101 protein-coding genes and 5 pseudogenes (1 of these 106 running past the window's edge) are annotated in these 115,343 nt (G+C 61.6%); 61 read left to right on the top strand and 45 right to left on the bottom strand.

Going from position 1 to position 115,343, the window contains the following annotated elements; genetic code table 11:
- Positions 1–3,222, top strand: a pseudogene (locus RTI28_RS22095) (ImcF-related family protein); it begins 55 nt to the left of the window's first position.
- On the opposite strand, the gene RTI28_RS22090 reads toward RTI28_RS22095, so the two are convergent.
- The 14 genes from RTI28_RS22090 to RTI28_RS22025 all read right to left on the bottom strand — a co-directional run bounded on the left by RTI28_RS22090 (position 3,210) and on the right by RTI28_RS22025 (position 18,880).
- Positions 3,210–4,526: an acetyl-CoA hydrolase/transferase family protein gene (locus RTI28_RS22090; protein WP_316922412.1), complete on the bottom strand. Its 1,317-nt coding sequence runs from the start codon at positions 4,524–4,526 to the stop codon at positions 3,210–3,212. The pseudogene RTI28_RS22095 and the gene RTI28_RS22090 sit on opposite strands and share 13 nt — an antisense overlap.
- A 22-nt stretch (positions 4,527–4,548) precedes the next feature.
- Complete coding sequence (locus RTI28_RS22085; protein ID WP_316922411.1) at positions 4,549–5,136, bottom strand: isochorismatase family protein; 588 nt, start codon at positions 5,134–5,136, stop codon at positions 4,549–4,551.
- A gap of 26 nt (positions 5,137–5,162) precedes the next feature.
- Entirely contained in the window at positions 5,163–6,458 is a 1,296-nt protein-coding gene (locus RTI28_RS22080) for an NADH:flavin oxidoreductase (RefSeq protein ID WP_316922410.1), read from the bottom strand.
- 61 nt (positions 6,459–6,519) lie between these two features.
- Entirely contained in the window at positions 6,520–7,158 is a 639-nt protein-coding gene (locus tag RTI28_RS22075; protein WP_316922409.1) for an NAD(P)-dependent oxidoreductase, read from the bottom strand.
- Between the two features lie 145 nt (positions 7,159–7,303).
- On the bottom strand, positions 7,304–8,461 hold the full coding sequence (locus RTI28_RS22070) for a CaiB/BaiF CoA-transferase family protein (protein WP_316922408.1): 1,158 nt from the start codon (positions 8,459–8,461) through the stop codon (positions 7,304–7,306).
- A 33-nt stretch (positions 8,462–8,494) separates the two neighbouring features.
- The gene (locus tag RTI28_RS22065; RefSeq protein ID WP_316922407.1) at positions 8,495–9,652 is read right to left on the bottom strand and encodes a CoA transferase; all 1,158 of its coding nucleotides are present in this window, start codon (positions 9,650–9,652) and stop codon (positions 8,495–8,497) included.
- Between the two features lie 29 nt (positions 9,653–9,681).
- Positions 9,682–10,884 (bottom strand): CoA transferase, encoded by a 1,203-nt coding sequence (locus tag RTI28_RS22060; RefSeq protein ID WP_316922406.1) that lies wholly within the window; start codon positions 10,882–10,884, stop codon positions 9,682–9,684.
- Positions 10,885–10,960: 76 nt separating this feature from the next.
- Positions 10,961–12,142 (bottom strand): lipid-transfer protein, encoded by a 1,182-nt coding sequence (locus RTI28_RS22055; RefSeq protein WP_316922405.1) that lies wholly within the window; start codon positions 12,140–12,142, stop codon positions 10,961–10,963.
- A 12-nt stretch (positions 12,143–12,154) separates the two neighbouring features.
- The gene (locus tag RTI28_RS22050; RefSeq protein ID WP_316922404.1) at positions 12,155–12,496 is read right to left on the bottom strand and encodes a hypothetical protein; all 342 of its coding nucleotides are present in this window, start codon (positions 12,494–12,496) and stop codon (positions 12,155–12,157) included.
- Between the two features lies 1 nt (position 12,497).
- Entirely contained in the window at positions 12,498–13,856 is a 1,359-nt protein-coding gene (locus RTI28_RS22045) for an acyclic terpene utilization AtuA family protein (protein WP_316922403.1), read from the bottom strand.
- A gap of 5 nt (positions 13,857–13,861) precedes the next feature.
- The gene (locus RTI28_RS22040) at positions 13,862–14,359 is read right to left on the bottom strand and encodes a MaoC/PaaZ C-terminal domain-containing protein (RefSeq protein ID WP_316922402.1); all 498 of its coding nucleotides are present in this window, start codon (positions 14,357–14,359) and stop codon (positions 13,862–13,864) included.
- 32 nt (positions 14,360–14,391) lie between these two features.
- Positions 14,392–15,537 (bottom strand): acyl-CoA dehydrogenase family protein, encoded by a 1,146-nt coding sequence (locus RTI28_RS22035; protein WP_316922401.1) that lies wholly within the window; start codon positions 15,535–15,537, stop codon positions 14,392–14,394.
- A gap of 222 nt (positions 15,538–15,759) precedes the next feature.
- Complete coding sequence (locus RTI28_RS22030) at positions 15,760–17,238, bottom strand: aldehyde dehydrogenase (protein WP_316922400.1); 1,479 nt, start codon at positions 17,236–17,238, stop codon at positions 15,760–15,762.
- Between the two features lie 22 nt (positions 17,239–17,260).
- Positions 17,261–18,880, bottom strand: a complete 1,620-nt coding sequence (locus RTI28_RS22025) for a GMC family oxidoreductase (RefSeq protein ID WP_316922399.1) — start codon at positions 18,878–18,880, stop codon at positions 17,261–17,263.
- 209 nt (positions 18,881–19,089) lie between these two features.
- Here RTI28_RS22025 and RTI28_RS22020 point away from each other — a divergent pair, with 209 nt between their 5' ends.
- Positions 19,090–20,061: an alpha/beta hydrolase gene (locus tag RTI28_RS22020; protein ID WP_316922398.1), complete on the top strand. Its 972-nt coding sequence runs from the start codon at positions 19,090–19,092 to the stop codon at positions 20,059–20,061.
- 413 nt (positions 20,062–20,474) lie between these two features.
- Here the strand turns inward: RTI28_RS22020 and RTI28_RS22015 are convergent, their stop codons facing one another.
- Complete coding sequence (locus RTI28_RS22015) at positions 20,475–21,788, bottom strand: OprD family porin (RefSeq protein WP_410479028.1); 1,314 nt, start codon at positions 21,786–21,788, stop codon at positions 20,475–20,477.
- A gap of 411 nt (positions 21,789–22,199) precedes the next feature.
- Here RTI28_RS22015 and RTI28_RS22010 point away from each other — a divergent pair, with 411 nt between their 5' ends.
- On the top strand, positions 22,200–23,123 hold the full coding sequence (locus tag RTI28_RS22010; RefSeq protein ID WP_316922397.1) for a LysR family transcriptional regulator: 924 nt from the start codon (positions 22,200–22,202) through the stop codon (positions 23,121–23,123).
- Positions 23,124–23,170: 47 nt separating this feature from the next.
- On the opposite strand, the gene RTI28_RS22005 is transcribed toward RTI28_RS22010, so the two are convergent.
- Positions 23,171–24,448, bottom strand: coding sequence for an acetyl-CoA hydrolase/transferase family protein (locus RTI28_RS22005; RefSeq protein ID WP_316922396.1), 1,278 nt, complete (start codon positions 24,446–24,448; stop codon positions 23,171–23,173).
- A gap of 421 nt (positions 24,449–24,869) precedes the next feature.
- Between RTI28_RS22005 and RTI28_RS22000 the strand changes: the two genes are divergently transcribed.
- Positions 24,870–26,030, top strand: coding sequence for an MFS transporter (locus tag RTI28_RS22000; protein ID WP_316922395.1), 1,161 nt, complete (start codon positions 24,870–24,872; stop codon positions 26,028–26,030).
- On the opposite strand, the gene RTI28_RS21995 is transcribed toward RTI28_RS22000, so the two are convergent.
- Complete coding sequence (locus RTI28_RS21995; RefSeq protein ID WP_316922394.1) at positions 25,997–26,911, bottom strand: LysR family transcriptional regulator; 915 nt, start codon at positions 26,909–26,911, stop codon at positions 25,997–25,999. The genes RTI28_RS22000 and RTI28_RS21995 overlap by 34 nt on opposite strands.
- Positions 26,912–27,029: 118 nt before the next feature.
- On the opposite strand from RTI28_RS21995, the gene RTI28_RS21990 reads away from it, so the two are divergent.
- Both RTI28_RS21990 and RTI28_RS21985 read left to right on the top strand, forming a co-directional pair.
- Complete coding sequence (locus RTI28_RS21990) at positions 27,030–27,935, top strand: alpha/beta hydrolase (protein ID WP_316922393.1); 906 nt, start codon at positions 27,030–27,032, stop codon at positions 27,933–27,935.
- 16 nt (positions 27,936–27,951) lie between these two features.
- The gene (locus RTI28_RS21985) at positions 27,952–28,878 is read left to right on the top strand and encodes an alpha/beta hydrolase (protein WP_316922392.1); all 927 of its coding nucleotides are present in this window, start codon (positions 27,952–27,954) and stop codon (positions 28,876–28,878) included.
- A 27-nt stretch (positions 28,879–28,905) separates the two neighbouring features.
- Here RTI28_RS21985 and RTI28_RS21980 read toward each other — a convergent pair whose 3' ends face one another.
- Both RTI28_RS21980 and RTI28_RS21975 read right to left on the bottom strand, forming a co-directional pair.
- Entirely contained in the window at positions 28,906–30,408 is a 1,503-nt protein-coding gene (locus RTI28_RS21980) for a sensor domain-containing diguanylate cyclase (protein ID WP_316922391.1), read from the bottom strand.
- Positions 30,409–30,563: 155 nt separating this feature from the next.
- Complete coding sequence (locus tag RTI28_RS21975; protein ID WP_316922390.1) at positions 30,564–31,442, bottom strand: LysR family transcriptional regulator; 879 nt, start codon at positions 31,440–31,442, stop codon at positions 30,564–30,566.
- A gap of 184 nt (positions 31,443–31,626) precedes the next feature.
- On the opposite strand from RTI28_RS21975, the gene RTI28_RS21970 reads away from it, so the two are divergent.
- On the top strand, positions 31,627–32,748 hold the full coding sequence (locus RTI28_RS21970) for a muconate cycloisomerase family protein (protein ID WP_316922389.1): 1,122 nt from the start codon (positions 31,627–31,629) through the stop codon (positions 32,746–32,748).
- A 16-nt stretch (positions 32,749–32,764) separates the two neighbouring features.
- On the top strand, positions 32,765–33,055 hold the full coding sequence (catC, locus tag RTI28_RS21965; RefSeq protein ID WP_316922388.1) for a muconolactone Delta-isomerase: 291 nt from the start codon (positions 32,765–32,767) through the stop codon (positions 33,053–33,055).
- 728 nt (positions 33,056–33,783) lie between these two features.
- On the opposite strand, the gene RTI28_RS21960 is transcribed toward catC, so the two are convergent.
- The 7 genes from RTI28_RS21960 to RTI28_RS21930 all read right to left on the bottom strand — a co-directional run bounded on the left by RTI28_RS21960 (position 33,784) and on the right by RTI28_RS21930 (position 39,235).
- Entirely contained in the window at positions 33,784–34,578 is a 795-nt protein-coding gene (locus RTI28_RS21960; RefSeq protein ID WP_316922387.1) for an SDR family oxidoreductase, read from the bottom strand.
- A 44-nt stretch (positions 34,579–34,622) separates the two neighbouring features.
- Positions 34,623–35,585: a PDR/VanB family oxidoreductase gene (locus RTI28_RS21955; RefSeq protein WP_316922386.1), complete on the bottom strand. Its 963-nt coding sequence runs from the start codon at positions 35,583–35,585 to the stop codon at positions 34,623–34,625.
- A gap of 75 nt (positions 35,586–35,660) precedes the next feature.
- Positions 35,661–36,905, bottom strand: coding sequence for an aromatic ring-hydroxylating dioxygenase subunit alpha (locus RTI28_RS21950; RefSeq protein ID WP_316922385.1), 1,245 nt, complete (start codon positions 36,903–36,905; stop codon positions 35,661–35,663).
- 24 nt (positions 36,906–36,929) lie between these two features.
- Complete coding sequence (locus RTI28_RS21945) at positions 36,930–37,286, bottom strand: hypothetical protein (protein ID WP_316922384.1); 357 nt, start codon at positions 37,284–37,286, stop codon at positions 36,930–36,932.
- A gap of 42 nt (positions 37,287–37,328) precedes the next feature.
- Positions 37,329–37,730, bottom strand: a complete 402-nt coding sequence (locus tag RTI28_RS21940; protein ID WP_316922383.1) for a hypothetical protein — start codon at positions 37,728–37,730, stop codon at positions 37,329–37,331.
- Between the two features lie 54 nt (positions 37,731–37,784).
- Positions 37,785–38,702, bottom strand: a complete 918-nt coding sequence (locus tag RTI28_RS21935; protein WP_316922382.1) for a transporter — start codon at positions 38,700–38,702, stop codon at positions 37,785–37,787.
- A gap of 89 nt (positions 38,703–38,791) precedes the next feature.
- A complete protein-coding gene (locus RTI28_RS21930; protein ID WP_316922381.1) occupies positions 38,792–39,235 on the bottom strand; it encodes a nuclear transport factor 2 family protein in 444 nt (147 codons plus the stop codon).
- A gap of 337 nt (positions 39,236–39,572) precedes the next feature.
- Between RTI28_RS21930 and RTI28_RS21925 the strand changes: the two genes are divergently transcribed.
- The 4 genes from RTI28_RS21925 (at position 39,573) to RTI28_RS21910 (ending at position 44,333) form a co-directional block, all read left to right on the top strand.
- Positions 39,573–41,075 carry an aldehyde dehydrogenase gene (locus tag RTI28_RS21925; protein ID WP_316922380.1) on the top strand — a complete coding sequence of 501 codons (1,503 nt, stop codon included), beginning with the start codon at positions 39,573–39,575 and terminating at the stop codon, positions 41,073–41,075.
- 59 nt (positions 41,076–41,134) lie between these two features.
- The gene (locus tag RTI28_RS21920; protein ID WP_316922379.1) at positions 41,135–42,532 is read left to right on the top strand and encodes an MmgE/PrpD family protein; all 1,398 of its coding nucleotides are present in this window, start codon (positions 41,135–41,137) and stop codon (positions 42,530–42,532) included.
- 37 nt (positions 42,533–42,569) lie between these two features.
- Positions 42,570–43,340 (top strand): SDR family oxidoreductase, encoded by a 771-nt coding sequence (locus RTI28_RS21915; protein WP_316922378.1) that lies wholly within the window; start codon positions 42,570–42,572, stop codon positions 43,338–43,340.
- A 219-nt stretch (positions 43,341–43,559) separates the two neighbouring features.
- Complete coding sequence (locus RTI28_RS21910) at positions 43,560–44,333, top strand: N-acyl homoserine lactonase family protein (protein WP_316922377.1); 774 nt, start codon at positions 43,560–43,562, stop codon at positions 44,331–44,333.
- 40 nt (positions 44,334–44,373) lie between these two features.
- On the opposite strand, the gene RTI28_RS21905 is transcribed toward RTI28_RS21910, so the two are convergent.
- Together RTI28_RS21905 and RTI28_RS21900 are read right to left on the bottom strand one after the other, a co-directional pair.
- A complete protein-coding gene (locus tag RTI28_RS21905; protein WP_316922376.1) occupies positions 44,374–45,411 on the bottom strand; it encodes a GTP-binding protein in 1,038 nt (345 codons plus the stop codon).
- A gap of 115 nt (positions 45,412–45,526) precedes the next feature.
- Positions 45,527–46,435, bottom strand: coding sequence for a LysR substrate-binding domain-containing protein (locus tag RTI28_RS21900; RefSeq protein WP_316922375.1), 909 nt, complete (start codon positions 46,433–46,435; stop codon positions 45,527–45,529).
- 104 nt (positions 46,436–46,539) lie between these two features.
- On the opposite strand from RTI28_RS21900, the gene RTI28_RS21895 reads away from it, so the two are divergent.
- Positions 46,540–46,890 (top strand): hypothetical protein, encoded by a 351-nt coding sequence (locus tag RTI28_RS21895; RefSeq protein ID WP_316922374.1) that lies wholly within the window; start codon positions 46,540–46,542, stop codon positions 46,888–46,890.
- 3 nt (positions 46,891–46,893) lie between these two features.
- Positions 46,894–47,502 carry a glutathione S-transferase gene (locus tag RTI28_RS21890; RefSeq protein WP_316922373.1) on the top strand — a complete coding sequence of 203 codons (609 nt, stop codon included), beginning with the start codon at positions 46,894–46,896 and terminating at the stop codon, positions 47,500–47,502.
- 54 nt (positions 47,503–47,556) lie between these two features.
- Here the strand turns inward: RTI28_RS21890 and RTI28_RS21885 are convergent, their stop codons facing one another.
- Positions 47,557–48,324: an IclR family transcriptional regulator gene (locus RTI28_RS21885; protein ID WP_316922372.1), complete on the bottom strand. Its 768-nt coding sequence runs from the start codon at positions 48,322–48,324 to the stop codon at positions 47,557–47,559.
- Positions 48,325–48,535: 211 nt separating this feature from the next.
- On the opposite strand from RTI28_RS21885, the gene RTI28_RS21880 reads away from it, so the two are divergent.
- From RTI28_RS21880 to RTI28_RS21865, 4 genes are read left to right on the top strand one after another with little or no spacing between them, the layout of a single operon-like run.
- On the top strand, positions 48,536–49,663 hold the full coding sequence (locus tag RTI28_RS21880) for an efflux RND transporter periplasmic adaptor subunit (protein WP_410479027.1): 1,128 nt from the start codon (positions 48,536–48,538) through the stop codon (positions 49,661–49,663).
- Positions 49,664–49,706: 43 nt separating this feature from the next.
- On the top strand, positions 49,707–52,847 hold the full coding sequence (locus RTI28_RS21875) for an efflux RND transporter permease subunit (RefSeq protein ID WP_316922370.1): 3,141 nt from the start codon (positions 49,707–49,709) through the stop codon (positions 52,845–52,847).
- Complete coding sequence (locus tag RTI28_RS21870) at positions 52,844–54,232, top strand: efflux transporter outer membrane subunit (protein WP_316922369.1); 1,389 nt, start codon at positions 52,844–52,846, stop codon at positions 54,230–54,232. The genes RTI28_RS21875 and RTI28_RS21870 overlap by 4 nt, the downstream gene beginning before the upstream one ends.
- A 28-nt stretch (positions 54,233–54,260) precedes the next feature.
- Complete coding sequence (locus RTI28_RS21865) at positions 54,261–54,881, top strand: TetR/AcrR family transcriptional regulator (RefSeq protein ID WP_316922368.1); 621 nt, start codon at positions 54,261–54,263, stop codon at positions 54,879–54,881.
- An 11-nt stretch (positions 54,882–54,892) separates the two neighbouring features.
- On the opposite strand, the gene RTI28_RS21860 is transcribed toward RTI28_RS21865, so the two are convergent.
- The gene (locus RTI28_RS21860) at positions 54,893–55,597 is read right to left on the bottom strand and encodes a GntR family transcriptional regulator (protein WP_316922367.1); all 705 of its coding nucleotides are present in this window, start codon (positions 55,595–55,597) and stop codon (positions 54,893–54,895) included.
- 168 nt (positions 55,598–55,765) lie between these two features.
- Between RTI28_RS21860 and RTI28_RS21855 the strand changes: the two genes are divergently transcribed.
- From RTI28_RS21855 to RTI28_RS30475, 6 genes and pseudogenes are all read left to right on the top strand, one after another.
- Complete coding sequence (locus RTI28_RS21855) at positions 55,766–56,599, top strand: fumarylacetoacetate hydrolase family protein (RefSeq protein ID WP_316922366.1); 834 nt, start codon at positions 55,766–55,768, stop codon at positions 56,597–56,599.
- A gap of 76 nt (positions 56,600–56,675) precedes the next feature.
- Positions 56,676–57,602 (top strand): VOC family protein, encoded by a 927-nt coding sequence (locus RTI28_RS21850; protein WP_316922365.1) that lies wholly within the window; start codon positions 56,676–56,678, stop codon positions 57,600–57,602.
- 106 nt (positions 57,603–57,708) lie between these two features.
- Positions 57,709–59,328 carry a bifunctional 3-(3-hydroxy-phenyl)propionate/3-hydroxycinnamic acid hydroxylase gene (locus RTI28_RS21845; RefSeq protein ID WP_316922364.1) on the top strand — a complete coding sequence of 540 codons (1,620 nt, stop codon included), beginning with the start codon at positions 57,709–57,711 and terminating at the stop codon, positions 59,326–59,328.
- A gap of 72 nt (positions 59,329–59,400) precedes the next feature.
- The gene (locus RTI28_RS21840; RefSeq protein WP_316922363.1) at positions 59,401–60,753 is read left to right on the top strand and encodes an outer membrane beta-barrel protein; all 1,353 of its coding nucleotides are present in this window, start codon (positions 59,401–59,403) and stop codon (positions 60,751–60,753) included.
- A gap of 69 nt (positions 60,754–60,822) precedes the next feature.
- Positions 60,823–61,833: pseudogene (locus RTI28_RS21835) on the top strand (PAS domain-containing protein); the annotation flags it as partial.
- Positions 61,834–61,839: 6 nt separating this feature from the next.
- Positions 61,840–62,106 (top strand): annotated as a pseudogene (locus tag RTI28_RS30475) (methyl-accepting chemotaxis protein); the annotation flags it as partial.
- Positions 62,107–62,292: 186 nt separating this feature from the next.
- Here RTI28_RS30475 and RTI28_RS21830 read toward each other — a convergent pair.
- Positions 62,293–62,475 (bottom strand): annotated as a pseudogene (locus tag RTI28_RS21830) (GNAT family N-acetyltransferase); the annotation flags it as partial.
- Between RTI28_RS21830 and RTI28_RS21825 the strand changes: the two are divergent.
- Complete coding sequence (locus tag RTI28_RS21825) at positions 62,463–62,981, top strand: hypothetical protein (RefSeq protein ID WP_316922361.1); 519 nt, start codon at positions 62,463–62,465, stop codon at positions 62,979–62,981. The pseudogene RTI28_RS21830 and the gene RTI28_RS21825 sit on opposite strands and share 13 nt — an antisense overlap.
- Before the next feature lie 2,560 nt (positions 62,982–65,541).
- Here RTI28_RS21825 and RTI28_RS30470 read toward each other — a convergent pair.
- Complete coding sequence (locus RTI28_RS30470; protein ID WP_410479031.1) at positions 65,542–65,721, bottom strand: hypothetical protein; 180 nt, start codon at positions 65,719–65,721, stop codon at positions 65,542–65,544.
- A 2,615-nt stretch (positions 65,722–68,336) separates the two neighbouring features.
- Here RTI28_RS30470 and RTI28_RS21815 point away from each other — a divergent pair.
- Entirely contained in the window at positions 68,337–69,449 is a 1,113-nt protein-coding gene (locus RTI28_RS21815; protein ID WP_316922359.1) for a hypothetical protein, read from the top strand.
- A 127-nt stretch (positions 69,450–69,576) separates the two neighbouring features.
- Here the strand turns inward: RTI28_RS21815 and RTI28_RS21810 are convergent, their stop codons facing one another.
- Complete coding sequence (locus tag RTI28_RS21810) at positions 69,577–70,137, bottom strand: dienelactone hydrolase family protein (protein WP_316922358.1); 561 nt, start codon at positions 70,135–70,137, stop codon at positions 69,577–69,579.
- A gap of 372 nt (positions 70,138–70,509) precedes the next feature.
- Positions 70,510–70,692 (bottom strand): hypothetical protein, encoded by a 183-nt coding sequence (locus RTI28_RS21805; RefSeq protein ID WP_316922357.1) that lies wholly within the window; start codon positions 70,690–70,692, stop codon positions 70,510–70,512.
- Between the two features lie 461 nt (positions 70,693–71,153).
- Between RTI28_RS21805 and RTI28_RS21800 the strand changes: the two genes are divergently transcribed.
- Entirely contained in the window at positions 71,154–72,260 is a 1,107-nt protein-coding gene (locus RTI28_RS21800) for a hypothetical protein (protein ID WP_316922356.1), read from the top strand.
- Between the two features lie 80 nt (positions 72,261–72,340).
- Here the strand turns inward: RTI28_RS21800 and RTI28_RS21795 are convergent, their stop codons facing one another.
- On the bottom strand, positions 72,341–72,454 hold the full coding sequence (locus RTI28_RS21795; RefSeq protein WP_235200660.1) for a type II toxin-antitoxin system Phd/YefM family antitoxin: 114 nt from the start codon (positions 72,452–72,454) through the stop codon (positions 72,341–72,343).
- Positions 72,455–72,481: 27 nt separating this feature from the next.
- The gene (locus tag RTI28_RS21790; RefSeq protein WP_316922354.1) at positions 72,482–73,483 is read right to left on the bottom strand and encodes a metallophosphoesterase; all 1,002 of its coding nucleotides are present in this window, start codon (positions 73,481–73,483) and stop codon (positions 72,482–72,484) included.
- Positions 73,484–73,763: 280 nt separating this feature from the next.
- On the opposite strand from RTI28_RS21790, the pseudogene RTI28_RS21785 reads away from it, so the two are divergent.
- From RTI28_RS21785 to RTI28_RS21760, 6 genes and pseudogenes are all read left to right on the top strand, one after another.
- Positions 73,764–74,489 (top strand): annotated as a pseudogene (locus RTI28_RS21785) (PAS domain-containing protein); the annotation flags it as partial.
- Positions 74,434–75,060 (top strand): metallophosphoesterase, encoded by a 627-nt coding sequence (locus tag RTI28_RS21780; protein WP_316922353.1) that lies wholly within the window; start codon positions 74,434–74,436, stop codon positions 75,058–75,060. The pseudogene RTI28_RS21785 and the gene RTI28_RS21780, both read left to right, overlap by 56 nt.
- A gap of 517 nt (positions 75,061–75,577) precedes the next feature.
- Positions 75,578–77,731 carry an AAA family ATPase gene (locus RTI28_RS21775; protein WP_316922352.1) on the top strand — a complete coding sequence of 718 codons (2,154 nt, stop codon included), beginning with the start codon at positions 75,578–75,580 and terminating at the stop codon, positions 77,729–77,731.
- Between the two features lie 1,035 nt (positions 77,732–78,766).
- Entirely contained in the window at positions 78,767–79,408 is a 642-nt protein-coding gene (locus tag RTI28_RS21770; RefSeq protein WP_316922351.1) for a GIY-YIG nuclease family protein, read from the top strand.
- A gap of 217 nt (positions 79,409–79,625) precedes the next feature.
- Positions 79,626–79,790: a hypothetical protein gene (locus RTI28_RS21765; protein ID WP_316922350.1), complete on the top strand. Its 165-nt coding sequence runs from the start codon at positions 79,626–79,628 to the stop codon at positions 79,788–79,790.
- A gap of 248 nt (positions 79,791–80,038) precedes the next feature.
- On the top strand, positions 80,039–80,377 hold the full coding sequence (locus RTI28_RS21760) for a hypothetical protein (RefSeq protein ID WP_316922349.1): 339 nt from the start codon (positions 80,039–80,041) through the stop codon (positions 80,375–80,377).
- A gap of 55 nt (positions 80,378–80,432) precedes the next feature.
- Here the strand turns inward: RTI28_RS21760 and RTI28_RS21755 are convergent, their stop codons facing one another.
- A complete protein-coding gene (locus RTI28_RS21755) occupies positions 80,433–81,326 on the bottom strand; it encodes a WYL domain-containing protein (RefSeq protein WP_316922348.1) in 894 nt (297 codons plus the stop codon).
- A gap of 135 nt (positions 81,327–81,461) precedes the next feature.
- On the opposite strand from RTI28_RS21755, the gene RTI28_RS21750 reads away from it, so the two are divergent.
- The 6 genes from RTI28_RS21750 to RTI28_RS21725 all read left to right on the top strand — a co-directional run bounded on the left by RTI28_RS21750 (position 81,462) and on the right by RTI28_RS21725 (position 91,743).
- A complete protein-coding gene (locus RTI28_RS21750) occupies positions 81,462–85,190 on the top strand; it encodes an ATP-binding protein (protein ID WP_316922347.1) in 3,729 nt (1,242 codons plus the stop codon).
- A complete protein-coding gene (locus RTI28_RS21745; protein ID WP_316922346.1) occupies positions 85,187–85,834 on the top strand; it encodes a hypothetical protein in 648 nt (215 codons plus the stop codon). The genes RTI28_RS21750 and RTI28_RS21745 overlap by 4 nt, the downstream gene beginning before the upstream one ends.
- Complete coding sequence (locus RTI28_RS21740; RefSeq protein WP_316922345.1) at positions 85,831–87,072, top strand: hypothetical protein; 1,242 nt, start codon at positions 85,831–85,833, stop codon at positions 87,070–87,072. Before RTI28_RS21745 ends, RTI28_RS21740 begins: the two co-directional genes overlap by 4 nt.
- Positions 87,069–87,905 (top strand): hypothetical protein, encoded by an 837-nt coding sequence (locus RTI28_RS21735; protein WP_316922344.1) that lies wholly within the window; start codon positions 87,069–87,071, stop codon positions 87,903–87,905. Before RTI28_RS21740 ends, RTI28_RS21735 begins: the two co-directional genes overlap by 4 nt.
- Before the next feature lie 182 nt (positions 87,906–88,087).
- A complete protein-coding gene (locus tag RTI28_RS21730) occupies positions 88,088–89,992 on the top strand; it encodes an ATP-dependent nuclease (RefSeq protein WP_316922343.1) in 1,905 nt (634 codons plus the stop codon).
- On the top strand, positions 89,992–91,743 hold the full coding sequence (locus RTI28_RS21725; protein WP_316922470.1) for a UvrD-helicase domain-containing protein: 1,752 nt from the start codon (positions 89,992–89,994) through the stop codon (positions 91,741–91,743). The genes RTI28_RS21730 and RTI28_RS21725 overlap by 1 nt, the downstream gene beginning before the upstream one ends.
- Before the next feature lie 175 nt (positions 91,744–91,918).
- Here the strand turns inward: RTI28_RS21725 and RTI28_RS21720 are convergent, their stop codons facing one another.
- Together RTI28_RS21720 and RTI28_RS21715 are read right to left on the bottom strand one after the other, a co-directional pair.
- Positions 91,919–92,752, bottom strand: coding sequence for a hypothetical protein (locus RTI28_RS21720; protein ID WP_316922342.1), 834 nt, complete (start codon positions 92,750–92,752; stop codon positions 91,919–91,921).
- A gap of 192 nt (positions 92,753–92,944) precedes the next feature.
- On the bottom strand, positions 92,945–93,643 hold the full coding sequence (locus tag RTI28_RS21715) for an NAD-dependent deacylase (protein WP_316922469.1): 699 nt from the start codon (positions 93,641–93,643) through the stop codon (positions 92,945–92,947).
- Positions 93,644–95,108: 1,465 nt separating this feature from the next.
- On the opposite strand from RTI28_RS21715, the gene RTI28_RS21710 reads away from it, so the two are divergent.
- The 6 genes from RTI28_RS21710 (at position 95,109) to RTI28_RS21685 (ending at position 98,065) form a co-directional block, all read left to right on the top strand.
- Positions 95,109–95,411: a nucleotidyltransferase family protein gene (locus tag RTI28_RS21710; RefSeq protein ID WP_316922341.1), complete on the top strand. Its 303-nt coding sequence runs from the start codon at positions 95,109–95,111 to the stop codon at positions 95,409–95,411.
- Positions 95,412–95,563: 152 nt separating this feature from the next.
- On the top strand, positions 95,564–96,238 hold the full coding sequence (locus tag RTI28_RS21705; protein ID WP_316922340.1) for a hypothetical protein: 675 nt from the start codon (positions 95,564–95,566) through the stop codon (positions 96,236–96,238).
- Complete coding sequence (locus tag RTI28_RS21700; protein ID WP_316922339.1) at positions 96,235–96,663, top strand: phage tail terminator-like protein; 429 nt, start codon at positions 96,235–96,237, stop codon at positions 96,661–96,663. Before RTI28_RS21705 ends, RTI28_RS21700 begins: the two co-directional genes overlap by 4 nt.
- A 38-nt stretch (positions 96,664–96,701) precedes the next feature.
- The gene (locus RTI28_RS21695) at positions 96,702–97,358 is read left to right on the top strand and encodes a phage tail protein (protein ID WP_316922338.1); all 657 of its coding nucleotides are present in this window, start codon (positions 96,702–96,704) and stop codon (positions 97,356–97,358) included.
- Between the two features lie 9 nt (positions 97,359–97,367).
- Complete coding sequence (locus RTI28_RS21690) at positions 97,368–97,751, top strand: phage tail assembly chaperone (RefSeq protein WP_316922337.1); 384 nt, start codon at positions 97,368–97,370, stop codon at positions 97,749–97,751.
- Positions 97,752–97,813: 62 nt separating this feature from the next.
- A complete protein-coding gene (locus RTI28_RS21685; RefSeq protein WP_410479030.1) occupies positions 97,814–98,065 on the top strand; it encodes a DUF1799 domain-containing protein in 252 nt (83 codons plus the stop codon).
- A 137-nt stretch (positions 98,066–98,202) separates the two neighbouring features.
- Here RTI28_RS21685 and RTI28_RS21680 read toward each other — a convergent pair whose 3' ends face one another.
- The 6 genes from RTI28_RS21680 to RTI28_RS21655 form a co-directional block, all read right to left on the bottom strand.
- Positions 98,203–98,502, bottom strand: coding sequence for a hypothetical protein (locus tag RTI28_RS21680; protein WP_316922336.1), 300 nt, complete (start codon positions 98,500–98,502; stop codon positions 98,203–98,205).
- Positions 98,503–98,547: 45 nt separating this feature from the next.
- Positions 98,548–98,961, bottom strand: coding sequence for a hypothetical protein (locus tag RTI28_RS21675; RefSeq protein WP_316922335.1), 414 nt, complete (start codon positions 98,959–98,961; stop codon positions 98,548–98,550).
- A gap of 440 nt (positions 98,962–99,401) precedes the next feature.
- Positions 99,402–99,692 carry a hypothetical protein gene (locus RTI28_RS21670; RefSeq protein WP_316922334.1) on the bottom strand — a complete coding sequence of 97 codons (291 nt, stop codon included), beginning with the start codon at positions 99,690–99,692 and terminating at the stop codon, positions 99,402–99,404.
- A 132-nt stretch (positions 99,693–99,824) separates the two neighbouring features.
- A complete protein-coding gene (locus tag RTI28_RS21665) occupies positions 99,825–100,019 on the bottom strand; it encodes a hypothetical protein (RefSeq protein ID WP_316922333.1) in 195 nt (64 codons plus the stop codon).
- 121 nt (positions 100,020–100,140) lie between these two features.
- Entirely contained in the window at positions 100,141–100,419 is a 279-nt protein-coding gene (locus RTI28_RS21660) for a hypothetical protein (RefSeq protein WP_280060274.1), read from the bottom strand.
- 54 nt (positions 100,420–100,473) lie between these two features.
- Entirely contained in the window at positions 100,474–100,902 is a 429-nt protein-coding gene (locus RTI28_RS21655) for an Arc family DNA-binding protein (protein WP_316922332.1), read from the bottom strand.
- A gap of 102 nt (positions 100,903–101,004) precedes the next feature.
- On the opposite strand from RTI28_RS21655, the gene RTI28_RS30465 reads away from it, so the two are divergent.
- From RTI28_RS30465 to RTI28_RS21580, 16 genes are all read left to right on the top strand, one after another.
- Positions 101,005–101,178, top strand: coding sequence for an Arc family DNA-binding protein (locus RTI28_RS30465; RefSeq protein WP_410479026.1), 174 nt, complete (start codon positions 101,005–101,007; stop codon positions 101,176–101,178).
- Positions 101,179–101,252: 74 nt separating this feature from the next.
- The gene (locus RTI28_RS21650) at positions 101,253–102,107 is read left to right on the top strand and encodes a Bro-N domain-containing protein (protein WP_410479025.1); all 855 of its coding nucleotides are present in this window, start codon (positions 101,253–101,255) and stop codon (positions 102,105–102,107) included.
- On the top strand, positions 102,104–102,841 hold the full coding sequence (locus RTI28_RS21645; RefSeq protein ID WP_316922330.1) for a phage antirepressor N-terminal domain-containing protein: 738 nt from the start codon (positions 102,104–102,106) through the stop codon (positions 102,839–102,841). Before RTI28_RS21650 ends, RTI28_RS21645 begins: the two co-directional genes overlap by 4 nt.
- Positions 102,841–103,059, top strand: coding sequence for a hypothetical protein (locus tag RTI28_RS21640; RefSeq protein WP_316922329.1), 219 nt, complete (start codon positions 102,841–102,843; stop codon positions 103,057–103,059). The genes RTI28_RS21645 and RTI28_RS21640 overlap by 1 nt, the downstream gene beginning before the upstream one ends.
- A gap of 92 nt (positions 103,060–103,151) precedes the next feature.
- Positions 103,152–103,529, top strand: a complete 378-nt coding sequence (locus RTI28_RS21635) for a hypothetical protein (protein ID WP_316922328.1) — start codon at positions 103,152–103,154, stop codon at positions 103,527–103,529.
- A gap of 60 nt (positions 103,530–103,589) precedes the next feature.
- Positions 103,590–106,595, top strand: coding sequence for a phage tail tape measure protein (locus RTI28_RS21630; protein WP_316922327.1), 3,006 nt, complete (start codon positions 103,590–103,592; stop codon positions 106,593–106,595).
- Complete coding sequence (locus tag RTI28_RS21625) at positions 106,592–106,909, top strand: hypothetical protein (protein ID WP_316922326.1); 318 nt, start codon at positions 106,592–106,594, stop codon at positions 106,907–106,909. Before RTI28_RS21630 ends, RTI28_RS21625 begins: the two co-directional genes overlap by 4 nt.
- Before the next feature lie 27 nt (positions 106,910–106,936).
- Entirely contained in the window at positions 106,937–107,521 is a 585-nt protein-coding gene (locus tag RTI28_RS21620) for a hypothetical protein (protein ID WP_316922325.1), read from the top strand.
- A complete protein-coding gene (locus RTI28_RS21615; RefSeq protein ID WP_316922324.1) occupies positions 107,521–108,123 on the top strand; it encodes a hypothetical protein in 603 nt (200 codons plus the stop codon). The genes RTI28_RS21620 and RTI28_RS21615 overlap by 1 nt, the downstream gene beginning before the upstream one ends.
- A gap of 2 nt (positions 108,124–108,125) precedes the next feature.
- On the top strand, positions 108,126–108,524 hold the full coding sequence (locus tag RTI28_RS21610; protein WP_316922323.1) for a DUF6950 family protein: 399 nt from the start codon (positions 108,126–108,128) through the stop codon (positions 108,522–108,524).
- Entirely contained in the window at positions 108,524–111,967 is a 3,444-nt protein-coding gene (locus tag RTI28_RS21605) for a phage tail protein (RefSeq protein WP_316922322.1), read from the top strand. The genes RTI28_RS21610 and RTI28_RS21605 overlap by 1 nt, the downstream gene beginning before the upstream one ends.
- Positions 111,967–113,010, top strand: a complete 1,044-nt coding sequence (locus RTI28_RS21600; RefSeq protein ID WP_316922321.1) for a hypothetical protein — start codon at positions 111,967–111,969, stop codon at positions 113,008–113,010. Before RTI28_RS21605 ends, RTI28_RS21600 begins: the two co-directional genes overlap by 1 nt.
- A gap of 20 nt (positions 113,011–113,030) precedes the next feature.
- On the top strand, positions 113,031–113,780 hold the full coding sequence (locus tag RTI28_RS21595) for a phage tail protein (RefSeq protein ID WP_316922320.1): 750 nt from the start codon (positions 113,031–113,033) through the stop codon (positions 113,778–113,780).
- Between the two features lies 1 nt (position 113,781).
- Positions 113,782–114,336: a tail fiber assembly protein gene (locus tag RTI28_RS21590; protein ID WP_316922319.1), complete on the top strand. Its 555-nt coding sequence runs from the start codon at positions 113,782–113,784 to the stop codon at positions 114,334–114,336.
- A 57-nt stretch (positions 114,337–114,393) separates the two neighbouring features.
- Positions 114,394–114,825, top strand: coding sequence for a lysozyme (locus tag RTI28_RS21585; protein WP_316922318.1), 432 nt, complete (start codon positions 114,394–114,396; stop codon positions 114,823–114,825).
- A complete protein-coding gene (locus RTI28_RS21580) occupies positions 114,822–115,193 on the top strand; it encodes a DUF2514 family protein (RefSeq protein WP_316922317.1) in 372 nt (123 codons plus the stop codon). The genes RTI28_RS21585 and RTI28_RS21580 overlap by 4 nt, the downstream gene beginning before the upstream one ends.
- The last annotated feature ends 150 nt before the right edge of the window (positions 115,194–115,343 follow it).

Here is a 115,343-nt window from a genome sequence, read left to right as displayed (position 1 = left end):
CGCTGTTGATCTGGACGGATAACGATATTGTCCGGCTCGGTTCCGAGGTGGAGCGATTCGCGGCGACTTCGGCGCTGCTGGGGCTATGCATGGCGTTGCTGTTCCTGCAGTGGCTGGGCTGGCTGGGCATGCGCAAGGTGGCGGCGCTCGACTTCTTTGCCCCGCTGCGCAAGAAGCAGGCCGGCCCGGTCTATCGGCCGGACAGGATCCGATCGGCAACGCTGGCTCAGCAATTGCGCGACCACTACGGCCCCTTCTGGCGCCGCAAGACCCGCCTCCTGCTCCTCGCCGGCGAACCCGCCGAAATCGAAGCCATCGCCCCCGGCCTCACCGAGCAACGCTGGCTGGTTGGCGAACGCACCGTGTTGCTCTGGGCCGGCAGCCTGCGCCATGACCCCGATCCGGCGGACCTCGCCCTCTGGCGCCGCCTTAGCCGTTGGAGCGGCCTCGATGGCCTGGTCTGGGCCCTGACCCGCGAGCAGAGCCTCGACGACAACGCCATGGGCCTGGCCCAGCAGAACCTGCGCGCCCTGGCCCGCGACCTGCACTGGCATCTGCCGCTGTACGTCTGGCAGGTCTGCGAAAGCAAATGGTCGCAGGCCGGGCGCGAGTCGTACCCGGTCGGCTGCACCCTGCCGGCGAAGGCCGGGGCAGGGACCTTGCAGCACGAACTGTCCGAACTGCTGGCGCCGCTGCGGGTCACCGGGCTGGCGCAGATGAAACAGAACAAGGACATGCGCCATGACTTCTGCCTGCGCCTGTCCGCCGAGCTGCGCCGCGAGGGCATCCAGCGCTGGCCGCATGTGCTCGGCCCCTGGCTGAACGAGGCGATCCGTGGCGTGACCCTGCGCGGGCTGTGGTTCAGCCAGCCGTTCGCGCCGCGCAGCGAAGCAAAACTGGGCCACCTGTGGCTCGCCGACAACGCCTGGCAAGGCGTGATCACAGACCGCACCCACCCCCGCCGCCTGGGCTGGCAGGCGCCGCGCATCGTGCCCGTCGGCCTGCTGCTCCTGGCCCTGGTCTGGGGCGCCGGCATGGCCCTGTCCTTCACCAGCAACCGCGCGCAGATCGCCGAGATGCAGACCACCCTGGCCACCCTCGACCAGGCAGAGCAGGGCGACGCGCAATTGCTGGCCCTGCACGAACTGGTCCGCGAACTGGCCCGTCTCGACCACCGCACACAACACGGCACCCCCTGGTATCAGCGTTTCGGCCTGAACCAGAACCAGGCCCTGCTCGACACCCTGTGGCCGCGCTATGTCGAGATCAATGCCCGCCTATTGCGCGACCCGGCCGTGGCCCTGCTGCAAAGCCGCCTGGACGCCCTGGTTCGCCTGCCCCCGGACAGCCCCGAACGCGCCACCCGCGCCGCCGCTTCCTACGACCAGCTCAAGGCCTGGCTGATGCTGGCCCGCCCGGAAAAAGCCGACCCCGCCTTCCTGGTCCGGGTGATGGGCGAGTTGGAACCGGAACGCGCCGGATTTTCCCCAGGCGCCTGGCACACCCTCGCACCGGGCCTGTGGCAGTTCTACGCCGAACACCTCGAAGCGCACCCCGCTGTAGCCCTGGAACCGCGCCTGCTGCTGCAGGCCCGCCAGGTCCTGATCGGCCAGCTCGGCCAGCGCAACGCCGAGGCCAGCCTCTACCAGCAGGTACTCGACAGCGCCGCCACCCATTACCCGGACCTGCCCCTGGCACAGATGCTCGGCGAGTCCGACAACACCCTGTTCAGCAGCCAGAACAGCGTGGCCGGCGTGTTCACCCGCCAGGCCTGGGAAGGCCATGTGCGCGAGGCCATCGACAAGATCGCCGAGGCCCGCCGCGAAGAGATCGACTGGGTCCTCAGCGACAACCACCAGGAACTCGCCGCCGAACTCAGCCCCGATCAACTGAGGAAACGCCTGACCGCCCGCTACTTCCAGGACTACAGCAGCGCCTGGCTGACCTTCCTCAACAGCCTGCGCTGGCAGCGTGCGGGAAGCCTTGCCGAAGTGATCGACCAGCTGACCCTGATGAGCGATGTGCGCCTGTCGCCGCTGCTGGCCCTGATGGACACCCTGGCCTGGCAAGGCCGCGCCGGCACCCGCGAGCAGGCCCTGGCCGATTCGCTGCTGCAGTCCGCGCAGAATCTGCTGGGCAAGGAAAAGACCCAGCTGGTGGAACGCGCCGCCCAGCACCTGGAAAGCCCGCTGGACGACACCTTCGGCCCGCTGCTCAACCTGCTGGGCAAGGACGAGGCCCAGGGCGAACGCCTGAGTCTGCAGGCCTTTCTCACACGGGTGACAAGAGTCCGCCTGAAGCTGCAACAGGTCAGCAACGCCGCCGACCCGCGGGAAATGACCCAGGCCCTGGCGCAGACCGTGTTCCAGGGCAAGAGCGTGGACCTAAGCGACACCCGCGCCTACGGCAGCCTGCTCGCCGCCAGCCTTGGCGCGGAGTGGGGCACGGTGGGCGAGACGCTGTTCGTGCAACCGCTGGACCAGGCCTGGCAACGGGTCCTGCAACCTTCGGCGCAAAGCCTCAACAGCCAGTGGCAGCGCGCGGTGGTGGATGAATGGCAGCGTGCCTTCGATGGTCGCTACCCCTTTGCCGCCACCGACAGCGATGCCTCGCTGCCGATGCTCGGGCAGATGATCCGCGCCGACTCGGGGCGCATCGACCAGTTCCTGCACAGCCAGTTGAGCGGCGTATTGCGCAAGGAAGGCAGCCGCTGGGTCGCCGACCCGCAGCACAGCCAGGGTCTGCGTTTCGATCCGAAATTCATCGAGGCGGTGAACCGGCTCAGCCACCTGGCCGATGTGCTCTACACCGACGGCGGCCTGGGCCTGAGTTTCGAACTGCGCGGCAAGCCGGTGCGGGATATTGCGGAAACGATCTTCACCCTGGACGGCGAGAAGCATCACTACTTCAACCAGCGCGAACGCTGGCAGCGCTTTATCTGGCCGGGAGCGGGCGAGCATCCGGGAACGCGGGTGACCTGGACCAGCGTGAATGCCGGTACGCGACTTTATGGCGACTACCAGGGCGCTGGACGACGGCGCGAGCCGCTATCGCCTGGAACTGCTGGCGCCAGACGGCCGCTACCTGACCTGGCACCTGCGCACCGAGTTGGGCGCGGGGCCGCTGGCGTTGCTGGAGTTGCGCAGTTTCAAACTGCCGAAGCGGATCTTCCTCGATGAGAAAGGCGCCCGGGCATCCACAGCGCTCGGTCAGGCGGGGTGAGGTGGCGTGCCTGCCGGACGCACGCCGCCCATGCCGCATCGGCGCAACGCTGCCTCCGCCTCACGCTCCAGCCCGGCCCGATGCTCCGGCGCGGCGATGGCGATCATCCGTTCCACCCGGCGCGACAGGGGCTGCCCACGCAGGTCGGCGACGCCATGCTCGGTGACGATCAGGCCGGCGTCGCAACGCGGCGTGCTCACCGGGCCATTCAGGTTCACGACGATGCGCGTCGCACCCCTGGCCGTTGCCGGCAGGGCGACGATCGGCAGGCCGCCGCGGCTGCGCGCGGCACCGCGGAGAAAGTCCACCGAGCCGCCCACACCACCGACATAGCGACCGCCGGCGACTTCGGCGTTGACCTGGCCGGTGACGTCCACCTCGATCGCGCCATTGATCGCCACCAGCCGCTCCAGGCTGGCCAGTACCGCCGGATCGTGGGTGTACCCGGTACCGCGCAGGACCAGGGCCGGGTTGCGATGGGCCCAGCGCCGCAAGCGCTCGCTGCCCATCAGGATGCCGGTCACGCTCACTCCGGCATCGCGGCCCTTGCGGGCATTGTTCAACACGCCGGCCTCGGCCAGGGCGACGATGCCGTCGCCGGCCGCGCCGCTGTGCAGGCCGAGGTCGCGACGGTCATGCAGTAGCGCCAGCACCGCCTCGGGAAGCTTGCCGATACCGACCTGCAAGGTCGCGCCGTCGTCGATATGCGCGGCGATGCGCTGCGCGATGGCCTGTTCGACCGCGCTCGGTTCGGCAGACTCGGCATCCAGCGGCGCGTGGGCGGCGTCGATCAGCAGGTCGAAATCCGCCGCCTCCAGGTAGCGCTCGCCATAGGTCCAGGGAATGTCCGGGTTGATCTCGCCGATCACCACCCGCGCGCGCTGCAGCGCCGCGGGCAGGTATTCCTGGATCAGCCCGAGGCTGTGGCGGCCGCGTTCGTCGGCGGGGGACACCTGGACCAGCACCACGTCCGCGGCCAGGCTGCCCTGGCGCAGCAGCTCGGGCAGCTGCGAGTAGTGCCCGGGGTAGATGTCGAACACCCCGGCGGCGGCCAGTTGGCGATGGCTGCCGCCGGCGATGCAGCCGGCGAAGTCGAACACGTCGGCATGCTCGGCACGCAAGGTGTCGGAGCTGCCGTAGCTGGCGAAGATGCCCAGGCGTCCGCCCCGGGCCAGGGCGTGGCGGTGACGCACCAGCGCTCGGGTCAGGGTCAGCGGCTCGGCCGTGGCCTGGCCCCACCACAGGGTGTCGCCGGGACGAATCAGGCTGCGCAGTTGCGCAGCCAGGGTAGCGTCGTCATGCATGGGTGCGGTCTGCCTTGCGCGATCAGCGACCATAGCCGGCGGCGATCAGTTGGTAGACCACACCGATCGCTTCGCGGCCGGGCGAGGTGGTGAAGTCGCCGGACAGCTCGCCGGCCAGCGACACCACCGAGGTCATCACCACCCCGGCGGCTTCCAGGCGGCGCAGCGAGGCGGCTTCGGTGCGTGGGCTGAGGCCGCCGCAGACATCCACCACCAGGTACACCTGGTAGCCGTGGGCGATGCCCGACAGGGCCAGCCATTGCACGACGATCTCGGTGGCCACGCCACAGACGATCAGCGACTTGCGCCCGGTGGCCTGCAGCGCTTCGCGAAAGGCCGGGCTCTCGAAGGAGTCGGGGCGGGTGCGGCGGATCCGCTGGAACTGGCTGCGGGCCTCGCGGACCTCGGCAATGATCGTCGGCTCGTTGTCCTCGCCCTTGGGAATGCACAGGGCGATGGTCGGCAGGTCGAAGATTTCGCCCAGTTGCGCCAGCGCCGCGGCGCTGCGGCGCAGACTATGTTCGGATACGGTGAGGGGCAGGTCGGTGATGCCGTCCTGCAGATCGCCAAGCACCAGGATGGCGTCGTCGGCATGCAGTTTCAAACTCATGGGAACACTCCTTGGATGAACAGGGGTCAGGGTTTTCTACGCAGCATCAGGCGGCTGACCAGGCGCATGAAGGGCCCGCAGCCGCTGAGTCCGAGGGTCAGGCCCTCGCGGGCCCGGGTGACCAGGCGCCGCAGCGGCGAGGTGCGCTGGCGTTGCCGGCTTTCGTTGCCGAATTCGGGGTTCAGCGGGCACTGCGCCGGCAGGTTGAGCAGGGTGCGGTGCAGGCAGTGGTTGTCGCGGTTGCACACCACGATCGCGCTGGCCTGGCCCTGGCGGACCTTGTTCGGCCAGTCCGGATCGGCCAGCAGCGGGCGGCCGAGCAGTACCAGGTCGCCATGGCCTTCGGCGATGGCCCGGGCGGCGTTGTCGGGATCGTGCAGGCCCTGGAGCAGCACCGGTACCGGCAGGGCCTGCTTGAACAGGCGCGCGGCGCCGCTGTCGAGCATGCCGCCATCGCGGGCCGAGAAGATCCGCTCCAGTTGCTCGGAACAGCCATCGAGCAGGGCCACGTAATCGGCCCCGGCCTCGACGATCAGGCGGGCGATACGGACGAATTCGGCCGGGCTCTGGCCACCCTCGACCGGCTCGTCGCAACTGATGCGCAGGCCGATGGGAAAGTCCGGGCCGGCCTGCGCCCGGATGCCGCGGACGATCTCGACCACGGCCCGCGCGCGGTTCTCCGGGCTGCCGCCATAGGCATCGGTGCGCCAGTTGCTCCAGGGCGAAAGGAACGAGGCGAGGAAGTAGCTGCCGTGGGCTGGGATTTCCACGCCATCCCAGCCGGCGCGGCGGGCACGCAGGGCCGCGTCGATGCAGGCCTGGCCGAGCGCCTGGATCTGCTCGACGCTCGCTTCCCGCGGTTCGGGCAGGTTCAGCCCGCCCGGAACCTTCAGGCCCTTGGGCAGGGCGTGTTCGGGGATGGCGACGTGCCTGGCGCTGGCCGAGATCAGCGGCTGCGGACTTTTCGGCGAGCCCATGCGGCCGAACGCGGCCGTGAGCTGGGCGAAGATCGGCACGCCATGGGCGTGCACGGCCGCGGCGACCTGCTTCAGGCGCGGGACATGGGCCTCGATATCGAAGCGCAGCATCGGGCTGGCGTATTCGTCGGCGCAGCGCTGCGAGGCGCAGCCGGAGGCGATGATCAGGCCGACACCGCCTCGCGCCCGGGCTTCGAGGAAGGCGATGGTCTGTGCGCTGGGGGCGCCGTCGGCTTCGGCGCAGAGTACCGCCATGGGCGCCAGGACCAGGCGGTTGCTCAGGGTGAGACGGTTGATGCTGACAGGGGTGAACAGGGCACGGCTGGGGGATGCAATGGGGTTCATTGCCAGGGCTCCTGAAGCGGAGGGGCGTGCCCGGCTCCGCGGCAGCTGGGGGGACGGACCTTCAATAGCCGACGGTGAAGCGCCGGCGGCTGTGCGCGGGGCGCTCCAGCTCGTCGATCATCGCCACGGCGAAGTCCTCCACGGAAATACGGCTGAAACCCTGCTCGTCGACCAGCAGTTGATCGAGGCCGAGGCGGAAGCGCCCGGTGCGTTCGCCTGCTTCGATGAGTGCGCCGGGGCAGAGCATGGTCCAGTCCAGTTCGGTTTCCGTGCGCAGCAGGCGGAGTGCGTCGCGCGGGCCTTCCGCGGGGCCGCGATATTCCTCGGGAAAACCGGGGGCATCGAGCAGTTCCACGCCCGGCGCCACCTCCAGCGAACCGCCGCCGCCGACCACCAGCAGACGCTTCACCGCCGCGGTGCGGGCGGCCTGGAGGAGGGTGCGAAAGCCGCTCATGTAGTGGCTGCCGGTGTCGTTTTCGCCCTGGCCGCGCAGGGCGACCAGTACTGCGTCGTAGTCGCGCAGCAGCGCGGGCAGCGCAGCACCGTCATAGACGTCGCAGGCCACGGCCTGCAGGCCCGGCCGGCTGGCCAGGCGTTGTGGCGTACGCACCAGTGCGGTGACCTGGTGCCCGCGCAGCAGGGCTTCGCCGAGCAAGGCAGAGCCGATGAAACCGCTGGCGCCGATGATGGCGATATTCATGAAGGTTTTCCTCGATCAACTGAAAGGGGGATTGCCCCGCGGCCCCTCGCGGGTAGGCCCGCGCCTGCCGCGAGGGCTGCGTTTCGTGGGTCGCGGTCCGCGTGGTGGGCGCGGGGCTACCCGCCAGGGGCCGCGGGACGGTGTGTCAGAGCACCGCGCCGCAGGTGCGCAGGGCCTGCTGTTCCGCGGCCGAGAAGCCCCAGTCGCGCAACGCGGCTTCGCTGTCCTGACCCGGTCGTGGCGGTGGGTTCTGGATGGCGCCGGGGGTGCGGCTGAAGCGTGGCGCGGGCGCCGGCTGGACCACCCCGGCAACCTCGACGAAGCTGCCGCGCTGGCGCACATGCGCGTGGCCGGGCGCCTCGCCCAGCGACAGCACGGGGACGATGCACGACTGCGTGCCCTCGGCGCGGGCCGCCCATTCGTCGCGGGTGCGGCCCTTGAACACCTCGGCGAAGCGTTGCTTCATCAGCGGCCAGCCAGCCTGGTCGTGCTGATCCGGGAGTTCGGCCGGGTCCAGGCCGAGGACCTGCAGCGCCTCGCGGTAGAAGCGCCCCTCGTTGGCGGCGATGCTGACGTGGCGGCCGTCGCGGGTTTCGTACACGTTGTACCAGGGCGCCCCGGAGTCGAGGCGGTTGCTGCCGCGCTCGTCCTTCCAGTAGCCGGCGGCATGGAAGCCGTAGATCAGGGTCATCAGCGACGCCGCGCCGTCGACCATGGCCGCGTCCACCACCTGGCCCTGGCCCGAACCGCGCGCCTCGAGCAAGGCGCTGAGCAGACCCAGGGCCAGGTACAGCGAGCCGCCGCCGAAATCGCCCACCAGGTTCAGCGGGATTGCCGGCGCCTCTCCGGCGCGGCCCATGGCGTGCAGGGCGCCGGTCACGGCGATGTAGTTGACGTCATGCCCCGGCGCCTGGGCCAGCGGGCCGCTCTGGCCCCAGCCGGTCATGCGCCCGTAGACCAGCCGCGGATTGGCCTGCAGGCACACATCGGGACCCAGCCCGAGGCGCTCCATGACCCCCGGGCGGAAACCTTCGACCAGAACGTCGGCCTGTTCCACCATGCGCAGCACCGCGGCGACCGCCTCGGGCTGCTTGAGGTTCATCTGCACGCTGCGGCGGCTGCGGTTGAGCAGTTCGAAGCGGGCATCGACCGGTGCGCCGCCGTCATGGCCGGCGGGGCGGTCGATGCGTACCACTTCGGCGCCCAGGTCGGCCAGCAGCATGCAGCAGAACGGCGCCGGTCCGATGCCGCCGATCTCGACGATCCTGATACCCGCGAGCGGGCCTTGTGCTTTCGTGTTCATCAGTTCATCCCGTGAAAAGAAGTCGTGCGCGCCTCAGCCGGCCTGCAGCAGTTGGCGCAGACGCTCGTTGTCCTGGCCCAGTTCCGGGGCCGAGTCCAGGGCCGGCGGGCGCTGGCGGTCGAACGACAGCGGCATGCCCACCAGGGCGATCTCGTCCTCGCGGGTTTTGCCGAGGATGCCCAGGGCCCGGGTCTGCTCGTGGGCGTACAGCTCCTCGGTGGTCTGCACCGAGGCGCAGGGCAGGCCGAGGGCGTCGAAGTGCGCCTGCCAGTGGGCGCGGGTGTGCTGCTTCATGCGCTCGCCGATCAGGCCGTCGATCTCCTTGCGGTTGGCGATGCGCCCGGCATTGGTGGCGAACTTCGCATCCAGCGCCCATTCGGCATGGCCCAGGGCATCGCACAGGCGGGCGAACAGGGTGTCGTTGGCGGCACTGATGATGGCGTGGCCGTCCGCCGCCGCGTAGGCGCGGTGCGGCACGATGAAGGCCACGCCGGAGCCATGGCGTCCGCCGGGGTTGCCGTCGGCGGCGTAGTTGGCGATGCCGATGGACATCCAGGCGATGGCGGTCTCCAGCAGCGAACTGTTGACCGTGGCGCCGACCTGGCGGCGTTCGCGGCGCAGCAGGGCGGAGACGATACCGATCACCGCCCACATGCCGGTGCCGAAATCGACGATGGACACTCCGGCGCGCACCGGCGCCTGGCCGTCTTCGCCGGTCAGCGTCATGATCCCGGAGAAGGCCTGCATCAGCGGGTCGTAGCCGGGCAGGGCGTTCAGTGGCCCGACATGGCCGTAGGCACCCACCTCGCTCACCACCAGTTGCGGCTTGCGCTGGCGCAGGCTGTCGGCATCCAGCTGGTACTGCCCGGCGCTGCCCGGGCGCAGGTTGTGCAGGAACACGTCGGCATGGCCTTCGATGAGGTCGTGCAGGGTCGCCAGTTGCACCGGGTCCTTGATATCCAGGCAGATCGAGCGCTTGCCGCGGTTGATCGCGTGGAACGCAGCCCCACAGCCTTTCCACTGGCTCGGGCCCCAGCCGCGCGAGGAGTCGCCGGCGGGGCGTTCGACTTTCCACACTTCGGCGCCCAGGCCGCTCAGGACATGGCCGGCGAACGGCGCCGAAGCGCTGTCGCCGAGTTCGACGACGGTAATGCCCGCCAGGGGCAGGTCAGCTCGCGGATCTTCTTGCATTTGTTGTCTCCTTGAGGGGGAGTTGATCGTCAGGCGACGGGTGCCTGCACGGCGCCGCCGTTGAGCACCAGTTGTCGCGCCTGGGTCGGGTTCAGGCCGTATTCGCCGAGCAACTGCTCGGTGTGTTCGCCCAGGCGCGGTGCCGGGTAGCGTTGCTCTGGCTGGCTTTCGCTCCATTGCTGGGGAATGCCGAGCATGCGCAGCAGGCCTTCGCTGGGGTGCTGCTGCATCTGGAAGAACGCCACGGCCTGCATGTGGGCGTCGTCGAGCAGGGTCTGCGGGGTGTTCATCTCGATGGCGGGAATGCCCGCCTCGGTCAGCAGTGCCAGCCACTGCGCCGTGGTCCGGGTCGCGAAGGTGTCGGCGAGGAACCTGTAGAGGTCGCCGATGTTCTCGGTGCGGCCGTAGATCGTGCTGTAGCGCGGATCCTCGGCCATGTCCGGGCGTTCCACGGCGTGGAAGAAGCGCTGCCAGTGGCGATCGGTGTAGATGTTCACCCCCAGGTAGCCGTCGCGGGTCTGGTACGGCCGGCGTTCGGCGCTCATCATCCGCGCGTAGCCCCAGTCGCCGATCGGCGGTTCGAAGGTGTGCCCGTACAGGTGATCGCCGAGGACGAAATGGGCGAAGGTTTCGAACATCGGCACCTCCACCGCCTGACCGTGGCCGGTCTTTTCCCGGTAGTACAGGGCCATGGCGATGGCGTTGCAGGTGGCCATGCCGACGATGCGGTCGGCGATTGCCGTGGCCACGTAGGCGGGCGGGCCGGACTTGCGCGATTGCAGCACCGGCATGCCGACGGCGGCCTGGATCAGGTCGTCGTAGGCCGGGCGGTCGGCATACGGGCCGTTCTGGCCGAAGCCGAAGGCGCCGCAGTAGATCAGCCGCGGGTTGATCGCCCGTACCTGCTCGTAGCTCAGCCCGAGCCTGGCCATGGCCTTGGGGCGCAGGCTGTGCAGGAGCACGTCGGCCGAAGCGAGCATCTGCCGCAGGGCCGCGGCGGCCTCGGGGTGCTTGAGGTCGAGGGCGGCGCTGCGCTTGTTGCGGTTCAGGTGCAGGAAGATCGCGCTCATGCCCGGATTGCGGCACGGGCCGACCCCGCGGGTGGGATCGCCGGCGGGCGCTTCGATCTTGCACACGTCCGCGCCCATGTCCGCCAACAGCAGCGAGGCGTAGGGGCCCATGAAGTTCGAGGTCAGGTCGAGTACCCGTACCCCGGCAAGTGGTCCTGCCATGTCGCTTACTCCGATTATTGTCATTGGCTGCCTGTCGAACGGCCTGGCCCGTGCAACCGGGCCAGGCCGCACGCGGTCAGGCCCGTCGGTACAGGGTCACCACGCAGGCACCGCCCAGGCCGATGTTGTGCTGCAGGGCGATACGCGCGTTGTCCACCTGGCGCTGGCCGGCCTGGCCGCGCAGGTGCCAGACCAGCTCGGTGCACTGTGCCAGGCCGGTGGCGCCCAGCGGATGACCCTTGGACATCAGGCCGCCCGAGGGGTTGACCACGTACTTGCCGCCGTAGGTGTTGTCGCCGTCGGCGATGAACTTCTCGGCGCCGCCCTCCGGACACAGGCCCAGGCCTTCGTAGCTGATCACCTCGTTGGGCGTGAAGCAGTCGTGCAGTTCCACCACATTCACGTCCTGCGGGCCGATGCCCGCCGTCTCGTAGACCTGCTGCGCGGCGCGGCGGGTCATGTCGGCGCCCACCAGGTTCAGCAGGTCGAGCTTGCTGGCCTCGGTGTCGGTGGTCATCGCCTGGGCGACGATCTCCACCGCATCGGTGATGCCGTGGCGGGCGGCGAATGCCTCGCTGCAGACGATCGCCGCGGCGGCGCCGCAGGTGGGTGGGCAGGCCATCAGGCGGGTCAGATGAGGATACATCGGCGCCGCGTCCAGCACTTCTTCGACGCTCAACGGCTTGTTGAACAGCGAGTAGGGGTTGTTGACGGCATGGCTGCGGGTCTTCACCGCCACCTTGGCGAAGATGTCGGGGTTGGCGCCGTAGCGCTCGATGTAGGCCCAGCCGGCCGAACCGAAGGCCTTGATCGCCCGCGGCGCGTCCTGCGGCAGTTGCGGTGCCAGTTCCTGCAGGCGCTCGTAGATCCAGCCCACCGGCGAGGTGCGGTCGCCGAAGGCACTGGCCAGGGCACCGGGTTTCATCTCCTCGAAGCCGAAGGCCAGGGCGCATTCCACCACCCCGGACTCGACCGCCTGGCGGGCGAGGAACAGCGCCGAGGAGCCCGAGGCGCAGTAGTTGTTCAGGTTGAACACCGGTATACCGCTCATGCCTACCGCGTAGGCTACGCGCTGGCCGCAGGTGCTGTCACCGTAGACGTAGCCGGCGAATGCCTGCTGCACCTGGTCGTAGCGGATGCCGGCATCCGCCAGCGCGCCCTGGATGGCCTTGGCCCCCATCACCTCGTAGGGCTCGTGGGCGCCCGGCTTGGCGAACTTGACCATGTTGACGCCAATGATCCTGGCTTTGTTACCCATGTCGGTTCTCCTTCAGTGGATCAGCTGCAGATCGCTTTCATCGACATCCAGGACGATGCGCAGGATGGCCTGGCACATGGTCTTGCCGGTGAAGTCGAGGCGCAGGCTGCGGGTGGCGCCGCCACCGAGCGAGTTGCGCAGGACGAAGTTCATCGCGTGCAGGGTGCGGACCTCGTAGCGTTCGACGCTGCCCTTGGCCATTTCGCCGAAGAACTCCCTGATCCGCTCGGCGGTCAGGTGCTTCTCCAGCAGCGGATAGAAACGTGCTTCCCTGGCGATCACGGCGATGTTGCTGATATCGCCCTTGTCGCCCGAACGGGCGTACACCAGGTCTTTGAGTTGCAGCTTGGCCATGTCAGAGCTCCCGGATTTCGACGTTCTGCACGACGTGCTCGCGTGCGATCAGCGTGGGCCAGAGGGCGAACACTTCGCGTGGCGCGGGGGTGTTCAGCTGGCCGGTGGAACCGATGGGCCCGGTGCCCATCAGCATCACGCATTCACGGGCGACCTTGCTCGCCTCGGCGCGGCTGGCGCACTTGGCGGCCACGCGAATGCGCACTTCGTTGATGTCCGGGTCGGGCTCGGGGGAGGCCGACCAGTGGCAGGCGTCGACGCCGATCATGTCGAAGCGCACCTGCTCGGCCTTGAGGTCGACCATCTCGAAGCGCTTCTCGATGATTTCGAACGAGCGCCGCGCCTTGGCCACGGCATCCGGCCAGGTCACCGAGGACTCGACTTCGCCGATGTAGCCATCGGTGTAGGCGATGCCGGCCTTGAGCGTGGCCGGCGCCGGCTTGCCGCGGGCACCCCAGACCTTGACCCGGTCCTTGGCCACTTCCTGCATGCGTACCTGGGTGAAGTCGGTGATGACTTCGGGCATCAGGTAGTTGCCCGGATCGTGGACCTCGTAGAGCAGGTGTTCGGTCAGGGTGACCTGGTTGATCAGGCCGCCGGTGCCGTCCACCTTGGTGATGAACAGCTCGCCTTCCTCGTTGACCTCGGCAATCGGGTAGCCGATGTTCCACGGCTCCGGCACTTCCTTCCACAGGCTGGTGATGCCGCCGGAGCAGGCCGCGCCGCATTCGATCAGGTGACCGGCGGTGATGCCGATGGCCAGGCGGTCCCAGTCGTCCCACTTCCAGCCGAACTCGTGGACCAGCGGGGCGAGGATAGCCGCGTCGTCGGTGGCGCGGTCGGAGATGATGATGTCGCAGCCGGCCTGCAGCGCTTCGACGTAGCCATAGGCGCCGGAGTAGACGTAGGAGCCGACGATGCGCTCGCGTACCCGGCCCAGGTCGTCGTCGCCGGTATCCAGGTTGGCGAAGCGTTGACCCTGGTCGAGCAGTTCCTCGACCTTGTGCTGGATGTCGTTGGTGGTGACGATGCCGACCTTGAGGCGAGTGATGCCGATCTCCCTGGCCGCGGCCAGGATGGTGTCGGCGCAGGCCTGCGGGTTGGCCGCGCCGGCGTTGGTGAGGATGCGGATACCCTTTTCCAGGCAGATCGGCAGCACGCCGCGCACCACGGCGCGGATGGCCGGGACGAAGCCGTGCTCGGGGTTCTTCTGGCGCATCTTCTGCAGCAGCGGAATGGTCGGCTCGCCGAGGAAGTCGTAGGCCAGGTACTGCACGTTGCCGTGTTTGGCGATCTCGATGGCGGGGTCGAGGTTGTCACCCCAGAACCCGCTACCGGAGCCGATACGAATGGTCTTCATGGCGATCAGCCTTTTACCGACGGCAGGGTGGATGCGACCAGCGCATCGAGGTCTTCACGCTTGCGCAGCATCAGCAGGCTCCATTCGCCCTGCTGCACCACGTCGCCGTCCTGGTTGAGCACCTGCATGAGGAACTTGATCACGCCGTACTTGTCGTCCTTGACCTTCTTGCCGATCACCGTGGCGCGGGCATACACGGTGTCGTCGATCAGCACCGGCTTGAGGAAGCGCATGTTGTCGATGCCGTAGTTGGCCTGGAAGCCCAGGCCGAACTGGACCAGCCCGGTGGCGATGGAGTAGGTCAGGGCACCCTGGACCAGGCGCTTGCCGAAGCGGGTCTTGGACGAGTAGACGGTGTTGGAGTGGATGGCGATCCAGTTGCCGGTCAGGGCGCAGTAGTTCACCACGTCGGTCTCGGTGATGGTGCGGCCGCCCGAGGCGAAGACCTGACCTTCTTCCAGTTCGTCGAAGGTCTGGTTGATCTGGTTGTTGATAAGGCTCATGGCTGTTTCCTTGTGGGTGTCTGGCGAGGGCCTTAGTTCAGGCGCATGGATTTGGCGATGATGGTTCGCTGGATCTGCGAGGTGCCGCCACCGATGGTGCACTGGATGCTTTCACGCAGGTAACGCTCCATGTCGGCTTCGGGCAGGTTGGCGAAGCCGCCGAGAATCTGCATGCCGTCGAGGGCGCACTGCTTGAGGGTTTCCGAGGCGTACAGCTTGGCCATGGAGGTTTCCTTCGGCGCCGGCTGGCCTTCGGACTTCAGCGCTGCGGCGCGGTAGACCAGCAGGCGGGCCGCGTCGACGCGGGTCTGGTTCTCGGCGAGCATGTGCTTGAGCACCTGGAAGTTGAAGATCGGCTGGCCGAACTGGGTGCGCTGGTGGGCGTAGCGGTTGGCGTTGTTCACCGCTTCCTGGGCGTTGCCGGTGTAGGCGCCGGCGACCGCGCAGCGCTCCAGCTCCAGGTGATTGAGGATGATCTCGTGGCCCTGGCCCTCGACACCGAGGATCGCATCGCCAGGCACGATCACGTCATCGAGGAAGATCTCGGTGGTGCCGGTGGCGTGGCGCGACAGGGTCGGCAGCTTGTTGATGACCATGCCCGGGGTGTCGTTGGGGATCAGCAGCATGGTCAGGCCGCCGTGCTTGTCCTTCATGTCGGTGCGCACCAGCATGGCGATCACGGTGTTGTCGGCCTGGGCACCGGAGCAGAACATCTTCGCGCCGTTGATCACCCAGTCACCGTTGTCGTTGCGCCGTGCGTGGGTCTTGGTGGCGAACACGTCGGAGCCTGCGTCCGGTTCGGTCATCGATACCGAGAAGCGGATGCGGCCTTCGATGAACGGCTGGATGTACTTGTCCCGTTGCGCCTGGGTGCCGTACTTGGCGATGTTCATCGCGGTGAAGGTCGGCACCAGGATCGCCGCGGCGAAGTCGAAGCCGTATTTGCCCAGGCCTTCGGACATCAACACGTAGTCGAAGATGCTGCCGCCGGCACCGCCTTCTTCTTCCGAGAACAGCAGGCCCAGCCAGCCCTGCTTGGCGATCTTCTCGTAGGCTTCATAGGGGTAGTCGCGATTCTGGTCGCACTTGCGGATGTATTCGACGGTGACTTCGTTGTCCATGAAGCGGTTAACGCTGTCGAGCCACATCTGTTGCGATTGGTCGAGGAAGTTGGCCATGGCCGAGGGTCCTTTTTGCTGTTGTTGAGTAGACACCCCGTAAGCTAGGGCGCGGCGCCCGGCAAACCAAGTTGCGAATTTCGAAGTCGGATTTCTAGGGAATTGAAGTGGTTGCGAGGGGCAGGGGAAGTCGCGGCGACACGGGCTGGCGCTGGCGCAAGCGGGCATGCGCAGCGTCGCCCGCGAGGGGGCGACGCTGCGAGACGGGAGGGTAGCGGCCGCTCAGCCGGCCGGGCGGTCGAGGACTACGGTCTTGGTTTCGAGGAAGGCTTCCAGGCCGCCCTGGCCACCTTCGCGGCCGATGCCGGACTGCTTGAAGCCGCCGAAGCCGATGGAGAAGTCGTAGCGCGAGGCGTTGTGTCCCACCGTGCCGGCGCGCAGCTGTCGCGCCACCTGCATGGCGCGCTCGGGGTCCTGGGTGAACACCGCGGCATTGAGGCCGAACAGGCTGTCGTTGGCCATCTCGATCGCATGCGCCTCGTTGTCGGCGGCGATCACCGAAAGCACCGGGCCGAAGAACTCGTGGCGCGCGGCGAAGGAGCGGTTGTCGACGTGGGCCAGCACCGTGGGTTCGAAGAAGAAGCCGCGGCGCAGGTGGCGCGGGCGGCCGCCGCCGGTGGCCAGTTGCGCACCGTCGGCGATGCTCTGCGCCACCAGGCGCTCCACGGCGTCGCGCTGTCGTTGCGAGGCCAGCGGCCCCATGCTGGTGTCGGCGGCGAAGGGATCGCCGGGCACCGCTTCACGGGCGGCGCCGACCAGCGCCTCGACCATGGCGTCGTGCTTGGCGCGGGGCACGATGATGCGCGTCAGGCTGGCGCACACCTGGCCGCTGAGGTAGCTGAAATAGGGCGTGCCCAGGGCCTTGGCGGCGGTCTCGATGTCGTAGTCGTCGAGGACCACGGCGGGCGACTTGCCGCCCAGCTCCAGGGTGACCCGGGCCACCCGCTCGGCGGCCACCGCGCCGATCCGCCGGCCGGCGGCGGTGGAGCCGGTGAAGGTGATCTTGTCCACGTCGGGGTGGCTGACCAGCGCCTCGGAGACATCGCGCTCGGCGGTGAGCATGTTGACCACCCCGGGCGGCAGACCGACCTCCTCGCAGATCTGCGCGAACAGGTGGCCGGAGCAGGGCGCTTCGGGGGAGTTCTTGATGATCACCGTGCAGCCGGCCAGCAGGGCCGGCGCGACCTTGTAGGCGATCAGCCCGGCGGGACCGTTCCACGGCACGATGGCCACTGCCACCCCCACCGCTTCCTGGACCCGGTAGGCCTGGTGGCCGCTGAGCGACTTCAGCGGCTCGATGAACGGATAGGTCTGCGCCATCGCCGCGTACTGGCGGAACGCACCGCTCAGGTACTGGCCGACACGGGGTTGGGCGATGCGGTAGAGCACGCCGGATTCCACCGTCCAGATCCGCGCGAAGTCATCGTTGAGGGCTTCCAGGCGCTCGGCGATCTTCTCCAGGTAGACGGCGCGCTCCTGCGGCGTCAGGCGTGGCCAGGGGCCGTGGTCGAAGGCCTGGCGCGCCGCCGCGACCGCCGCCGCGACGTCCTCGTTCTCGGCCCGGGCGACTCGCGCGACCACCTCTTCGGTGGCGCAGTCGAGTACCGCGAAAGTCTGTGGTGTGGATGGCTTGCGCCACTGCCCGGCGATGAACAGGCAGTCGGCATGGGGGACGTTCAACGTCCGCTCGGGGGTGTTCATGGGTACAGGGTCTCCTTGGACGTCAGGCTGCCAGGGTGCGGGCCGCCAGCGCATCGGCACGGATCAGGTCCGCGCCCTTTTCGCCGATCATGATGCAGGGCGCGTTGGTGTTGCCGGTGGGGATGACCGGCATGATCGACGCATCGATCACCCGCAGGCGGCCCACGCCATGCACGCGCAGGCGGGCATCGACCACGGCGCTGGGGTCATGGCCCATCTTGCAGGTGCCCACCGGGTGCCAGCCGGTGCCGCCACAGCGCTTGAGGTAGTCGAACAGTTGCTCGTCGCTGGCGCACTGCGCGCCGGGACGGACCTCCTCGATCACCCGCTGGCCCAGTGGTGGTGCCTGGACGATCTGGCGCAACTGGCGCAGCCCGGCCAGGTGCCGGCGCACATCGCGCTCGTCGCTGAAATAGTTGGGGTGCAGCAGCGGGGCCTGCAGCGGGTCGGCGCTGGCCAGCTCCAGATGGCCGCGCGAGTGCGGCGACAGCAGCACCACCGAGGCGGAGATACCCGGGTAGGCATCGGCGGCCACTTCACCGGAGGCGCTGGCGGAGAAGCTCATGGGGTTGAGCGACAGTTGCAGGTCCACCGGGCCATCGACTTCGCTGCGGGTGTAGGCGGTCACCGGAGCGGCACCGAGGGCCAGGTAGCCACCATGGGTGAGCAGGTAGCGGGCGCCTTCGAGGTACTTGCGCAGGCCGCTCAGGCGGTGGTTCACCGAGCTGTCGGCGGTGCAGCGCCAGGCGAACGAGGCGTACCAGTGGTCCTGCAGGTTGCGCCCGACACCGGGCAGCTCGTGACGCACGGCGATGCCGTGACGCTGCAGTTGCGCCGCCTCGCCGATGCCCGACAACAGGAGCAGTTGCGGCGAGGCGATGGCGCCGGCGCTGAGGATCACCTCGCGCGCGGCGAGGATGGCGCGGCGCTGACCGTCGTGCAGCACCTCCACGCCGCTGGCTTCCTGGCCTTCGAGCAGTACCCGGGTGACGTGGGCGTTGCTCAGGATGTCCAGGTTGGGGCGCTGGCGCACCGGCTCGATGAAAGCCTTGTAGGCCGAATGCCGGCGACCCTGGCGGATGGTGTACTGACGCACGCCGACCGCGGGGTAGGGCGGGGCGTTGAGGTCGCTGGAACGCGGGATGCCGAGGTTGGCGCAGGCACTGATGAAATCGTGCGCTGCCGGGTGGACTTCCTCCGGGTCGCTGACCCACAGCGGGCCCTGGTCGCCGTGGTTGCTGCTGGCGCCGCGGACGTTGTGTTCCGAGCGCTTGAAATACGGCAGCACATCGGCCCAGGCCCAGCCGGGGTTGCCCAGGCGGGCCCAGAGATCGTAGTCCTCGGGTTGCCCGCGCATGTAGATCATGCCGTTGATGGCGCTGCTGCCACCCAGGCCCTTGCCGCGGTCCCATTGCACCTGGCGGCCATCGAGGGTGGCGATCGGCGCGGTCTTGAACCGCCAGTTGAAGCGCTCGCTGCCGAACAGCCGGGCCATGCCCGCCGGGGTGTTGACCCAGAAATCGTCGGTGCTCGCGCCGGCCTCGATCAGCAGCACCCGCGTTTGCGGATCCTCGCTGAGCCGGCTGGCGACCACGCAACCGGAGGACCCGGCGCCGACCACGATGTAGTCATAGTTGTGCATCGCGTGCCCCTGCCGAGATGGCGTTGACCCGGGCGTGCGCTTGCGCGACCTGTCTCATGCTGCCTCCTTGTTCTTGTTGTGCGGATGGGTACCTGTCGAACTGTCACGCTAGCAAACCGCACACCCGCAGCGTGAGCGGTTCGGCTTGAGGAAACCTGAAGCGCCACTTCGAAAAACCCGACTTGGCCTTGCCCGGTGCAGTGTCGAAGATGGCGCTTCATCGCGCGATCGACGACTGCGACCTGGGTGCCGCGCAGCGTCGTGTACCTTCGCGGGTCGCGTCCGTCCGGCGCCTTGCCCTGGTTTTGCTGATCATGACCGCACGCACTGCGCTTCCCGGTACACCCACTCCCATGCACTGCTGGACGGGGGACCACGGCAATCGCCTGTATGGCGACAGCTGGGGCGATCCCTCGGCCCCGCCCGTGGTGCTGCTGCACGGCGGTGGCCAGACCCGTCATTCGTGGCGGCATACCGCGCGCAACCTGGCCCGCGCCGGTTTTCACGCGCTGGCCTACGATGCCCGCGGGCATGGCGATTCGCAGTGGGTGGAGGACGGCGACTACAGCGAGGCGGCGCTGGCCCGGGATCTGGCCTGTGTGGTCCGCACCCTTGCCGCGCCGCCGGTGTTGATTGGTGCCTCGATGGGTGGCCTGACCAGTCTCCAGGCGGTGGCCGACGGCGTGGTGGAGGCGGCCGCGTTGATACTTGCCGATGTTGCCCACCGTTCATTGGGCGAGGGGGTCGATCGGGTTCGTGATTTCATGAGCCGGCATGCCCGCGGTTTCGTTTCGCTGGAGGAAGCGGCCGAGGCGATTGCCGGGTATCGGGGTGGCCCGCGCTCGGCGAAGGGTGCCAGCGGAGTGGGCAAGAACCTGCGGCGGGCGGCTGATGGGCGGCTTTACTGGCACTGGGATCCGCGTTTTCTCGACGGGCGCGACGATCTGCACGCGCGGACCGTGCGTCTGGGCCAGTGTGCGCGGCGGATAGCGGTGCCGACGCTGGTGGTGCGTGGCGAGTACTCCGATGTGCTGAGCCGCGAGGCGGTGGAGGAGTTCCTGGTGTTGTGCCCGGTGGCGACGCAGGTCGAGGTCGCGGGCGCGGGGCATATGTTGACCGGTGATGACAATGATGCGTTTGGGCGGATGGCGATCGAGTTCATTCGGCGGGTTGGGGGGTGAGGTTTTCTGGGGGGCTAGGGGGCTTCGTTGTGCCTGACGACAGCCTTCTGGCGCCCTTGAGATCGAGCGCCGTCCGCACGGCGCATCGCGGGCCACGCCCGCTCCCACATTTGTTGCAACGCGCCATGGCCTGTTGGATTTGAGTTGTCAGCCTTTGTTTTTTCGGCGATGCATCGTGGGGAGGCTGTTGGGTACGACTCGGTATCGAGTCGAACCAACAAGGCGGTCAACCATGGCCTGTCAGACATAGGTACGTTGCAACAAATGTGGGAGCGGGCGTTGCCCGCGAAGCGCCGCGCGGGCGGCGCTCGATCTCAAGGGCACTAGAAGAACATCGCCATGCACCCGCGAAGCGCCGCGAGGACGGCGCTCGATCTCAAGAACACCGGCAAGACACCGTCAGCCCCACCCCCTCAGAACAACGCCAACGTATAAGTCATCAACAACCGATTCTGATCCTGGTTCGCCACCGCCTCGCTGTGCAGCTTGGCGTTCAGCCAGACGAAGCCGAGCCCCTTCAGCGGACCACTCTGCAGCACATAGCCCAGCGACAGGTCACGCTCCCACTCGCGCTGGTCACCGCCGCTGGCGCGCTTGATCGAATCGGAATCCACGTACATCACCGAGGCACTCAGGCCAGGGATCCCCGCCGCGGCGAAGTCATAGGCGTACTGCACATAGCGCGAGGCCTGCCCGGCGCGGGTGAAGTTGGAGGCCAGGCGGTCGGTGTACAGGTAGGTGCTGGAACCACCAGCCTCGACCCCGCCACCCAGGCTGCCCTGGTTGGGCTGGACGAAGGCGCTGTGATCGGAAACCTTCTGGTAGCCGGCCAGCAGGCTGTGGCCGTTGACGGTGTAGGTGAAGGTGGCGCTCCAGGTGTCGTTGTCGATCCTGCCGTCGCCGTCGCGGGTATAGCCGGACACCTGGTAACCCGCCTCGCCGGCGGCGTTCGCGCCCTGTCCGCGGCTGCGGAAATAACGCAGGTCGGTCTTGAATTTCTGCGTTTCGCCGAGCGGCAAGGTATGCACCGCACCGACGAAGTCCTGGCGGTAATAGTCCTTCAGCGAGGCGTGGTAGTACTGCAGCAACAGGTTGCTGCCCAGCTTGTAGTCGAGCCCGGCGAAGCTGAAGCTGTCGCTCTGCTCGCGTCCGCCACCGACCGCGAGGCCCGTGCGATCGCTGGAGCCGCGACCGGTGACCTTGTCCAGCTTGCCGGCAACCAGGGTCAGGTTGTCCAGTTCGTTGGAGGTGATCATCCCGCCCTGGTAGGTCTGCTGCAGCAGGCGGCCGTCGTTGGCGACGAGGATCGGCAGCTTGGGAAACAGGGTGCCGGCCAGCAGCTCGGTCTTCGATGCCTTCATCTTGAAGGTCAGGCCGAGGCGGCTCCATTCGTCCGCCGGGTGGTCGCCGGCGGAAGGAATCATCGAGCTGCCCTGGTGGCGTCCCGCGCCGCTGTCCAGGGTCACCCCGAGCAGGCCGATGGCATTGACCCCCAGGCCGATCGGACCTGCGGTGTAGCCGGACTGGTAGTCCAGGCGAAAGCCCTGGGCCAGTTCCTCGGTGCGCGACGGGCCGCTGCTGTTGTCGCGAAAGTCGTTGTTGTAATAGAGCGTGCGCAGACCCAGGTTGAGCTTGCTGTCGGCGATGAAATCGGCGTACGCCGGCAGCGGCAGAGCGGGGCTCAGGCTCAGGATCAGGACGAACGGAAGTTGCTTGGAATCGGCCACACTACAACCCTCTTTTTATTGTTTTCAGGTGAACGCGAACCCAGCGCCGGCAACGCTGTCGCCGACGACGATCGATGGGTTTGCTGGCAACGGACCCGGCATCGATGACGCTGGCGCGTGTGCGCCAGGGGCCGGTCCTGGGACTCATATTGAAGGCTGGCAGGGGGCGCTCAAGTGACCTTTCCCGAAGCCCCGCTTCAGCTTTGCTGAAGCGCGCCGAAAGGCCCGTGATAGAGCACTCGCCGCATTCGTGGGAAAGACCGTGCCGAGCAGTATTGGGCAAGCGGTCGCGGCGTCGAAGGCGTATAGTCGATGACAGCGTGAAGCGGTGGTGGAGAGTGGCTCGATGACATCTCGCGCCGCGGCTTCGCCCAACAATGACAAGACGATACGTACCTCTTCAGAGCGCCTATGACTTTCAACAAGATGCACCTCATCCGTCAGGTAGATCTGTTCACCCTGAAGCTGTTCCTGTCCGCCGTGGAGGAACAGCAGATAGGCCTCGCCGCCATCCGCGAGAACATCGCCGCCTCGACCGCCACCAAGCGCATCCAGGACCTCGAGGAGATCGCCGGGGTCAAGCTGCTCGAGCGCAATCCCAAGGGCGTGCAGCCCAGCCCCGCCGGCGCGGTGCTGGTGCGTTACCTGCGCACGATCTTCGGCCAGCTGGACGACATGCGCGCGGAGATCTCCTCGTTCACCGAAGGCATCCGCGGCGATGTCCACGTTGCCTCGGCACGCTCGATCATCGCGCCGTTCCTGGCCCGCGAGCTGGGTAACTATGCCCATGACTACCCGTTGATCGAGCTGCACCTGAGCGAGGTGGAGAATGCCGAGATCGTGCGCACCGTGGCCAATGGCGAGACGGACGTGGGCGTGTTCGCCATGGCCCATGAAATGGACCTGAGCGGTGTCGACGTCACGCCCTATCGCAAGGACCGCATGGTCGCCATCGTGCCCCGCGACCACGTGCTGGCGGGGCGCGACAGCGTGACCTTCGAGGACCTGCTGCCGGAAAGCCTGATCGCCGTGAAGGCCATGCTCCCGGTGTTCCGCGCCGCGGCCAGGCGCCTGGGGCAGGAGTTCGAGTCACGCTTCAACGTGCGCAGCACCGGTGTCGCGATCAGCCTGGTGCAGGCCGGGTTCGGCGTGACGGTGCAGCCGGAGTGTCATGTCAGCCGCGACATGCTCGACTCGGTCGCGGTGCTCGACCTGGCCGAGCCCTGGGCCAACCGCATCATCTCCATCGCCACCCCCCATGGCCGCCTGCCGAGTCCGGCGGCGCGGACCTTGCTGGAGTACCTGAGCGGTACGGCTGGCACGGTGCAGTCCTGACCTGACCTGCCGCGCCGTGGGCGATATCGCTCACGGCGCGGGCGTCTTCAACCCCGCGATTTCGCCTGATGCACCTGGCGCTCCAGTGCCTCGCGATGTTCGGGCGCCGCCACCGCGATCAGCCGTTGCGTGCGCTGGCCCAGCGGCAAGCCGCGCAGATCGGCGATGCCATGCTCGGTGATGATCACGCAGCCGTCGCTGCGCGGCACCGTGACCGGTCCTGACAGGCTGGCGACGATGCGGCTGTGGTTTCCGGCGGTGGAGGGCAGGGCGAGGATCGGTACGCCGCCACGGCTGGCCTGCGCCGCACGGAGAAAATCGAGGATGCCGCCGACGCCGCCGACATAGCGGCCGCCGGCCATTTCCGAGTTGACCTGGCCGCTGAGGTCGACCTCGATGGCGGAGTTGATCGCGACGAAGCGATCGAGCTTGCCCAGTACCTGGGTACTGTGGGTGTAGTGGGTGCCGCGCAGCTCCAGGGCATAGTTGAGATGAGCATAGCGACGCACACTGTCGCCGCCGATCAGCACGCCGCCGATGGACACGCCGACATCGATGCTCTTGCAACTGTTGGTGATCACCCCCGCCTGCGCCAGTTCGGCGATGCCGTCGCCGATCGCCCCGGAATGCACGCCCAGCTCGCGGCGGTCGCGCAGTTGCGCCAGCACCGCATCGGGCACGTTGCCGATGCCGGTCTGCAGGGTCGCACCGTCCTCGATGAAGCTGGCCACATGCCGGCCGATGGCGATCTCCACCGACCCGGGCGCGCTGGGCGGGGCGGCGGGGGCGCGCAGGGTGGAGGGGATCAGCAGGTCGAAATCGCTTTCCTGCAGGTAGGGGCCGCCATAGGTCCAGGGTATCGACGGATCGACCTCGGCCAGAATCACCCGCGCCGACTTCAGCGCCGGCACCAGGTATTCCCGGGCCATGCCCAGGCTGTAGCGCCCCAGGGCATCGGCGGGGGGCACCTGCAGCATGAGCACGTCGATGCGCAGCGCGCCCTGTTCGATCAGGCGCGGAAACTGCGAATAGTGGGCGGGCAGGATGTCCAGCACCCCGGCCTGTGCCAGGTGGCGGTTGGTGCCGCTGCCGCAGTAGCCGAGGAAGTCGAGGGCGTCGGCGTGTTCGGCCTTGAGCAGGGTGTTCTGGCCGATGCCGAGGAACACCCGGACCCGACCCAGGGCATGGCGCTGCTCCACCAGCGCCTGGATCAGGGTCAGGGGTTCGGCGTTGGCCTGGCCCCACATGATCGTGTCGCCGGGACGGATCAGGCGGGCCAGGTCGGCAGTCGGGGTCGCGCGGTGGGCAAGGGGTGTCGTGTTCATGGCGGGTTTTCGGTCTTCGGCGCTGTAGGTCGCGTGATCTTTGGCCCTGGCTCGGCGCGGTACAAATGATGATTGTGCAAGTGCGGTTTCGCCGGCGACGAATCGGTCGGATCGACAGCCGCGGTGCCCGGGCGCTTCGGCGCTGGCGAATCGGCATTTCGAAAAGCATCCATTGCAGCCTCTCGCCGCGGTCGTCAGGATCCAGCGGGTATCCCCTTTCCCGCGGGTCTCGTCCCTGGCGTCATGCCTGGCCGGGACGTCGGGTATTTTCTTGGCGCAGCGCGAACGGTAGGTCCATGCAGCATCCCGGTTTATCCATCGACACAGGCAGGCACGACGTACCGACTCACCGGGGAGGGCAGGCCTGATGGGCGCCCGGCAACCGCCCGCCGAGGTCTCCCGGCCCGCGCCGACAGGGCGAATGGCAGGGACCTTGTTCATCTCCGGCTGGATCATGGCCGCCCTCGGCTCGTCGCGCCTGATCGTTCCGCTGATCGGCCTGTCCCTGGGCGCCGGCAGTCTGCTGATCGGTGTCGCGGCGGCGCTGTGCACGGCGGTGCCGATGCTCCTGAGCGTGGCGTTCGGGCGCTGGATGGACCGGGTCGGCACGCTGCCGGCGGTGCTGCTGTCGGCGCTGATGATCGTCCTCGCGGCGCTGCTGTTCTGGGGCCTGCCGAGCCCGTACAGCCTGCTGGCGGTGTCCGGCCTGATCGGCAGCGCCGGGGTCTTCACCCACATGGCGGCGACCCGCGCGGTCGGCATGGGCGTCAGGGTCAGCGAGCGGGCGAAGGCGCTGGGTTACCTGGTGCTCAGCTACTCGCTGTTCAACTTCGGCGGACCGGTGCTCACCTCGTATGCCTTCGAGCACGCTGGGGCGGTCATCGCTGTCGCTGTGCTGGGCCTGTTCGCCTGTTTCGCGCTGATCGGCATCCAGTTGCTGCCGCACTTCTATGCCCGCCAGACCCAGGACCCCGGCACGGCGCCGCAAGCGCGGCGCGCCTACGACCTGCTCAAGGTCGGTGACCTGCGCCTGTGGATCCTGGTCAGCAGCGTGTTCACCGCCAACCAGACCCTGTACCCGTTCATTCTTTCCCTGCACGCGGCGCAGGTCGGCCTGGCCGCGTCCCAGGCCGGCTGGGTGGTCGGTGCGTTCGCCTTTGGCAGCCTGACCTCGCGCTTCTTCACCCCGCTGCTGATCCAGTACGTCAATCCGCATGCGACCCTGGTTCTCGCCCTGGCCGTCGCGGCCGCGGTCTACGCCATGATCCCCGTGGCCCACGACATGCCCTCGCTGATGCTCCTGAGCGCGGCCCTCGGCCTGCCCCTGGGCGTCGGCACGCCGGTGTCGCTGGCACTGATCTACGAGGTGGCGCCGCCGGCGCGGGTCAACGAGGCGCTGGGCATCTCGATGTCGGTGAACAATCTGCTGCAAACCCTGTTTCCCATGCTGGTCGGCGTGCTCGCCAGCGCCCTGGGCATTGCGCCCCTGGTCTGGGTCTGGTCGGTGCTGATCCTGTTCGGCGCCGGCCTGCTCATGCTGCGCGGGCGTCATTGCGCGCGCGGTGATTCCCCCGGCGAATGACGCAGCGCATCGAGCAGCCAGAGGAAGGCGGGCGAGCGATGCAACCGGCTGGGGTAGTAGAGGTAGTAGGGCTCGAAGGTCTTGCACCAGCCTGAAAGCACTTCGACCAGCGCTCCCTGCTGCACCGCCTCGCGCACGTATTCCCGCGGCAGATAGGCCAGGCCCAGGCCGGACAGCGCGGCATCCCGCGCCGAGGCGATGCTGTTGCTGACGAACTGGCCATCGACCTTGATCCGCTGCTCCTTGCCGGCCCTGTCGAAGACCCAGGCGAAATACTCGCCGTGGGTAGGCAGGCGCAGGTTGATGCAGGTATGCCCGGTCAGTTCGCGCGGGTGCCGCGGCGCCGGCTGGCGCGCCAGGTAGACGGGCGCGGCGACCACCGTCATCGGGTGCGGCGGGCTGATCTGCAGGGCGATCATGTCCCGCGCCACCAGGCCACCGCGGCGCACGCCGGCGTCGTAGCGACCGCTGACGATATCGCTGAGACCGTAGTCGATGCTCAGTTCGACGCTGATGTCGGGGAAGTCCGGCAGTACCCGCGCGATGGCCGGTTGCAGCAGGTTGAGCACGGCGTATTCGTCGGCGCTGATGCGCACGCTGCCGGCGGGCTTGTCGCGCAGTTCGGTGATTTCCTGGAGGCCGGCATCGATCTGCGCCATGGCCGGTGCAACCCGTTGCATGAGCTTTTCCCCGGCCGGGGTCAGCGCCACGCTGCGCGTGGTGCGGGCGAACAGACGCAGTTCCAGGCGTGCCTCCAGGCCGCGGATGACCTGGCTCAGCGCCGACTGGGAAAGACCCAGGCGGGCAGCGGCGCGGGTGAAGTTGCCTTCCTCGGCGACCATCAGGAAGGCGGTGAGATCCTTGAGGTTGTTTCCGCTCATTGAGAAGCCTGGCTAATAAGTGCATTCGGATTTTGCAGGATTATAACCAGGTCCGCCTGCTCGTAGACTGCGAAAACAGCCTAGGTGCCATGCGCACCGACACCCCGTGAGGTTCGATATGAATGCAGTCACCTTTGCCAACGGCACGCTCGACATGGCCGGCCACCTGTACCTGCCACCGGGCTTCACGGCGACGGCCCGCTGCCCGGCGATCGTCTGTACCCATCCCGCCGGCGGCGTCAAGGAGCAGACCAGCGGCCTGTATGCCGAGCGCCTGGCGGCGCTGGGCTTCGTCACCCTGGCCTTCGATGCGTCGTTCCAGGGCGAGAGCGGTGGCCAGCCGCGGCAACTGGAAAATCCCCATGCGCGCATCGAGGACATCAGCGCCGCCGTCGACTTCCTGACCACGCTGCCTTACGTCGACCGCGAGCGCATCGGCGCCATGGGCATCTGCGCCGGGGGCGCCTACACCGTCGGGGCAGCCATGGGCGATCGCCGCATCAAGGCGATCGGCACGGTCAGCGCCGCCAACTACGGGGCGATCCTGCGCCAGGGCTGGGATGGCCGCGGCAACCCCGAGGATGCGCTGGCCCTGCTGGATGCCGCGGTCAACGCCCGCACCGCCGAGGCCAACGGCAGCGCCACCGGGTACTTCCCGATCGTGCCGGTCAGCCGTGACCAGGCGCCCAATGCCGACCTCGCCGAGGCCGTGGACTACTATCGCGGCCCGCGGGCGCAGAATCCCCGTTCGCCGAGCCAGGCGCCGCTGCGCAGCCTGATGCAGTTGTGCACCTTCGATGCCTTCCACCTGGTGGAGGTGTTCCTGACCCAGCCGATCCAGATCGTCGCCGGTGCCGAGGCCGGTACCCGCTGGATCAGCGAAGACCTGTACCAGCGCGTCGCCAGCCAGGACAAGCACCTGCACCTGGTGCCCGGCGCTTCCCATGTCGGCCTGTACGACAAACCGGACCTGGTGGCCGAGGCCATCGCCAGGCTGGGTCCGTTCTTCCAACACCACCTCTGAGCGAGGGAGACACAGCATGAAACACGTCACGTTCAAGAATCGTCTGTGGGATGTCGCCGCCGATATCCGCTTGCCGAAGGATTTCGATGAGCGCCGCAAGTACCCGGCGATCATCTGTGCCCACCCGATCAGCAGCTGCAAGGAGCAGACCTCCGGCGCCATCTACGCCGAGCAGCTGACCGCGCAGGGCTTCATCACCCTGGCCTTCGATGCCTCCACCCAGGGCGCCAGCGGCGGCGAGCCACGCTACAGCGAAGACCCCAGCGTGCGCGTCGAGGACTTCCGCTGCGCCGTGGACTATCTCGTCACGCTGCCCTGGGTCGACGAGGAACGCATCGGCGTGCTGGGCGTCTGCGGTGGCGGCGGCTATGCCGTCAACGCGGCGATGACCGAGCGGCGCATCAAGGCCGTGGGCACCGTGGTCGCGGCCAACTACGGACGCATCATGCGCGCCGGCGACATGAGCGCCGACGCCGCGCTGAACACCCTCGAAGCGATCGGCAGGCAGCGCACCGCCGAAGCGCGGGGCGCCGATCCGCTGCTGGTCACCTACATCCCCAACTCCCAGGCCGAGCGCGAGCAGGCGGGTGTCGCCGACGTGGACGTGGTCGAGGCCGTCGATTACTACAAGACGCCCCGTGGCCAGCAACCCGGCTCGCCGAACCGCCTGCGTTTCACCAGCGTGGCGCCGGCGCTGGGCTGGGATGCTTTCCACCTGGCCGAGCGCCTGCTGACCCAGCCGCTGCACATCGTCATCGGTGGCGGCACGCCGGGGGCCTTCGGTTCGTTCCGCGACGGTTTCGAGCTGTTCGACCGGGCCCGCTCGGCGGACAAGACCCTGCAGGTGGTCGAGGGCGCGACCCATTACGACCTGTATGACCAGCCCGGTCCGGTGGCTGCGGCGCTGGAGCGCCTGGTGCCGTTCTTCCGCAAGCACCTCTGAGGCAGTACCGCCAGAGCGCTCGCCGCTTCAGCCGACATGCAGGCGGTTGCGGCCGCTTTCCTTGGCCACGTAGAGCGCCTGGTCGGCGCGTTCGAGCAGCGACGATGGGGTGGCGTCCGCTTCGCTGCCGCTCATGCAGGCGATGCCGATGCTGACGGTCACCCGGGCAAACGGGCTGTCGTGATGGGCGATGGGCTCCCGGCCCAGGCGGTCGAGCATCGCCTGCGCGATGCTGGCGGCACCGGCGCTGTCGGTGTCGGGCAGGATCGCCGCCAGTTCCTCGCCGCCGTAACGGGCCAGCACGTCGCAGGGGCGCCGCACGCAGGCCGAGAACAGCCGGGCGACCTGCTGCAGGCAGGCATCCCCGGCGGGGTGACCATGGGTGTCGTTGTAGCGCTTGAAGTGATCGATATCGATCATCAGCAAGGCCAGTGACGTGGCGTTTCGACGCGACCTGGCGCTTTCCTGGGCCAGGGCTTCGTCGAAGCAGCGGCGGTTGGCCAGCCCGGTCAGCCCGTCGTGCCGCGCCAGGTGTTCGAGCTGGCGGTTGCTGTCGAGCAACTGCTGCTGGGCCAGCCGCAGCTCGTCTTCCGCCAGGCTGCGGCGGCACATGGTGCGGATCAGCAGCCAGCCAATGACGCCGGTCAGGCCCAGCAACCCGGACACCACCAGCAGCGAAAGCAGAGCTTCGAGCTGCCAGGCCGCCAGCGCCTCGCGCTTGCCCAGTGCCACCGTCGTTACCAGCGGCAGACTGTCGCTCTTGCGAAACGCATACAGGCGCTCGACGCCATCCAGGCTGGAGGTGAAGGAGGCGGTGCCCACCGCGTTGTCGACCAGGTACTTGGCATAGATCGGCGACCTGGAGAAATTGCGTCCCATGTCCTGCTCGCGAAACGGGTAGCGCACCAGCAGCGAGCCGTCGGTGTAGGTCAGCCCGATCGCGCCCTCCTGGCCCACGTCGATCTGGCCGAACAGGCGCAGGAAGTTCTCCACGCCGAGCGTCACCGCCACCACCCCGGCGAAGTCGCCTTGCGCATCGTTGAAGCGGCGACTGATGGTGATCACCCACTCCTGGGTGGCGCGACTGCGGATGGGCAGGCCGATGAAGGGTTCGCGGGACGGGTCGTCACGGTGATGGATGAAGTAGGCGCGGTCGCTGCTGTTGGCCCCGGCCGGGATGGGGCGGTTGGACGACATCAGCCAGTGCCCGTCTTTGGCGTACACGGTGATGCCGCTCAACTGCGGCATCAGCGGCTGTTGCCGGCTGACCAGCTGGCTCAGGCGTTCGATCTGCCGCGGCCCGCTGCCTTCGGTTTCCAGGCGCTCGACCAGGCCGAGGAGGATCAATGCGCTCTGGCGCACGATGCCTTCGGAATAGGTGGAGAGTGCCTGGGTGAGGTTGAGGCTGTGGGTGTCGATTTCTTCCAGCGCCCGCTCTCGCGAGGCCATCACTTTCCACAGCGTCAATGAAGCGAGCGAACAACCGATGACCGACAGCAAGAGGACGACGAGGTGGATGTCACGCTTCACGTTGATACCTGGGGGAAAGCCGATTCCTGGATTGACGAGCGGTGGGCGTGGATCATGGCACTTGGCCATTTCGCCGCGCTGCAAGGATACAAGGAGTCACCGCCAGGCGCATTAACTAAAAGGTTCAAAGAGTGGAAAGCCCCTGGCGGGGCGCTTCAAGGTTGCCGGTTGATCCGCTCGATGAGGTGCAGGCAGCGCTGGACGAGGTCGCTGATATCACCGCTGCGGCGACTGAGAATGATCGGCGAAACCGCCTCGGGGTCGTCGACCGCCGCATAGACGATATCGGCGCGGTGCTGCTGTTGCACCGACGCCGGCACGAGGGTGATGCCGACACCGGCGGCCACCAGGCCGATGGCGGTCTGCAGTTCGTTCGCCCACTGCGCGACCTGCAGGCCCAGCCCCTGCCGGGCGAACAGGGACAGCACATGGTCGGCATAGCTGGGGCGGGGTTGCGCCGGATACAGCACGAACGGTCGCTGCGCCAGGGAGGCCAGGCTTACCGTGGGTTCCCCCGGCGCCTGGCTGGCCGGGAGGACCGCCACCAGCGGGTCTTCGCGCAGCACCTGCTGGTGGATCGCGTCGTCCGCCAGGTGAATGCGGCCGAAGCCGATATCGATGCGACCGGCCTTCAGCGCCTCGACCTGCTGCAGGGTGGTCATTTCATGCAGGCCCAGCTCGAGCCTCGGGTCTTCGCGCAGTTCGCGGATCAGCTCGGGCAGCAGCGCATACAGGGTCGACGGGGCGAAGCCGATGCCCAGCCAGCGGCGTTGCCCCGCACCGATGCGCCGGGTGTTCTCGCAGAGGCTTTCCAGCTGCTGCAGCAGGGCGCGGCTCTGCTCCTGGAAGAAGCGGCCTGCCTCGGTCAGTTGCAGCGGCCTGCTGCGCTCCAGCAGTTGCGTACCCAGTTCGTCCTCCAGTTGCTGGATCTGCCGGCTCAACGGTGGCTGGGCGATGTTCAGGCGTTGCGCCGCCTGGGTGAAATTCAGGGTCTGGGCGACCGCCTGGAAATACTTGATGTGCCTGAGTTCCACGATACCTCCTGCATCTGATAGGGCGTTTCGCTGAGGTTGAATCTGATTGGTTTTGATAAGGATACCTTAAAGGTATCGTTGCAGACCCATTCGATATTGGACGCAACTCCTGTGCGGGGGCACAGTGCGACATGCCGGCCCGTGGCGCGCTGGCGAAGTCCCATTGCATAGGTTGATCCGAACCATGAAGCAAACGCTTATCGAAAGTCTTGAGGCGATCATCGTCGACCTGCCGACCATCCGTCCGCACAAGCTCGCCATGCACACGATGCAGCAGCAGACCCTGGTGATCATTCGCCTGCGTTGCAGCGACGGCGTCGAAGGCATCGGCGAGGCCACCACCATCGGCGGCCTGGCCTACGGCTACGAGAGCCCGGAAGGGATCAAGGCCAATATCGACGCGCACCTGGCCCCGGCGCTGATCGGCCTGCCGGCGGACAACATCAACGCCGCCATGCTCAAGCTCGACAAGCTGGCCAAGGGCAACACCTTCGCCAAGTCCGGCATCGAGAGCGCGCTGCTGGATGCCCAGGGCAAGCGCCTCGGCCTGCCGGTCAGCGAGCTGCTCGGTGGTCGCGTGCGCGACAGCCTGGAAGTGGCCTGGACCCTGGCCAGCGGCGATACCGCGCGGGACATCGCTGAAGCCCAGCACATGCTGGAGATCCGCCGCCACCGCGTGTTCAAGCTGAAGATCGGCGCCAACCCGCTGGAGCAGGACCTCAGGCATGTGCTGGCGATCAAGCGCGAGCTGGGTGACCGCGCCAGCGTGCGCGTCGACGTCAACCAGTACTGGGACGAGTCCCAGGCCATCCGCGCCTGCCAGGTGCTTGGCGACAACGGCATCGACCTGATCGAGCAGCCGATCGCGCGGATCAACCGTGGCGGCCAGGTCCGTCTCAACCAGCGCAGCCCGGCGCCGATCATGGCCGACGAATCCATCGAAAGCGTCGAGGACGCCTTCAGCCTCGCCGCCGACGGTGCGGCGAGCATCTTCGCCCTGAAGATCGCCAAGAACGGCGGTCCGCGTGCGGTGCTGCGTACCGCGCAGATCGCCGAGGCGGCGGGCATCGCCCTGTACGGCGGGACCATGCTCGAAGGCTCGGTCGGCACCCTGGCCTCGGCGCATGCCTTCCTCACCCTGCGCCAGCTGACCTGGGGCACCGAGCTGTTCGGGCCGCTGCTGCTGACCGAGGAAATCGTCCGCGAGGCGCCGCTGTACCGCGATTTCCACCTGCACGTCCCGGCCATCCCGGGCTTGGGCCTGACCCTGGACGAGGCGCAGCTGGCGCGCTTCGCCCGCCGCTGAACAGAGGAGAGAGAGCATGCTGTTCCACGTGAAGATGACGGTGAAATTGCCGGTCGACATGGACCCGGCCAAGGCCGCGCAACTCAAGGCCGACGAGAAGGAACTGGCCCAGCGCCTGCAGCGCGAGGGCAGCTGGCGCCACCTGTGGCGCATCGCCGGGCACTACGCCAACTACAGCGTGTTCGACCTGCCCAGTGTCGAGGCGCTGCACGATACCTTGATGCAGCTGCCGCTGTTTCCCTACATGGATATCGAGATCGATGGTCTGTGCCGTCATCCGTCCTCGATCCACGCGGATGATCGCTGAGCGACGGACGCCGATGCTTGTTGTCAGCCGCTGCGGCTGAGCGGGGTTTTACCCGGGTCTTTCCGTGCGGGGAGGGCTCGGGTTTTTTTGTTTTGGCCTGCACTGCGTGGGTATCTACACGACTCTGGGGGCTTGGCAGGAGACCGCATCAAGTCCGCCAGGTGCCTGTCTTGAGTCTTGCAGCGCTCAGAAGATCGAGCGCCGCCCGCGCGGCGCTTCGCTGTGCATGACGATGCTCTTCTAGCGCCCTTGAGATCGAGCGCCGTCCGCACGGCGCATCGCGGGCTACGCCCGCTCACACATTCGTTGCAACGTGCCATGGCCTGTGGGATTTGAGTTGTCAGCCTTTGTTTTTTCGGCGATGCATCGTGGGGAGGCTGTTGGGTACGACTCGGTATCGAGTCGAACCCACAAGGCGGTCAACCATGGCCTGTCAGACATAGGTACGTTGCAACAAATGTGGGAGCGGGCGTAGCCCGCGATGCGCCGTGCGGACGGCGCTCGATCTTGAGAGCGCTGGAAGAGTGTCGCCATGCACCGCGATGCGCCGCCCGGACGGCGCTCGATCTGGAGGGCGCTGCAAAACTCAAGACAGGCACCCAGCACCACCCCCCAATCACGACATCTCGCCCAGGTTTTCCAGTTCGCGGATGTTGCCCGGCCAGCCATAGCACAGACCTCCAGGCCCCGCTCGGAAAGCCCAAGGTTCTTTTGTGCTGGAAAACTGATCAGATCGGCGTGTCGGCCACGCCACCGTCGGCGCGCAATGCCGCGCCGGTGGTGGCCGAGGACAGTGGCGAACAGGTGTACAGCACCAGGTTGGCCACTTCCCCGGCGGTCTGGAAGCGCTGGGTGATCGACGACGGGCGCATGGCCTTGACCAGCTCGGCGCCTTGTTCCTCGATGCTCTTGCCGGTACGGCGGATCTGCTCCTGCAACAGGCCTTCCACGCCCTCGCTCAGCGTCGGCCCGGGGAGCACCGCGTTCACAGTCACCCCGGTCCCGGCCATGCGTTTGGCCAGGCCGCGGGACAGGCCGAGAATCGCGGTCTTGGTGGTGGCGTAGTGGAGCATGTCCGGCGGTGTACTGATGCCGCACTCCGAGCCGATGAACACCACCCGGCCCCAGCCGCTGGCGGCCATGCCCGGCAGGCAGGCGCGGGCCAGGCGCATGCCGGCCATGACGTTGACCGCCCAGTAGCGCTCCCAGGTGGCATCGTCGATCTCGAAGAAGTCCCCGGCGGCAAAGATTCCGGCGTTGTTGACCAGGATGTCGCAGACGGGCACCTGCGCCAGCAGGCTGGCGCACCCCGCGGCGCTGCCCAGGTCGGCGTCCACGCCCCGCACCCGCGCGCCGGGAAAGGCGTCTCGCAACCTGGCGAGTGCGCTGTCGACCTGGTCCTGGCCCAGGCCATTGATCACCACCTCGGCACCGGCGGCCAGCAGGCCGCTGGCGATGGCGAAGCCGATGCCCTGGGTGGCACCGGTGACGAGGGCGGTTTTTCCTTCAAGTTCGAATTTCATGCTCGAGTGTTCTCTTTTTGGGTGGATGTTCACGGGGCCGACGATCAGAGGTCGAGCACCAGGCGCGCGGACTTCGCCCGCGAGCAGCACGGCAGGAACTGGTCGTTGGCCGCACGCTCCGCCGCGCTCAGGTAGACGTCGTGGTGCTCCGGTTCGCCGTCGATGACGCCGGTCAGGCAACTGCCGCAGATACCTTGCTCGCAGGAGGTTTCGATGCGTATTCCGGCGCGTGCCAGTGCCTGCACGACAGACTCGTCATGCCCGACGGCAACCACTTCGCCCGTGCTGGCGAGCTGTACTTCGAAACCGTCGTCGCTGCCGGTTTGCCGCGCCTCGGCGGCGAAGAACTCGTAGTGCAGGCGGTCTTCGGCCCAGCCCATCGCGCGTGCCGTGCCGAGCACCGCGTCCATGAAGCCCTTGGGCCCACAGACATACAGATGGGTGTCGGGTGACGGACTGGCCAGCGTGGCCGCGAGGTCGAGGCGGGGCGAGTCGGCGTCGTCATCGAAGTGAAAGCGCACCCTGGCGGCGAACGGACTGCCGGCTATGCGCTCGAGGAAGGCCGTGCGCCGGCGCGACCGGGTGCAGTAGTGCAGCGCGAAGGAGGCGTCGGTGGCGGACAGGCACTGTGCCATGGCCAGCAGCGGGGTGATGCCGATCCCGCCCGCCAGCAACAGGCTGTGCCGGGCCTCGCGGTGCAGGCCAAACAGGTTTCTCGGCGCGCTGATCGACAGGATGTCGCCGCTTTCGACGCGCTCGTGCAACTGGCGCGAGCCGCCACGGGAGAGGGGATCGTGCAGCACCGCGATCCGATAGCCATGGCTGTCGTCCGTGGCATTGCACAGTGAGTACTGGCGTGTCGGCCCGCCGGGCAGGCAGACATCGATGTGCGCGCCGGCACTGAACTCCGGCAGGCGGATGGGTTCCACGGGCACCAGCATGAAGCTGCAGATGTCCTCTGCTTCCTCGACTTTCGCGGCGACGCGCACTTTCAGATCGGTGGGCATGGTGGCTCTCGTTGTCGTTCGGTGGGGCCACCCCGGGCGATGGTGGGCGCCCAGGGTGGCGGGGCGCGGCCAGGTTCAGCTCAGGGCGTCTTTCACCGTGCTGGCGCTGGACCACTTGACCACCTGCTCCAGGCCATGGCGGCAGAGGATTTCACTCTCGTTGAAATGCACCGACGGCCTGGCGCCGGAAGCCATGCCGGCCTGCATGCTCTCGATGTTGCCGAGGTCTTCGAGCATGGTGTCGGTGATGTGCGAGGTGAAATGCTCCAGTTGCAGGCGCTCGCGGACGCTGGTCGCCTTCTTGTTGTAGAACCTGGCCTCCCACACCGTGGTGTCGACGGAGGTCGGCCAGAACTCGTGGCTCCAGAACTGGTTGGCGGAGATCTGCAGGTGCCAGTTGGGGAAGAACCAGTTCACATCGCTGGCCCAGTGGTCGCTCTTGGTCGGGTTGATGTTGCGGTGCTCGGTGACCGGATTGACCTGGCCCTGCTTGCGTGTGCCGGTCACGGAATGGTCGGCGGAGAACAGCCACTGGGCGAACCTGGATTTCGAGAATGGCTGGGCCGCCGGATTCAGCCAGAACGACATCGAGCGATGCGCGCCATAGAGGTTCGCGCTGATGGGGCGGCTGAACGGGTTGTCCTGGCCGGTATAGAACGCCCCCAGCGTCCTCGGGTGGATCGAGGCAACGTGATAGGACTCGCTGAAGTTCTCCGCGACGGCTTTCCAGTTGGCCTTGAAGGTGCCCCGCAGGACGATGGGGTGATCGGGGTTCTGGTATTCGATACCTGCCAGCGCCTGGGCCATGGGCCCGAGGAACTCCTCCAGGCTGACTTCCGCGCTCGGCGCCAGGTTGATGAAGATCCAGCCCTCCCATACATCGAGGGTCACCGGCGTCAGGCCGCATTTCTTGCGGTCGAGGTTGAAGAAGCCGGCCTCGTCGGGCACGTGGGCCAGTTCCCCGGAATTGTCGTAGCCCCAGCTGTGATAGCGGCAGACGAAGCGTCTGGCGTTGCCGCTCTTGCGGTGCTCGACCAGGTTGGCCCGGTGCGCGCAGACGTTGTGGAAGGCGCGGATCCGGCCGTCCTGCCCACGGGCGACGATGATCGAGGCCTTGAACAGGTCCAGGTCCTTGACGAAGAAGTCGCCGGCCGCGGGGATGCGTTCGACACGTCCAACCATCAACCAGGCGCGCCGGAAGATGCGCTCGCGCTCGGTTTCGAACTGGGCCGGGTCGGTATAGAGGGCCGTCGGCATCTCGCCGGTGCCCAGTCCGACCGACTGGGTCAGGCCAGCCGGCAAATCGATAGGGTGGTTCATACAGCCTCCTGAAGATCGCTAGGGTCAGCCGTGAGGCTGGAACCCGGTGACTATTTCCAGTGCATGGTTCGCCGGCGCATTGCGGATACCCGCTGCCTGGTGCATCTCCACCGCGATTGCGGCGTGGCTCATGCCCAGCAGCAGGCGAAACAGGTTCGCCGCGGGTTCGGGCATGTCGTTCAGGGGGAACTGGTCGAGATAGCGGGTGGCATCCTCGACGCGCTCCATCATTGCGTCGTAGAAGCGCTGGATGTCCGCATAGGGTGTCTGCGCGCGGCTGATCCAGCGTTCGTGGGAGGTGCGCAGGTTCCACTGGGCAAGGAACGGCGCCAGTGCTTCGAAGCCTTGCGGAAGGCTGTCGGTAGCGAGGGGTGTATCCATCGTCTGTCTCCTGGTCGGGTCGGGGGAGGTCATGCCGCGGGGTCAGGCGAACAGGCGCTTGCCCATCGACTGCAGTTCCTCGAGCACGTTGGCGGGAGTGGTTCTGTAGAGGCCGGTCTCGGCTTCGGACTTGCTCAGGCCGATGCTGCGGCGCAGATCGACCATCGTCTCGGCGAGCTTGACCATGGCGGCAGGGCCGGCAATCACCGGTACGCCGGTATCGCGCACCTCGCGATAACCGGCCATGTGCAGCAGCGCGCCGCCGGGGTTGCAGCCACACAGCACGGTGTCGGCGCCGTCCAGCACGCATTGGTAGGCGGCCTCGTCGAACATCTCGACCCAGCGCTGTGGCCGGTCCGCCATGGCTTCGTAGGTTTCGCGTACACCGAAGAAGTTCGGATCTTCGGCACGGTTTTCCGCTTGCCAGAGAATTTTCGTGGCCATGTTTGCCATCCTCCTTGTGAGTGCAGATCGGTTGTGCAGGCGGCTGCCCTGCACTCAGAAAATGTGCAGGTAGCGCAGGCGAAACTGCTGGTTCACCCGAAAGCCGTTCTCCACATCCACATCGCGATAGAAACCCAGCAGCAACTGGTCGGACTTGCTGTAGAAGGTGCTGGCTTCGACATAGAAACCGGTGGTGGCGACGCGGTCGTCCTGCCAGCGGTCGTCGAGTCGGGTCTGGCCGCCGAAGTCGCGGTACACCCCGACACCTGCGAGGGTGTGGCCGGGGTCGCTGAACTGGTAGGTGAGCGCAGCCTTGGTTTCGTACCAGGGGCGCTGGCGCAGGGTCATGCGGTTGGGGCCGTAGTCGTCGTTGCGCCAGTACGCGGTGCCTTCGCCCACCAGTTCCAGGTAGAAGTCCTTGCCCAGCGGGCGCTGGTAGACCAGTTGCAGGGTGGCCTTCCAGCGGTTCTCACCGGCGTTGAGCAGGTCCTTGTGGTCGTACTCGCCGATGGGCAGGAACAGGAAGGGGGCGATCGCCAGGTATTCGCCGGCGGCACGATCGATATGCACGAACAGCGGAAAGCCGATCAGCGGGTCGGCGACGCCGGAGGTATGGCGCAGGCCATCGACATGGTCGGGGGAGAGGTTGTTGTGGAACACGGCGAACTGCGGGTTGGCGATGATGTTGCCGAGCTGGATCGGATGGGCATAGCGCAGGATGGTGGTGGTCGCATCCAGCTTGGCCCGTTCGCTGACGACGTTGCCACTGTTGTAGAAGCGGGCGTTGCGGGTGTTGAGCAGGTAGACGGCGAGCAGGTCATGCCCGGGCTCCGGGGCGACCGCGTCGCCGATGTTGGTGCCCAGGGCCAGCCCCTGACGGGGCGCGAGGACGACCAGCAGCGGAATCGCGACAAGGATGCAACTTTTACGCAGACGAACGACGAACGTCCAGAGTGGCTGGAACAGGCGCATGAGACTCTCCACTGTTGTTGTTGTGGTTGGAAAGTGCAAAGGAATGGGCGGCGCGCAGGGTGCGTGCGCCGCCAGGCAGCGACGCTCGGCTATGGGTTTTCGGCGAAGACCGGGCTGCGGGTGTCGAAGCTTGTGAACTTCAGGTGGCGGACCTTCCACGCGCCGTCGACGCGGCGGAAGCTGATGGCGTAGGAGCCGGAGAGCAGCTGGTGCAGGCCGTCGCCGCTCTGGCGGTAGTAGATGACGTCGGTCAGGGCGCTGGCATCGTCCTGGTCAACGCTGATGAGGGGATTGGTGATGTGGTGATGGCACTTGGGTACTTCGCGCCAGACTTTATGCAGCAACGCCTTGATGCCGTCGATACCCGACTGGATGCCTCTGGGCAGTTCCCAGGTCGCGTCCTCTGCCCACAGGCTCATGAAGCCTGCTTCGTCGTGCTTGTCGATGCCATGGCAATAGCGGCTGATCAGCGCTTTGAGCGTCTCGATGTCCGTGAGCCAGTCGATCTTCCGTTGCAGTGCTTGCGTGTCCATTTCTTTCCTCTTTGGCTTGCTTGTTGTGACGTCAGCCGGGTGGTGCCGGCTGGCGGGGTTTGTTGTCGTAGCCGAAATCAGAGGGTGCAGCCTAGGCAGGCTCCGGGCCGCCGGGAAAGTTGAAAGATACGAAGTGCGGATTCGTGGATTTCGAATCGACCGGGCGGCTTTGGATTTTCCGAAGCGCGGCTTCGAAATAACCCAATTGGTCGCTGCAGACCGCGTCTCTACAGTGCAATCAATGCCTCGCCCCGGTGTCACCGCCGGCGACCACAAGAACAATCAATCGCGTGATCCCGGGGCGACACGGACCGGGTTGCGTCCGCTGGAGAGCTGAATGTCCCTGCAAGCACCTGCCTCTGCCTCACTGACCCGCTACGAGCACCTGTACATCGATGGGCAATGGGTCGCGCCGCTCGATGGCCAGTTGATCGAAAGCATCGAGCCCGCGACGGGCAAGCCATGGGCCATCGCCCCGCTCGGCGGGACCGCGGATATCGATCGCGCGGTGGCCGCGGCGCGCCAGGCCCTGAGCGGGCCCTGGGGGCGGATGCCCGGGCACGAGCGCGCGGCGTTGCTGCGTCGTCTGGCCGATGGCTTGCTGGCCGCCGTGGCGGAACTGGCGCGCATCGAATCGCGGGACAACGGCAACCTGCTCAAGGACCACCGCGCCAGCCTCACCGCCCAGGCCCAGTGGTACCAGTGGTTCGCCTCGCTGGCGGACAAGACCCACGGCACCACCATCCCGCTGGAGGAGGGCATGCATGGCTTCACCACCCGCGTCCCGGTCGGCGTGGTGGGCGCGATCATTCCGTGGAATGCGCCCTTGCTGTCGATCTGCCTGAAAGTCGGGCCCGCCCTGGCGGCGGGCTGCACCGTGGTGATCAAGCCCGCCGAGCAGACGCCGGTGTCGGCGCTGGAATTCGCCCGCCTGGTTCACGCCGCGGGCTTTCCGCCCGGTGTGGTCAACGTGGTGCCGGGGGTGGGCCGGGTCGCCGGGGCGCACCTGGTCCAGCACGCCGATGTCGACAAGATCTCCTTCACCGGCGAAGGGGCCACCGCCAAGCGCATGCTGCGCGAGGGCAGCGACAACCTGAAGCATTTCTCCTTCGAGCTGGGCGGCAAGGCCCCGCACATCATTTTTGCCGACGCCGATCTGGACAGCGCCTTGAACGCCGCCACCACCTGTGCCTGGCGCCTGACCGGGCAGAGCTGCGCGCTGGGCTCGCGGGTACTGGTGGAGCGCTCGATCTACGAGCGCGCCGTCGAGGTCTTCCAGCAGCGCGCGGCCAGCGTGCGGGTCGGCCTGCCTTCGCTGGAGAGCAGCCATATGGGCCCGCAGATCAGCGAGGAGCAGTTGCGCAAGACCCTGTCGTACGTCGACATCGGTCGGCAGGAGGGCGCCGAACTGATCGCCGGCGGGCGCCGCATCCTGCGTCCCGAACTGGCCGACGGCTATTTCGTCGAGCCCACGGTGTTCGCCGGGGTGGACAACCGGATGCGCATCGCCCGGGAAGAAATCTTCGGGCCGGTGGCCGCGCTGATTCCCTTCGACGACGAAGAGCAGGCACTGGCCATTGCCAACGACAGCGCCTACGGGCTCACCGCCGGCCTGTGGACGCGGGATGTCGGCCGGGCGCATCGGGTTTCCAGCCGGATCGCGGCGGGCATGGTCTGGGTCAACACCTATTCCTACCTGCGCTGGTCGACGCCCTATGGCGGCTTCAAGGCCAGTGGCTGGGGCCGGGAGAACGGCATCGACGCACTCGATCCGTACCTGCAGACCCGTACCACCGTCCTCAGCAGCAGCGGCCAGTTCGCCAATCCCTACGCCGACTGAGGCCGGTTTCGCGAGGCGAACAGGTGTCACCAACCGCATTTCCGGAGGCAGAAAAAATCGTGTCCACTACCACGCAACCCTGTGAAGGCCTGACCCGCAGGCTGGCCGATCACGTCAGCCGGGTCGCCAACGCGGCCCTCGATACCGACGATATCGAGGCAGCGCGGCGCCTGCTGCTCGATCATTTCATCGTCTCCCTGCTCGGCAGCACGCGCCCCGCGGCCGAGGCCATCGCCCAGTGGTCGCGGCGCTTCGCCGGATCGGGCGCGAGCCGGGTACTGGGCGCGGACTGGAGCACCGATCCGGCCATCGCCGCGCTGGTCAACGGGACCGCCGGGCACAGCTACGAACTCGACGACACCCACAACGAAACCGCCAGTCACCCGGCCTGCGTGGTCATCGCCGCGGCCCTGGCCGTGGCCACGGTGACCGACGCTTCGCAGACCCAGCTGCTGCGCGCCGTGGCGGCCGGCTATGAGGCGATGGCCCTGATCGGCAGCAGCGCCGGCGGCCTGGATACCGTGCACCGCGGCTTCCATCCCACCGCGGTGTATGGCGTGTTCGGCGCAGCGACGGCCTGCATCGCCCTGCACGCCTACCAGGCCGGGCAGGCGGTGGACAGCGACACCCTGATCAGCGCCTGGGGACATGCGCTGTCGCAGGCGGGGGCATCGATGCAGTTCTCGGTGGAACCGACCGGTGGCGAAGTCAAGCGCGTGCATGCCGGGATTGCCGCGCGCAACGGCGTCATGGCCGCCGAATTCGCCCTGTTGCCCGCCGTCACCGCACCGCGCCAGGTCCTGGAGGGGGTCTACGGCGCTGCCGCGATCTTCGCCGGCACGCCGCGCGACGTGGTGCCGGGCCCGATCCTGCAGATCCACAACATCAGCCTCAAGCCCTATGCCTGCTGTCGTCTGTTCCATTCCACCATCGACGCCCTGGCCGAGGTGACCGACGGTTTCCGTATCGATCCCGCGCAGATCGACGAAATTCTCGTCAGCGGCCCCCGGCTCATCGCCGAGCAGCACATGACCCGCGCCGAGTCGACCATGACCGCGCAGTACAGCTGCCCGTTCATCGTCGGCGCGACCCTGGCCTACGGGCCCAGCCGCTACGACGCCTACAGCGAGGCATTCCTCGACGATCCGGCGATCCTCGACATCGCAGCGCGGGTGCGCTTCGAAGTGAGCGAGGCGCTGGAGGCGCAATACTATCCAAAGCACTTCGCTACCGGCGTGACCCTGCGCTTCGTCGACGGCAGCACGGCGTCGACGGTGGTGGTCGACAGCGTCGGCACACCGCACAAACCCATGTCCAGGGAACAGATCATCGCCAAGGGCGCCAGTCTCGCCGGGCAGCCGCAGCTGCCAGAGGTCGAGAACCTGGCCGAACTGATCTGGGCCGACGGCGGCGCGCGCGCGCTGGCCGCCGCCCTGACCCGTCGCGGTGATCGCTGATGTTGTCCTCGTCCATCACGGTTGTGGAGGTATGGCTATGAGCAGGTTGTCAGACAAGGTCGCGATCATTACCGGCGCCGGCAGCGGTACCGGCATGGGCGCCGCCATCGCCAGGCTGTTCGCCCGGGAAGGGGCGCGCGTCGTGGTGACCGATGTGCAGGCACGCGCAGCGGCGCTCGCGGCGCTGGCCGCGGAGCTGCGCGAGGCCGGTGCGCAGGCGGCCCCGGCGGTACTCGATGTCACCCGGGAAAGCGACTGGCGCGCCGTGGTCGAGCTGGCCCTCAGCGCCCACGGGCGGATCGATATCCTGGTCAACAATGCCGGCTCCCTGGGCCCGCAGGGCGGTCTCGAGGCGATCGACAGCGCGGAGCTCACGCGCTTGCTGAACGTCAACGTCAGCAGCCAGTTCCTCGGGGTCACGGCGGTGTTGCCGGCGCTGGAGCGCCAGGGTGGCGGGTCGATCGTGAATATCGGCTCGATCGGCTCGCTGGTCGCCTTTCCCAACGTCAACCCCGGTTATGCCGCGTCCAAAGGCGCGGCGCGGATGCTGAGCAAGGCGCTCGCGGTGGAGCTGGCGCGCAAGAAGATCCGGGTCAACTCGGTGTTGCCCGGATTCATCGCCACGCCCATGGCCACGAACTTCACCAGCGACGAAGCGCTCATGCAGGCGCTGGCCGCGGCAATCCCCCTGGGGCGGCCCGGGCAGTCGGAAGAGATCGCCCACGCCGCGTTGTTCCTCGCCAGTGACGAAGCGGCCTATGTCACGGCAACCGAGCTGGTGGTGGATGGCGGCTACACCGCCGTCTGACCGACGCCGCGGCGTGCCGCGGTGTGTTCATCGCATGTCCCTGGCACCTGGGCGGTGTGCAGCAGCCACCGCTCACCCATGCCCTGTATCGCTGCCCGCGGATCGGACCAGGTGGAGCCGCCGCAGCGTTTCTCTGACTCGGAAAAATACAATGACAACAAGCATCATCGAGTTCATCCAGCCGCGGCTGGTGCAGGAACTGTCGGGGAGGAACCGGCCATGACGGCGAAGCGACTCTGGCCGCTGGCGGGGGCCTCCATCACCCTGGACAGCGGGCTGATTTCCCTGGGTACCCACGGCCCGCTGACCGTGCCGATTCCGTGCTTTCTCATCGAGCACGAACGTGGCCTGGTATTGCTCGACACCGGCCTGGTCCCGCAGGCCTGGGACGACCCCAGGTCCGTCTACGGCGACCTGGTCGATACCTTCGCCCTCGACTGCCCGCCGGAAAACACCCTGGAGAAGCAGATCAACAAGGCCGGTTTCGCCCTGAGCGATGTCACCCATGTGGTCATCTCCCATTCGCACTTCGACCACACCGGCGGCATGTTCCTGTTCCCCCAGGCCGAGTTCTACATGTCCGAGGCCGATATCCGCTATGCGTTCTGGCCCGACCCGGCCTACCGCGGGTTCTACCGTCACGAGGACCTGGAGGCGACGCGCTCGTTCAACTGGAACCCGTTGCGCGAGGACCTCGATCTGTTCGGCGACGGCAGCATCATGCTCTACCAGACCCCCGGGCATACCCTCGGCGAGCTGAGCATCCTGGTGCGCCTGCCGTCCAAGGGTTTCCTGATCGCCGGTGATACCGTCCACCTGCGCTCGGGGCTGGTCGCCATGTGTCCGTGCCCGGTGGACATCAATGCGCTGCAGGCGATCCAGTCGATCCAGCGGATCAAGCAGATCAGCGCCAGTACCCAGGCGGAAATCTGGGTGCCGCATGATCCCGAGGACTGGGAGCGGCTGGGCAGTGTGGAAGGCGGACACGCCTGATGCGTCCGCGATGGCCATGGGCACCATGGCCATCGCGGATCTACGCCAGGCAGTCGTCCAGGCCAGCCTCGATCTCTGCGCGAGGCAGGTCGATACCGATGAATACCAGCCGGCTTTCGCGCTTCTCATCCTCCTTCCAGCGCGGGCCGATGGTGCTGCCCATGATCTGGTGCACGCCCTGGAAGATGAATTTGCGATCGAAGCCGCTCACCGCGAGTATCCCCTTGTACCTGAGCAACTGAGGGCCGTGGCGCTCCACCAGGGCGGCGAGGAAGCGCTGCAGCGGCTCCGGCTCGAAGGTCCGCGCGGAGCGGAAGACGAAGCTGCTGACCGCATCGTGATGGTGGTGGCCGCAGTGCTCGTCGTGCACATGGGCGCGCGCGCACACCAGGCTGGCGCCGGGGTGCTCGACAGGCGCGGCCAGCGGCAGCAGGGTGGGATCGATGTCGAGAATGGCGTCGAGGCTGAAACCCCGTACATCGAAGAAGGCCGTGAAGTCGAGCTTGCCGTGGTGCAGCAACTTCTGCGGCGCGCGCCGGTTGATGCGGCCCAGGCGCTCCTGCAACTGGCGCAGTTCCCCGGCGCTCACCAGGTCGGACTTGCTGATGAACAGGCGGTCGGCGAAGCCGACCTGGCGGCTTGCCTCCTGGCGCTTGTCCAGTTGCTCCGGGGCATGCCTGGCGTCGACCACGGTGACGATCGAGTCGAGCAGGTACAGGCCGGCGACCGCCGGGTCGGCGAAGAAGGTCTGCGCCACGGGGCCGGGGTCGGCCAGCCCGGTGGTTTCGATGACGATCCGGTCGAATGCCAGCTCACCCTGTTTCCTCTTTTCGGCGAGCAGCAGCAGCGCTTCGCGCAGGTCCTGGCGGATGGAGCAGCAGATGCAGCCATTGCTCATCTGGTAGATCTGTTCTTCGCTGCGCGTGACCAGGAACTCCTTGTCGATATTCTCTTCGCCGAACTCGTTCTCGATGATCGCCAGGCGTTGGCCGTGGGGTTCTTCGAGCAGGCGCTTGAGCAGGGTGGTCTTTCCCGCACCCAGGAAGCCGGTGAGAATTGTGGCGGGGATCTGCAGCATCGGAGGGGCCCTGGCGAGAGTCTGGAATGTTCGTAACCTACCGCAGCGCCGGGTGCCGACCTATTCGAATATCCTGAAGTCGCGCTTCGGCGCGCGGCAGTCGCCGGCGTCACCCTCAGCGGGGGCCGGGCGCGGCGTCCAGTTCAGCCAGGTAGTCGGCGACTTCCTCCAGTAGCCAGCTGGAAAACACCTGCTGCCTGGCTTGCGAACGCTCGCGGTTGGGCAGCACCAGCCAATAGGGGTAGGGGTACGGCGCAGTGATCGGCGACAGCTGGACCAGTTCGCCCCGCTGGAGCGCGTCGTGCACCAGGCTGCGGCGTTCGAGGGCGATGCCCTGGCCCAGGCGCACGGCCTGCAGCACCAGGTTGGAGTCGTTGCTGCACAGGCCGTTGCGCGGGACGTCGATGTCCAATCCCGCGGCCTGGCACCACGGCTGCCAGGATTCCATGTTGAAGATGATCGGGCTGGCGACGATCGCTGCGGGGCTGCGCGGCAAGATCCCGCCATTGAAGTGCGGGGCGGCGACCACCAGGGTCTCGTCGTGGAACAGCAACTGGCTCTCCATGCCTTCCCAGTCTCCCGTGCCCATGCGGATGCCGACATCCACCGACTCCCGGCTCAGGTTCGACAGCGCCAGGCTGGCCTGCAGGCGAATGCCGATATGCCCCTGCAAACGCTGGAAGCGCGGCAGGCGTGGCAGCAACCAGTTGAGGCCGAACGACGGCAGCACGGCGACCACCAGCTCGGTCGACCTGGGCTGGGCCTTGACCAGCCGCGTGGCCTCGCCGAGGGCGTTCAGCGATTCGCGGATCTGCAGGGCGTAGAGCCGGCCGTCCTCGCTGACCCGCAACCCGCGCCCCTCGCGGACCACCAGGGTGACGCCGATCATCGCCTCCAGCACCTTGATCTGCTGGCTGATGGCCGAATGGGTGACATGCAGTTCCCTGGCCGCGGCGGTGACGCTGCCCAGGCGCGCGACCGACTCGAAACTGCGCAGGCAGGTGATGGGTGGAATGCTCGACATGTAAGTATTTCTTGCGTGATTTCGTAAAAAATATCGATATTGCGCGGTGCAGATTCTCACTAATGTAAGAGACGGTAAAGTCTTGCGGGCGGGAGGTCGCGGTCATGGACGATGTGCAGGCAGGGCAATTGAACACTGGCGAGGATCCGGCATGGCTGCAGCTTTCGGTGGCCAGGACGCAATTGCTCTCGGTTCGCTTCGCCGACGACATCTACACCCGGGCCCTGAGTGGCCGGCACTGGATCAGCAGTGACGGTGTCGATTTCACGATCGGCCCCGGCGAGGGCGTGAAACTCTGCGCCGGGCTGGCCCTGATCGACGGCGAAGGGGTTCTCCAGCTGGCCCTCGCCCCGGGGCGCGAGCCGCGCCGGGTGTCGGCCTCGTCCGGCTGGCTGGGCCGACTGTTCAAGCGCCGCAGCGCGGCGCTGGAGATCAATATCAATCAAGGAGCGTGATGGATGAAACTCGTTGGCATGCTGGATTCGCCTTATGTTCGCCGGGTGGCGATCTCCCTGGATCTGCTGGGCATCGGCTTCGAGCATGAGGCGTTGTCGGTGTTCAGCACTTTCGAGGCGTTCGCCGGGATCAACCCGGTGGTCAAGGCGCCGACCCTGGTGCTGGATGACGGCACCGTGCTCATGGACTCGACGCTGATCATCCAGTACGTCGAGAGCCTTGCCGACCCTGCCAGCCCGTTGTTGCCGCGCCAGCCCCAGGCCCTGGCCGGTGCCTTGCGTACCCTGGGGCTGGCACTGGCGGCCTGCGAGAAGGCCGTGCAGATCGTCTATGAACACAAGCTGCGCCCGGCGCAGAAGCTGCATCAGCCCTGGGTCGAGCGTGTCACCCGGCAGTTGCTGGCGGCCTGCGCCGAGCTGGACCGGCACTGGGCGGACCAGGCGGCGCCCGGCGAACGCCCGGACCAGGCGGCGATCAGCAGTGCCGTGGCCTGGTCGTTCATGCGCCTGATGCTGCCGGAGGTGGTCAAGGCCGAGGATTTTCCGGCGCTGAACAGGCTGGCGAGCGACCTGGAACAGACCGCGCTGTTCAAGCGCTATCCCATGCTCTGATGGCTGCCGCGCTGTGCACCGGGCGTCCTCGCACCCGGTGCACACCGTTGCAGGCTAGCTTTCGAACTGTTTCTCCAGCGCAAGCCTGAAGCGTTCCAGGGCCCCGCGAAACTCCGCCAGCCTTGGCTTGAAGCGCGCCGTGGGCGCGACCACCGAGACCGCATGAGGTCCCATGAAGGTGGGAATCAGCAGGCTGATCGCGCTCACGCCCAAGGTGTGTTCTTCGATATCCACGGCCACCCCGTCGCGGCGAATGCCCGGCATCTGCGCGAGCAGGTCGGGCAGTTCGAGGGTATTGGCCGTGAGCTTCTCCGGCGTGGCCGGCAGCAAGTCACGAATGGCGTCGTCGCTCAGGGTGGACAACAGCACCTTGCCCTCGGCCGTGGCATGCATGGGCAGCGAGCTGCCGAGCGGAATCACCACGCGCAGTTCCTGCTCGCTGATCACGCGGATGACGACGTTGCTCTGTTTGCCGCGGATGCACGACAGCACCACGGTTTCCCCCAGGGTTTCACCGAGCTGCTCCAGCGACTCCCGGGCCACGGAAATGATGTCGCCATGGGCATGGTGGATCAGCTGGCCCAGCGCCGGGCCGAGGCGATAGCCGCTGCCCGGCAGGCTTTCGACGAGGCCCTCGGCTTCCAGCGCGCCGATGATGCGTTGCACGGTGGAGCGGGGCAGCGCGGTGGCCTGCGCGATGGCGGCCAGGCTCAGGCCCTGGGGCTGGGCGCCCAGGGCCCGCATGATGGCGCTGGAGCGGGCGATGACCTGGATGCCGCCGCTGCGCTGCTCGTCTGCTGCGTTGTCTTTGTCGCTGCTCATCACTTTCCTCGAAAACGGCTTTGCTGCCCGCGCTCTGGCGGCCGGGGCGAGTGTACAGGTTCGTTCCGCGCTCGGCAGTCGCGGTTTTCTTTTGCTGGACTTCTTGTATCGTAATGCGGTGCATTGTACCGTATTGCGGTACATCGATATGTCGCCCGGTGCTTGCAGGTTCCCTGTGCGGCCTGCGCGTCGGCGTTTTGTCCAAGGAGAAATGATGATCAGCAGAACCTCGCGAGGCCTCGGCGCCTTGCTGTCGATGAGCCTCGTGCTGTCCGCGTGCGAACAGCCCGCGCCGCAGGCGATGGCCCAGGCCCCCGAAGTCGGGATCGTTGAACTGCAGGCGCAGGATCTGCTGCTCAGCAGCGACCTGCCTGGCCGCACCACCGCGTACCGGGTGGCCGAAGTGCGCCCGCAGGTGAGCGGGATCGTGCAGGCGCGGCTGTTCAGCGAAGGCACGGTGGTGCGCAAGGGGCAGCAGCTCTACCAGATCGATCCGGCGCTCTACCAGGCTGCCCTGGACAAGGCCGAGGCGAACCGTGAGAGCGCGCGCAACCTGGCCCAGCGCTACCAGCGCCTACTGGAAACCAAGGCCATCAGCCGCCAGCAGTTCGACGACGCCCAGGCCAGCTGGAAGCAGGCCGAGGCCGAGTTGAAGACCGCGCGCATCAACCTGGAATACACCCGCGTGCTGTCGCCGATCGATGGTCGCATCAGCCGCTCGAACGTCACCGAGGGCGCGTTGGTCAGTGCCGGGCAGAGCCAGGAACTGGCCTCGATCAACCAGCTCGACCCGATCTACGTCGACGTCACCCAGGCATCCACCGAGATGCTCCGGCTGCGCCGCGAAATGGACGCCGGGCACCTGGCGCTGGTCGGCCCCGGCCAGGTGAAGGTCGACCTGACGCTGGAGGACGGCACGCCCTACGCCCACCCCGGGGCGCTGAAGTTCTCCGAGGTGACGGTCGACCCGAGCACCGGCGCGGTGACCCTGCGCGCGCAGTTCCCCAACCCCGACGGTCTCCTCATGCCGGGCATGTTCGTCCACGGTGCCCTGGCCGAAGGCGTGCGCCACCAGGCCGTGCTGGTGCCGCAACAGGGCGTGACCCGCGACCTCAAGGGCGAGGCCACCGCCTGGGTGGTGGGCGAGGGTGACAAGGCCGAGCTGCGCCATATCCGCACGTCGCGCACGGTGGGCAACCAGTGGCTGGTGGAGTCCGGCCTGAGCGCCGGCGAGCGGGTGGTCACCGAGGGCGTGCAGCGGGTACGCCCGGGCATCGTGCTCAAGCCGGTGGCCGCCGACAACGTCGCACCGCTGCACTCCATCGTCAGCTCGAAGTAACCCAGGCTGTCCCGGCACCGCCGCCACTTTCCGGTAAATTCAAATGGCATCGTTCTTCATCAACAGGCCGATCTTCGCCTGGGTGATCGCTATCGTGATCATGCTCGCCGGGTGCTTCAGCATCATCAAGCTCCCGGTCAACCAGTACCCCAACATCGCCGCACCCGCGGTGAGTATCACCGTCAGCTACCCCGGGGCCTCGGCCCAGACCGTGCAGGACACGGTGGTGCAGGTCATCGAGCAGCAACTGAACAACCTCGACGGCCTGCGCTACATCTCGTCGGAGGGCAACAGCGATGGCAGCATGACCATCATCGTCACCTTCGACCAGGGCACCGACCCCGACATCGCCCAGGTCCAGGTGCAGAACAAACTGCAGCTGGCGACCCCGCTGCTGCCCGAGGAAGTGCAGCGCCAGGGCCTGCGCGTGGCCAAGTACCAGATCAACTTCATGCTCATCGTCGGCCTGTATTCCGAGGACGGCAGCATGGACGACTTCGATATCGGCAACTACATCGCCTCCAACCTCAAGGACCCGATCACCCGGGTCAAGGGCGTGGGCGACTTCCAGATGCTCGGCGCGCAGTACGCCATGCGCATCTGGACCGACCCGAAGAAGCTGCTCAGCTACCAGCTGACCCCGCAGGACGTGATCGACACCGTGAGGTCGGAGAACGTCCAGGTGTCCTCGGGCTCGCTGGGTGGCCTGCCGACCCACGAAGGCGTGCAGCTCAACGCCACCGTGCTGGGCATGTCGCGGATGCAGAGCGCCGAGCAGTTCCTCGAGATCCTGCTCAAGGTCAACCCGGACGGCTCCCAGGTGCGCCTGAAGGACGTCGCCACGGTCGGCCTGGGCGCCGAGGACTTCTCCATTTCCGGCACCTACAACGGCAAGCCCGCCGCGGCCATCGCCCTGCGCCTGGCCACCGGCGCCAACCTGCTGGACACCGTGCAGCGGGTGCGCGCCACCGTCGCCGAGCTGGAATCCTACCTGCCGGCCGGTCTGAAGGTGGTCTACCCGTACGACACCTCGCCGGCGGTCGGTGCCTCGATCCACGAAGTGGTCAAGACCCTGCTCGAAGGTATCGTCCTGGTGTTCCTGGTGATGTACCTGTTCATGCAGAACCTGCGGGCCACGCTGATCCCGACCCTGGCGGTGCCGGTGGTGCTGCTGGGCACCTTCGGCGTGCTGGCGGCGTTCGGCTTCACCATCAATATCCTGACCATGTTCGGCATGGTCCTGGCCATCGGCCTGCTGGTGGACGACGCCATCGTGGTGGTGGAGAACGTCGAGCGGGTCATGGTCGAAGAGCAGCTGTCGCCCAGGGACGCCACGCGCAAGTCCATGGGACAGATCCAGGGCGCCCTGGTGGGGATCGCCATGGTGCTCTCGGCGGTGTTCGTGCCGATGGCCTTCTTTGGTGGCGCCACCGGCATCATCTATCGCCAGTTCTCCATCACCATCGTCTCGGCCATGGTGCTCTCGGTGCTGGTGGCGATGATCTTCACCCCGGCGTTGTGCGCGACCCTGCTCAAGCCGGTCAGCCATGACCATCAGCACAAGACCGGCTTCTTCGGCTGGTTCAACCGCACCTTCGAGCGCAACGCCGATCGCTACAAGGTCGGGGTGACCGCGATCGCCCGGCGCAAGGCGCTGTTCCTCGGCGTCTATGGCCTGATCGTGGCGGCGCTGTGCGTGCTGTTCCCGAAGATCCCCACGGCGTTCCTGCCGGGTGAGGACCAGGGCACGATGTTCGTCCAGGTGCAGATGCCGACCAACACCAGCGCCGCGCGTACCCAGGTGGTGCTCAACGAGATCCGCGACTACCTGCTGCACGACGAGGGCGGCCTGATCGAATCGGCGTACACGGTGAACGGCTTCAACTTCGCCGGCCGCGGGCAGAGCTCGGGCATGCTGTTCGTCGGGCTGAAGACCTGGGAAGCGCGCAGCAGCGAACATGGCACCGACATCTTCGCCCTGTCGCAGCGCATCCAGGCGCGGGCCTCGCAGATCAAGGACGGTACGGTGATCGCCTTCGTGCCGCCGGCGATCCTGGAGCTGGGCAACGCCATGGGCTTCGACTTCTATCTGCAGGACCGTGTCGGCATGGGCCACGACAAGCTGATCGAGGCGCGCAACCAGTTCCTGCGCCTGGCCGCCGCCGATCCGCGCCTGGCCAATGTGCGCCCCAACGGCATGAACGACGAGCCGCAGTACCAGATCGTGATCGACAAGGAGAAGGCCCGCGCGCTGCAGGTGAGCATCAGCGACATCAACGACACCATGAGCACGGCGTGGGGCTCCTCCTATGTCAACGACTTCATCGACCGCGGCCGGGTGAAGAAGGTGTACGTGCAGGGTGAGATCGGCTCGCGCATTTCGCCGGAAGACTTCGCCAAGTGGTACGTGCGCAATGCCAGGGGCGAGATGGTCAAATTCTCCTCCTTCGCCCATGGCTACTGGACCTTTGGCTCGCCGAAGCTGGAGCGCTTCAACGGCGTGCCGGCGGTGGAGATCCAGGGCGAACCGGCGCCGGGCTACAGCTCGGGCGACGCCATGCAGGCGGTGGCGCGCATCGTTGCCCAATTGCCCGACGGCGTCGGCCTGCAGTACACCGGCATGTCCTACGAGGAGCGTCTGTCCGGCTCCCAGGCACCGGCGTTGTACGCGGTGTCGGTGCTGATCGTGTTCCTCTGCCTGGCGGCCCTCTACGAGAGCTGGTCGGTACCGCTGGCGGTGATCATGGTGGTGCCCCTGGGCGTGATCGGTGCGGTGCTCGCCACCCTCGGTCGCGGCCTGGCCAACGACGTGTTCTTCCAGGTCGGGTTGCTGACCACGGTGGGCCTCTCGGCGAAGAACGCCATCCTCATCGTCGAATTCGCCAAGGCCCTCCACGAGCAAGGCATGCCCTTGCTGCAGGCGGCGGCGGAGGCAGCGCGCCAGCGCCTGCGACCGATCATCATGACGTCCCTGGCCTTCGTTCTCGGCGTGCTGCCGCTGGCCATTTCCAGTGGTCCCGGCTCGGGCAGCCAGCACTCCATCGGTACCGGCGTGGTTGGCGGCATGCTCACCGCGACCTTCCTGGCGGTGTTCTTCGTGCCGCTGTTCTTCGTGGTCATCACTCGTCTGTTCAGCCGCAAGGCCGCGCAGGCCACTACCGAGGCACAAGGAGCGCAGGCATGAGCCACGGCAAACTGAAAACGGCCCTGGCCCTGGCGTTGGGGCTGGTCAGCGGTTGCTCGCTGATCCCTGACTATGAGCGGCCCGCGGCACCGGTGGCCAGCGAGTGGCCGGCGCCACCCAGCGAGACCGACGCCATGCTGCCCTGGGCGAGCTTCTTCAAGGATGCGCAGCTCAAGGCCCTGATCGGCGAGGCCTTGCAGCACAACCGCGACCTGCGGGTGGCGCTGCTCACTATCGACAAGGCGCGGGCGCAGTACCGCATCAGCCGCGCCGAGCTGCTGCCGGCGCTCGACGCGACGGCGTCCGCCAGCAGCCAGCGCACGCCGGCGGACCTGGCCGCCGACGGCCGTGCGGGCACCGGCCATCGCTATGAGGCCGGCGTTGGCCTGGCCGCCTACGAGGTGGATTTCTTCGGCCGCGTGCGCAGCCTCAATGCGCAGGCGCTGGAGACCTACCTGCAGAGCGTCGAGGCGCAGCGCAGCGCGCAGATCGCCCTGGTGGCGGAAGTGGCCAGCGCCTATTACCAGTTGCAGGCGGACCTGCAGTTGCTGGCGCTGAGCAGGCAGACCCTGGAAAGCCGGCAGCAGAGCTACCTCACCACCCGCAGCAGCTACCAGGAGGACGTGGCCACCGAGCTCGACCTGAGCCAGGCGCAGAGCACCGTGCGTGCGGCGCAGGCCAGCGAGGCCAGGTACCAGCGCCTGGTGGCCCAGGACCGCAATGCCCTGGTGCTGCTGGTGGGCAGGCCGCTGCTGCCGGAGCAACTGGCCGCGACCACGCCCGAGGCGCTGGCGCTGGACGCCTCCCTGCCGGGCGGGCTGCCTTCGCAGGTGCTGACCCAGCGTCCCGACATCCTCGCTGCGGAGCACGCGCTCAAGGCAGCCAACGCCAATGTGGGCGCAGCCCGCGCGGCATTCTTCCCGAGCATCAGCCTGACCGCCTCGGCGGGCGGGGCCAGCCGCCAACTGGGCGATCTGTTCGCGGGCGGGCAGGGGGCCTGGAGCTTCGTGCCGTCGATCAACCTGCCGATCTTCGACTGGGGGCGCAACCAGGCCAATCTCGAGGTCGCCAGGGTGCAGACCGCGATCGAGGTGGCCAACTACCAGAAGGCGATCCAGGTGGCCTTCCAGGAGGTTGCCGATGGGCTGGTCGCACGCCGCGAGCTGGACCGCCAGGTCACCGCCCAGGGGTTGCTGGTCAAAGCCAACGAGCGCAGCTACCGCCTGGCCGAGGCGCGCTACGCGACGGGGGTGGACACCTACCTGAACAGCCTCGACGCGCAGCGCAACCTGTTCGCCGCGCAGCAGGAACTGGTGAGTACCCAGCTGGCCCGCGGGCAGAACCTGATTGCGCTGTACAAAGCGCTGGGTGGAGGCAGTCAGTGATGCCGCGCTCATCGATGAGGGCCGGGCGATGAGGCGCGGCAAGGCCGAGGTCGAGCGCACGCGCCAGCGTCTGCTCGATGCCGCGGAGCGGGTGTTCAGCGAGCGTGGCTATGCCGTGGCGAGGCTGGAGGAAATCGCCGAAGCCGCCGGCCTGACCCGCGGCTCGATCTATTGGCACTACGACGGCAAGCCGGAGTTGCTCGAGGCGGTGATCGACCGGGCCTGGTTCCCCTGGGACCAGCTACCGGTCGAGTGCGCCGGGACCCAGGGCTTGCCGGGTATCGCGCAGATGGCCTGCGTGCTTGGCCAGGGGCTGCAGCACACGCTGGCCGAGCCGCACCTGCGTCGCAGTGCCTCGATCCTGTTGCAGGGGCATGAGCTGCGGCATGTCAGCGAGCGGGTGCAGGAGCGTCTGCGCGGGATGCAACAGCGCATCCGCCGCTACGTCGCCCTGGTGATCGAGCAGGCCGGCGCCGGACGCCTGGCGCGGGCCGAGCGCGATGCCCAGGCGCGGGCGGTCGGGGTCTTCATGTTCGGCGTGCTCAGCGAGGCCCTGCTGCTGGACGTGCCGGGCGAGCAGCAGGCGCTCGGGCGGGAGGTGGAGCGCTTCATCCTGGCCCTGCTCCTGCCGGGCCTGGCCGGCGCTTAGCCCGCGGCGCCTCAGCGCTTGAGCGCTTCGTGTTCCAGCACCTTGCGCGTGGTGGTCTCGTAGTGCTCGGCCAGCAGCGCGCAGGCCTTGTCGACATCCCGGGCCAGGGCCGCGTCGAGCAGGGCCCGGTGCTCACCGGGTACATCGCGTGCGTCGCTGTCCTGGTAGCGGACCGACAGCAGGCGGTAGCGCGCGGTCTGGTCGCGCAGCAGGCGCGACAGGCGCAGCAGCCAGGATGAGCGGCAGTTGCCGATCAGGGCCTGGTGGAATGCCTCGTGGGCGTTTTCCCAGTCCGCCTTCATCAAGCGTTCCGGCCCTTCGACGATGGCCAGGCGGTCGAGCCGGTGGTGGGCGGCGATCAGCTGGCTTTCCCATTCCAGGTCGCCATTGCGGATCGATTCGCGCAGGGCCTGGCATTCGATGAGCTGTCGGGTATGGGTGATATCGAGGATTTCATCCGCCGAGATCCGTCCGACGCTGAAGCCTTTCTGGTCCTCGGCGGTGACGAAGCCGCTGGCGGCCAGGCGCGACAGGGCCTCGCGCAGGGGGATGACGCCGGCTTCGTAGTGCTCGGCCAGCTCTTTCAGGCGCAGGCGGCTGCCGGGGGCCAACTGGCCATTGATGATGTCCTGGCGCACGCGGGCTTCCAGTTGCGAGGCCATGGTGCGTTTTTCCGAGGCTTCGGCCTGTTCGACCCAGCGTTCGGCTCGGTTCATGGTGTGTTCCAGAATGAGGTGGGATGGTCTCGATAATACACGCTGAGTGAATTTATAAATATTCTGAGAAAAATATATTTTATGGTTGACGGCATATTTTTGCGGGATTAGCTTAGCCCCCATGCCGTCCTGCCTGACGGCCGTCAATCACAACAAGAGGTTCGTTCCATGCGCTACGTTCGCTTCATTCACCAGGGTCGCCCCGTGCTGGGCGTTCGCACCACCGAAGGGGTCAAGGTCATCGGCGACGAAACGCTCGAAGCGCTGATGGCGCGCGGCGTGGACCTGGCCACCTTCGGGATCGAGGCGCAGGGGCCGCTGGTGGAAGTCGGCGAGCAGGACTACCTGCCGCTGATGAGCAAGCCCGGCAAGATCGTCTGCGTGGGCCTGAACTACGCCGACCACACCAAGGAGTCGCCGTACGCCCAGCCGGACTACCCGACGCTGTTCCCGCGTTTCAACAGCAGCCTGACCGCGCACAACAAGCCGCTGATCCGCCCACGCATCTCCGACACCCTGGACTACGAAGGCGAAATGGCCGTGGTGCTGAAGAGCGGTGGCCGGCATATTTCCAAGGCCCAGGCCCTGGAGCACGTGGCCGGCTACGCGCTGTTCAACGAAGGCTCGGTGCGCGAGTACCAGTTCAAGTCGCCGCAGTGGACCGTCGGCAAGAACTTCGATGACACCGGCGCCTTCGGCCCCGACCTGGTCACCGCCGACGAGCTGCCGCCAGGCGGCAAGGGCCTGCTGCTGCAGACCCGGGTCAATGGCAAGGTGGTGCAGTCGGCCAACACTGATGACATGCTGTTCGATGTCGCCACCATCATCTCCACCCTCAGCGAAGCGGTGACCCTGGAGGCGGGTGACGTGATCGTCAGCGGTACGCCTGCCGGTGTCGGCTTCGGCATGAACCCGAAGGTCTATCTCAAGGCGGGTGATGTGGTGGAAGTGTCCATCGAGGGTATCGGCACGCTGGTCAACCCCATCGTCGACGAAGCCTGACCCCGGGCATTTCCCGGCCTGATCGAAGCCTCTCGCTCCGAGGCTTCGACGCACATAACAACAATCGGAGGCGATCATGAATATCACCCCACGTGGTGTGCATTCGATCGATCACTACGCGCTGTGCGTCCCGTCCCTGGACGATGCGCGCGCGTTCTTCGCAAGTTTCGGCCTGGAGGTGATCGACACCTGCGCCAGCCTCGACCTCAAGGCCGCCGATGGGCACCGCTGGGTGCGGCTGCTGCAGGGTTCGAGCAAGCACCTGGCCTACCTGAGCTTCAACTGTTTCGCCGAAGACCATGCCGCTCTGCGCCAGCAGGCCGAAGCCGCCGGTGCGCGTTTCGAGCCGGGCGACGGCGAGGGTTTCTGGTTCCGCGACCCCGACGGCAACCTGCTGCAGGTGAAGGTGGGCGGCAAGCACATGCCCGACCACAAGTCGGCCCAGGCCCGGATCCAGACCCAGCCTGGCGTGCGGGCGGTCGGAACCCGTGACGAGGTGGCCCAGGTCCGGCCGCGGCGCCTGTCCCATGTGCTGCTGTTCAGTCCTGACGTACCGCGTGCGGTGGCGTTCTACGAACAGGCCCTGGGGCTGCGCCTGTCCGATCATTCCCAGGACATCATCGCCTTCACCCATGCCCCGCATGGCTGCGACCACCACCTGGTGGCGTTCTGCAAGAGCAGCGCCAAGGGCTTCCACCATGCCGCCTGGGACGTCGACAGCATCGATGACGTGGGCAACGGCGCCGAGCAGATGGCCAACGCCGGCTATCGCGAGGGCTGGGGCACCGGGCGCCACTGCCTGGGTTCGAACTACTTCCACTATGTCCGTGACCCGTGGGGCTCGTTCTGCGAGTACTCGGCCGACATGGACTTCATCGAGGCCGGCAGCCAGTGGCCGGCAGGCGATTTCCCTGCGCAGAACTCGCTGTATCTGTGGGGCCCCAGCGTCCCTGAGTACTTCGTCCTCAACACTGAGGCAGAGCGCGCGCCAGCCAGAAGCTAGCGCCCGAGCGACGCAAGCCGTTTTCATCCCCGCAGCCCTTGCCTGATTGTTCAGGGAAGCGGGAGCGGCTTGCCCAAAAAACCCATCCGGTTTCAGGTCAGCAAAGATGAACGAAAACAAGATCCATGATGTAGCCATCGTCGGCTACGGCCCGGTCGGCCAGACCCTGGCCATTCTCCTCGGCAACCTGGGCTACAGCGTCGCCGTGTACGAGCGCTGGCAGTCCCTGTACCCGCTGCCGCGCGCGGTGTTCCACGATCACGAGATCCGCCGCGTATTCCGCATGATGGGCCTGGAGGAGGAGTTGCAGCAGATCTCCCAGCCTTCGGCCTGCTACCAGTGGTTCAACGCCGACTGGAAGGTCCTGGTGGAGATCGACTGGTCCGCCGAATCGATCAGCGACGGGCCCTTCGGCTACCTGTTCAACCAGCCGAGCCTGGAGGCGATCCTCGATCGCAAGGCCAAGGCCATCGACAACGTCGAGATCCATCAGGGCTGGGAAGTCCTCGCCCTGCACCAGGACGAGCAGGGCTGCGAGCTGCGCATGCAGCGCAGCCAGCGCGCCGAGCAGGCCGAGGTCGAGCAGCGCACGGTGCGGGCACGCTATGTGATCGGCGCCGACGGTGCCAACAGCGTGGTGCGCCGCGAGTCCGGCATCGAATGGCAGGACCTGGGCTTCCAGGAAGACTGGCTGGTGGTCGACCTGCAGCCCAACCCCGATGTAGTGCTGGATGTGCCGGACATCGGCCAGTGGTGCAACCCGGCGCGGCCCACCACCATGGTGCCGGGCGGCCCGGGCTACCGGCGCTGGGAGTTCATGCGCCTGCCGCACGAGACCATGGAGGACCTGCAACGCGAAGACAAGGTCTGGGAACTGCTCTCGCCCTGGGTCACCCCGGACACCGCCAGGCTGGTGCGCTACGCCGTCTATCAGTTCCGTTCGCGCATCGCCCGGACCTGGCGCCAGGGCCGCGTGCTGCTGGCCGGCGACGCTGCGCACCTGATGCCGCCGTTCATGGGCCAGGGCATGTGTTCGGGCATCCGCGATGCGTGGAACCTGTCCTGGCGCCTGGACCTGCTCTTGCGCGGGCGGTGCGGCGAGGCCTTGCTCGACAGCTACACCCTGGAGCGCAAACCGCAGATTCGTGCGGTGATCGATGCCTCGGTGGCGATGGGGCAGGTGGTGTGCGTTGCCGACCCGCAGAAAGCCGCCGAGCGGGACGCGGCCTTCCTCGCCGGTGAGGTGCCGCCGCTGCCGCCGTTCCCCGGCCTGGTCGAGGGCGTGGTGTTCCAGCGTGACGGGCGTGCGCAGGGACTTGCCGGCAGCCTGGGGGTGCATGGCGAGATCGAGCTCGACGGTCGCCGGCAGCGTTTCGACGATGCCTTCGGTCGCGGTTTCCACCTGGTGAGCATCGGTGACGATCCGCTGGCCGGGCTGGATGCCAACCACCTGGCCCTGCTCGCGCAACTGCAGATCAAGCCGGTGCGCCTGAGCCTGGACGGCGCGACCGGTACTGCTCGTGACCTTTCCGGCAAATACCACCAGTTCCTCCGCGAGGCCGGGCTGCAGGCGGTGCTGGTGCGCCCTGACTTCTATGTCTATGGCGGCATCGCCCAGGCCGGCGAGCTGCCACAGCTGTTGCAGACCCTGCGCCGCGACCTGGCGCTGCAGGACCATCCTGGCGCCGGTCCGGAGCAGCGCCGCGTGCTCGCCGCCCGGGCGTAGCTGCATTAGCCGCGGGGGAGGGGCTGCCCCCGCGGTTTTCCATTCGAAATAACAACAACAAGAGACAATGCGATGCACAACATCAAGGTGAAAACGCTTGGTGCGGTTCTGGCCGCCCTGGCGATTGTCGAATGCCATGCGGCCGAAGCGCCGACGCCCGGCGAGGGCAGCCTGTTCAGGGGGCTGTTCGGCGATACCCTGGAGCGCGAATACGGCATCACGGTTTCCGGGCTGCTCGATGTCGCCTATGTACGCAACAACCGCTCCACCCACGATGAACGCAGCGACGGGCTGAGCAACCTGCCGCTGACCGGCATGGCCGACGAAGGCCTGGAATGGGGCAGCCTGCACCTGTTCATCGACAAGCCGCTCAAGGGCATCTTCATCCCGCGCATCACCCCCTTGCCAGGTCCCCAGCCCACGCAGTTCGACCTGGGCTTCACCTTCGAAGTCAACTACGGGCGCAACGCCCAGTTCGCCCGCACCTTCGGCTGGGACATGGCCTGGGACATGAACGAACAGGACAGCGCCAGGGCCACTCGGGACAAGTCACGCTTCCTCGCCGTTCCCAATCTCGCGGCCACCGCCTACGTGCCCTATGGCCCGGGCTTCAACTTCATGGCCGGGGTCTTCGGCATCGGCATGGGCCTGGAGATTCCGCCGAACTTCCGCCAGTCGCGCAACGCCTTCGTCAGCAAGACCTACGCCTTCGTCTCCGAGCCCGGCACGGCCACTGGCGTGCTGGTCGGCACCCGCCTGCTCGACAACCCGGCCGGCATCCTCGGCCTGGAAGTGGGCGTGGTACAGGGCTGGGGCAACATGCGCGACAACAACGACAGCAAGTCGCTGCTCACGTCGCTGCGCTGGCGCGCCCCGGACATGAGCACCTGGATCGACTACGAAGTGATGCTCGGCAACGAGCAGAACGACAGCTTCTCCGACGTGCAGGCGCCGACCTCGCGGCTGATCGCCGACAGCGGGATGCTCCGCCAGCAGCACTCGCTCAATGGCTGGCACGCCTTCAACGATCGCTGGTCGATGACCGCCGAGGTGATCTACGGCCACCAGGAAGGCGATGGCAAGGCCTCCACCGTGGACGTGGTCAGCGGCCCCGGTTTCGCCGGTGCGCGCTGGTGGGGAGTGAACGCGGCCGCCACCTACCAGTACCGCCCGGACCTGTCCTTCTCGGTGCGCGGCGAGCACTTCAGCGACCCGGATGGTTTCACCCTGTTCCCCACCAGCACTGCCCGGGGTGATTACAACGCCATCACCACCGGCCTGCGCTGGGACGTCAACGGCAACCTCTCGCTGCGCCCCGAGCTGCGCTACGACTGGTTCGATGCCCGCGACCACGACCGGCCGTTCGGCAATGGCCGCGACCGCAGCCAGCTGACTGCGCTGGTCGAAGCCCTGGTCTATTTCTGAATCTTGTTGGTAATTGACACCGAATCAAATTACTCCTTAAGCTTTCTGAAATTGAGACCATATCAATAAATGGAGCTGAACATGTTCCTGTTTTCTGCTGCGGGCATCGCCAGGAGAACGTTGCTGCAATTGGCCGGGCAGCCCGCCGAGGGGCTGCTGGATGCGGCGATAAGCGATCGACAACTTGCTCTGCGAGCGGAGATTGCGTTGACACAGGTGCTGGAGCGTCTGGCCGAGCTGGAGCGGTTGCATGCGGACAGTTTGGTTCAGCTGCGTGGTGCTGAAGAGCGGCATGCCGAGCTGAGATCCCGCTATCTCCTGGCCGATAGTCGCCTGAACCTGCTGGAGCGTTGTGTCGGGGGAGGTTACTGGGAGGCTTCAGTCTGTGAGGGAGGGGCGCTGGATCCGCAGGGTGAGCTGGTTCTGTCATCCAAGCTGCGCCACTTGCTCGGCCTGGAGAGTCCTGCGCGTTACAGCCAATGGCTGGAGCGAGTGCATGCGGATGATCGCAATACCGTACTGAAGGCGCTGAGCATTGACGGCATGAGGCCAATAGAAGCTGCACCTCGTTCGGTGGAACTGCGCATGCAGATGGCTTGCGGGGAGTATCGCTGGTTCCTGGGGCAAAGCGAGGTGGGGAAGGGCGAGGGTGGTCGAGCGCTTCGTCGGCTATGCACTTTTATCGACATCGAGGCTTCCAGGCAGCAGTCCATGGCCCTGGACGTGAGCAGGCTCCGTTTCCACTTGGCTCAGGAAACCATCCACGAAGCCCTGTGGGACATGCAGGTCATTGCGGGAGATCCAGTCAATCCGCACAACGAAGTATGGTGGTCGCCTCAGTTCCTGAGGTTGTTGGGGTTCGATAGCGCCGAAGACTTTCCGCGAGAACTGAACAGTTGGGCGTCGCGCGTCCATCCGCAGGACAGGCCCGGCACGCTTGAGGCATTTGCGGCCTACATGCAGGATCGCACTGCGGATGCTCCTCTTGTGCTCGCTTATCGTTTGCAGCTCAAGGACGGTAGCTATCGCTGGTTCAGGACTCGCGGGCTCACGCAGCGAAGCAGCGATGGTACTCCGCTACGGGTCATGGGGTCCCTGATCGATATACAGAACGAGCATGAGGAAGCTGAGCTGCGCAAGACACAGGCGAGTCAACACCAGGCTTTGCAGGATAACCTGAGGGGGCTGGGGGAAATCGTCAATGCCATCCAGGGAATCGCGACGCAGACCAATCTGCTGGCATTGAACGCCGCCATCGAGGCTGCGCGGGCCGGGGAGAGTGGTCGGGGATTCGCGGTTGTCGCCGATGAGGTACGTACCCTGGCTATTCGTACCTCGGAGGCTACCCACCAGGCGAAGTCGATGATGGGGCTTGGTCGCTAGGAGGCTCCTGGCTGCGGACGAATGTCCGCTGAGCCGGGCCCTCGAACATGTAGGCCAAGTTAGCCGATTGAGTTCTGACGGGCGTGGGGGATGTAACGGGTGAAACCCCAGGACAGGTACTGCTTGAGCAAGAGCAGGTATTTCACTACTACAGCTCTAGCCGGGCAGACTCAGGTGCAGCAAGGGGAAGGGGCGGCCCTCGCCATCCAGCGGAGAACGACCTGTTTGAACAAACCCGTAATATGAATAGAACCCTACCGCTTCGGGGTTCTGTTCATTCACATCAACACTCATCTGACTGCGCGAACTGCGGGCATGATCCAGCAATGCGCGGCCAATTTGTGACTACTTCGCGATATCTGCCAGGTGTTGCAGCTTTTGCCGGCCGGTGCGAGGGGAGGCTGGAGCTAAAGACTTCAGCAGACGTAGCTGACTGGTGCGGGCAAGCCCAGCAAGGGATTATCCGTGACAAGTCGGTGCTCGTATCAGATCAGCACCTCCTATCGGCATTGAGCCGTTTCGAGAGGGGGAGCCATGACCTGGTTGTTCATGCACATACCGGGTATCGCACGATCACCAATTCCTTCGCGCTCGTGCTCAAAGAAACCAGGCATGCCGCTTTGTTGATGTATCTACCTAAGAGGATCGTTGGCCAGGATGGGCATGGTCTTGAAGGTCATGAGGTGCCGATCCTGGACAACCGCATCCTCACAGAAAGGAGTGGCGCCACTGTCTTCCGAGCAAAGCGAAGTGTCGATTCCCAAGGGCACGTCAGCTACTGGGATGGCAGAAATTTGTATTTTAAGTGGAGTCGGCAGGCGTGCTTCTTTAGTCATATTGATTGAGTGATGGTGTTGTGCGCAGTATCTTCAATGCTGGCGAGTAATTATTGCTACCAGATAAAAGTTTTCAGTTAAGAATGGAAGGCGGTATAAGCATGGATTTCTCCAAGATAAGAGGTTTGGAGGCAGGTCAGCGCCAATCTTTTGAGTCGCTGATGTGCCAGCTCGCTAAAAGGGATAGGCCAGCTGAGGCGAAAGAATTTAGGCGAGTAGAGGGAGCTGGTGGCGACGGCGGTGTGGAAGCGTATTGGCTGCTCACTGACGGTTCAAAAATCGGCTATCAAGCAAAGTTTTTTACTCGTGCAGGTAGTATTGATTGGGCGCAGATTGACGAGTCCGTTGAGCAGGCAATAAAAACTCATCCGACACTGACTAAATATGTTGTCGCGCTTGCGTGTGATTTAACAGATAAGTCCGGTGTGAAGGGGAGGGGCGCTACGGGGTGGGAGCATTGGCAGGCGCGCGTGGCTAAGTGGAATGCTCATCGAGCTGAATTAGGCCAGGAAGATATTGATTTTGTCGTATGGCCCGCGTCCGAACTTTCAGACAGGTTAACTACTCCAGATTGCGAGGGGGTGACCCGTTACTGGTTTGGCGATGCTGAGTTTTCTGATACTTGGTTCAAAGACCACGTCGAACGAGCGCTGACATCTCTAGAAGAACGATATCACCCAGAGGATCATGTAGAGGTAGAGATTGAAAGGCTTTTTGAGGTTATAAGTCGTAGTGATAGCATAAGGGGTGAAATTAAAAGCTTTGTTTTCGTGGCTGAAGATAATTTTACTCGGCTTTCTTCGACAACCTCAAGATTTATCCAGGGGCTACAATCTGATGCGGCCGCGGTTGGTTCTGCACTCGATGAATTAAAGGGTGCTATCAAAATTGCTGAGCTGAAAGAAGATTTTGATCCCTGGTCAATTGATACATACATTCGGCTTGCTCGTGAGCTGGTCGAGTGTGTTAGGGAGTATCAGCGTAAGCTGATCTCGTTAAATTCGGGTGCTGGAAATCAAGAACTGGAGAAGGAGACCTATAAATTCGCGCTGGAGAAGTGCAGTGGGGTGGTTGATGCTGCAGATGGTCTTGTGGATCTGTTGGATTCTAAATATTTTAAGGCGGAAGGTGGTCGCTGCGCACTAATAGATGGAAAAGCCGGAACTGGAAAATCTCACCTGCTAGGCAATGCAGCCCAGAAATGCCTACAGAATAATCAACCTGTACTTCTGGTGCTTGGACAGCAATTAGGGGGTGGCAATATTTGGCAACAAATTGCATCCCGCCTAGAGCTCGCTGATATTTCTGCAGAGGCGTTATTGCAAGCTCTTAATTCGAAGGCGCAAGCGCAGAGCTGTAGGGGGATGATACTTGTTGATGCAATAAATGAAGGGCCTGGGGCGGCGCTGTGGAAGAACGAACTGGGAGAGTTTTTCTCCCGGTTTCGTAAATATCCAAATTTGGCTATTGTGATTAGTTGTCGGTCGGAATATACAAAATATATTGTTAGTGATGCTGTGTTGCGTGGTGTGGAAAAGTTTGTCGTTCACGGCTTTACAAGCATTGCTGAGCAGCGCAGAGCAGCCAAGGTATATTTGAGCAAATATGGTATTTCTCATCCTAACAACCCTTGGTTGGCGTCTGAGTTTGTGAATCCATTGTTTCTGCGTAGCGCTTGTGTAGCGCTTGTGCAGACAGGTGCGAAGCAATTTCCTGTAGGGCTTCATGGCGCTAAAAGCATCTTCAGTTTTTACTTGAGAAGCGTCGCCGTGAATTTGGGGGCAGGTTATGATGGGAGTAGTGAGCTATATCCATCTATGATGGCCGCGTTGTTGGGAATAGCCAAGGCTATGGCGTTTGGTCGGAAGGACTTTATTTCGAAGTCAAATGCCGAGTCAATCAGCAAGGAGGCTTTCCAGGATTTCCCTATTCCTGCCGGTCTCACGTGGTTGACAGTGCTGCTGCGAAATGGGCTCGTTCGCCTTGATCCTGACCCAGAAAATGAATCGGATGATCCGTTTCTTGTGGTAGATGATGTCATTCGTTTCAGTTTTCAGCGGCTTCAGGATCATTTGATTGCAGACGCTTTGCTTGGGGTTACTACAGACATCTCCACTGAGCTTGCGTCTGGGGTTTTGAGCTTCGTTATAGACGGTACTCAAGTCGATTGGGAATGGAGCGGCTTGATAGAGGCCCTATCTATCCAGATACCAAAAAAATTCGGGGTAGAGCTTATTGATGTGATGCCTGGCGGATCGCAGAAATGGATGCGCAGTCATATTCTTCGCCAGTCCTTTGCTGAAAGCATTCGCTGGAGAGATGTCGATGCCTTCACCGATAGGACTCTAGAGATATTCAACAGTCTGGCGTTACAGGATGAGCAATATTTTTTCATTCTGATAGAGCTTTGTGCCAGTAAGAAGCATCCGTGGAACGCTGAGTTTCTTCATGGGGATTTAATTCAGCGGAAGCTTGCTGAACGAGATGCTTTTTGGACGGTCAGGGTAAATGAGCTTCATCTTGATGAGGGCGGTGTTGTTGAAAGACTTTGGAGTTGGAGTATTCAAGATCAGACGCCCAGGACTGATGGAGAGGTGCAGTATCTATGTTCCCTGGCTCTAGCCTGGCTTACGACGGCTTCTAATCGTGAAGTTCGTGATTTTTGCACCAAGGCTCTGACTTCTCTGTTTGTTGCTGAAGTTCGACTATATGAGAGGCTGTGCGCGGCATTTTCAGATATTAATGACATGTATGTCTTGGAGCGCTTGCATGCGGCGGGGTACGGCGCGTGCTGTATTGATCCCTCGAATCACCGACTCAAGTCTTACGCGATAGCAGCGTATCAATATGTTTTCAACCAAGAACAAGTCCCTCTATCTCTGCTGGTGCGAGACTACGCTTTAGGAATAATAGAAAGGGCGGTATCGCTGGGTTGTTTAGATGAAGGCGTGGACTTGGCAGCCTGTCTACCTCCATATTCATCGGCACCTGCTAAGCTAAATATTTCAGATGCGAAGCTGAAGCGAGTAGCCGATGCTGCCGGGGACGATACAATCTACTATTCATGCGCGTGCCTTATGGGGGATTTTGCAAGCTACGAGGTTAAACCTCGAGTCAGAGATTTCTTGGATGCTCCGCTTTGCTCACCTGCACCGCGGTCACCTAAGAAAATTGAAGAGTCATTCGAAGCAGAGGTTATTGCACCGCACTCTAAGCGGGCCAAAATAATTGAAAAGATGCAAGAGCTGAGATGGGGTAGCAATCCCTTCGTCGAGCTGCTTAAGCGCGGTAGTGAAAAGCGCGGTGATAAAAAGAAGAGGCTTGATGAAGCTAGGAAGGCTATGGAGGCCTGTCAGCTAGAACTTATGGATCTTTTGTCCGAGGAGGAGCAGGCTAGATATACTGCAGAATATAGTCACAAATTTGATTTTGAGTTCAGAGGCACTCGTCAACTCGCCAGAATAGATGTGGAAGGCGCGCAGCGTTGGGTTGCTCACAGAGCCTACAAATTTGGCTGGACAGCCGAGCTATTTCCAGATGATAGCTCTAGCAGCTACGGTGGCCATACGAGACAGCGGGCGTTAACTGAAAGGATCGGTAAGAAATATCAGTGGATTGCTCTTGATGAATTACTTTGCCGGATTTCAGATAACTACTGGCTCGCTGAAACATTCAACGATGACGTAAAGGCTTATAAAAATCCGCTCGATGTAGGCTTTCATAGAGATATTGATCCTACTATCCTCTCGTCTCCAGCGGACGAGCAGGCTGCTCCCTCGATGATCAATGGTATAGATCTCTGTATGGTGAGCCTTGGATCTACAGAAGAGAATGAACTGTCTGCGTGGCCATTCGCTGCTGATTTTACGGCTGAGTTTCCGAGCTATATTTCCCGGGTTGGTGACAACGGGCGGCAGTGGTTGACGATGTACGAACATGCATCAAGCAGTGTCAGGTACGAAGATGGTCGAGTAACTCAGCATGGGTTAAGGCAGGAAGAATGGCGCTTCCTGCTTCCGGTTGTTCTGGAGAAGAAGAATAAGCGTAAATTTATTCAGCATCTTGAAACCGAGAAAAGCATTGATGTAGACACTTGGTCTCCTAGTCAGTGCACTGATGCCGGTTTTCTTCTTGAGGCACCATGGCGGTACACCTGGTCTCAGGAGATGTATACTGAGGATAAATTTAGAGGTGGGAAGTCAGTGAAGACGGCGATACCTTGTGTGAGGTATTTGTGGGAGTCGCACTTGGACTGCTCGTTACCGAATGGGGCAAGGGCGATACTGCCTACTCCTTGGCTTGCGCGGCAGCTGACATTGAATCCGGTGCCCGATGCATTGGGTAGCTACGGTACCAGTGATGGCAAAGTTCAGTTCATCAGTAGTGATGCTGGTCGTGATGGTTCTTATGCATTCATTGATAAACTAATTTTTGAGGCCTACCTCAAACAGCATGAGCTTACTTGTGTTTGGGTTTTCGTTGCTGAGAGAGGAGTTTGGCCTGGAGGAGCAAATGAAAACGCAGCTTGGAGGCGTGTTGAAGGTGTGATTTGGCTTGATCGCGGTAAACCTAAGATGACTCAATGGGTCAAAGATGAGGCAAACGGTAAATCCAGGGAGTCTTTGCCGCCTTCAACCGATGAGTGATTACTGAAAAATGCGCTTAGTGTTCGAAAGGTGCCACCCTTTCTGCGTGAAGCGGGGGGGGGAGCTGAGTAAAAAAGCTGCCTGTAGCTCGTGCTGGTTCCAGCAGCCTGGCGCTTCGTTTTCCAAGAAACAGATTCAGCCACCGTTATCCGCGCTTCTAGTCAGAAGCGCGGTTAGCTGATTGTCAGGTTGGAATGCAAGGGCGGGGCCGTTTGAGGCGCTTGCCTCAGTCACTTATCTCACGCAGGTTGAAGTGGTACACGGGCACCGACCTGCTTCTCAAAGAGATCTATGGCTTCAGGTAAGTGCCCGGTGGACTTTGCGCTTCCCAAGGTACAGCGTAGCCACAGTGCATATTGCCCCTCCCGCAATTGCCCAATGGCCTACCACTGAGCAGTATGGTGCTCTGAATGCAAGTTTCACCCCGAGCAGAGCGGGATACACGGAGTACAGTCACTCAATAACGGGTGTGCTTAGTCGATTTACTGAAGCTACTGCTGCCTCGAAGATAGCGTTTGCAGAGCAGGCTCAGGAGCTTTCAAAACAGGCCACAATCTTGGCAAGCATCAATCATTTCCAGGTGTTGATTGGGGTAGGCTGTGTCGGCGCCGCTCTAATGTGGTGTCAGAAATTACACAGGTAATGGTGGTTAACGAGTACCGAGGTGCGGCTATGCCTCGGACTTCTGGTTTCCGCGGAACGTTCATAGGAGGAGCGTGTGATCAAAATCGAAGACCTATTCCAACGGTGGAGGGCGACGCTGGAGCGGCGCTACGGACAAGGGTTTCCTGCAGAGTTTGTCGAGAAGGCTCACGAAAACCTGTTGGCAGCTTACGCAAGATTTGATGATAGTGGGTGCGCGGACTCTCAGTTCCTTGCAGAGCTATGCTCTGCCAACGCCAACAAGTCTGCACAGCGGTTAGGGGAGATCCTGCTATTCGAGCGACTGGAGCACGCAGGTTATCGACCTGAGCCATCGCCTGGTGGATGGGGGCCGGATTTTCGGGTAGAGCAGGACGGGAAGCAGATCTGTCTTGAGCTGATCACGCCATCAATCGGTGAGGACGTGAAAATCAACGAGCTATTCGCATCTCACGATCCCCTCAATCCTTGCCCAGCAGCCACTATCGAGCTCCGGCAGCGGACGTTGCTGCGGATGACGGGAGCTATTGCGGAAAAGTTAGTCAAGTACGAAGGTTACTTGAGGGATGGGGTAGTAGGCCCTCAGGACATACTCGTCATCGTGGTGAATGATGCGCTCCTTTGCCCAGATGCCTTCTTCTTCGGGGTCAGTCACAATGCTGGCTCTGGAGTCGGTGGACAGTCTCTTGTTGAGCATGCTCTCCATGGATTTGGCCACTCTATTTGGGAGCCGGATAATGGGGGGGCAAATCACGTTCTCAAGAGTACGTATCGGGAGCTTGTGGACAACAGGCCGGAGCCTGGAAAAGATGGTAATCCTCGTGGCCCTGTACCTGTTAGCCTGTTTGGAAGCCCTGCAGAAGAAAAGGCTGCCGAAATTGCTGAGCGCGCTTCAATAATCTCTGGTGTGCTGCAGGTAACCCTCAGAGAGGATTACGGCGTATTGATGATTCTGCGAGACAAGGCAGAAACCGATGAGCGACTGGCTGAGGGTTTAGTGCAGCGGGGTATTCTCGTGCCCAACCCGCGAGCGAAGAATCCTATGGATCACCCCAGTCAGCGTGGACTGATGAAAGTCGTTGATGCTCCGCCTCTCACCGTAAAGGAGTTATGGGATCTGAATAATCGTCATCTGAAGATGCTCCTAGGTGAGGACTACGAAGAGCAACCTTTCCCTGGAGTGAGCTGACAGCGTCCAACGCGAAGAGCCCAGATCCCAATTCAAAACTCACTCGGCCCAGGCTCGTAACATCTAGGGTAGAAAAAAGCCCGGCATTTGCCGGGCAAAGAGGGAGCGTTTGAAGGGGAGAGGAGGCTTATCCCCAGAGGTGCTTGCCCAGGAATGTCAGAGTGCGATCCCACGCTACCTGCGCCCATACCGCATCGTAGTGAGTCGAGGTCAAACGACCGTCGCCGGTAGCTTCTTCGTTGGCGAAGGCATGCAGTGCCAGGTACTGATAGAAGGTGTGCGGGATGCTGCTATCACGTAGCCGCTCCTCGAGCTTTTCCACGCCTTCAAGAGGGAAGAACTCGTCCTGAGTAGCCCAGTGCCCCAAAAGAGGTGCCTTGCTCTCAATGACACTCAGGGACTCCAGGGGAGGGAATCCATACCAAGCGACTCCTGCCGCGATTACGGGGTTCTTCGCCATCGACATGATGGTCAGGGCGCCGCCTATGCAGTAACCCATTACGGCGACTTTGGTAGCTTTGTCTTGCAGAAAATTTACTGCGCCGGCGATGTCCTGCTCAGCGGCATCCGCAAAGTCCAGGCCGCTCATTAGGTGGTGAGCTTCCTCGGCTTCTACCGTAGATTTACCGCGATACAGATCTGGTACCAACGCTACATAGCCTGCGGAAGGCAAGCAGTACCCCAGCATCTATCAGCACTTTTTGTGTTCTTGGTTCCGTCATGAGGCTCAGAGTGTGGCTTGTCGTTTGACGCAATCTGCCCGGAGCTTACAACGAAACCAGCGGACTAAAGAGCTTCATGCTGGCTAAGTGATACTGTGCGCCGGGAATGGCCGCATTTTTTGTGACGTGGTTCTCGTTTTTTCTCCTTCGTCGGAAGGGTCGCTGTGCTCCATGGTTCAGCAGGGTCGGCACCAAGCTGATGCTCTGAATCGCTGTCCAGGCTTGCCGACTTGTGCCGTTCGTTATCTTGTTGACACCCATTGCGACCACACATAGTCTGGCCGAATAAGTGTCTGGCACCAAAACCTCACTGAGGAAGCGAACTCTTTATCGGCAACTCAAAACTCGTCGTGGAGAGCCAGAGACCCCGAGCAAGGCCTTGAGAACCGCCGGTTGGCGGTTTTTTTCTGCCTGTTGATTTGTACAAGCTCATCGATGAGCTGCATCCAGTCCGCCGTCGCGATCCCATCGAAGCAGAGGTACTCAGGTACGATGCACAATGCTGTGGTGGCCATGATCATGGGCATAAAATCCAGTCAGGAGGCTCTCAACGGCAATGGTGAATGATGAGAATGTAGGTGCTGATCTGGCTGCCGCTGAGCTCGAAAGGCGCAGAGCGCTATGGGCTCTATCTGCACTCCAGCCTGGTGACCCAGCTGCGATGACGTTGCTCCAGAAGCTGGAGGCATATGCATGTGGCCAAGCGGATATCGATCGATCCTGCAAGCATCTTCTCTCCATGGTTATTACATCTACTCATCGTTCAGGCCGGGCGATCGTTGCTGGGCACAGCATCCCAATGCCATGGCGTGAACGGTTTGACCAAGCGAGCGTTGGTTCTACCCGCCTAGCCGCCGGGTCCTATCTGGACGACCTCAAAAAATTCGTAGATGAGTGGGAGAGAGAGATGATCCATCTCCAGGCACATCGAGACGCAGTTCGCTCTACTTGAGCATGGACAATTACGGAGGACACGCCACCTTTGATTTCGCCCAGCCTTGACTCGAAAGCACGTGAGATGCTTCCTCGAATCAACTACTACCTCGAAATCCACCGTGGTCAAGCACAGGTGAGCTTTGCTGAACACGTCCGGGCGCGGCGGCGAGAAAAGTCGGCACAGGCAAAAGCATTCACTCTGATTTACCTCGACACGAATGCTTGGAAGTGTGTCTCGGACTACCGGCTAGGCAAGGTGCTCCGGCCTGAGATGACGCTGTACGTTCAAGCCTTGGAGCAGGCTGCCGCCTCAGGGAAATTTGCTTTTCCTATAGGGGCTCCGACCTACTTTGAGCTGGACTCAATGATTGATCCATCCAGCCGAGAGTCATTGAGTGAGCTAGTGGACGAGCTTTCCCGAGGCTTCTGCACACTTCCTCAGACTGACGTAGTTGGAAGTGAGATCAAGCTCATCAGGCTGAGTCAGCTGGATGAAGCGTCGATAAGCAGTGACTTCTTGTGCAGCCCCATGGAGCTGTTGGGGATTCCGAGCATAAGCTTCACAGACTCGATGCCCTCAGGCGTTGATCAATTAGCTCTGCAAAAAGCCTTCTATGACGCGTTATCAGAACTCCCATTCTCGGTGCAGCTTGAAGCAGCCCGTATAGCCCCCGGCGAAAAATGGAACAACTCGAGGGGCATCGAAGACCTTAATGCAGGGAAGGTGGAGCACCAGGCGAAAATTCCTGACCTGATTACTGGCCGATTTGTCGAGTTACAAGGTGGCATCGAGGGTTGGTATGAGGAGAATGGCTTTGATGCTTCGCCTGCACAGATTATCTTCGAAGCCGTGCAGGCGTTGAAGTATTGGAAGGACAACCCCAGTACCAAGGCGCTTCCGACTCTTCGAATTCTGAGCTCTCTCTACGGGCTGATGAGGTTCGATTCGAACCGAAAATACAAACGTGGCGATCCCAACGACTTCATGGTGGCGGCCTCTGCACTCCCTGTGGCATCCGCTTTTTTCACTGACAGGAAGCTGGCGAACATCCTGACTGATCCGCGGATCAAGCTGGACACCCTGTTCGGCTGTGACGTTGTCAGTGGCTATGGAGAAATGGCTGAGTATCTCTCCACTATGATCAATCGCTGAGCCTGCTGGTGCCTGGTAAGCCGCTCCAGGCTGCCGCTGAATTTATGAAGCATGTGTAAGGCCGAAGCCCACGGGAAAGATCATTCAGGTGGGCAAAGCTTGGTAACCGGTTTGCCGTGCTTTGTGATCACAAAGGTCTCACCTTGCGCGACAAGCCTGAGAAGCCGCCTCCAACGCCGGCGCGCTTGGCTCATGCTGAACACTCGTTCCATCCATCCTCCTCAGCCCAGTAGCCGACGAAGCAAGCTCTCAGTTTGACTACCAGCGTGCTGGCTACACAGTTCGTCGACCTTGCTGTCTCGCCGTTCACCTTTGACCAAGCTTAGGCCGTGAAGAGCGTTGATCAATTTCTCCTGCTCAGCCACACCTTCTTGTAGTTCAAGCCACATTGAAGTCACCTGCTTCACGATCACGTCGACTGCGGTGGCATGAATCTGCGACTCAATGAGTTTGTTTCCATTCAGGGCTGTCTTCAGTTGCTGAGCTTTCTCTTCCAGCATCTGCATCTTTTCAGTCAGACGCTCGACCTGGTCAAGCGATGCAGGCACTCCGTCGATGTACGTGGTGTCGTGCTGGGCGCAGTAGATCGCCAACGAGCCATCGCCGCCACCGGTAATGTCCAGAGCAAGCACGTTACCTAGCCTCAAGGGGCGGGGCACCCAGGTATGCCCTGTACAAACTCGCCACACATCCTTCACACCTTCACGGTGATGCTTTTTGATACGGTCTCTGCCCCACAGAGCAATATCTTCGATCGCAGGATTGTCGAGTTCGGACACAAAGGTTGGCCAAGGAACTCCTGCAGGCACATCCGCGTGCACTACTCCAACAGTCCCGTTGTCGGTTTCGATTTCGATAGCTAGAGGGAGGCCCATCAGCTTGTCGATAATCATGCTCTTCGACTCGTCGGCGATCGTTTGCCACCACCCGGCACCATGGGCTGCGTAGCGAGCATCTGGATTCTCGCGGTAAGCGTCGATTAGCATCTGCTCATGGTTGCCCTGGACACAAAAAAACCAAGGCTCACCTAGCAGCTTCAGGCCGTCTAGAACGCCAGGGCCACGATCAATCAGATCCCCTACAGCGATCACTCGATCCTTGGTTTTATCGAAATCCAGCGCATGCAAACCTCGGTGAAGATCGATGGTTTTGAAGTGAATATCACCGACCACGAAATCGCGGCCATGAGGATTGTGAGACAGCTTGAAAAGCTTGGAATTCATGGGTCGGTTACGTTGCCGGGTATGTCGATAAGCCGTCTATTTTCCGCTTCTTGAGTGCCTTCGTCGAGTAAAACCAAGCCTTCAGCAACGCTTGGCGTAATGATCACAAATGGGAACATTACGGGCATTTTTATGGGCTAATGTTCCCAAAATGGGACACTATGAGTGGCCGTGATCTAACGTTTCGTTTAGGAATTTGCAGGGACGTTAGGCTAGATTGCGAGCCTGGCTCACCCAGACCCATTGGCTTGTCGCCGAAGCGCTTAAAAATGAGCATTTTATGGATCGCGAAGGCCCTTGTACTCCAGGCACCTTTGATGCTCCGGCATCACCCAGTAATGAACAAACGTTCCGACGACCGCTTCTGAGCGCCTGCAACTGGCACTAGATGCTGGCGCCATCATCGGAACATGGGTGTGGGACATTCCGGAAAACCGGGTAACCGCCGATGAGCGTTTTTTACGATCATTCGGGCTGCCGGCGGACAGGCGTATGGCCGGCATTCCGCTCGAAGAAGCATTCTCCTCCATTCACCCTGATGACCGTGATCGTGTCTCCGCCGACATCCAGGAAGCGATGAATCGTGGAGGTGCATACCGGTGTGAGTACAGGGGGCGGCAAGAAGATGGCAGCTTTCGATGGATTGAGGCGAATGGCCGCGCAGAGCTCAACTTTGAAGGCAAAGCTGTACGCTTCCCTGGGATCCGAGTCACGATGCTCTGCAGAGGCTGAGCGCGACAGGATGTCAGCCTTACTCCGAACTTTTACCGCTGCAGTGCCTGGCGTCGTCTACGCCAAAGATTTGGAAGGCCGGCTCCTTGTTGCGAACCATGGAGCAACCCAGCTCATCGGCAAGTCGCCAGAATTCTACTTGGGCAAAACCGACTTAGAGTTTCTGGAAGACAAGGCTCAGGCACGCCAGATCATGGAAACTGATCAACGCGTCATGCATGGCGGGAAGCCCGTTCAGATTGAGGAGCGTGTCGATATGCCGGACGGTACTGCAGACTGAGATCTGGTTCATTCACGGCAACCATGATAGCGATCGTCCAGCCTATTGGCACAATTTGCACGGCAACAGCCTCGCAGATCGTAGTTTGCATGGCCGGGTAGTGGAGATTGCTGGCCATCGTATAGCAGGGCTTGGTGGCACCTTCGAGTCGCAAGTCTGGCTACCAGGCAGCCCTGATACCGGTATTCAGCATTACGCAGACTACCTCGAGCGCCTGGCGCTCAGACCTCAGCACGAAGACATCGTAGCGACGAATAAGCAGCACGCGCTTTCTGCAATCTACCCAGACGACTACTTCTCGCTCTCGATGGAGAACGCGAACATCCTAGTCACTCATGAGGCTCCTAGCTGCCACCCGCACGGTTATTCAGAGATCGATGAGCTCGCCCAGGCAATGGGCGCAAAAATGGTCGTGCATGGACATCATCATGACTCTCTCAATTACAGGTCTGACTGGCCGAAGCTTGGTTTTGAGGCTCATGGCGGAGCGTTCAGATCCATCATGGCCATCGACGGTTCGGGCTCGAAGAGACCGGCTGCATCATCCCGAAGCCTTCTATCCTGAGCTTGTAGGGTAGGGGCAACCAGTTGCGTCAGGTAATCGTCGCGGAGTGGGAGGAGTGCGTGAAGGTTGGTGTGTTGATTCAGTTGCTGCAAGCGTTCGACCTTGAGATGAAAGTGCTGATGACACGCTCGGATGGGCCTGGAGGACGTTGTCGCGTGCTATGACGACCTGGTATGCCAAGGGCGGGTATGCAAGTGCGATCGATCTTGAATGGCAGGGAATGCCAATCTGCCCCCTCGCATCAGCGTTTAATGCCTTGATTACGTTGAGCGAAGGTTATGTGCCTATCGCCAATCTGGACTCGAAGAGGCCGGCTTGCTCTTCTTCAACTTGTGAGGCGTCCAAAGGCTTGATACGGCCAAGAGTACAAATGTACTCATTTGGGGGATTGCTTACTACCGAGGTGGCCGGGGAGTGCGGGCAGCCCTTTCGTTGCCACTATAGTGCTATTAACATCAGCAAATAGCCCCATATCATTGATCCAAACCAGATCGGCCGGTTGCCAAGGACTGCCCTCATGCTGCTAAACGTGTCGTTGTGTGATGTCTCCAGCTATTCCCCAGTCGCTCCAGTGGTGCTTGGGCCACTGAAGAAAATAAACCTCATCTACGGCCAAAATGGCGCGGGGAAGTCAACGATCGGTAACTATCTGCAGACCCTGGATCATCCGTCGTTCGGACGCTGCAGCATTTCAGAGCAAGCCGTAGAGCCTGATATCTGCGTTTACAACCAAGCCTTCATCGAGAAGAATTTTCATGGGGGTAGTCAGCCAGGTGTATTCACTCTCAACGAAGACAACGTTGAGGCTGAGAAATTGCTCAGGCAGTCTGAGGCCGCGATTCAAGCATTGGAAGCCGACTATCAAGCAGAAATGACGGTAGGGAAGGAGTCCAAAGCCGCTCAAGAGGCCTTGGAGCAATCCTTTAAGGACGGTATTTGGGCCCTGCGTAAGCAGGTAGAGTCGACGGCGCTAGCCTACTGTCTGCAGGGCGTCCACACCAAGGATCGCATGCTTGATAAGGTCACTAGCCTGGCGTTTTCGGAGACCCCTGACACCTTTGAGTTACTAGCAAATGAAGCGAATGAGTTGGTCAAGGCTAATGACCAGCCCATCCCCTCCATTCAGAGCGTTTCCTTCTGGGCGAAGGTGGTCGAGCAAGATTCACTGCTCCAGGAGCAGATCGTCGCTTCTGACGAGTCCTATCTCTCAGCCCTTATCCTTGCCCTGGGTAACTCCGACTGGGTGAAGCAATCTTTCGGCTACCTTGAACTAAATGCCGAGCAATGCCCGCTCTGCCAGCAAAACCTGCCCAAAAATTTCTACGACGACATCAAAAAGGTGTTCGACAAGACCTATGAGGAACGGCTCGGCCGGCTCCTAAAGCTACAGTCGCAATACAGTTCCGGAGTGGAAACGCTGGTTGCCCAAATTGACAGCGCAGACTATCCCACTCCAAAACTGGCTCAGCTGACTGCCGACCTCAAAGCGCTACTGATCGATAACCTCTCCTTGCTCGATAAGAAGGTTTCGAATCCATCTATCGTGGTCACGCTTTCCTCAAGCGACGATCTGATCGCAGACATCAATCAGCTGATTGAGGTGGAGCAGGTTCGTATAAAAGCTTTCAACGACAAGCTTCGTGAGAAGAGTAGGCATCTGGTGATGATCACCGAGCGTTTCTGGTACTGCTATCGAGACGCTTGCGATGAGCTGCTGCGAGACACGCTTCCAAAAATTGAGAAGTTCAGAGAGCTTCGCAACAAGAAGCGCGAAAGCGTGCAAGCCATGCGGGACGAAATCGTCGAGCTTCGTAAGAAGAAAGCGGAGTACACCTCGCAGACCACCAACATTGATCAGGCTGTCGAGAACATCAACCGTTGGCTAGGGTTGCTCGGATTGCAAGGCTTCGAGCTGGTTAAAGAGGAGGGCCCTATCCCTCAATACCGACTGCAGAGGGCAGGAGCGAGGGAAAAGGTATTCAATACGCTCAGTGAGGGGGAAAAGACGCTGATCTCGTTCCTCTACTTCCTAGAGGTGTGCAACGGAGAGCTGGATTCCGCGTCAAAGAAGCTCAAAAGCCAACGCATCGTCGTGATCGACGATCCAATTTCCAGCCTGTCCCACAATTACGTCTACGATGTCGCCTCGCTCATCCGCAAGCACGTACTCCTTCCGGCCAATCGCTTCAAGCAGGTCATTGTCATGACCCACAATCTGTTCTTCTACCATGAGCTCATCAAGCTGATAGAGGATGACCGGCGCGAAAACGAAATGACTTTATTCAAGGTCTCAAAGGCTGATCACAGTACCATCCAGCCTCTTCAAAGACGGGACATTCGGAATGACTACCATGCCTTCTGGCACACGATGAAGGACGCCCTCGAAGGCAAAGCTTCCCCGGCTCTGATCCCAAACATGATGAGAAACATCTTGGAATACTACTTCGGCTTCGTACAGCGTAAGGAAAAGCTCTGGAAGGTGATTGATGACCTGTCCGATGCGAACCCCGAGTTCCGAGCTCTTTACCGGTACATCAACCGCGAATCTCACTCCGACCCCGTCAATCTGGGTGAATTTGGCGGCATTGACCCTAGGCAATACCTAGATCAGTTTAAAAAGATCTTTGTCGCTACAGATTTCGAAGAGCACTACAACCTGATGATGACCTGACGCTGTGGCCTCATCCCATCAGCCTTTGACGCCAGGTTGGGGGCTACTAAAGTCTAGGGCAGATGCTTTTTTGGTGGTGGCCAATGGCCTTCTCAACAGCATCTGGCCTTGCTAGTATTGCCTTCGCAGCTACCCCCAAGGATTCTCTAGTACCGCCGCGCATTCAACGTGCACTGCTTCGCATACGGAGTGTGAAGGCGCTCAGCAGCCCGCTGAGGACGGATGGAGAAACTGATCATGAGCAATCGTGAGAAGGTAGTGCCTGTAAGGCAATACGAACGTTTCCGCCTTGGTCGTTGGGAGACGGTGTGCAAGCATCGTCGCTCGCTGCCACAGCGGTAACTTCTAACCCCCCTAGGGGGTGGCTGCCCCCTTTTTGCACGTATGTTCTGCTTGATTCAACCCACTCCTACGCCTAAATCCTGACGTGCGATAGTTATGAAATGTCTGGCTATGGGTGCGGTGTCGTGCCTACTTTATGCCGAAGCTTATGGTCAACATCATCACGCTCTGCAGCGTAAACCTACACCTATGGTGATCTATCATTTCTACACACGAGATTAATCATGAGCATTGTCGTCAGACGATCTATCAAGGGGAACCCACACAACCCTAGGAGAGGTCGCCTCCTACTACGTACAGAGTATGCTGCACCATTTTTTGATTTTCTTGAAAGCCTCGCGGTGCCCGGTTTTTCGAGAACCTTCTTTGGCAAGACTTCTGGTCGAGCAAAGCGATTCAGGCCAAGTAGTTTGGTGAGGAGCCGGCATGTAATGCTCCGAGGAAGCTGGGCCCACTATTGACGGCTCGCATGACTTATGAAGCGTGCTTGAGCACTTGATTACCAAGGGGCCCTCTGATGCCCGCCGATTTTTTTCTGCGAAGATGCGCGGCAGTGACGCTAGCAAGTGTTGGTGAAGTCGGCATAAGGCTATAGCTTTCTTCACACTTAAGAGCTAGAGATAACCTCGCTCACAAGATAGGTAAGGTATCTAGTCGATTAAGTAGGATACGGGCCATTTTTTAGGATTGATGATGCAGGACGAGCTCAGCTTTACCGATGTAATTCGGCAGATTCTTCGCCAGCACCCTGACGGGTTGACCCCTCAGCAAATCCGAGGAATTGTGAAGGTGGAGTACCCGCAACACGTTGGTACCCCTAGCCACCTGAGAAACATTGAGGCAGGCAACTACAAGGATTTGGATCATGCGGTGCTGGCGCGAATATACCTAGCCTGCAGAAGCGCTTCGGACATTTCGGCAGACAAGAGTAGAAAACCTCACCTGATGACGCTCCTGGCAGATGCGAGTTCTGCCGAAATTAAGGCTGATGATTTCATTGAGGGGGAAGATCTCGCCAAGCTGGAAGCAGATATCGGCACCCTGTACGTGCTTGCCACGGGGCTCTATACCGCTGACCAGGTTGAGATTGTCAAAATCGGTATCACCACTGGCTCGGTCGACAAACGCATCACCCAGCTTTACACAACTGGAGTGCCATTCCGCTTCACGATTCTGAGTCAACTTGAAACCACCAACTACTCCAAGCTAGAGCAGGCCTTACACTGTTTGTTCGACAAGTATCGGATCAACAAATCGCGTGAGTTCTTTACATCGCATTGTCTTCAGTTCATGCCAGAGCTAATCGCCATCCATCGTAAGATTGAGGAAGCGTGAGAAGCGGGTTTAGGTTTGAGATGTTCAAAGCGCTGGCCGGAATGTCTTGTTACGAGCCAGCCAAGAGGGGCTTGGGCGTGAGCTACTCGCAATCCTTCCTGATGATTTAGTGATTGTTACCGCTATAGACAACGTCTTAAACAGCTCAACGGGACATATGGAGGATCAGCCAATTCTGAGCGTTGCGTTCTCAAGGGCTACAGTGGATAGGCTCAACATGGAGTCGATCGATCCGTCAGATGCGATGAAAAACTTTGTTCACACCATGAGCTTTAAGAAGGGTGTTGGCTTCTCTGGAGTATCTGCTTTGGATGCTCAGCGATTCGCTGTTGAGGTGTCGACACTGATTCAGGGTGAAGCAATTTTGGCGATGATGCTCTGAGCCCAGGTAGTAAAGGGAGGGTGCTACAGGTTTGCTCAGACATAGATACCACTCTAATGGAGATATTCACGCAAGACCCTGGAGGTGCTGCGAGGAAGACTAAAGCATCGCTTCAGCTAAGTGAGGTAAGGGGGAATCTCCTCAAGATTGGTCGCACCGTTGGCAAGAAGGGTACCAACGTGTTGCGCAAAGATTGGCCGTGAAACTGGTTCAACTGCTTGTCGTGCCTGGTGCACCTGAGTAGTCCGATGCTCCGCGAGGACGATGCCATTCGAATGATCCGCGACAACGAACGCCTGATCGCCGAAAACCGCCAGCACGCCAAGGAAGCGAACCAGCATCGAGATGCTATCGATCATCTGAGGGGCGACCTAAGCATCACGAATGCAGCGACTGCACGCGCGGAAGGCGCTAAAGAGCTGCTAGCGCAACAGCTTGAAATCAAGACCAATGAGGTAAGTGAAGCTCTATCGGAGGCGACTGCGGCGCAGCGGAGGGAAGGCGATTTGATTCAGAAACTCGCAAGTGCAGAAGCTGAAATCAAGGAGTTGCGAGTGAACAGCGATGCGAGTGACCTGAAGGCGTAACGAGTTTTCCGCCCTGCTTGGGAGAGAGGGCGGCTACGAAGTGCCGCCCGGGAAATCACTGATGCTCGTTGCGCGGAAAACCAGGCGCAAGCTCTAGGTTATCAACGCCATAAAGAGCTCCAGGATTTTTCAACCAAAGCCGAAATTCCACCGGGTCGAGTGAGTGATCAGGACTGCAGTCAACCGACCATTGTCGGAGTGCATAACCCACCACAGCTGCACGTAGCCGGATTTTCAGGGTGGCGGTTTCATCCATATCGAAGTCGAGTATTGCGGTTTCTGGTCTCGAAAGATTGGGATGAGGCACAAGCTCTAGCTCCACTCGATGATTCCACTGATCATCCTCATCCATTTCCTCGTTCGGGAGGATAGCGCCCTCAATGGCACGTACAGCAGTAATGCGAGTGATCGCAAAGTCTCTGAATTGACCACTCTTCCGATCATGTCCACGCACATGCCACCTCTGGCCATTGTCAAAAAGTGCGTAGGGCACAAATTCCCGCTCACTTTTTTCGCGCATGGATTCATAGGCAATTCGCACCGCATGCTTTTGCTTAATAGCACGGCAAATGGATGCAAGGATTTCTAGTCGCGGTTTCGCAAGCTGTGGTTGGGCCAAGCAGGGTATTCCCGGCGTCCAAGTCGATGGCTCAGCATCACCAAAACCCCGGCTTACCCAGGTAAGCACTTGATCTGAAGTGAAATCAAAAATCGGCGAGAAGCAGTCGGCCGGACTGTAGGCCTTCGTACGATTATCGAATACCAAATTTTCCGGTGCTAAGCGGCGGTATAGAGCTAGATCGCGGGTGGCGGCAGCTGTCTGTAGCTCAAAACGCTGGACGATATCTTGGCGCGATACTGCCCCACAAAACCACGCCTGGAGCTCGATGAAAGCCAGTCGATCGCGCTGCTTCTGCGACAGCTGCGGAAGTTCTTCGGTCGAACTCACTGTATAAAACCTCAGTTGCAAGCTTGCGCAGGGATCGTTATCGTCCCAGCACAAGATCATTATGATCCCTTGTGGCGCTCATTTTAGCTGGTCGCTTGTAGGTGCGCCATGTGACTCCTTCCTCAGAGGTTTGCTATGTCACGTTTGCTCCGCATCGTTCTGATTGACTCTCTTTGTGCCGGCGACAAGGCCGAAGTGCTTGTTGATGCCAATACCTGCCTGACAGGTACCAATGGCATTGGTAAATCGACCTTTCTGAAGCTCATCCCACTTTTCTACGGAGCCAGTGCCGGCAGGATGGTCAAGGCGGGGACAAACACATCCAGCTTTGCCGATCACTATCTGCCGAGCTTCACTAGCTACATCGTTTTTGAGTACCTGAATCATGAGAATGTACCGCGATGTGCAGTGCTTCATCGCTCCTCCTCAGGGTACGCGTATCGCCTGATAAGCAGCCCGTGGGATGCGGAGCTCTTGTATGTGGATCAAACCATTGGTCTTTTGGTCGAGCCCAGCAGTCTACAGCGTCGTGCGGCGAATATGCGAATCGACTGTACCCCCGAGCTCACGCCTCGTGACTACCTGAGGATCATCCAATACAACACCGGCTTAGCGGATCTAGACGGCATCAATTCTGTTGACCGCAAACGAATGATCGCTGCGCTTCGACGCGCCTATTCACTAGCGCCATTCCGCCATCACTTTGGGGGCATCGACAACCTGATGTTCTCGCTTCTCGAGTCGAAAGGCACCTTCGACTCCATGAAATCGGCAATGAAAGAAATCCTCCAACAGGAGACCGGCGTAGAGGGCGTAGATCTCTCCGGAATGGATCTAGGTGCTTTTACTGGCGCGGTTGATAGCCGGGCAAGCTTCTTGATCATGGAGAGGCAAATCAGCCCCATGATTGACCGTCTCTCTGAACTGCATCCTCGGCTTGTGGCCAATGAAGGACAGCAGGGGCGACTCAAGAGGATTGCAGCTGAACAGCTAAACGAAGCTCAAAGCGCTAAGACGATCGTCTTGGAGGAGATTGGAGAGGCCCGAAAGCGCGAAATCGTGGCGACCGATACTCACAACGAAAAGAATGAAGCCCTTCAGGATCGGCTAGGGAACGCGCGTCGTGCAGAGAAGGACGCGGTGAAAGATGTCCAGGATCTGATCAATCAAAAGAAACAATTTGATCAGAGCATCGTACCTTCCTTGATGACAGACTATGCCTCAATGCCGGCGCTCGAGGAGGGCCTGCGGGCACTAGGAACAGAACACTCCATCCTCGTAGAACAAGGCCAGGGAATCCAAAACCGGTACGAGAAGCTGGAGGCCGAGCTCATTCGCTCAGTCCTGGAGCGTAAACAAAAGCGTACTCAGGAGTCTGATACACGGCAGGCAGATGTCAGGGAGAAATCCCAGGCTCAATTGGATCAGCTGGAGAGCCAGGCAGAATGTGCTCGCGAACAGCATACTCTCGAGCTTGAGGAGCACGACAAGAAACACACTGTACTGGCCACTGCACTGACAGATCTTCAGACCCGGGCAGCATTTTTGGGAAAGCTTCGGTTTTTGCCAGAGACCACAGAAGCAATCCAGAACGAGCAACGATCGATAGAGCTAATTCGGGCAGAATACGATCAGGCAACGACCGAAATCGTCGCACATGAAGCTGAGCAGCGCCGGTTCGCTCTAGACCAGCAGGCAATAGCAGGCGAACAACAGATCCTCGTCAACCGGCGGGAGGAACTGCGTAACGACGTCGAAGCGCTAAGTCGTCAACTCAACCCGGGTGAAGATACATTGCTGGCCTTTCTGCGGTCTGAGTGCCCAGCGTGGGATCAATCCATTGGCAGAGTCATTAATCCCAACCTCCTGCTACGGACTGACCTTTCGCCTTCGCGCATCCTCGAATCGTCGGGGCTTTTTGGGGTTCAGCTCGACCTCCATAGGCTTCAACCTGTAGCGGAAGCTGATAAGGAGCTAATCGAATCTTCCCTGGCAATCGCGAACCAACGCCTGATTGACATCGAGGATGAACAGCAGCTGCTCACACGAAAAACCGCCGTACTGCTGGAGCAACGTAAGCAGCACCAGTCTGTGCTTGCAGAAATCCATGGCCGACAGAACAAACACCATGAGAATCTCAAAGCACTGCAAGGCTTGATCGCCACATTAGAGGAAGAGGGCCAAGGCAAGATCGCTCAGGAGCGAGTCGAATGCTCCCACGCGACGGCTGAAGCTTCGCGCTGTCTCAGTATCCACGTCGCCCAGCGTCAAGAGCTGAGAAACTCGCAGCTGCAGCACCTTGCTAATCTCAAAGGCATCATGCAGGAAGTCAGGCAAGAAGCGTTGGCTCAACTGGGGGAAATTGAGCGCTTGAAGGTTGCTGCTCTCGGTGCGCTTGACCAAGAGCAAAGCGACAAGCTTCATGCCTACACCTCTGCCCGAATGCATGAGCTCACAGAAGCTGGGGTTGATGGTAATGCCATCACAAAGCTTGAGGCAGAGATCGATGGTATCAAGACGAAGCTCGCGACGCTTAATGATCATCTGTCCGACATCCGCAGCTATCAACTGTGGCTCAGAGATGACCTTCCCAAACTCCCCACACTTGAGGCGGCACGCCTCCAGGCTTCAGAAGTCACCAGCCGTATAGTGGATGAGGCCCGGGTACTTCAAGAATCAAGGAGTGAGCAAGTGAGGGCCTTCAAAGCAGCCCAAGCAGTGCTTGCCGAGCGCCAGTCTGTCGTTGAATCGAAGCTATTGATCCTGACATCGGTGTTGAAGCGCCTTGAGAACACTCCTGTAGTGAATTCTGACCTGGATAGCTTGCGGAAACTCACCCCTGCCGACATTGAAGGCGAGGTAGGGCGGCTACAGCGTGATGCGAATAGCCATCGGGATGAGGGCCGCAGCCTTTTCAGACAGATCGAGATGGGCATTATGGCTGGCCCGCGTGACACTGCCGAATATGACGCGATTCAAGATATCGCTATGCGAGCACGTCAGGCGGATGCTACTGGAGAGCGCGCATGGTTCCATGCCACGCCTGAACTGCAGATTTACATGGCAGAGGGTCACGACGTGCAGCGCAGCAAGCTGATCACGCGTGTCAGGACACTCTGCACACAGGTCTCCGAAAACCAATCAGTCCTCAATGGCCTCCATCGTGCCATTCAGGATCTCGGGCGGAAGGCGACCAAGAAAGTGACCGAAGTGCTGGCAGCATTTCCTCAGTTCACTAACTTCGAGTTCCGCGTGGTTTCCCGAATTCACGACATCAGCGCTTGGGACGAAATCGATGGATTGGTGGAGCAATACAATCGCTGGCGCGTTAAGCCAGCTGGTGAGATTCCCACAGATGCGCTCAACGAGCGATTGATGGCCATGCAGCGCCGTATGAAAGCCGGCGGCTTGCTCTCAACAAAGCTTGCAGACTGTTTCGACGTATCCTTGAGCTGGATGGTCAATGGCGCTCAGAGGGTCGCCTTCAACACTGCAGACCTTGGCGATGGACTCAGTACAGGCCAGCTCAAAATCATCGTCGGAATGATATACCAGGCCCTCTTCGAGCTCATTCGCCGTGACGCTGACTTCGACCTGCTCCTGCCTATTGATGAGGCGCTGGAGCTTGATGTGAACAACGCATATACCTTGCTCAAATACTTCAACGCTCGAAATTCCCAGCTGATGCTTGGTTTCCCTGGCGGTGCACCTGAGCTTATCCGTCACTTCACGCACCTTTACGCACTTGATCGTCGACCTTCTGGAGCCGTCTACGTCAAGCAGTATCAAGCCCCGGAAACTGACAGGCTCGCGGAGCTGAATGACGAGCTTGAGCTCGATGACGAGATGGAGGCATTAGCATGAGAGAAGTCCTCGAACATCTCCTGGCTGGTCGCTTCATTTGTCGCTACTCGGCCCCAGAACTCTACAGCGAGCTGTGTAGCGCCAGTTATGCACGTGCGATCGAGCAGGCGTTACAGCCATTGGGTAGGACGCTTGGTTGGCTGGGTAGCGTGGAGCAACCGAGTGCGTTCTTTTCACGCTTCGTGAACCTCTCCAATGCCAATGATCGCGCCGCAGCTTCGGAAGAGTTCAAGCATATCCGTGAAGCCATCTGGCCAGTGGTTGAATTCATTCAGCTATGTGCCCGGGCTGGTCGAGGTGACGCATGCTTGGCTCCTGGGGAGGAGGTGCATACCGCGGAAATCCTGACACAGGTTGAGAGCAGCTCGATATGCGCAGACCAATTGCGTGACCTTGCTGGTCATACCTTCTTCCGCAAGTCCAAGCGCGGTGAGAGCCACAGTGAGAAGCTGTCAGTCGTGCTCAAGACCATGGAGGAGCAAGGTTTTCTGGTTCGAAAAGGGGCCGCATCATCCATTTATGTCGCTACGGGCAAAATGGCTTACCTCTATCGGGCGATGTCTTGGATCGTCGAACACCAGAAATTGGTACCTGATGATGAGAGCGATGCAGCGAGCGATACACAGAGCGAGTTAATCCTGTGAGAGCAGAAGATTGGGCAACATTAGGTAAGCATCTGGTGGCTAACGCCGCAACGCTAGAGTCCATTGTCCAGGCGGATGAGGAGGGCGCTAGCAAGCCAGAAATTATGACCCAAGGCATTATGTGGCTGATCAAGCAGCATCTGGTCGATGAGTTTGAAGGCGCCCTTCATCCCTCATCGCTCCTGATTGACCTTGGTGTGCGGATCAGCTCGCAGCGCTTCGAGCTCTCGGCGCCTGATCTTGAGGAGTTGTTGGTCAAGATTGAGCAGGCTTGTGAACGCTATCAATCTGCGAAGGACATATCGCTAGCTGAGGCTGAAAAAGAGCAGCGATCAATCTGGCTGGCAGTGCGCCAAGTCGTGACACACCTACGGGATGAGCATCGCGCAACAACCGAATTCATCGAAGGCCGATACGGCTTTTCTCCTCGGTTCGAAGACCGCCTTCGAGATATCCGGCATGCCGTGGAGCGACTGGAGCGTTTAGCTGACAAGCTGGATTCTTTTGAATACAAGAAGCTTTGGAGCTGGTGCCAGAGTGACAGGACGCTGCGTCGCCTGCTGCTGACTACCCTCCATAGCGCAATCATGAGACAACGCACGCGGCTGGGTGACTTGATCACCAGGCTCGACCAATTGGGGGTGACAGTAAGAAAGCGTAACCGCATGCGCCAAGTCGTACTGGCAGTTGAGAGCTGGCTTCAGGCCGGCAACCTGCCGGAGCTGGACGGCATTTTAGATCGGGCAGATGCCGCGGAATGGGCATGCGCTTCGCCGTTGTCCCTCGGAGGCTACCTTCATCCTCCGGTAGAGGACTCGCAAGCGATCGACGACATGGCGCTACTCATCCATTCGCTACCTGCCCCCAGGGTGCGGAAGGCTGTCGACGATCTTGCGTCTAGACCAGCTACGCGCGTAGTTCCAACGGAGCTTGAGCTTGTGGAAGCCCCGATTCCATTTGCTCAACCACATTTGGAGGCAATGCTTGCGACATTGAAGGAGCACCGCACACCTCAGAGCGCCAGCCGCTACTGGGAAGGTAATGCTGATCGAGAGTACGGGGTGAACGTATGGCTGTACGCGCTGGATGCCTACTATCGAAACCTTGTGGTCGTTGCGGAAAAGACTGAAAAGCCACTGCGATACGTGCTCGAACCCGTAGCTGAGCCCATGCCGAGGGGTATCGCGAACCAGGTAGTGACTGACCTAACCCTACGTATCAAGAGACGCGGCGAATGAGTGATCACAGCGTTTTACGCAGCAAGCGAAGCATTGAGATGATCAGCACACTTGTGCGCATGGGGCATGACAGTGTTGACTTGGGCAAGCTATGGACGACGATTCATCAACACTACGGAGTCGGTGAGATCAGTGGTAGCAAGCTATTGCTGAGCCCTGCTGATCGCCAGGCACTCAGGAACCTGCTGATCGATAAAGCTAAGTGGGATCCACTTGAGGCAAGGAAAGTTGAAGGCTCAAGGATAGAACTGGCCGGCCGCTCTCGGGTAGAGAAGGCATCTAACGAGGTCATCGGCCGAAACCTGGTACTGGTTAGCAACCCAGAGGGTAAGGTCGTTTTGGCTAAGCGCCAGTATGAGATCCCTGAAGGTGGCTCACTGGCCATCCCTGCAGATCTTGTAGCTGGGCTCGATTGTTTCATCATGGTTGAGAACCTTGAAGTTCTCCTACAAGCACACCTCTATCAAATGCCTACAGATCTCGCGGGAGCCCCGTGGGTGTTTAGAGGGTCGCCACAGTTTTCAATCGCAACTGCTGCTGCCTTGGCGAAGCTAACCCCGCGTGTCTATTACTTTCCGGATACCGATCCTCAGGGGTTGGCCAATAGCTTGAATGCCGCCAGTTGCTGTGGAGTCATAAGCTGCACAATCGCCGCTCTCAGTGAGCTCCGATCGAGAGGCTTGGATAAACCACATGATTATATGAACCAGCTCCGGGTGATGGACGGCCTGCTCAAAACAGGCCATCCGTTGGCATCGGTGCTATCCGAGCTTCGAACTGGATTCAGTCAGGAGTCGATGGCACGACAGCCGCTACAGGTCTGGCGTCATTAGATACTCTTCAGGGCTAACGTCTGAGCCATCGTTGGTGCAAATCACTCCTGCAGATCGAATGTCGCCCTCCTTGAGTGAAGGCGATATGGCATCATCGTGCATGTCGCTCTGCCAGCTGGATGCGAGCCCTGGATCAGTTATGCCTTGGCGCCACTCCATTTTTAGGTTAGGAAAGGATCTTCATGTACCTACGCACCCTAGACATTAAGGGCTTCAAGTGTTTTGGCGCGCCGTTCACGATCGAATTTCACGACGGTCTCAACGTCCTGGTGGGCGAGAACGGAGCCGGAAAAACAGGTGTGATTGCTGCGGTTCGCCAACTTTTCAATGACTCAGAGTCTGGCAAACGGCTGATCAACGAACGAGACTTTCACCGGGGATTCGATGAGGCTGCAGTAGCAGCTCAATCGATCGAGATCCAAGCTACCTTTTCTGACCTGGATCAAGATGACGCCGTCGCGTTCCGCGACTGGTGCGGCACAGGCGACGAGGCGAAGCTCACATTTACTGCCCTCAACATGGAATCCCGCGGCCGATTTAAAACCAATCTCTATGGCGGCGAAATGCGAGGCGCAGCGCTAGAAGGTGAGACCCTCGACCTCATTCATTGCATTTACCTGCCGCCGCTACGTGATGCAGAGACAAAGCTTAGGGATGGGCGCCAATCTCGTCTAGCCCGGCTGTTAAAAGCGCTGTGCCGCAAAGAGCTCGATGTAGCGAGGCGGGAGGGGAAACCTCACCCCTTGGAGGAGCGTGTCGGTGCGTTCAACCAGGAGCTTTCTGAGAGCGATAAATACGCTATAAGGCAGGCCAACGAGCGCATTGGCAATAGTCTTAGGGCTGCGTTGGGAATGCACCTATCTCAGAGCACGCTGATCCAATTCTCGGAGGTGAGCTTCTCTCGCATTGTTGAAGGCTTGCGGCTGCTCTACTTCCCAAACCTGTCGAAAGCCGAGGCTACTCAATTCCGGGCGCTGGAAGAAAACAGCCTGGGTTACAACAATCTGCTGTATATCGCTTCCATCTTGGCAGAGCTGACCTTGGAAGTGGAGGAGGAGCGGGGAGAGGAAACCTACCTGCGGCTCCTGCTGATTGAAGAGCCCGAAGCCCATTTGCACCCCCAGTTGCAAATTCGCCTTCTTAAGCATCTGAGCACCATGGCTAAGGACAAGGGCATTCAGGTGATCATTACCACCCACTCCACGGTCATTTCAGCAGCCGTATCGGTTGATGAAATCATTCATCTCTCCAATGCCGGCGCCCCTATCGCGATTCCTCTGCGAACGTGTGGACTTCCCGAGCCCAGCAGACAGTTCATTGACCGCTGGCTTGATGTCACCAAGTCCAACCTGCTTTTCTCAAAAGGCTCCATTCTCGTTGAGGGAATCGCTGAGGCGATGGTGATCCCTGAGCTAGCCAAACGAGTGCTCGCCGAGTACGGCGAGGGTATGAACACCCTTGAGGACTACGGAGTCTCCGTCATCAATCTAGGAGGCATCTACTTCAAACACTTCATGCAGCTGTTCTGCGATGTGAGTGATGAGAGCACAGGAGAAAATTTGCCGGTACGCTGTGCTGGCCTGACCGATAAAGACCCGCCCAAGACAATCAAGGTTGACGGCAACGGTGACAAGAAAATTTCGATTGACTATGTACCGCATGACGACGATCTGAGGGAGGGAGAAAACCATGCGCTTGCTCTGACTGCCAAAATTGGTCAATCGCAGTTCGGACGGCTTTACGCAGGTAAATACAAAACCTTTGAATACGACATTGCCATGGAAGGCTCGAACCTAAAAATGATGCTCACCATCGCCGCCAAACTCTGGCCTGCGCAGGAAGGAACGGTGGCTCCCGAGCTTCGAGAGAGAGCGAAGCTAGATTTTGGTGTTATGAAGAGTCCAGAGCGAGCTGGCCACGCCATAGAGCTGCTTAACCGTATCGACTCCACAAGTATCGGCAAAGGGATCTTCGCTCAGGCTTTCGCCGATGCACTGGAAAAGCAAGATGGTGACTTCGTTGTACCAGCTTACATCCGTGATGCCATTCTCTGGGCGTGCGGGCTCGATGAAGCACCTGCGAAATGATCAGCCTGACAGATGAGCAGAAAGCCTACATCGGCGCGCCTTTAGATCGGCATATATACCTCAAAGCTTGCCCTGGCAGCGGCAAGACAGAGGTTGTCGCTGCCATGGTAGCTAAGGTCGTCGAGGAATGGACTCGTTTCCCTGCTGGAATAGCGGTTTTGACGTTCTCAAACAGCGCAACGCACGAGGTGAAGGATAGATTGGTGCGATATCTAGGGGAACCGTTAGGCTTCCCGCACCTAGTCTCGACCTTCGACAGCTTTGTTCATTCACGAATGGTCGCAAACATCGCAAGTGAGGTTACTGGTTATCCTGGGAAAGAGGGGGATAGCCGGATCAGGATCTTGGAAAACAAAGCGGACATCTTCCACACACGAACAAAAATTTGTGGTCGCACAATCTCTGCCTGCAAGTACAGCTATGACCTGCATAGTCGAAAATTCACGTTCTCGACTGGCGTACGTACAAGGGATACGCAGCTCAACGCTGAGGTGCTCAGCCAAGTCTCTCAAGACGACTTGATTGAGACGAAGAAACGCTTTTGGGCTGCTGGCTTTGCAACCTACAGAGATGTGGATGTGATAGCGCTGAGGGCCTTTCAGCGGCCTACGCTGGCAGGCTATTTCCAGCGGCTGGCGAAGCGCTTTCCACTCGTCATTGTCGATGAGTGCCAAGACCTATCGGCAGAGCAGTTAGCAATAGTGCGCAAGCTACACTCACTAGGTGTCAAGTTCCATTTCGTGGGCGATTTGAACCAGTCGATCTACGGGTTCAGAAAATCCAATCCAGAAAATGTGAGGGCACTCCTAACTGAGCTTGGTTTTGCAGAGTTACCTCTCACCGCCAATTGGCGAAGCGGGCAACCCATAGTGGATCTGTGTAGCGACTTGCTGCGGATTGATCGAATCGTCGGCAATCCCGCTATCGCCCCCATTAAGCCGCTTCTGCTTCAGTATTCAAAATGCCCTTCAGAGCTGTTGCCGAGAATCATCGAGCTCACGAAGGGGCACAAGGAGGTTGTCGTTGTAGCTCGTGGGCATAGTACGCTCCAGCGGTTTCGAAAAGGTGACGATTTCAAAAGAGTTGAGATACTGGCTCTCGCATGCGTATCTGCCGAAAGCGGTAGCAACGCAGAGCTAAACGTCGCGGTTGGCCTATTTGCTGAATGGCTGGCAGATAAGCTCTCCCTCCAAGTAACAAAGGCGGGGCCGCATTGTCCGGTCGAGGTCGAGTCCAAGCTTGCTTGGCGGAAATTCATTCATGAGTGTTTGAAACACCTATTGAGCGCAGGTGCTGGCAACCTGGAGCTTACATGGAAGCAATGGGCAGCTCTGACCAAGCGTGCCCTGCAGGCTCTACCAGACCAGCCGTTTGTACTAGCTGAGATAAAATCTGAGCTTGACCCTCTGAGAGGACTAATCCTTAGAGCCCCCGACAATCAAGGAGACACTGCGTTGAGCGTGCGACTTGGCAAGGGCGTAGCTGAGCAAGCCGTTGTTGACGCTTTGCGATATGAGACCATCCACCAGGTCAAGGGAGAAACCCATGATGCAACAGTGGTCGTGTCGTCACTTCAGAAGGGTAGGCATCTTTCCAATTGGCAAGAGTGGCTTGCCGATCCAAAATCCGAGGGTGCGCGATTTGCGTACGTAGCTAGCTCTCGTCCGCGCCATGTGCTCATTTGGGCAGTAAAAAAGCTCAAAGCTGCAGACAAAGAGATGCTAACTCAACTGGGGTTTGAACTCGCTTGAAGTCAAAGCGATCCTACAGCGATTACCTCGCAGACCGTCTCCTGCTGCCTGCTGACTGCCTGCCTCGCGAACTGGTTGGGAGACGGCTTGACGATGACTTAGGGGTTTGAGGGCTTTGTTGGTATATCGGACGGAGGCCCTCTCGCAGCCTCCGTATCCTTTGGCACTAGGTTTCTTACTCGTTGTTGGCCAACCGACTCAATAGCGTCCTAGCTGTCACCAGAGCCAAGTGCAGTCTTAAGGTTGAGTGATCTTCATCCGAAAGTCCTTTGTGCGAGCCATCCGAATGCAACATTTTCAGTAACCCGTTCAGCATTCCTTTCCCATCCTGATTCCATTCTGAACGACTCTCGGAGAGAAAACCGCACTTCGCTAGGGCTTGGAACCCGTTGTTCAGGGAAGGATTTCCGGGTAAGTAAGCGGCCGCGATTCGTGTCGCTATTTCCAAGATAAGGCTTTCAAGGAATGTCCTGATTTGGGCATTGGCAGCAGCCCAATCACCCCTTGTATGGGCGTCAATCGCCTGGTCAAGGTGGCCGCAAGATCTGGAGAAGCCGAAGTCTTTCAGGTGCCGGTGCACTTGGTCATCACCAGCAGCCAAATCCACATTTTGTGGCAGGCTTCGTCTCAGCCATGGCGGATTCCCTTGACCACAGTCTCCTGCGTCCCATGAGACCGTAAAGCCATCTCGCGCTAGGCATCGCTCAAGTTGACTCTGCTCCGCGTATCTGGCAGGCGAACTCATGAGACGAACTGCCTCTCGGACTACAGCCTCGCCAAGAGTCATTTGCCCCTCGCGGGCCCAGAAAACTCGCTCCGCATGCTCTAATAGTGCTTTATTGAACACCACTCTCTTCTTCGATACGGACAAGTCACTTCCTGAGGGCACCCATCGTTCCAACTCGAGGCGCTGAACCATCAGGTCAAAACCAGCGCTTGTCCCTGCTTCCTGTATCAGGTCTGAAGCTGCCAGCAGCGTTTGGCGAGTGAAATGCAGTTGATCAGACATCACGTACCTCAACGTGTAGTAGTTGCTCGATCACAGGCAGTTATGGATCCTTTGCATGAATACCTTCCCTGCACCATCATGAGCTCATACCGTGCCATTTCAGGCTATGAAGGCACAAGACCGAGACGCCTCGGATACGCCGAATCAAAATGGATTGAGCAGCGAACACGAAGAAGTGATAGCTACAAAAACTCAGCCAAAAGCCTCTAGGATAAGAGGTTGAATGACGGTGGCTGGCCCATGTAAGAAGTGCTCCTGATTACTGATTTCGAAGCGTACAGGATTGACTTGTACCACTGTAGCTCCCGTGCTGAGCGCTCTTAACGGAAGCTCCGCGGCCGGATACACGACACCAGATGTACCGATTGAGAAGAACAGATCACATTCGCCGGCCGCCTTCAGACGTGCGCTCCAGGCCGGCTCCGGAAGCATCTCCCCAAACCAGACGACTCCGGGCCTGATATATCCGTCACATGTCTCACACCGCGGTGGCTCAAGGCGGCATCCATCCCCAGGCAAATCATCAGAGGGAAGGGGCGTCATGTGAGCATTGCCGCAGTCGATGCACCTAGGTGAGTGAAGGCTGCCGTGAAGGTGGATCACGTCTTGGCTCCCAGCACGCTCGTGCAGGTCATCTACGTTCTGAGTCACGACTGTCAGCTTAGGAACGTGCTGAGCGAATTCAGCTATCGCGAGATGTGCTGCATTTGGCTGCGCTTGGAGCACTTTCAACCTACGCCACTCATACCATCCCCAGCATAGGCTCGGATCCGCTCGGTATGCCTCGGCAGTTGCCAGTTGGCCAGGATCGAATCGAGACCAAAGGCCGGTCAATGCATCTCTGAATGTTGGGATTCCACTCTCCGCCGACACGCCGGCGCCGGTGAAAATGACGACGTGCTTTGCTCCTGCAACAGCTTAGCGATGGTTGTGAGCGGCATTGAGCTGTCCTAGGAGTCGTTTCCTAGAGGTTACCGGAGCCCACGTGTTTGGTCATTGCGCAATACTGAGGGATCGAGCAGCAGCGCTTGTGTAAAGTCACATAGGTGTCCAGAAAATCAAGCTGGCGCTCAGACGTAGATAAGTCCATGCAGAGGTGTTTCACGTCGAAAACAACTGTATATATGTACAGTTTCATTGTCAGTAACGGAGAAACGCATATCGATTGAGCAGATTTTGCATCGCTGGTACCGGTTGGACGGTGCGGAACAGGACATTCCGTGAATGCCACCTCATACCTCGTCAGCCCCAAGACACGGGCTTTCAAGCTTAACCATGCTGCCTTTTCTGGACAGATATGAGACGGGAGAGTGCTCTGAGCACCAGATCTACCGACAGGAGAAATAAGCTGTATTTATATACAGTTATCCAGCACTAGGGCCAATCATTGAGTCTGATGGGGTAGGCGCGTCGTTTTCCAAAATGCTACGGTGAAGCTCGCGAGACGCCATCCACCCCATTTAGAGGCACCAATGAAAAGGTCAGGACGTCGGCAGCGCGCAAGGGAAAGCATCGTGAGAATGATCGCTAAGATTCAGAGACTTGAAGCAGGGCATCGGTCTGGGCAACCTCGTATCTCTGAACGTTTGAAGGAAATGTTCGGAGCCATCTTTCGGGCTCCGCAGGGTGCCGAGTCGACCCGGCGTTTACAGCAGGGCAGATGACTTAGCCGAACACGGCTTACCTTCCGATTTTTTGGACAAAAACCGTCCGAGCCTCTGAGCGACCTGCTGGCGCGGATGCAAGCGTTAGCACTGTAGCTCAGCAGCTGGCGCCTACTGCTTTTTAAGCGAATAGGCCGAAGCTCTCCGAATTTCTCTACCTGCATCTACAACAGGTACCGCGAGCGAGCGGAGCGCGCTAGGCGCGAGGATCGAAGCCCGTAGGGCCAAGACGAAAGCGAAGCGGCCGGCTTGGTTCACGAGAGCCGACACAACGGGCACGTCCTGGACAGCTCTTTATGCGTACATCGCTGTAGAAGATACGTGAAATTCCGTAGTCCTTAATGTCTTCTTCAGGCTCAAACCCACTGTCTGCATGGCGCGGGGAGGGCACGTCTTCCTCGAACTCACCGAGGTACTCTTCACGTTCAAACAGGAGGAAAGGGCCATCGTCGATACGCTGTTGCATGGCGTATTGCGAGGGGCGCATGGAAGGCATATTGGTATCGTCCCTGATCAATAAAGAGGTCGGTGTCGCTAGGTCGTCGGACGCTTGATACCGAGTCTAACGAGCTGCTTGAGCTCCGGAAAGGCGGGCACCAAAATGCCTATACGCCGGGGCCATTGATGAGCATCTGTCAAGCCAACTCGGTCTATTCACTCAATCAGAAAGACCGAGGTTCAAGGAGAAAGGCATGAAGCCCACTGACGCGATACGAGGAAAGCTAGGGGAGATTCGGCGGCTCATCGAAGCCTATGGCTTCATTGAGCCGAAACTCTTCGGCTCTGCCGCTCGAGGCGACGATCACGAAGGAAGTGATCTCGATCTGCTCGCCGCCATCCCTCCAGCAATGGTGGGCAAGATTTCCCTGTTCGACATCGCCGAGCTCGAAGACGAGCTTCAGGCATTGTTAGGCGTGCCGGTCGACTTCCACGTCCACAACAACATGCCTGAGCACCTCAGGCCATCCCTCGAGCAGGAAATGGTTAGGCTCTAGGGATTCTCCGATCAAGTCAGCACAGACCATCTGAGCTGTGCTGAAATAGCCCTCCGCCCAACTGCCCCCCGAGCAAGCCTCCACCCCATGAGTCAGATGAGTTTTTCCGATTTCGAGTACGCCGGTAAGCGCAAGCAAACTGAGGAAGTGATATGGCGCGCGGCTCACACATGACCCAGCGATACGGTGGGCAGCAGGGCGGTTTCGCCGAGGCTATCCGGGCATTCGCCGAACAGGCAGAGCAAGCCCTGGACGCTACCTTTCGCGAGATCGTGATCGAGATCGGCAGCAGCGTTATCCGCATGTCGCCGGTAGGTAACCCGGAGATCTGGGCTGCCAACGTGGCCCACCGGACCAAGGCCAACAAAGCCGCGGATGACTACGACTTCAAGGTCGCGATCCGCAACACCCTGATCAACCTGAACCAGGACAGCTTCACCAAGGCCGGCAGACTGCGCAAGGGCGTGAAGTACGCCAAGCCTCTGACCAAGACAGAGCGCGAGCAGAACTTCGCCACCAATGGCCTGGTGGCTGGCCAGGGTTACGTCGGCGGACGGTTTCGGGGCAACTGGCAGTTCTCCATCGATTCGCCGGCGACCGGTGAACTGGATCGCGTCGATCGATCGGGGAACGAGACTATCGCTCAACTGAAAGCGCAAGTTGCTGCACTCACAATCGGCCAGACGGCCTATATCGTGAACAACCTAATCTACGCGGTGCCTTTGGAATACGGCCACTCAACCCAGGCACCAGCCGGCATGGTCCGAGTCACCCTGGCCAACTTCCAGCGCATCGTTGACGAAGCCATCAGGAAGAACAGCGTATGAGCCACGCACGAGCCCGGCAGGCCATCGAGATCAAGCTGATGGCCTGGGCCTCAGCACGCCCGATTCGGGTGGCGAACTTCGAACAAGGGTTCGAGGCCCAGGCTGGTGAAACATACCTGCAGGCCTTCCAGCTCCCGGCTGGCACTACCTGCCGCTACCTGGGCGGCGAGGCCTACGAGTACACCGGTGTCTACCAGATCAGCATCATCTGTCCAGCAGGCCAGGCGCTGGCGGCTGCCGAAGCTCTGGTCGAAGACCTTTCGGGCCTGTTCCGGGTCGACTCGCCCCTCAGTCGCAACGGCTTCGACGGCATCGTCACGGACCCACTCGAGCAGGGGCCAACCATCACCGAGTCGGTGACCTACACCGTGCCGACCAGCTTCACCTACCGCGGCATCGCGGACCAACCGCCCGCTGGGGCATAACCAACCGCCGCCCGGCGGGCTATCAAGAGGAAACTTCCATGGCCGCACGCTTCCCGCTGCCGAACGGCGCTATCGTTGAGATCGCCGCGACCCTGGGGGCCGCTGTCCCCTTCACCGCAATCACCAATGCTACTCCCCCGGTACTGAGCGCTGTAGGCCACAGCTTGACTGCGCAAAGCGTCGTTCTGATCGACTCCGGCTGGGCCAAGCTCACCGACCGAGCGGCGCGCGTGGTCAATTCACTGGCCGACAGCTTCGGCCTGGGCAGCATCAGCACCTCCAATACCGAGATTTACACCCCAGGCGCTGGCCTGGGCTCTGTGATCCCGGTCACCGACTGGGTGCAGATCTCCAAGGTAACCGGCTTCACCCCGTCTGGCGGTGAGCAGCAGTTCGCGACCATCGGCTACCTGGAAGATGATGACGACCGGCAGTTCCCGACCAACCGCAACCCGCTGAGCCTGGCGATCGTCGTCGAGGATCAGCCCACCGCTCCCTACGTCGGCGCTGTCGAGGGCTTCGACGAGTCGAAGGAACTGACCGTGGTGCGCCTGAAGCTGCGCAACGGTGACCAGATCCTCTACCCAGGCTACGTCAGCATCACGACCACCCCAACCATGGAGCGGAACAACGTCATGACCCGCACCATCAGCGTCGGACTGTCGGGCCGCCCACTGCGTTACCTGGCTGGCTAAGGAGCCCTTATGGCAAAAATCAAGATCGCGCAGAACCCGACGTTTACCGCCGAGGTGCTGGTGCCGCGCATCGGTGCTGAGTCGGTACCAGTGAGCTTTCAGTTCCGCTACATGGACCGGGTGGCCTTGGCTGCCCTGTTCGACCGCTGGAACAAAGCCCGCGATGCCTGGGCCGAACAGGCGAAGAAGGATGGAGCTTCCTGGGAGGAGGTCACCGCCGGTGAGATCGCCCTCCAAGCCAAGCAGCTCGAAGAGATCGTCACTGGCTGGGACCTGGAAGACGAGTTCAGCAGCGAGGCGATCGCTGACCTGGTCCGCACCTGCACCGGCGCTCCGAAGGCGGTCATCGATGCCTTCCAGTCAGCTTACAGCCCGGCCCGCCTGGGAAACTGAGGGCGGCGGCCAGGGCCTGCTACGAGCGAGGCCCGTCCGCCGAGCAACTGGCGGCTTTGGGCCTGACCCCGGATGACATCGAGGAGGAAGAGGTGGAGGTCTGGCCTGACGCTTGGCCCGCCTTCCGCCTGTTCGATGCCATGGGTACCCAGTGGCGTCTGGGGCCCGGCGGTCCTTCGGGCCTCGACTACACCGCCATTCCCTCCACAGCTGCAATGCTCGGCATCAAGCGCCGTGACCTCACTGACATTTTCCCCGATCTCCGCATCATGGAACACGAAGCTCTGGCCGTGATGGCTGAAGCGGCGGAGTAGGGCAACGACTGACGCGGCCAGGCTGCAGGAGAGCGGTATGCAAAAGCGCATAGATGGAAGCCATGAGCCGTTTGTGATTGTTTCGGTTCATGGCTTACGAATCGATATGCGGAAAGGAACGATAACGTTCCCGGGACTCACTGACCCCGGAAGAAGGATCGAGCCTGCTGCTGGTCATTCAGAAGAAATCGAAGCGGTGCCGAAAACGCAGTCTCTGTGATCTCGTTATCTGGGATTTCAGAAAGCGGCCAGCCATGCTGTAGGGCATGAGTGAGCATCTGCTCCATGATCTTTGGTGTATAGCCAGGGATCTCACGTAAAGCAGCGGAGATGGCTCCCAGAGCCACCGCGTTACCAGCCTTTAACGCCTGGAACTCATCCTTCAGGCTGCTCAGCTCTGCGGTGAGCTGGGCGATCTGCTCGTTTTGGTCTGACATTTGAACTCCTATCCATGGGCTGCTCGCAACGGACCGGGTGATTGGTTATACGGCAATAGAGCCTGGGTAGCTCTTTAGATACAGGCTCAGATCATCTTGATCCCATCCTGTGGTTGGGCCGGATTGTGAGAGAAAGAAGGTGTTCGCCGACCGGTTGTCCCCAACATATGCCGCCACGGTGTGCATCCCTGCGTACGGAAGAAAAACGTTTCCGTTGGAAAATTTGGACGGATTTCCTCTTGCCTCGAGGAAGACAGTGAGGCTTCCAACTGCAATTTGGCGATCTCGGAACAAACGCTTCCATGTTTCCGGGCCAAAAGCCCTGCTGAATTGCGTTTCGAGGTTCCCGATTGGGCCAGGAGAAACTAGAAGCAGCTGAGCTGAACCGTTTGCCGCGACTCCGAACATCCTCGCGAATTCCTGGGCGCTCACCGAGTAATCAGTGCTGTGGTACTGCATGAAAGGTCCTTCTCTTACAGACTGTTAGATGGCGCTAAGCTACTACGCGCCTTGGAGTGCTCGCCACTGGCTTTCCGTCCAGGGTGGATGGGTGGACAGCGGTGAGTAATTGATGTTTTCGCTTGCAACCATCGGTCTGATATAAAACTTCTCTGGTCGTTGTCGGAGCACACTCGATATAGCTCAGAACTTCTGAGCATTGAGAGGTGCGTATGACCAGAGACAGGGATAACGGACAGGGTGGCAAGCCAGCCGGTAATGACAGTTGGCCAACCGGTCGAGACGAGGATGCCAAGATGGCCCGCTCAGAGGATCGCGACGATTATGTCGAGAGCCCACCCTTTCGAAGCAGGCAGAGGCAGGGCCCGCCGGACCCATCGAGGACAACCGATGCAGAGCGCTATAGCTATCACAAGCGCCCACTGGAATAATTGCCAAGTCTAAAGGCTCACTGATTCAAGGCGAGCACTACTGACAGAAGCCCAGCCCCGCGCTGGGCTTTTAATTTGGGCCGCTGTTTTTTCACGTACCACTCTGACTGCGCCGGTTAATTCTGCCTCGGCATCAGCCGTAGATTCGTCAGCTACCCATCCCCAGTTTGGACTAAGTGACAGACCTGCAATTGCCTTCAGGCGCATATCGTCTGCGGTGATTCCGTATTGTTCAGACGCTGACAGCGCGGCATACAACGCTTGTTCTAAGGCGGCGATACGCTTGGACTCGGCGCTCATGCTTCGTACTCCTTCCATTCTGAAGCACGTTACTGCGCCCCATATCTCTGGTGACTATACGCCCTGCAGGTGGTGCGGAAGGGAAAACGAATGCCCGACGGCTGGCGCTTGGCTTCGGTGACCGGCTTGGACTCACCCCTGGCCACGACGCTTCCACGCATAGTGCTCCCACAGCGCGCTGGTGTGGAAAGCCCGCAACAGGTGCATGCTCCGTAGTTCTTCGATCTGGGCTATGGCCTCAGCCCGATCTCGGGCGCGGATCGCAGCCACAGCCTCCGCCCAGTGCTCCAGCGCCTCGGCAAATCTCCGCTTCTCATCGTCGGGCATCTTCGCACCCTTCATGTGAGTGATTGGGGAGGGTAAGGATAGACCGGATGGGAGGACGGGTAGGGTTGCTTGTCGGCAGGGCGGAAACGAAAAACCTGGCGCGGGGCTTTGCATCCGGCACTCAGTTATTGAGCAGCTCGCACATTTTAGAAAACTTGAGGATGTCGTTCACTGCACTTGCTTCAGGAACGGTGATGCAGGCCAGTAGGCCCTCGATTGCACCACGTGCGCCTTTTCGAATAGGGCTCCCGTGAGGGATTAGGTAATCAGCAACCTGGTATCGCTCGAGTGGCCAGGCCTGCAAGGCTTCCAAGAGCAGTTCTCGCATCTTGGCGACAGCATATGGCCCATCAGCTGGATCGCGGAGTGCCTGCCTCAGTTTCGTGAAGTCGTGCTGCATTGCCGGCCTCCTGGCTTGGCGTGAAAAGCCCGGCGCTTGGCCGGGCTTTTGGATTCATAACTCGTCAAAACGTATCCAGACTGAGTCGGGACCATCCCACTCAATCATGTAGCCAGCCGACTCGAGCCAAGACGAGAAGCCTTCCATTAGAACGGTCAGGTCATGCTCTGGAAGGGCCTCTAGTTCCAGGTCACCAAGCTGTATGTCTGCGGTCGCATGGCCCATCGATACTGCTCTGTTAATACCGTCAAGAATCCTCTTCTTGACCGTCGCCGGGATGCTCTGCCTGGCGATCGACGACATCTCCTTTGCCTTCGAGGCGGGCATCAGCTCGTCTGCCGGAGCTTCATTGATGAAGCTCAGATCCAGGCGGGCCAAGATTTCCGCCGTCGCTGACCGCCCGTTTTCTTTGGCTGCGGCCATGACCTTGTCACGCAAAGCTTCAGGGATACGCAGGTTGAATTGAGGGTCGGTACGGCTCACGAATACCACGCAATGTAAAGTTGACAGGTATTACAAGGATGCACCACGGTGGTATTGACATCAATGAACCACCGTTCTACATTTCCCTTGTAAACAACGGTGATGCATCAGGAGGAGAGCATGGCCAGAAAAGACCCGCAGTTCAATCTGCGCTTGCCGGAGGAGTTAAAGCAATGGGTGGAGGTCCAGGCGCAGAAAAATCACCGATCGCAGACGGCGGAGCTGGTTTATCTGATTTCGGAGGAAAAACGGAAGCAGGAGCAGGCAGCAGCCTGAAGCGAAGAAGCCCCGACGAGGTGAGAGTCGTCAGGGCTTCGGGAAACGAGATCAACTTCGAGGAAGAAATCGTCATGGCGAATAATAGCACAAACGTGGTCCCGTTCAATTTCGGCAAGCACCAGGTGCGCACGCTGCTGATCGATGATCAGCCGTGGTTTGTTGCCACCGACGTAGCTTTCGCGTTGCTTTACGCGGAAGCCAAGGACATGACACGCAATCTGGACGACGACGAGAAGGGTCGGCAGATTGTGCCGACCCCCGGCGGCGACCAAGAATTGCTGGTCATCAATGAGTCCGGCCTGTACTCGGCAATCCTGCGCAGCCGCAAGGCTGAGGCCAAGCGCTTCAAGAAGTGGGTGACTGCTGAGGTATTGCCAGCGATCCGCAAACATGGTCGCTACGAAGACCGCCAAGCCAAGATGCCAACCCTCATTGACGAGCTGATCGGCATGAGCGAGCTGGGCGTCATTAAGGGCCTCATCAGGGACAAGGGCAAGGCGATCGCAGCAGACAAACGCCAGAGCTTCGCGCTGACCATGCACAACCGTCTGCACACCCGCTTCAACGTGCCGCGCACCGAGCTGATCCCGGCTGGCCAGTTCGAATCGGCATGCAATTTCATCGCAGCATATGCCCTTGAGGGTGAGTACATCGAGGCGCTGCCAAAGGATGGCGTCACGCTTGATCAGTACGAAACCCATCACCTTTATCTGCTGATGTCGCGCTTCGCCGCTATGTTCAAGCACAAGAACGACATGCTTGCAGCCTCCAGGGCTCTCGGATCTAAGCCGCTCATGGGTTTTTTCGAGCAACTGAAAGAGGGCGACCGCTCTTTTGAGGTCCTTGATCGTCGTCGCGGCGAGATTTATGGAGCATACAGCGCTACTGGATGCCAAGGTGGTTACGCATGGAGGGCCGCAGCATGAGCGCGCTGATGACTGTTCCGTTCCATGGTGTGCAGCTCTACTTGGTAGAGCATCAGGGCCAGCCCTATGTTCCGATGCGTCCAATGGTTGAGGGCATGGGGATTGACTGGTCCTACCAGTCCAGAAAGCTGAATGCCTCAAAGCGTCGGTATGGTGTTGCTGTCATAGCAACACCTTCGGCGGGTGGCGAGCAGGAGTCGGTTTGTATCCCGCTCCGGAAGCTTCCCGGATGGCTCGGTACCCTGGAGCCGGCGCGGGTGAAGAATCCCGAAGCTCGGAAGAAGATTGAAGAGTTCCAGGATGAATGTGATGACGCGCTGTGGCAGTACTGGAACGATGGCCACGCTGTAAACCCGCGCTCCCAGCAGCCAGCAGCCAATGACTCTGCTATCGAGTTCGCTAAGTTGGCGCTGGAGCACCTGCCGAACCTTGGTGGCACCAGCAAGCAAGCGTTGCTCAGCCATATCTCGGAGCTGGCCTATGGTCAGCGCCTGATTCCACTGCCGAAGGTCGAGGAAAACCTGTTGCTGGCTGGGCAGGTCGGCGAGCTGTTCAGTGTCACTGGAAACCGCATCGGCAAGCTGGCAAATCAGCATGGTATGAAAACTGAGCAGTACGGCGAGTACCGTCTAGACAAGTCGCGGTACAGCAGCAAACAGGTCGAGACATTCCACTACAACCAAGCCGCAGTGGAGCGCTTCCGCGAGCTGCTGGATGATCAAGGAGAATCCTGATGGAGAAGATTATTGAGCAGTGCTTGAGTGATGGTACGTGCGCCGGGCAGTCCGCGCTGACTGGGCGCGACGCCCCTCTTTGCGACGAAGTTACCACCTACTTTGACGACTGGCGGGCTGGTTTCAATCCAGAGCCAACGGATGACATGGTTGCTGCTTGGCTGATCGGGTTCTCCGGTGTGCTGGCCCGACACTTCCAGCTGCTGCAAAGCGACTAGGCCCCATGCCTTCCCGAGCCCCGCATCCGCGGGGTTTTGGCGCTTCCTGCTGATGGTGGTAGATTGCCCTCATCAACAAGGAGGGCGACACAATGCGGAAGTTCGTGGCAGCGGTGATCTTTGGCGGGGCATGTCAGGTGGGCGTGGCCGCTGGAAACTTGACGTATCTGTCTTGCCCGGGCATCGATGAAAGGGCGGACGACCTGCTTGTCATCATTGACCAGCCAAATGGAACTGCCTCTCTCCAAAGCCAAAAGGTTGGTTCTGGGCTGAACTTTACTGCGCCAGCTTCTTTCGGACCAACCGAAATTACCTGGCGGAGTGATTCACGCGACTTCCCTCAAAAGTTTTCCGTTGATCGCGCCAAGCTGGTGCTAAAGCGAGAGACTACAAGTCGCATGACTGGGGATGTTTACACGGATAAATCGGCGTGCTCACTGGTTAAAGCGCCAAGCAATAATCAGATTTGATTCTGTAATTTTTTCATACAAGCCACCTCCGAGTGGCTTTTTTATTGCCCGGAGAAAAGTATGGCAACCATTGCAGAGCTTGGTGTCCGCGTTAATTCTGAGGGCGCCATAGATGCAGCTAATGATCTTGATCGCCTAGTTGAGGCTGGAAGCCGAGCGGAAAAATCTGCAGCGGGTGTTGAGCAAAGCTCTAGGCGAACCGGGCAGGCACTGAAAGAGCATGCCAGGGAAACTGTCGAGGCTGCTGCAGCATTCCGTAAGCTCCAAGGCGGAGCCTCGGCGGCAGAAGCAGGCTTCTTCTCCCTTGGTAATGCCATTGAAAAAGGAAATTTCGTCCGCTCCTTGAATGCATCGAAGGAGGCAGACAAGTGGCTGGCGTCCCTGTCTGCAACTACAAAGGATGCTGGCGCTTCGTTCCTAGAGGCAGGATCTAAGCTGACACTCCTATCGACAGGTTTGAGCGGACTTGGCGCGTGGACCGGTCCGGGCGCTCCGGTGTTTGGACAGATCGGCAAGCAAAGTACGGCTGCTGCTTTGGGAATAGGTGAGTTCGGCAGAACCGCAGCGCAAACGGAAATGTCGGCTAAAGCAATGCAGGCGGCATTACGCGGCGTTCCAGCGCAGTTCACCGACATCATTGTCTCATTGCAAGGTGGTATGAACCCACTAACCGTTCTGCTTCAACAGGGCGGTCAGCTCAAGGACATGTTCGGCGGCGCGGGGCCGGCGGTTAGAGCTTTAGGTGGCTATGTTGCTGGACTGGTCAATCCGTTCTCCTTGGCGGCAGCTGCGGTTGGCACTCTGGGGCTTGCCTACTACCAGGGGAGCGAAGAGCAAGATGCCTTTCGTCAGAGTCTGGTTACAACGGGCGGCGCCGCAGGAGCCACCACCGCGGGGCTCGCGGCAATGGCCAAGCAAGTTAGCACTACCGTTGGCACAACCGGAGCTGCGGCAGCAGTTCTTGCTCAACTGGCGGGCACCGGAAAGATTGTCAGCTCGAGCTTCGATCAGATCGCAATTGCTGCCCTGTCATTCGAGAAAGCGACAGGCAAGGCCGCCTCGGAAACGGTCGCAGAGTTCGCAAAACTCGCGGATGATCCTGTTAGGGCAGTGGTGGGACTGAACGAGAAGTACAACTTCTTGACGGCGGCAGTTTTCAGTCAAATCCAGGCGTTACAGGAGCAAGGCGACACTCTAGGTGCACAGCAGGTTGCGGAAAGCGCTTACGCAGATGCCCTTGTGCGTCGGGCGAACGAAATCCAAGAAAATCTTGGATACGTAGAAAGCGCTTGGGCTTCTGTGAAGAGCGCGGCGAAAGAGGCCTGGGATGCAGTGCTAGATGTTGGTCGCGAGGACACCCTTGATGACAAGCTCAAGGACCTTCAAAAAAGGCTCAGCATCAGTGCTGGTGGGCTTGGTGGAGGCATGTTCTCTGGCTTTGAGGCCATGCAGGGAGATCCAAAGAAACTAGCAGATCAATGGACTGCTGTTTTGCAACAAGAAGTGGATGATCAAGAGAAGGCTCGGCGCGCCATGTTCGGCGCCCAGGACGAAAAACGAGGCGTGGAGCGCTATCAGGAGCTTCGTAAGGCCATTGCTGATGCTCAGCCTGATGCAGTAAAGCTTGGGGGGGCGCTGGAAAAGGTTCGCAAGGAAATCGCAGATGTTCGGTTGCGCGGCTACACCGTGACCGAAGCAGAACAGAAGCTTATTGAGGACAGCATCAGTGAGCGCTACAAGGCAAAGCCGTTGCCGCGGACTGCAGCATACCGCGAGGACGCTGGTACAAAAGCTCTAGATCAGGCTCGGCAGCAGTATGCGGTGCTGCAACAGCAGAGCGTCCTGTTTGGCACTCAAATAGGTCAGCAGCAGAAACTCGGCGAGGCCGGGCAGGCCCTGGTGAGGTGGGAGCAACAGTTGGCGGACATCAAGGACAAGAAGGTCCTGACCGCCGACCAGAAGTCATTGCTCGCCAACCAGCAGCAGATCACCGCCCAGCTCAAGAAGAACGCCGAGCTTGAAAAGGAGATGCAACTTCGCAAGGTTGCGGTAGACGATGCGCAGAAGCTCGCGGCGTTCCAGGCGAACCTGAACAGCCAGTTGCATAGGGCATCGGTAGGGCTGAGCAACAATCTGGCCGGTACCGGCTTAGGAGACCAAGCGCGGCAGCGTATTGAAGAGCGTTTCAGCATCGAGCAGCAGTATCAGCAGCAGATGGATAATCTCCTTGAGCAAAGGAACGGCGGGAAGATCAATGCTGATCTGTATGAGAAGCAGAATGCTGTACTGCAGAACGCGCTCGACCAGCGCCTGGCTATGCAGGAGCAGTATTACCTGCGTGTTGATGAGCAGCAATCCGACTGGTCTCTGGGCGCGCGCGCAGCGTTCAACACCTACCTCGAGCAGGCGCAGAACGTTGCCGGGCAGACGCGAAGCCTATTCACCAATGCCTTCAGCAACATGGAAGACGCGGTGGCCACCTTCGTGAAGACCGGGAAGCTCTCCTTCAAGGACTTTGCCGACGGCGTGATCGAGGACCTGATCCGCATCCAAGTTCGACAAGCCGCTGCTGGGTTCCTCAGCACTGCTTTCGGATTCCTGTCCGGCGGCAGCCAGTCGCTAGGGCAGGGCACCATGAGTGGCTTCAGCGAAGGAGCTTTTGTTCCGAACGCTACAGGTGGCGTGTACGACTCTCCGAGCCTTTCGAGGTACAGCAACCAGGTGCACGACAGTCCTCAATTTTTTGCATTCGCAAAGGGGGCAGGTGTATTCGCTGAAGCTGGGCCCGAGGCGATCATGCCGCTAACCAGGGCGCCAGATGGAAACCTAGGCGTGCGTGCGGTTGGTGGCGGAGCTGGCAACGCGGGATCACAGTCCGCCAGGGACTCAGCGGGCGGCCCCAATATTCAACAGATCTTCCATGTTAATGGCGATGTTAGCCAAGAGACCATCGCTATGATGCAAAACATGGTTAGGCAGGGCACCAAGCAGGCGCTTGAAATGGTCGCCAAGGATGCCAAGGCCAACGGGCCTATTACCCAAACCCTACGCAGGAGCCTTAGATGATCCTTACTGAAGATGACCGCATGGAATTGCTTGAGCAGATTTCTAGCCTTGTTTCGAGCAAAGTCTTCCAGGGGGTCACTCCTCAAATGACCGTTGACGGCTACCGCGAGCGTTGCGACGAATACGGCTTGTTGATGGGTCGCATCACTGCGGTGGTCTTGGCGGAAAGTATCGACACCGACCTTCTGTTTAGCATTCGAGAGCTGACGGCTCGCACCCAGCAAAGCGCTTGGGCTCAGCTGAGGAGCACCATCAAGCCTGGCGGCGAAATCAGCAGGATTCTTAGCGACAGCGCAAGAAAGCCGCTCGGCTAAACCTTTCCACACCCTAGGAGTCACCGCATGGCACTAGCATGGCCAGCATCGCTGCGCCCGTCTGAAATGACGTGGGGAATAGTCAACAACAGCCGCGCCTTCACCTCGACGCTCTCGAATGCCCAGCAGATTGTCGGGCAGCCGGGTGCGTATTGGCAGTGCACAATTACATTCGGACTGCTCACTCGCAAGCAGGAGCGGCAGTTGTCCTCGTTTCTGGGGGAGTTGGACGGGATGTTCGGTACGTTCAACATGCCGGCATTCACCCGCCGTCGTGCGAACAGTGTCGGCTCGCTGAAGGTCGTCAGCGGTCTAGCGCAGTCGCGCGTCATTCAGGTAGGAGGCGCTGCGCCGAACGCTCCGATGTTCTCGCTCGGCGATTACCTGACCATCGCAGGCGAGATGTTCGAAGTGGTGACGCCGGCAGTGGCTAATGCCCAAGGGCAGGCCGTGGTTCAGGTGAATAAGCGTATCCGTAAAACCCTGGTGGTCGGAGCGGTAATTGAGTACCTCAACCCGTACTCAGAGATGCGCTTGACCCAGGACACCTGGAGCATGACCGTTCGCCAAGTCGTTTCCAGTGGCAGCTACCAGTTCAGGGAGGCCTTCTGATGCCCTCGACATTTCCTTTCAGCCAGAGCGTGGTCGACATCATTTCCACTGGACGGTTCTTGAGTGTGTACGCATGCCAGCTCGACTTCGAGGATGGCCCGGTGTACGCGCACACCGGCACCGGTGACCTGGTGATCGACGGCATCACGTATCTAGGAGTAGGGCAGTTCGGCGAAGTTGGGCAGTCGCAGGAGAGCGACAACTCCAGCTCACCCATGTCCGTCGACCTGGCCCTGACCGGCCTGGACAGCTACATCATCACCGAGACCAACATCCGTGGCTGTCGAGGACGATCTGGCAAGCTCCTGTTCGTGGTGTACGACGAGCAGGGCAACTATGCGGCCGACATCCTGTTCTCTGGCCGTATGGATGCAGCCACTTTCTCCTACGCCGGTAATGGCGAGGACGGCAACAAGATCACCGTCCCGATCGTTGACCGGATGGCCGAGTGGAGCCGCACCGGTACGGAGCGCTTCACCGACGAAAACCACCGGGCCCGACACCAGGGCGACCGGTTCTTCTACGCCGTGGCCCAGATGTCCGAATGGCCAATCTACTGGGGCTCCAGCAAGGACGCACCGGTATTCACCTACGAGAAATAGCCATGCGTAACCGAGACTGGACCACACGTCTCAGCGAAGTGATCAAGGCCGCCTTAGAGCGGCCTTTTTCATGGGGTGAATTTGACTGCTGCTTGTTCGCCGCGGACTGCGCGGTGGCGGTATGCGGTACCGATCCGGCTGAGGCCTATCGCGGTACCTACAAGACCGAGGCCGGGGCAAAGCGCGCTCTGAAGAAGATTCACGGCAGCCTCGAATCGGCTTGGGACGCCTGCTTCACCCGGGTAGCCCCGGCGTTCATCCAGCGCGGTGACGTCGCTATGTATGAGGCGCCCGGTGGCAAGTCCATGGCGGTTTTCTGGGCCAACGAATTCTGGGCGACCACTGACGACGGGGTGGCCCGCGTGGTGTGCGACCCGCTTGCTGTCTGGAGAGTTGAATAATGTCAGGTGGCGTAAAGAAGCTTGCCCAGGTGGTGGTCGGCGCGGTAATCGGTTTTGTGCAGGGCGGCCCGTGGGGGGCTGTCGCTGGTGCCGCTCTGGCATTCTATGCCGCCGAGCAGCAGGAGAGGCTCAATACCAAGTCGCCCCTACGCGACAACGAGCCTTCGGCGCAGACTGTACGGTCGTCCAAGGCGCCGGCCCGGTTCATCCTCGGGCGTGTGAGTACAGGCGGCGTTCTGGTTTGGGCCCAGGAGCAGGCCGGTAATCAAACCGAAGGCGAATGGCTGCATCTGGTCTACGTGCTGTGCGAAGGCGCCGTCGACGGCCTAGAGAACATTTACCTGGGCGAGGAGGAGATCGCTACCTACGGCGGATATGCCTCCTACGAGCTGGTGGTCAACCCGACTACGGTGAATGCGTTCCTGAAGGCCAACTGTCCGGATTGGAAGGACGAGCAGATCGGTCGCGGCCTGTCGTTCGTGCGCCTGTCGCTCAAGTACAACGCTGAAAGGTTCCCTGCCGGCATTCCCGACGCGCGCTTTATCGTGCGCGGCCGCAACGACATCTACGACCCGCGTACTGGGATGTCCATCTACACGGAAAACACCGCTCTCCACATTTTGTGGTTTCTGCGCAACCGCTGCGGTGTGCCGGACGACGAGATTGTGTTTGAGACCTTCGCCAGCGGCGCTAACGTCTGTGACGAATCGGTTGGCAACCCAGATGGCACCACCAGCTCGCGCTACCGTAGCGGTTGTGTCATCGGGGCAGACGAGCAGCGTACCAACGTGCTGCAAAAACTTGAGGTAGCTTGCGGTGGCAAGGCCATTCGCGTGGGTGGACGCTGGACTTTCCAGGCCGGCGCCTATTACGGGCCGTACGACTTCGAAATCACTGAAGACATGGTGATCGGCACCATTACTGGTAGCACCGAGCCAACCAATGACGCGGCCATCAACACTGTGCGCGGCACTTTCATCGACCCATCGCAGTCGTGGACTGAGACCGATTACCCAGAGGTGAGCATCGCCGATTGGGTGGTAGCGGATGGCGGCGAGGCCGCCGAGACCCTTACTTTCTCCTACGTCAGCAATGCCTATCAGGCCCAGCGCCTGGCCAACATCGAACTGCGCAAGCGCCGCGCTGGTGGCACCATCAATGTGCCGATGAATTTCCTTGGCTACAGCTGCCGCCCAGGCCGCGTCGTGCGTGTAAACCTGCCGTCGTTGAATATCCTCGGCGAGTTCATCGTCACCAATTGGAGCATGGGTGCGAGCGATGGGTGCACAGCATCGTTGCAACAGTACGAGGCTGCCCAATTCGATGACGCTGTCGGTCAGCCCTACAACCCGATCGGCTTCATCAATCTCCCGGCCGGCGGACTGGGCAGCCCAACCGGGCTTGCATGGACAGTTGACGATTCAGCGGAAGTAACTCAGGGGATTCTGAGTTGGGTGCAGCCGGCAGGCATCGTGAGCGCATACGCTGTCACCGTGCGCCAGGGCGCCGGCGCCGTGCAGGCCCAGCAGGTGCCGGCTACCACCCTGCAGTTGCCGCTGTCCGGTCTACCCTCCGGCAACTACGTCATGAGTGTTGCAGCTCTGGGTCCTCTCACTCGATCTGGTGAGGCGAGCATCACCGTGAGCATCGGCGGCCCGCCGATCCCCGAGGCGTGTGTGGTGCAGGCCACCATCGACACCATTACGCTGATACCCAGCAATGTGCTGCACGGGCTCAACGGTGGCACCTACGAGTATTACTTCTCGACCAATCCGCAGGCCACGGAGGGCGAGTATGTTGGCCGGGGTCTGAGTCTGACCCATACCGGACTCGCGTTCGCCACCAACTACGCCTATTTCGTTCGATCAAGGAACGCCTATGGAGTGAGTGCATTTCTCAAGGTAATAGCATCGACTTCCAATGATGTGACAGCGCTCTTGGCCGCCCTAGCCGAGAAAATTGGCAAGGGACAACTTGCCCAGGAACTGCTGAAGGAGATTGAGTTGATCTCCGGTGAAGGTCCAGAGTCTGTCAACGGGCGGATCGAAGAGGCCAAGCAAGAGCTGTACGACCGAATCGACGAATTGACTGATGCGCTCGCCTACGACGACTCCAAGGCCTACGCCATGGGCGACGTGGTCAGGGTTGGTCAGCGCCTGTTCCAGGCTCGGGCAGCGGTTCCCGCTGGCGCCGCGCCGCCAGATCCGCAGTACTGGTCGGATGTTGGAACCATCACGGAAGCAGTCGACGCGCTCGCGTTTCAGGTTCAGCGGCACGAGGCGGCTATCACCGAGCTCGATGGCAAGGTCACGGCCTCGGCAAGCCAGCTGCAGGCGCTCCAGGCGTCGGCGCGTGACGACAACGGAGAGGGCGACCTTGCTGATGCGATCGAGTCCTGGAGGTCCACGGCGCGCTTCGCTGACGAGGTGCGCGTGCAAGCCAGTAAGAACGAGGCGGTGGCAACGCACCTGACGAGCCTCGACGCCGAGGTTGCAGGCAACAAGGCTGGAATCACAACGCTTGAGCAAGTCGTTGCGAACGACCAGCAGGCCACGGCATCGAGGCTTGATCTGCTGCAGTCGGAGTTCGACGACAGTGCCGCGGCGGTCGGTACTGAGCTGGCCGCACTGGCTGACGCGGATCACGCACTGACTCAGCGTATCGAGACGAGCGAGGTCGCGATCCACGACAACGCAGTGAAGATCCAGAGCGTCGAGCAGGCCCAGTCGGATGCCGCGGAATCGATCGGCTCACTACGCACCACAGTCCAAGCAGTGCACACCATCGGTCGCGACGATGACGGAGATGGTGATCTGCGCGGCGCGATCGAGTCGTGGCAGTCCACGGCTGCGTTCGCATCGGAGGTGCGCGTACAAGCCGGCACAAACGAAGCGCTGGCGCGGAAATCCGAAACGCTGGAGGCTTCGATCAATCAAGTCGGCCAGGATGCTGCCCAGTCTGCCAATCAGCTCAGTGCATCGGTGCAACAGGTCAGTCAGGCAGTGGTCGGCGTTGACGGCAAAGTCTCTGCAATGAACACCATCAAAGCCCAGACGATCTCTGGCGGAAGGACGGTGATGGCAGGCCTGGCGCTGGGTGCGAATGGGGAAACATCGGAGATTCTCGCGTTCGCGCAGCGGTTCGCGATTGTCGACGAGTCGACCGGAGCACTTACCCTGCCATTCGTTGTTCAGGGTGGCCAGGTCTTCATCAACACTGCAATCATCAGCACGGCCTTTATCCAGCAAATTGTTGCCGGTATGACGATTCGCTCTGCTGCGGTTAACTCGCAGGGGCTCCCGCTATTGGAAATCAACTTCGCTGCCGGCACGTTCATCCTGCGCGGCCAAGACGCAAACGGCTCGACGCTGCTGAACAACGGTGGGTTGTACGTCTACGACATCAACGGAATCGAGCGGACCGCCGTAGGGAGGATGACCTGATGGCGGCTCAATACGGACTCCGGACGCGCGATGCTTCCGGTGTCGTCACGCTCGACACGACAGTCACGCCGATCCGCTCTCTCAAGATGATGACTGTCACCGGCAATGGCGCGTTCGATCAGTACTTCTCGATTCCAGAGATCAAGGCTGGCTCGTTCGTTGTGGTCGACACGCTGATTGATCGCGGCGAGAACACGTACTCACCGGCGGCCTGGTATTCCGCCGGCAGTCTTCAACTCCGGCAGCCAGGGGTGGAAACGTGGCAGGTGATGATCTTGTCCCACGGCGCAGAGTCGGCCGGCGGGGCTGAGACATATGGCATCAGGACGAGGAACAACAACATCCTGACCCAGATCGATTCTGTCAATCGAGCGCTGACCGTGCGCTACAGCGGGCAATTTCAGTTCGGGCAGCAGGCCGGGACCATCATCCTGTGGGCAGACATCAACTTCCCCGCGCCGATCACGACTTACGAGCGGCCTCTGATCTTCTTGAATGCCGCGGACTACATGATGGTCGGGAACTTCGCAGTAAAAGGCAGCCCTGGGAACTGGACGGGGTTTCGCTTGAAAGCATGGCCTTTCTCTGCCCACGGCTCTGCATGGGCACAGTTCATGACGATCAAGTGGTTCTGCTCGAGCTATGACGCAGGAGCAGTTGCAACAGGTGCATACGGTGCAAGGGTTCGCGATGCAAACGGCGGGCTGCTGTTTTCAACAACGATGAACATCACAAACCTGCTCAGTCAGCCGGCATCGAACTCGTTTGTGCAGGCCGGGCCGAGTCTGACAGCAGGCAACTGGTACGCACCGAGTCAGCAGATGTCCTGGACTGGGAGCTACGACGACTACGTGCTTGCGAACGCACTGTTCTCATGCACGAACATCGTTCAAACGACTCAGCCGATACGCGCGAACTTCGGCGGTTTCTTGCCTGGTAACCGCGGCATTTTGCAGATGTACGTCGACAACGGCTCTGGCATCAACCCGCTCACGGCGAACGGCCGCACGCTCTTTGCTGCGCGCCCAATGCGCCCCCTGTAACCAATTCAAGAGGAAGCTCTATGCCCTGGTATCGGGTAGGAACAGTCACGGCTACTGCCGGGCAAACAACAATCACCGGTGTAGGCACGAACTTCTCGGCAAACAGTCGGGTAGGCGATGCCTTCCAAGGCCCTGACGGCCGCTGGTACGAAGTGACGAACATCGCGAGCGCGACTGTCATGTCGATCTTGCCGGCGTATCAGGGCGCGACAGTCGCCGGCGGCGCGTACGGCCTCGCTCCCATGCAAGGCTACGTGAAGGAATCTGCTGATCGCCTTCGCCAGATTGTTGAACAGTGGGGCGGAACGCTCGCCAGCCTCGGTGCGGTGGCAACTGAGAACATCGTCCCAATAGCAAAAGGTGGGACCGCGGCTACAACCGCTGCTGCAGCAAGAGCGAACCTCGGTCTGGGTGACGCCGCAACCAGGACTGTGGGGGTTGGCACCGGCAACGTCATGGCGGTCGGTGCTGGTGGACTGCTGGGCGCTGCTCCCGCCAGCACCGACCTCCACGTCGTCGGCAATACCGAGTTCCGAAGCTCAGGTCTCGCAACAAACTCGCCACCTGGTGGCGCAGGGTACTACACGCTGATCAACATCCGCGCGGGCATCGACAATCGGTGGACGACCATCTTTGCGCAGGAGATCAACAGCTACCGCCTGGCATTCAAGACGATCGCTGTTGACCAATCGTCGACGACAAACTGGTCGATGATCTATCACACCAACAACACAACCCGCGCCGCTGACGGCACGCTGAAGGCGATCTGATATGGCAACGAGAGCAGCAATCAACATTCTGGGTGATGGCTCGATCATCGATATCACATCGCTCGGCAAATCCGACATCACTATCGATCACCCCGGCCCTGGCCAATACCTGGTCCACGGCACGCTCGGCATGGCGCCGCCACCCGAGGGCTGGGGCTATGTCATCAACCAGCTCGACGCCGGCGCCTCTGTTGCCATGTCGTTCGTCGACGGCGTGCTCGCGGTCAGCGTCGAGAAAGAGGGGGAGCCCGCAGACCTTCTACACAGCATCACGCTGCACGTCAGTGTTGAGGACCTGCCGCCGCCGGAGATCCCTGAACCCGTTCCGCCGACGCCAGAGGATGAGCTCCTCGAGGTGCAGGCCGAGACCTCTCGCCGCCGTGCAGCGGCCGATGTCGCGATCGTGCCGCTGCAGGATGCCGTCGACCTCGACGAAGCGACCGAAGCCGAGCTCGCGCTGCTGAAAGAGTGGAAGCGCTACCGCGTCGCCCTCAACCGCTTGCCTGAACAACCTGGCTATCCCTCCGACATCGACTGGCCTGCACCACCGGCCTGATCACCTCGAATCAACCGACCGCCGCCTGGCGGTATTTTTTTGCCTGGAGAGAACCCGATGCGTACATCGCAACGCGGCTTGAACATGATCAAGTCGTTCGAAGGCCTGCGCCTGCATGCGTACCAAGATTCCGCCGGCGTCTGGACAATCGGCTACGGGGCGACCCGTGGCGTGAAGGCTGGCATGTCGATCACCAGGGAGCAGGCTGAGCGCATGCTGCTGAACGACGTGCAGCGCTTCGAGCAGGAAGTGCAGCGCCTGGTCACTGTGCCGCTGAGCAGCGGCCAGTGGGATGCCCTGATCTGCTTCACCTACAACCTGGGAGCGGCGAACCTTGAATCGTCGACGCTGCTGCGCCTGCTCAATTCCGGCGACTACCTCGGTGCCGCAGAGCAGTTCCCGCGCTGGAACAAGGCCGCCGGCAAGGTCCTGCCGGGCCTGGTACGGAGGCGCGCCGCCGAGCGCGACCTGTTCCTGGAGGCGGCATGATCACCGGTCGCACTATCGGCGCCGCGGTTACGCTGCTGCTGATAGCGGCCTCGTACTGGGCTGCATACGACCACGGCCGGATCGTTGAGCGGGCAGGGTGGGAGGCCCGCTGGGCGGAGCGTGACAGTCAAGACAGTGCTGCAACGGCCGCGGCCCAGGCCGCTGCGCGGCATGAAGAACAGCGCCGCCAAGCGGCGCAGGAGGAAGCGAGAAATGAGGCGCGCACCAAACAGAAAGCCGCTTACGACGATGCTGCTGGTGCTGACGCTGCTGGCCAGCGGCTGCGCGACGAAGCAGCAAAGCTCGCCGGTTCCGTCAGCTGCCCCGGCCCAAATACCGCCGCTGTCATGTTTTGGAATGGAAAATAGCTGGAGGGGCGCAGGTAACGGGGCTTCCCCTATCGGATTGCAAATCCGTCTACGCCGGTTCGATTCCGACCTCGGCCTCCACTATTCAAAGCCCCGCAGATTAACGTCTGCGGGGCTTTTTAGTTTGGGCGGAAAAGCCCGAGAGTTCCG

It is taken from the genome of Pseudomonas sp. zfem002 (assembly GCF_032621685.1).
Taxonomy (GTDB): domain Bacteria; phylum Pseudomonadota; class Gammaproteobacteria; order Pseudomonadales; family Pseudomonadaceae; genus Aquipseudomonas; species Aquipseudomonas japonica.
Note: the sequence above shows the minus strand (reverse complement) of the source record. Positions and strands in the feature narration are given on the sequence as shown.

Coding starts and splice junctions, on each gene's coding strand:
- RTI28_RS21675 (WP_316922335.1), bottom strand. CDS start 98,961: ATGCAGTACCACAGCACTGATTACTCGGTGAGCGCCCAGGAATTCGCG.
- RTI28_RS21595 (WP_316922320.1), top strand. CDS start 113,031: ATGCCCTGGTATCGGGTAGGAACAGTCACGGCTACTGCCGGGCAAACA.
- RTI28_RS21645 (WP_316922330.1), top strand. CDS start 102,104: ATGAGCGCGCTGATGACTGTTCCGTTCCATGGTGTGCAGCTCTACTTG.
- RTI28_RS21640 (WP_316922329.1), top strand. CDS start 102,841: ATGGAGAAGATTATTGAGCAGTGCTTGAGTGATGGTACGTGCGCCGGG.
- RTI28_RS21925 (WP_316922380.1), top strand. CDS start 39,573: ATGTCCCTGCAAGCACCTGCCTCTGCCTCACTGACCCGCTACGAGCAC.
- RTI28_RS22060 (WP_316922406.1), bottom strand. CDS start 10,884: ATGGCAGGACCACTTGCCGGGGTACGGGTACTCGACCTGACCTCGAAC.
- RTI28_RS21870 (WP_316922369.1), top strand. CDS start 52,844: ATGAGCCACGGCAAACTGAAAACGGCCCTGGCCCTGGCGTTGGGGCTG.
- RTI28_RS21930 (WP_316922381.1), bottom strand. CDS start 39,235: ATGGACACGCAAGCACTGCAACGGAAGATCGACTGGCTCACGGACATC.
- RTI28_RS22025 (WP_316922399.1), bottom strand. CDS start 18,880: ATGCACAACTATGACTACATCGTGGTCGGCGCCGGGTCCTCCGGTTGC.
- RTI28_RS21940 (WP_316922383.1), bottom strand. CDS start 37,730: ATGGCCACGAAAATTCTCTGGCAAGCGGAAAACCGTGCCGAAGATCCG.
- RTI28_RS21810 (WP_316922358.1), bottom strand. CDS start 70,137: ATGCTGGGGTACTGCTTGCCTTCCGCAGGCTATGTAGCGTTGGTACCA.
- RTI28_RS21865 (WP_316922368.1), top strand. CDS start 54,261: ATGAGGCGCGGCAAGGCCGAGGTCGAGCGCACGCGCCAGCGTCTGCTC.
- RTI28_RS21765 (WP_316922350.1), top strand. CDS start 79,626: ATGGAGTCGATCGATCCGTCAGATGCGATGAAAAACTTTGTTCACACC.
- RTI28_RS22005 (WP_316922396.1), bottom strand. CDS start 24,448: ATGAACACGACACCCCTTGCCCACCGCGCGACCCCGACTGCCGACCTG.
- RTI28_RS21955 (WP_316922386.1), bottom strand. CDS start 35,585: ATGCCCACCGATCTGAAAGTGCGCGTCGCCGCGAAAGTCGAGGAAGCA.
- RTI28_RS21745 (WP_316922346.1), top strand. CDS start 85,187: ATGAGAGAAGTCCTCGAACATCTCCTGGCTGGTCGCTTCATTTGTCGC.
- RTI28_RS30465 (WP_410479026.1), top strand. CDS start 101,005: ATGCATCAGGAGGAGAGCATGGCCAGAAAAGACCCGCAGTTCAATCTG.
- RTI28_RS22065 (WP_316922407.1), bottom strand. CDS start 9,652: ATGCAAGAAGATCCGCGAGCTGACCTGCCCCTGGCGGGCATTACCGTC.
- RTI28_RS22030 (WP_316922400.1), bottom strand. CDS start 17,238: ATGAACACCCCCGAGCGGACGTTGAACGTCCCCCATGCCGACTGCCTG.
- RTI28_RS21910 (WP_316922377.1), top strand. CDS start 43,560: ATGACGGCGAAGCGACTCTGGCCGCTGGCGGGGGCCTCCATCACCCTG.
- RTI28_RS21730 (WP_316922343.1), top strand. CDS start 88,088: ATGTACCTACGCACCCTAGACATTAAGGGCTTCAAGTGTTTTGGCGCG.
- RTI28_RS21580 (WP_316922317.1), top strand. CDS start 114,822: ATGATCACCGGTCGCACTATCGGCGCCGCGGTTACGCTGCTGCTGATA.
- RTI28_RS21995 (WP_316922394.1), bottom strand. CDS start 26,911: ATGAGCGGAAACAACCTCAAGGATCTCACCGCCTTCCTGATGGTCGCC.
- RTI28_RS21860 (WP_316922367.1), bottom strand. CDS start 55,597: ATGAACCGAGCCGAACGCTGGGTCGAACAGGCCGAAGCCTCGGAAAAA.
- RTI28_RS21705 (WP_316922340.1), top strand. CDS start 95,564: ATGGCGCGCGGCTCACACATGACCCAGCGATACGGTGGGCAGCAGGGC.
- RTI28_RS21590 (WP_316922319.1), top strand. CDS start 113,782: ATGGCAACGAGAGCAGCAATCAACATTCTGGGTGATGGCTCGATCATC.
- RTI28_RS21900 (WP_316922375.1), bottom strand. CDS start 46,435: ATGTCGAGCATTCCACCCATCACCTGCCTGCGCAGTTTCGAGTCGGTC.
- RTI28_RS21680 (WP_316922336.1), bottom strand. CDS start 98,502: ATGTCAGACCAAAACGAGCAGATCGCCCAGCTCACCGCAGAGCTGAGC.
- RTI28_RS22050 (WP_316922404.1), bottom strand. CDS start 12,496: ATGGCCAAGCTGCAACTCAAAGACCTGGTGTACGCCCGTTCGGGCGAC.
- RTI28_RS21855 (WP_316922366.1), top strand. CDS start 55,766: ATGCGCTACGTTCGCTTCATTCACCAGGGTCGCCCCGTGCTGGGCGTT.
- RTI28_RS21720 (WP_316922342.1), bottom strand. CDS start 92,752: ATGTCTGATCAACTGCATTTCACTCGCCAAACGCTGCTGGCAGCTTCA.
- RTI28_RS21960 (WP_316922387.1), bottom strand. CDS start 34,578: ATGAAATTCGAACTTGAAGGAAAAACCGCCCTCGTCACCGGTGCCACC.
- RTI28_RS22055 (WP_316922405.1), bottom strand. CDS start 12,142: ATGGGTAACAAAGCCAGGATCATTGGCGTCAACATGGTCAAGTTCGCC.
- RTI28_RS21775 (WP_316922352.1), top strand. CDS start 75,578: ATGCTGCTAAACGTGTCGTTGTGTGATGTCTCCAGCTATTCCCCAGTC.
- RTI28_RS30470 (WP_410479031.1), bottom strand. CDS start 65,721: ATGTCATTAATATCTGAAAATGCCGCGCACAGCCTCTCATATAGTCGA.
- RTI28_RS21735 (WP_316922344.1), top strand. CDS start 87,069: ATGAGTGATCACAGCGTTTTACGCAGCAAGCGAAGCATTGAGATGATC.
- RTI28_RS21780 (WP_316922353.1), top strand. CDS start 74,434: ATGGCGGGAAGCCCGTTCAGATTGAGGAGCGTGTCGATATGCCGGACG.
- RTI28_RS22085 (WP_316922411.1), bottom strand. CDS start 5,136: ATGAGTTTGAAACTGCATGCCGACGACGCCATCCTGGTGCTTGGCGAT.
- RTI28_RS21915 (WP_316922378.1), top strand. CDS start 42,570: ATGAGCAGGTTGTCAGACAAGGTCGCGATCATTACCGGCGCCGGCAGC.
- RTI28_RS21615 (WP_316922324.1), top strand. CDS start 107,521: ATGCCCTCGACATTTCCTTTCAGCCAGAGCGTGGTCGACATCATTTCC.
- RTI28_RS21600 (WP_316922321.1), top strand. CDS start 111,967: ATGGCGGCTCAATACGGACTCCGGACGCGCGATGCTTCCGGTGTCGTC.
- RTI28_RS21985 (WP_316922392.1), top strand. CDS start 27,952: ATGAAACACGTCACGTTCAAGAATCGTCTGTGGGATGTCGCCGCCGAT.
- RTI28_RS21695 (WP_316922338.1), top strand. CDS start 96,702: ATGGCCGCACGCTTCCCGCTGCCGAACGGCGCTATCGTTGAGATCGCC.
- RTI28_RS22090 (WP_316922412.1), bottom strand. CDS start 4,526: ATGCATGACGACGCTACCCTGGCTGCGCAACTGCGCAGCCTGATTCGT.
- RTI28_RS21875 (WP_316922370.1), top strand. CDS start 49,707: ATGGCATCGTTCTTCATCAACAGGCCGATCTTCGCCTGGGTGATCGCT.
- RTI28_RS21850 (WP_316922365.1), top strand. CDS start 56,676: ATGAATATCACCCCACGTGGTGTGCATTCGATCGATCACTACGCGCTG.
- RTI28_RS21610 (WP_316922323.1), top strand. CDS start 108,126: ATGCGTAACCGAGACTGGACCACACGTCTCAGCGAAGTGATCAAGGCC.
- RTI28_RS21635 (WP_316922328.1), top strand. CDS start 103,152: ATGCGGAAGTTCGTGGCAGCGGTGATCTTTGGCGGGGCATGTCAGGTG.
- RTI28_RS21905 (WP_316922376.1), bottom strand. CDS start 45,411: ATGCTGCAGATCCCCGCCACAATTCTCACCGGCTTCCTGGGTGCGGGA.
- RTI28_RS21890 (WP_316922373.1), top strand. CDS start 46,894: ATGAAACTCGTTGGCATGCTGGATTCGCCTTATGTTCGCCGGGTGGCG.
- RTI28_RS21630 (WP_316922327.1), top strand. CDS start 103,590: ATGGCAACCATTGCAGAGCTTGGTGTCCGCGTTAATTCTGAGGGCGCC.
- RTI28_RS22040 (WP_316922402.1), bottom strand. CDS start 14,359: ATGAGCCTTATCAACAACCAGATCAACCAGACCTTCGACGAACTGGAA.
- RTI28_RS21790 (WP_316922354.1), bottom strand. CDS start 73,483: ATGAATTCCAAGCTTTTCAAGCTGTCTCACAATCCTCATGGCCGCGAT.
- RTI28_RS21625 (WP_316922326.1), top strand. CDS start 106,592: ATGATCCTTACTGAAGATGACCGCATGGAATTGCTTGAGCAGATTTCT.
- RTI28_RS22045 (WP_316922403.1), bottom strand. CDS start 13,856: ATGAAGACCATTCGTATCGGCTCCGGTAGCGGGTTCTGGGGTGACAAC.
- RTI28_RS21805 (WP_316922357.1), bottom strand. CDS start 70,692: ATGATCATGGCCACCACAGCATTGTGCATCGTACCTGAGTACCTCTGC.
- RTI28_RS21660 (WP_280060274.1), bottom strand. CDS start 100,419: ATGCAGCACGACTTCACGAAACTGAGGCAGGCACTCCGCGATCCAGCT.
- RTI28_RS21935 (WP_316922382.1), bottom strand. CDS start 38,702: ATGCGCCTGTTCCAGCCACTCTGGACGTTCGTCGTTCGTCTGCGTAAA.
- RTI28_RS21665 (WP_316922333.1), bottom strand. CDS start 100,019: ATGCCCGACGATGAGAAGCGGAGATTTGCCGAGGCGCTGGAGCACTGG.
- RTI28_RS22070 (WP_316922408.1), bottom strand. CDS start 8,461: ATGAACACGAAAGCACAAGGCCCGCTCGCGGGTATCAGGATCGTCGAG.
- RTI28_RS21880 (WP_410479027.1), top strand. CDS start 48,536: ATGATGATCAGCAGAACCTCGCGAGGCCTCGGCGCCTTGCTGTCGATG.
- RTI28_RS21620 (WP_316922325.1), top strand. CDS start 106,937: ATGGCACTAGCATGGCCAGCATCGCTGCGCCCGTCTGAAATGACGTGG.
- RTI28_RS21770 (WP_316922351.1), top strand. CDS start 78,767: ATGCAGGACGAGCTCAGCTTTACCGATGTAATTCGGCAGATTCTTCGC.
- RTI28_RS21650 (WP_410479025.1), top strand. CDS start 101,253: ATGGCGAATAATAGCACAAACGTGGTCCCGTTCAATTTCGGCAAGCAC.
- RTI28_RS21945 (WP_316922384.1), bottom strand. CDS start 37,286: ATGGATACACCCCTCGCTACCGACAGCCTTCCGCAAGGCTTCGAAGCA.
- RTI28_RS21605 (WP_316922322.1), top strand. CDS start 108,524: ATGTCAGGTGGCGTAAAGAAGCTTGCCCAGGTGGTGGTCGGCGCGGTA.
- RTI28_RS21670 (WP_316922334.1), bottom strand. CDS start 99,692: ATGAGCGCCGAGTCCAAGCGTATCGCCGCCTTAGAACAAGCGTTGTAT.
- RTI28_RS21585 (WP_316922318.1), top strand. CDS start 114,394: ATGCGTACATCGCAACGCGGCTTGAACATGATCAAGTCGTTCGAAGGC.
- RTI28_RS21990 (WP_316922393.1), top strand. CDS start 27,030: ATGAATGCAGTCACCTTTGCCAACGGCACGCTCGACATGGCCGGCCAC.
- RTI28_RS22075 (WP_316922409.1), bottom strand. CDS start 7,158: ATGAATATCGCCATCATCGGCGCCAGCGGTTTCATCGGCTCTGCCTTG.
- RTI28_RS21760 (WP_316922349.1), top strand. CDS start 80,039: ATGCTCCGCGAGGACGATGCCATTCGAATGATCCGCGACAACGAACGC.
- catC (WP_316922388.1), top strand. CDS start 32,765: ATGCTGTTCCACGTGAAGATGACGGTGAAATTGCCGGTCGACATGGAC.
- RTI28_RS21840 (WP_316922363.1), top strand. CDS start 59,401: ATGCACAACATCAAGGTGAAAACGCTTGGTGCGGTTCTGGCCGCCCTG.
- RTI28_RS21690 (WP_316922337.1), top strand. CDS start 97,368: ATGGCAAAAATCAAGATCGCGCAGAACCCGACGTTTACCGCCGAGGTG.
- RTI28_RS22020 (WP_316922398.1), top strand. CDS start 19,090: ATGGCGCTTCATCGCGCGATCGACGACTGCGACCTGGGTGCCGCGCAG.
- RTI28_RS21825 (WP_316922361.1), top strand. CDS start 62,463: ATGCGCGGCCAATTTGTGACTACTTCGCGATATCTGCCAGGTGTTGCA.
- RTI28_RS22000 (WP_316922395.1), top strand. CDS start 24,870: ATGGCAGGGACCTTGTTCATCTCCGGCTGGATCATGGCCGCCCTCGGC.
- RTI28_RS21950 (WP_316922385.1), bottom strand. CDS start 36,905: ATGAACCACCCTATCGATTTGCCGGCTGGCCTGACCCAGTCGGTCGGA.
- RTI28_RS21795 (WP_235200660.1), bottom strand. CDS start 72,454: ATGAGCCAAGCGCGCCGGCGTTGGAGGCGGCTTCTCAGGCTTGTCGCG.
- RTI28_RS21895 (WP_316922374.1), top strand. CDS start 46,540: ATGGACGATGTGCAGGCAGGGCAATTGAACACTGGCGAGGATCCGGCA.
- RTI28_RS22035 (WP_316922401.1), bottom strand. CDS start 15,537: ATGGCCAACTTCCTCGACCAATCGCAACAGATGTGGCTCGACAGCGTT.
- RTI28_RS22010 (WP_316922397.1), top strand. CDS start 22,200: ATGACTTTCAACAAGATGCACCTCATCCGTCAGGTAGATCTGTTCACC.
- RTI28_RS21750 (WP_316922347.1), top strand. CDS start 81,462: ATGTCACGTTTGCTCCGCATCGTTCTGATTGACTCTCTTTGTGCCGGC.
- RTI28_RS21710 (WP_316922341.1), top strand. CDS start 95,109: ATGAAGCCCACTGACGCGATACGAGGAAAGCTAGGGGAGATTCGGCGG.
- RTI28_RS21970 (WP_316922389.1), top strand. CDS start 31,627: ATGAAGCAAACGCTTATCGAAAGTCTTGAGGCGATCATCGTCGACCTG.
- RTI28_RS22080 (WP_316922410.1), bottom strand. CDS start 6,458: ATGAACCCCATTGCATCCCCCAGCCGTGCCCTGTTCACCCCTGTCAGC.
- RTI28_RS21845 (WP_316922364.1), top strand. CDS start 57,709: ATGAACGAAAACAAGATCCATGATGTAGCCATCGTCGGCTACGGCCCG.
- RTI28_RS21885 (WP_316922372.1), bottom strand. CDS start 48,324: ATGAGCAGCGACAAAGACAACGCAGCAGACGAGCAGCGCAGCGGCGGC.
- RTI28_RS21700 (WP_316922339.1), top strand. CDS start 96,235: ATGAGCCACGCACGAGCCCGGCAGGCCATCGAGATCAAGCTGATGGCC.